Raw genomic sequence first — 80,935 nt, forward strand, 5'->3', positions numbered from 1 at the left:
AGGCATCCCCGTCCCCAACCCGCCAGTCACCGACGAGGTGCACTCCCAGATCTTCATCGACGGGATGTGGTTGACCCACAAGTGGGTCCTCCTGGTAGCCCGCAGTCCCACCCACTTAATCGCCTCGCGCTGTGGGCCGCGTCCGAGAGCGCGGCGGCCTACCAGACGCTGCTGGCTCCTATCGCCCCGCCCGACCTGGTCGCCACCGACGTAAAAGCGCTACGCAGCCAGTGTCCCGACACTCCCATCCAGCGGTGCCTGATCCACGTACACCGCGGGCACCGTCCGAGACCTGACACTGCACCCCAAGACCATCCCCGGCAAGGCCCTACTACGCCACTCTCACAAGCTGCTGACCATCTCCACTGTCGAGGAGGCCACCGGGTGGCTGGTAAATCTGAACGACTACGGCACCCAGTACAAGGACTGGCTGAAGGGAGCGCACCACCAACCCCGTCGAGTCCGTCAATGCTCAAGTCTGCGACCGGCTGCGCCACCACCGCGGCGCCACCCCCGACCACCAGGCCGCCATCGCCGAGTGGACGCTGTACACCTACACCGACAATCCCGCACCCGCCCGCAGCATCCTGGCCGACTGGCACGCCCAAGGCAGACCCAAGCGCACCCGCACACCCAAACCCAAAACCACCCTCACCAGCGCCAGTCCGCACCCCGCCGGATGGGGGCACCACCCCCCACCCCCGAAGAAGGCCTCTGGGCCCGCAAAGGCTGGGCCGGACGAACCCACTAGAAAACCACGACACGCCGGCCTAAAGCACCACGTCCGCGCCGATAACCCAATCTCAACGAAAAACGGTCACCACCCTGAGGTGGTGACCACGTCCTGGTCGGGCTGGCGGGATTTGAACCCACGACCCCTTGACCCCCAGTCAAGTGCGCTACCAAGCTGCGCCACAGCCCGTCCGCTCGCGGCTGTTGCCTCGCGCGAACAGGGATGACAATAGCCCATCCTGGCGCCGGCGTCGAAATCCGTGGCTGGTGACGCCGCTCACCGTTCCCGTGGGACCCCGGCGACAACTTCGACCGATCTCGGCACGTAACGTCTACCGACCTCGGCGGTTATATCTACCGACCTCGGCGGGTTGGCGAGTTAGGCGGAGGCGGCCCAGGCCTTGATGCCGCCCTCCAGGTTGGTCATGGGGCCGGCGTATCCGGCATCTTCCAGGGCCGCAATGGCGCGGGCGGAGCGCACGCCACCGGCGCAGTAGACAATCAGCTCGCGGCTCGGATCGAGCTCACCACGGCGCTCGACCACCTGGGCGAGCGGGATGTGCACGGAGCCATCGATCGTCTCGAGCTCGACCTCGTGCGGCTCGCGCACGTCCAGAAGCGTGAAGGCCCGCCCGGGCAGCTCGCCCGCGGCAATGCGCGCGCGCAGCCCGTCGGCGGTGATCGTGTTCATATCGCTCTCCTCTGCAAGAGTCATCCTCCCCTGCGGCCGGGCGCCGCAGAAGGCCTCATAGTCCACCAGCCCGGTGATGGTTGGCTGGGTGCCGCACAGCGGGCAGTCGGGGTTCTTCCTTATCGGCAGTTCCGCACCGCGCCCGTCCCAGGCGTTGATCAACAACATGCGGCCCACCAGGGGACGCGCTCCCCCGATCACTAGCTTCAACGCCTCCGCGGCCTGCATGGCTCCGACGATTCCGGGCAGCACGCCCAGTACCCCGGCCTCGGCGCAGGACGGTACCGCGCCCGGGTCGGGCGGTGCCGGGTGCACGCAGCGGTAGCAGGGACCGCGTTCGGCGTCGAAAACGGTCACCTGGCCGTCGAAGCGCAGCACCGCCCCGTGCACGAGCGGGATTCCGAGCAGCACGCAGGCGTCTCCCAGCAGGTAGCGGGTGGGGAAGTTGTCGGTGCCGTCGATCACCACGTCCCAGCCGCGCAACAGCTCCATGGCGTTGGCGCTGGTCAGGGCCTCCCGGTGAGTGACCACCTCTACGTCCGGGTTCAGGGCGGCCACGGCCTCCCGGGCGGAGTCGACCTTGGGCCGCCCCGCGGCGGCAGTGGTGTGCAGCACCTGGCGTTGCAGATTGGAGACGGCGACATCGTCGTCGTCGATGATGCCGAGCGTGCCCACGCCGGCCGCAGCCAGGTACAGGACGGCGGGCGAGCCCAGGGCGCCGGCGCCCACCACCAGGATGCGGGAGGCGCGGATGCGCTGCTGACCGCGCCCGCCCACCTCCGGCACGAGTGCATTGCGCGAGTAGCGCTGCTGCTCGGCGGTGGTGAGCGGGCGCAGGCGGGCGTCGTCGATCAGCGAGGGGTAGGTCTCCCCCGCTCCCGGCGTCATGTCTGTACCGAGTCGTCCGCGGTCAGTGCCGCAGGCCGCGGTAGCGGTCGATCAGCTGCCGGGTGGAGGCGTCCTGGCCGGCGTAGGCGGCCTCGTCTCCGCGCACCGCGGGGGCGATCTCCAGAGCCAGCTTCTTGCCGAGCTCCACGCCCCACTGGTCGAAGGAGTCGATGCCCCACACGATGCCCTCGGTGAAGGTGATGTGCTCGTACAGGGCGATCAGCTGCCCGACCACGGCGGGGGTGAGGGCCGGGGCGAGGATCGACGTCGTCGGCCGGTTTCCGCTGAACACGCGGGCCGGGACGATCGCCTCAGGGGTGCCCTCCGCGCGCACCTCATCGGCGGTCTTGCCGAAGGCGAGGGCGGCGGTCTGGGCCAGGAAGTTGGACAGCAGCAGCTCATGCACGTCCGCTTCGCCGTCCTTGACCGGGTGGGCCGGGTTGGCGACGGTGATGAAGTCGGCGGGGATCAGCCGGGTGCCCTGGTGCAGCAGCTGGAAGAAGGCGTGCTGGCCGTTGGTGCCGGGCTCGCCCCAGAAGATCTCCCCGGTGTCGGCCACCACGGGGCTGCCGTCCCAGCGCACGGACTTGCCGTTGGACTCCATGGTCAGCTGCTGGAGGTAGGCCGGGAAGCGGTGCAGGTACTGGGCGTAGGGCAGCACCGCGTGGGAGGCGGCCTGGAAGAAGTTCACGTACCAGACGTTGAGCAGGCCCATGAGCATGGGCACGTTCTCCGCCGGCGCCTTGGTGGCGAAGTGCTCGTCGACGGCGTGGAAACCGGACAGGAAGTCCGCGAAGTTCTCCGGGCCGACGGTCACGGCCAGCACGGTGCCGACGGCGGAGTCCACCGAGTAGCGCCCGCCCACCCAGTTCCAGAAGCCGAAGGCGTTGGCAGGGTCGATGCCGAAGGCCTCCACCTTGTCCAGGGCGGTGGACACGGCCACGAAGTGCTTGGCGACGGCGCCGTCGGTGCTGATGCCGCGCGCGGCCAGCGCCTCCAGCAGCCAGGTGCGGGCCATGCGGGCGTTGGTGAGGGTCTCCAGGGTGGTGAAGGTCTTGGAGGCGATGATGAACAGGGTGGTCTCCGGGTCCAGGTCGGAGACCTTCTCGGCGCAGTCGTTGGGGTCGATGTTGGAGATGAAGCGGGCCTCGAGGCCCTCCTGGACGTAGGGGCGCAGGGCCTCATAGACCATGACCGGGCCGAGGTCGCTGCCGCCGATACCGATGTTGACGACCGTCTTGATGGGCTTGCCGGTCACGCCGGTCCACTCCCCCGAGCGCACGCGGCGGGCGAAGGCGTAGATCTTCTCCAGGACCTCGTGCACGTCGGCTACGACGTCCTGCCCGTCCACGGTGAGGGTGTCGGTGGCGGGGCGGCGCAGGGCGGTGTGCAGGACGGCGCGGTCCTCGGTGATGTTGATGTGCTCGCCCGCGAACATGGCGTCACGGCGGCCGGGCACGTCCACGGCCTCGGCGAGTTCCACCAGGGCGTCGCGGACCTCATCGGTCAGGAAGTTCTTGGACAGGTCGACGAACAGGTCGCCCACCTCGTAGGAGTAGCGCTCGGCACGCTGCGGGTCCTGGGCGAACCAGGCGCGCAGGTCGGGCTCCATGGACTGGTGCAGCTCGGTAAGCCGCTTCCAGGCGGCCGTGGCGGTGGGGTCAACCGGTGTGCGTGTTGTCGACATGGAAGCAGTCTAGGCCGTCCGCTACGGTTACCGCATGGAAGACCTGGTGATCGGCGAGGACGGGCTGGCGCGGCCGGTGTGGGCCGCCGCCGACCCGCTGCTGCGCGACTACTACGACACCGAGTGGGGCATGCCCGTGCGCGATGAGCGCGGCGTGTTCGAGCGCCTCAGCCTGGAGGCCTTCCAGTCCGGCCTGTCCTGGCGCACCATCCTGGTCAAGCGGCCCGCCTTCCGGGAGGCCTTCGCCGACTTCCAGCCGGAGGCGGTGGCCGACTTCGGGGACGACGACGTGGCCCGCCTGCTGGCCGACGCCAGGATCGTGCGCAACCGGGCGAAGATCCTGGCCACCATCAACAATGCTCGCGCCACCGTGGCCCTGCGGGATGCCGACGACGTCGACGGCGGCCTGGCGGGCCTGGTCTGGTCCTACCGGCCGGCGGCCACGCCCGCCCCGCGCACCCTGGCGGAGACGCCCACGCGCTCGCCGGAGTCGGAGGCGCTGGCTCGCCGGCTCAAGCGCCTGGGCTTCCGGTTCGTCGGCCCGACGACGGCGTTCGCGCTTATGGAGGCCATCGGCATCGTGGACACCCACCTGGTGGGATCCTGGCGCCGCGGCTCCTCCGGGGTGTGGAACTGAGGAGCGCCTCACGAAGTCGGTGATCCGCTGCCTCGCCGTGGCTCGCTCCGCGCTCTTGCTGTCAAAATCGATGACAAACGAAATCCGCAGCGCTCCAGGCGCTTCACAAAACGTTGGAACCATGCGGGTACCGAGTGGCGTAGAAGAGCGCTTCCCCGGCGTTTGTCATCGATCTTGACACCGCCGGTACGTTGGCATGCCGAGCCGCCCCGGCAACACCGCTCCGGGGTCAGCCTGGGTTGCCGAGGAGCTTGGACAGGCGCTTCTTGCGGCGGTTCTGGATGACGATCCAGGCCACGTCGGGGTCGCCGACGTCGAGCGCCGCGAATACGGGGAGCCCCGCGCCGGGGTCGGCCGCAACGGCCACGCTCCAGCAGTAGCCGAGGGACTTGCGCAGCGTCCGCGCCGCCGGGACCTTGCGGTCCTGCGGCGGCAGTGCAATGAGGTGATCGGTGGTGCGCCGGCACACGTCGATGGCGAGCCGAGCGGCCTCGGCGGTACACAGCAGCCGCGGCTCGCAGATCGTCACCGCGGCGGCGCGCTGTACCAACGGGTCTTCGTCATCCGCCCATGCCAGGACGAGGGAGAACAATGTTTGCGGGTCGGAATCACCCAGTAGTTGCAGGCCGATGGTGACGGCCTCGCGCACACGCCAGCGCTCGTCGGTAGCCAGTTCCCGCGCCCGTCGCTCAATGGCCGCATCGGCCGCCCGATACCCCAGCGCGGCGGCCGCACAGGCAGTGGTGTACTCACCGCCGTCGGCCAGCAGCTCCTCGATCGTGTCTGGATCGGCGGCCCGCGCGACCACCGCGATCAGCTCGATGTTCGCGCGGGGGCCGGGAAGCCCCGAGCGCTGGTTCAGATACGCGGGCCAGTCCTTGACCTCCAGCTCCTTGAGCTCAGTCAGCCACCGCGATGTGTCGACCATGCCGCGATCGTACGGTGCGGGGAAGAGCGATACAACCGGGCGACGTAAGTCATTGCAACGCTAAGGCCGCGTCGTACAGGCAGGCGCGCCGCCCGGACAGAGACCTCACCACTCGGAGGCGCGCGCCAGCTGCCTTGCGGGCGTAACCGCTACAACCACAGCGGTTGCCGCCACCCCGAGGCCGAGGGCAACCAACACGCACAGGCGCAGGCCGCCGAGTTCGAGCAGCACCCCGGCGGTGACCGGCACGGCCGCCGAGATCGCGGCGATGACCAGCCCCACCAGCGCCAGGGCGCGTCCCTGTCCGGCTTTCGGCACCACGTGTTGGATGTAACCGAAGGTGCAGCCGCTCGTGGTCGCGGTGGGCAACCCGACGAGTGCCAGCGTCACCGCCTGGACGGCGGGCCCCGGTTGGACGAGCACGGGAACCACCACGAGCGTGCACAGCAGCGATCCCACGGCGATGATCCTGCCGGCCCGCACGCGTTGGATTAGCCACGACGCGGGCAGCGCACCGACGAGCAAGCCCACCGCCATGAACGTGTTCAGCAATCCCACTGCGGCGGTGGAGGCACCGGCCACGCGCAGGGCCATCTGCATTCCGTCTATCAGGAGCAGGACCTCCAGGTTCAACAGCATGGCCGAAGATGCCAGGGCCAGTACGGCTGGTCGGGTGAGTATGCGCAGCAGGCACCGCCAAGTCACCCCGGCTTCCGGGATTGGTGGAGCAGTGCTCTCGCCGTCGTCGACAAGCGGGTGCAGGTCCGCCCGCACGCGACTGATGCCGACGGCCTGACCGAGCGCACCGAACACCGAGGCCACGAATGGCACCCAGGACCCCACCGCCAGGAATAGCCCGGAAATCGGCTGCCCGATTATGTTGACGACACCGTCACGTCCCCGGTTCACGGCCAGCGCGCCGGGCAGCCGCTCGCCGGAGACGATGCTGGGCAGCGCTGCGTCCGACGCCGTGCCGAACACACCGGTGATGAGCCCCGCGGCTCCGGCGCACACGGCGAGGAGGCCGAGCGAAAGCTTGCCGGTCGCGCACATGAGGGCGACCGCGGTGTAGAGCACGGCCCGCAGCATCCCGGAGGCAATGACGGCCCAGCGCCGATCCACGCGATCCATTGCCATGCCACCGGGGATGGAGATCGCCGCGGCCGCCATTCCGGCGACCGTCGAGACCAGGCCCGCCTGCGCCGTCGATCCGGTAACGTCCAGCGCGACCATTGTCAGTGCGAAGGTACCGACCACCGAGCCCAGCTGCCAGGAGGTGTCGGCGCACAACCACGCCACGTAATCGGTGCGCTGTGACTCCACCGTCTCAGCCTACGAGTCCTATGGCCGGTTTCGGGCCAAAACCGCCACCCTCAGCGCCGCTGGCGGCGCTCGCGCACGCGCACACCGATCTGGATGGGGGTGCCGGCGAAGCCGAACTCCTCACGCAGCCGGTTCTCGATGAAGCGCCGGTAACCGGCGTCCAGGAATCCGGTCGTGAAGATGACGATGCGTGGCGGGGCGGTCTGCACCTGGGTGGCAAACAGGATGCGGGGCTGCTTGCCGCCCCGCACCGGGTGCGGGCTGGCCGCCTGTAGCTCCCCCAGGAAGGCATTGAGCCGCCCCGTGGGCACGCGCGTGTTCCAGCCGGCCAGGGCCGTGTCCAGGGCGCGCGCCAGCCGGTTGGTGTGCCAGCCGGTGCGGGCGGAGAGGTTGATGCGCGGCGCCCAGTCCACATGGGCGAGCTCGTGCTCCGCCTCCCACTCCAGCTGCTTGCGGCGGTCCTCGTCAACCAGGTCCCACTTGTTGTTGACGATTACCAGGGCGCGTCCGGCGTCGACCACCTGCTGGATCACGCGGATGTCCTGCTCGGTGATGGCCTCTGAGGCGTCCAGCAGGACCACCGCCACCTCGGCCTTCTCCACCGCCCCCTGAGTGCGCAGCACCGCGTAGTAGTCGGCACCGCGCGCCTGCCGGATGCGGCGGCGGATGCCGGCGGTGTCCACCAGCAGCCACTGGCGGCCGTCGAACTCGACGACCTCGTCCACCGGGTCGCGGGTGGTGCCGGCCAGTTCGTTGACCACCACCCGCTCGTTGCCGGCGAGCTGGTTCAGCAGTGAGGACTTGCCGACGTTGGGGCGCCCCACCAGGGCGATGCGGTGCAGGTCGTCGCTGCGCTCCGGCCCGGCCACGGCGGACACCTCCGGCAGGATGGCGACGGCGGCGTCGAGCAGCTCGCCGCTGCCGCGGCCGTGCAGGGCGGAGACGGCGTAGGGCTCGCCCAGGCCCAGGGCCCACAGCGCGGCGGCGTCGCCCTCCTGCACGGGCGAGTCGACCTTGTTGGCAGCCAGCACCACCGGCTTGCCGGAGCGGCGCAGCATCTTGACGATCCGGTCGTCGGCCTCGGTGACCCCCACGCGGGCGTCCACCACGAGCAGCACGGCGTCGGCCAAGTCCACGGCGGCCTCGGCCTGCGCGGCGACGGCGGCGTCCAGGCCGGCCACGTCAACCTCCCAGCCGCCGGTGTCGACGATGGTGAAGCGCTTGCCGGCCCATTCGGCCGGGTAGGAGACGCGGTCGCGGGTCACGCCCGGCACGTCCTGCACCACGGCCTCCCGGCGGCCCAGGACCCGGTTGACGAGGGTGGATTTGCCCACGTTCGGTCGGCCGACGACGGCCAGCACCGGCAATCCTGCCTCCAGCCCCGCCTGGGCGCTGGGGATCTCCTCCCCCGCGAGCACCGCCTGGTCGTCGGCGTCGAGCACGTAGTCGTCCAGGCCTGCGCGCAGCGCGTCGGCGCGGGCGTCCTCCAAGCGCTCGCGCTCGGCGGCCTCGGTGCGCGCCTGCTCGACCAGCTCGGTGACGCGGGCGATGGTCTCCTCCAGCGTCAGATCGGAGGTATCCACCGCGGTGACGCCCTCGGGAACGGTGAGGAACTGGGAGACGGTGGCGTCGTCGCGGTCGCGGCGCACCACCTGGTCGCGCAGGGCGGCCGCATCCACGGCCTTGCCGGCGGCATCCAGGTCGGCGGCGCGGCGGGCGAGCCGGGCCTGCTCGCTGGCGGTCAGCAGCAGGCGCACGTCGGCGTCGGGGGCGACCACCGTGGTGATGTCGCGCCCCTCGGCGATGATGCCGGCGCCGCGGGAGAAGGAGCCGGCCAGGCCGGTCGCCTCGGCACGGATGATCTCCCGCTGGAGCCGGGCCAATTCGGCGCGCACGTCCAGATTGGTGGCAACCTTGGAGACCACGGTGGAGATGTGCGGGTCGCGGATGGCCTCGGCGAGGTCCACCCCGTCGCAGGTGACGCCGGGCGCCTCGGGGTCCATACCCATCACCAGCGGCATGGCCTGCACGGCGTGGGTGACGGCAGCGGCGTCGTCCAGGTCGATGCCGGTGCGCTCGCACCACCAGGCGGCCGCCCGGTACATGGCGCCGGTGTCCAGGTAGGCCAGCCCCAGCGCGGCCGCAACCCGCTTGGACACCGTGGACTTGCCGGACCCGGACGGCCCGTCAATGGCGACGACGATTCCCATGTGCTCCTCCAACTTTCAACCCCGCAGGCTCAGGCGAGCCCGGTTGGCCTCAAGGGGTAAGCGTCCCACAATGACGCGGCCGGGCGCGGATCCGCAGCAGATGAGTCCGCCCACAGCCGCGCCGGGACGGCCGCCGCGGGCCGCCTCAGGACACGACCACGCGCCAGCCGCGGGCGTCCAGGGCATCCTCCAGCCCCTGCGCGGCGGCCGGCATGACCGAGAGCATGGCCAGGCCGGCGCTCTGCCCGGGCGAGTGCTCCATGGCGAAGTCCTCAATGTTGACACCCGCCTCGCCGACGTCGGAGAACAGCCGACCGAGCGAGCCGGCGGAGTCGGGCACCAGCACCTGCACCTGCGCGTAGCGGCGCGGCGCCCCGCCGTGCTTGCCCGGTATGCGGGCCTGCCCGGCGTTGCCGCGGGTCATCAGGTCGGTAATAGCGCCGACGGCGCCCGGGGCGATGGTAGCGGCGTCTCCGGCGGCGGTGTAGGCGGGGTCGTCGGGCGACACGGCGGCGGGTGCGATCCCATCGATCAGGCGGTCCAGGTCCCCACGCAGCTGGCGCAGCATGTCCGCCACCGGCCCGGCGTTGCCGACCACGATGGCCGACCACAGCCGCGGATCGGAGGCGGCGATGCGGGTGGTGTCGCGCAGTCCCTGCCCGGCCAGGCCGAGCGCGTTCTCCGGGGTGGTCTCCAGACGCGCGGCCAGTAGGGAGCTGACCAGTTGGGGGACGTGGCTGACGGCGGCGACGGCGGCGTCGTGCTCGGCCGCGGTCATGCGCACCGGGGTCGCGCCGACGTCGACGGCCAGGTTGCGCACCGCCAACTCGGCCTCCGGGGTGGCGCCGTCGGCGATGACCACCCAGGGGCGGCCCGCGAACAGGTCGGAGTCGGCCGCGCCGGCCCCCGACCGCTCCCGCCCGGCCATGGGGTGGGAGCCGACATAGCGGCGCGCGTCCCGCCCGCCGTGGCGGCGCACCTCGGCGGCAATGCGCGCCTTGACGCTCGCGACATCCGTGACCACCGCATCCGGGTGCGCGTCCAGTTCGCGCAGAACCACGCCCGCGGCCACGTCCGGTGGGGTGGCGACCACGATCAGGGCCGGTTCGGGGCTGTGCTCATCACGCACCTGCCCGGCACCCATATCGCGGGCCAGCGCCAGGGAGGTGGGCGAGGTGTCGGATAGCTGCACCGGGACGCCGGCGGCGGTCAGGGCCAGCGCCAGGGAGGTGCCCAGCAACCCGGTGCCGACCACCAGCACCGGCCCCCGGGTGGACAGGACGGCCGAGGGGTTTCCGATGGCACTCACAGGCCCACCTCCTGCTGCAGGGCGCTGACCTCGGCGCCGGTCAGGGCCCGCATGGCACCGGGCCGCAGATCACCCAGGGTCAAGGGGCCCAACCGGGTGCGGGAAAGACGGATCACCGGGTGGCCGACGGCGGCCAGCATGCGGCGCACGATGCGGTTGCGTCCGGAGTGCAGGGTGACTTCCACGATCGAGGCGTCCGGGGAGACATCCTTGACCACCGCCCGGTCGGCGGTGATCGGCCCGTCCTCCAGCTCGACGCCGCGCCGGAGCCGCCGCGGCAGGCCGGCGCCCACCCGGCCCTTGACCACGGCCACGTAGGTCTTGGCGACCTCGTAGCTGGGGTGGGTGAGCCGGTGGGTGAGTTCGCCGTCGTTGGACAGCAACAGCAGCCCCTCGGTGTCGGCGTCCAGCCGGCCCACGTGCACCAGCCGCAAGGCGGCGGCCTTCTCCACTCCGCCCAGCTGCTCGGCGTGCTCGGTCAGGTACCGCTCGGCGTACTCGGCGACGGTGGGCCGTCCCTGCGGGTCCTCCATGGTGGTGACCACGCCGGCGGGCTTGTGCAGCATGATGGTGATGACGTCGGGGTCGGTGAGCACCCGCGAGCCGTCCACGCGTATCTCCTGAGTGGCGGGGTCCACGCGCACCCCGGGTTCGGTGACCCGCACCCCGTCGACGCTCACTCTCCCCGCGGCGATCAGCTGCTCGCATACGCGCCGCGACCCCACCCCGGCGTGGGCCAGCACCTTCTGGAGCCGCTGGCCGCCGGCGACGTAGGGGTCCTCGGTGCGCGCCTGCCCGTCCTGGCCGGCGACGGCTCCCGCCGCGGCGGGTGCCGTCGAGGGGGCGTCGACCTCGTAGTCGACTTCTTCGAGGTCGTCGGCGTCGTAGAACTCCTCGGCGCCGAAGTCCAGCACGGCGTCCGTGCGCTCGTCGCGGTGGTCCTGGCTTGGGTTCACGGCAGTATTCTCCCGCTGATCTCGTCTTCGATGTCTCCCAGGGCGGATGTGTCGGGCAGGTAGGGGGCCAGGGGCGGCAGGTCGTCGAGCGAGTCCAGGCCCAGGTACTCCAGGAACTCGCCGGTGGTGCGGTACAGAATCGCGCCGCTGGGTTCGCTGCCGGCCTCCTCGATCAGGCCGCGGGCGTGCAGGGTGCGCACCACGCCGTCGACGTTGACGCCGCGGATGGCGGCGATCCGGCCGCGGGTGACGGGTTGCCGGTAGGCGATCACGGCCAGCGTCTCCAGGGCTGCCTGCGACAGGCGTGCGGTGGCACCGCCGATGACGAAGCGTTCCACCAGGTCGCTGAACCGGGGTGCGGAGGCCAGCCGCCAGCCGCCGGCGGCGCGGCGCAGCACGAAGCCGCGCGCCCGGACGCCCCGGTCGGGGGACGGCGCCTCGCCGGCGTACTCGGCGGCCAGGGACTCCAGCAGCGCCTCGACGTCGGTCTCCTCCCTGCCGAGGGCGGCCGCCAGGGCGGCCGCGGTCACCGGCTCGTCGGCCACCACCAGCACCGCCTCGACGGCGGCGCGCAACTCCGCGTCCGACACGGGCACGGGCAGCCGGGAGGCCGCGGGTTCCGGGGTGCTCATGCGAACTCCTCCTCCAATTCGGGGCTGGTCATGCCGGCCGCATCCGCGTCGCCGCGCCAGGCGACGGTGATCTCCTCCATGGGGGCGGCCTGGGTCAGGTCGACGCCGCCCTGCCGGTACATGATGAGCAGGGCGAGGAAGCGGGCGACGACGACGGCGGTGCGGCCCGCATCCGCGGTCAGCTCGGTGAAGGTCAGGGTGCCGGCCCGGCGCAGCCGGTCGGCGAGAATACGCAGCTGCTCCCCCACCGGGACGCGCTCGTGCAGGTGCACGGTCTGCACGCCCGGGTCGTGGGGGCGGGTGAACACGTCGGCGGCGATACGGGCCAGGTCCTCCGCATCGATGGTGGCCACGAGCCGGGGCAGTAGCGCCGCCAGTTCGGGGGGCAGGGCCACCACGCGCGGGTGAGTGCGGGAGGCGGTCTCGGCGCGGCCGCGGAAGGCGGCGGCCGCCTCCTTGTAGGCGCGGTACTGCAGCAGGCGGGCGAACAGTAGGTCGCGGGCCTCCAGCAGCTCCATGTCCTCGTCGGCCTCATCCGGGTCGTGCGGTAGCAGCCGGTGGGCCTTCAGGGCGAGCAGGGTGGAGGCGACCACCAGGAACTCAGTGGCGCGGCCCAGGTCGCCGTCGGCGCGCATGTAGGCGATGAACTCGTCGGTGACCTCCGCCAGGGCCAGCTCGGTGATGTCCAGGCGCTTGCGGGCGATCAGGGTGAGCAGCAGGTCGAAGGGGCCCTCGAACTGGGGCAGGTTGACGCTGAATCCCGGCAGTTGCGTTCTCGCCGCGGCGTCGGGCTGTGCGGCGCCCTCCAGCGGTGGCTGGGAGGCGGGCGCCGCGATGCTCGCGGCGCCAGGTTTAGGCGACATTATTAGGCGACATTGCCGCGGGCGATGACCTCCCGGGCGAGGCGCCGGTAGGCTTCGGCGCCCGGGTGACTGGGGGCGTAGCTGGTGATGGGCTCGCTGGCGACGGAGGCGTCCGGGAACTTAACGGTGCGGCGGATCTGCGTGTCGAACAGCTTGTCCCCGAAGGCCTCCTGCAGGCGCTCGAGCACCTCCCGGGAGTGCAGGGTGCGCGGGTCCACCATGGTGGCCAGGATGCCGTCGATCTGCAGGCGCGGGTTGATGCGGTCGCGTACCCGGTCCACGGTCTCCACCAGCAGGGCCACCCCGCGCAGGGCGAAGAACTCGGTCTCCAGGGGGATCATGACGCCGTGGGCGGCGGTGAGGGCGTTGACGGTCAGCAGGCCCAACGACGGCTGGCAGTCCACAATGATGGCGTCGTATTCGTCCAGGACGGGGCGCAGCACTCGGGCGAGTGCCTGCTCGCGGGCGACCTCGCCCACCAGTTGCACCTCGGCGGCGGACAGGTCGATGTTGGCGGGCACCAGGTCCAGGCCCTCCACGGAGGTGTGGTGGATGATCGGGCGCACGTCGGGGCGGGCGGCCACCAGCATGTCGTAGACCGTCTGGTCCAACTCGTGGGCGTTGACGCCCAGGCCGGCGCTGGCCGCGCCCTGGGGGTCGAAGTCCACGATCAGTACTCTCCGCCCGTATTCGGCCAGGGCGGCCCCCAGGTTGATGGTGGTGGTGGTCTTGCCGACACCGCCCTTCTGGTTGCACATGGCGATGACGCGGGCCGGGCCGTGCGAGTCGAGCGGCGCGGGGACGGGGAAGGTCTTCTCCTCCTGCTGGTCCTCGGCGGGGGTATCGGGCGGGTCGATCAGGCCGGGCTGCTTCACGTCACTCACATGGGCAGCCTAGTCGAAGAGACAGCGCGGAGCGCGGTGACCGTTCCCGTGACCGCCGGCGATGGTCAGCCGCGGGCGCGCGGATGGCTGGTGGCGTACACCTCGCGCAGGTGGTCGACGGTGACCTTGGTGTAGATCTGGGTGGTAGTGACCGAGGCGTGGCCGAGCATCTCCTGCACCACGCGCACATCCGCGCCGCCGGCGAGCAGGTGGGTGGCGGAGGAGTGGCGCAGCGTGTGCGGGGAGATGTGCCGTTCCCCCTGCGCGTCGGCGCCCGTCAGCCCGGCGCGCTGGGCCGCCTGCTGCAGCACCGCCCAGGCGGACTGGCGTGACAGGGGCCGGCCGAGCGTATTGAGGAACACCTCGGGCACCCCCCTGCCCTTGGCGGCCAGCACGGGGCGGCCGCGCACCAGGTAGGCCTCCAGAGCGTCCCAGGCGAACTGGCCCATGGGCACGACCCGCTCCTTGCGGCCCTTGCCGAACAGGCGCAGGCAGCCGGATTCGGCGTCCAGATCGTCCACCACCAGCCCCACGGCCTCGGAGATGCGGGCGCCGGTGGCGTACAGCAGCTCCAGCAGGGCGCGGTCGCGCAGGGACACCGGGGAGTCGTCAACATCGGCGGCCTCCAGCAGACGACGCACCTCGTCGACGGTGAGGGCCTTGGGCAGGCGCCGGCCCACTTGCGGCGGGCGCACGGCCGCGGAGGGGTCGGCGTCGGTGATGCCCTCGGCGTGTAGGAACTTGTGCCAGCCGCGTACGGCGGTGACCGTGCGGGAGGCGGAGGATGCGGCCAGGGGGCGGCCGCCGTCGGCGCCGGTGCGCAGTGCCTCAAGGAAGGCGGTCACGTCCGCCTCGGTGACCGCTGCGGGGGTCAGGATGGTGCGGGCGCGCAGGAAGTCGGCGTAACGGCCCAGGTCGCGCTCATAGGCGGCCAGCGTGTTGGGGCTGAGCCCGCGCTCCACCCGTAGGTGGGCGAGGTAGCCGGCCCGGGCCCGCTCCAGTGCGTCCCCCCGGGGGTCGACGTCGGGGCGTACGGTGTCGACGGCTGGTTTCGTGACGACCTCGTCCGGTTCAGGCGAAGCGGGCCAGTAGGCCCAGGCCGATGATCGTGGCGACCCATACCAGGGCGACGCCGACGGTGATGCGGTTGAGGTTGCGTTCGGCCACGCCGGAGGAGCCGGCGGAGGAGGTGATGCCGCCGCCGAACATGTCCGATAGGCCGCCGCCCCTGCCCTTGTGCATGAGGATCGTCATGATCAGGAAGAAGCTGGACAGCACCAGCAGCACTTGCAGGATGATGGTCAGCGTGCCCACGCGGTTCCCTTCGTTGTCGGCTGTTCGGCATTCGGCCGGGGTTGTCCGGCGGCTATGAGGCGGCCGCCGCTTCGTGGGCGACTCTACCCGATCCCCTCCCCCATGTATGCGGGTGCGCCCGACCCCACGGTGGGGTCGGGCGCACCCGCCACTGACGCGGATACGGGTCAGGCGTAGAAGCCGGCCATCTGCGCGAAGGAGTCGGCCTTCAGCGAGGCACCGCCGACGAGAGCGCCGTCGATGTCGGGCTGAGCCATGAGCTCCTTGATGTTGGCGGGCTTGGCCGAGCCGCCGTACAGGATGCGGGTGGCGTCGGCGGTGGCGTCGCCGTAGTCGGCGCGCAGGGCCTCACGGATGGCGCCGCAAACCTCCTGCGCGTCGTCGGCGGTGGCGGTCTCGCCGGTGCCGATGGCCCAGATGGGCTCGTAGGCGATGACGATCTTGGCGACGTCCTCGGCGGACCAGCCCGCCAGGGCGGCGCGGATCTGGCCGAGCACGAAGTCGACGTGGGTGCCGGCCTTGCGGACCTCGAGGGCCTCGCCGCAGCACAGGATCGGCGTCATGCCGGCGTCCAGTACCTTGCGGGCCTTGGCGCCAACCAGCTCGTCGGACTCGCCATGGTACTCGCGGCGCTCGGAGTGGCCCATGACCACGTAGCTGCAGCCGAGCTTGGTGAGCATGGCGGTGGAGATCTCGCCGGTGTAGGCGCCGTTGTCGTGAATGGACACGTCCTGGGCGCCGTACTTGATGTCCAGGGAGTCCGCCTCGACGATCGTCTGCACGGTGCGGATGTCGGTGAAGGGCGGGATCACCAGGACCTCGCACTTGGAGTAGTCGTGCCCGGCGTCGCTCAGGGCCATGGCCAGGCCCTGCACCAGGTGGTTGGCCTCGAGGTGGTCGAGGTTCATCTTCCAGTTGCCCGCCATCAGCGGGGTGCGGTTGCTCATTTGCGTATTCCTTATCCGGGTTCCCTTACGGGTACTGTGTGATGGGGGTTGATCAGTCGTCCAGGACGGCGATACCGGGCAGGGTCTTGCCCTCCAGCAGCTCCAGGGAGGCGCCGCCACCGGTGGAGATGTGGGAGAAGGTGGACTCGTCGAAGCCGAGCGTGCGCACGGCCGCGGCGGAGTCGCCGCCGCCGATCACGGAGAAGGCGTCGGAGTCGGAGATGGCCTGGGCGACGGCCTTGGTGCCCTCGGCGAAGGCCGGGAACTCGAACACGCCCATGGGGCCGTTCCAGACCACCGTCTTGGAGGAGGCGATGGCCTGGGCGAACAGCTCCCGGGTCTTGGGGCCGATGTCCAGGCCCATCTGGTCGGCCGGCATGGCGTCGGCGGCGACGACGGAGGCCGGGGCGTCCGCCTTGAACTCGGGGGCGACCACGGTGTCGACGGGCAGGAGCAGCTCGACGCCGTTGGCCTTGGCCGTGTCCAGGTAGCCCTTCACCGTGTCGATCTGGTCCTCCTCCAGCAGGGAGGTGCCGACCTCGTGGCCCTGGGCGGCGAGGAAGGTGTAGGCCATGCCGCCGCCGATGAGGAGGCGGTCGGCCTTGCCCAGCAGGTTGGCGATGACACCGAGCTTGTCGGAGACCTTGGAGCCGCCCAGCACCACGGTGTAGGGGCGCTCGGGGTCGTTGACGGCCTTGCCGAGGGACTCGATCTCCTTGGCGACCAGCAGCCCGGAGGCGGCCGGGAGGATGCGGGCCACGTCGTAGACGGAGGCCTGCTTGCGGTGCACGACGCCGAAGCCGTCGGAGACGAAGACGTCGGCCAGGGCGGCCAGCTGCTCGGCGAAGGCGGCGCGCTCGGCGTCGTCCTTGGAGGTTTCGGCGGCGTTGAAGCGGACGTTCTCCAGCAGCACGATGTTGCCGGGCTCGAGGGCGGCGACGGCGGCCTGGGCGCTCTCGCCGACGGTGTCCTGCGCGAGGGTGACCTTCACGCCGGTCAGTTCGGCCAGGCGGGTGGCGACCGGGGCGAGGGAGAAGTCGGGGTTGACCTGGCCCTTGGGACGGCCCAGGTGGGCGACGATGATGACCTTGGCGCCCGCGTCGAGCAGGGTCTTCAGGGTCGGCAGGGCGGCGCGGATGCGGCCGTCATCGGTGATGTGCTTGTCGGCGTCGAGCGGGACGTTGAAGTCGGAGCGGACCAGGACGCGCTTGTCCTTCAGGTCGCCGAGGGACTCGATGGTCTTCATGGAACCTCGCAGTGCTGTGTTGGTTGTGTTGGTGGGATGGTTGGTGGATGGAGGTCCGGAGCGTGTGTTCGCACCGGATGCGGCGGACGCCCGCGCACGCGAGTTGGCGTGCGCGGGCGTCCGTCAGTTGCTCACAGTGGTGAGTGCCGGCTTACGCGGACTCAGGCGAGCTTCTCGCAAACCAGGGCGGTGAGCTGAACGAGGCGGTTGGAGTAGCCCCACTCGTTGTCGTACCAGGAGACGACCTTGACCTGGTCGCCCTGCACCTTGGTCAGCTTGGAGTCGAAGATGGAGGAGTGGGAGTCGCCGACGATGTCGGTGGAGACCAGGTCCTCCTCGGAGTAGGCCAGAACGCCCTCGAGCGGGCCCTCGGCGGCGGCCTTGACGGCGGCGTTGATCTCCTCAACGGTGGCCGGCTTGGCGGGCTTGAAGGTCAGGTCGGTGACGGAGCCGGTCGGGACCGGGACGCGCATGGCGTAGCCGTCCAGCTTGCCCTTGAGCTGCGGGAGGACGAGCGCCACGGCGCGGGCGGCACCGGTGGAGGTCGGGACGATGTTGAGGGCGGCGGCGCGGGCGCGGCGCAGGTCGCGGTGCGGGGCGTCGTGCAGGCGCTGGTCACCGGTGTAGGCGTGCACGGTCACCATCAGGCCGTTCTCGATGCCGAAGGCCTCGTCCAGCACCTTGGCCAGCGGCGCGAGGCAGTTGGTGGTGCAGGAGGCGTTGGAGATGATGTTGTGCTTGGTGGTGTCGTAGTCCTGCTCGTTCACGCCGACCACGAAGGTGCCGTCCTCGTTCTTCGCCGGGGCGGAGATGACGACCTTCTTGGCGCCGGCGTCGATGTGCGCCTTGGCCTTGGTGGCGTCCGTGAAGAAGCCGGTGGACTCGACGACGACGTCGACACCCAGGTCCGCCCAGGGCAGGTTGCCCGGCTCGCGCTCGGCCAGGACGCGGATCGGCTTGCCGTCGACGATGATGTTCTCCTCGTCGTAGGTGACCTCGGCGCCGAGGCGGCCCATGATGGAGTCGAACTTGAGGAGGTGGGCGAGGGTCTTGATGTCGGTCAGGTCGTTGACGGCCACGACCTCGAAGTCGGCGCCCTGCTCAAGGGCGGCCCGGTAGAAGTTACGGCCGATGCGGCCGAAGCCGTTGATACCAACGCGGGTGGTCACTTTGTGTCCTCCTAGTGCGCCATGGGACGCACGTATTCGTAGCTTGCTGCACACGTGGTGTGCCCCGGGCCTTCGTGGGGTGCTCCCCGTCCGATCCGGCAGGTCGAGTCTAGCGTTACGTGCACGCCGCCGTGCCGGTTCGGACACGCCAGGGGCGAACACGCGGGTGCATCTCACATGTCGAGCATGTCCTGGGTGAGTACGGATTCCGTGTCCGGGATGCCCAGCTCGTGGGCGCGCTTGTCAGCCATGGCCAGCAGTCGGCGGATGCGTCCGGCCACCGCGTCCTTGGTCAGCGGCGGTTCGGCCATGCGCCCCAGCTCCTCCAGGCTGGCCTGCTTGTTCTGGATGCGCAGCCGTCCGGCCTGTACCAGATGCGCGGGCACGTCCTCCCCCAGGATCTCGAAGGCGCGCTCCACCCGGGCCCCGGAGGTGACGGCGGCGCGCACCGAGCGGCGCAGGTTGGCGTCGTCGAAGTTGGCCAGCCGGTTGGCGGTGCCGCGGGTCTCGCGGCGCGAGCGGCGCTCCACCCAGGTGGCGTTGGCCTCCACGGCCCCCATCTTCTGCAGCAGCACGCTGATCGCCTCGCCGTCGCGAACCACCACCCGGTCGGCACCGCGAACCTCGCGGGCCTTGGCCACCACGTCGAAGCGGCGGGCGGCCCCCACCAGCGCCAGGGCCGCCTCACTGCCGGGGCAGGTGACCTCCAGGGCGGAGGAGCGACCCGGCTCGGTGAGCGAACCACGCGCCAGGAAGGCGCCGCGCCAGGCGGCCGCGGAGGCGTTGCGTCCCCCCTGGACTACCGCGACGGGCATGCCGCGCACGGGACGGCCGTGGGCGTCCACCAGGCCGGTCAGGCGGGCCAGGTCGCGGCCGCGGTCGCTCACACGCAGCACGTAGCGACTGCCGCGGTGCAGGGAGCCGGCCTGAACCACCAGCACCTCCGGTGTCATGCCGTACAGCTCCCGCAGGTCCCGGTGCAGTCGGCGCACGGCCCCGCCGTGGTCCAACTCGGCCTCCACCACGATGCGGCCGGACACCAGGTGCAGTCCGCCGGCGAAGCGCAGCATGGCCGCCACCTCGGCGCGCCGCTGGGCGGCGTTTTCGGTACTTACGCGGGCGAGCTCGTCCTTGACGGTCACCGTCAGCGACATGTGGTGATGCTCCTGGTCCTTGTTCTTGGGGTGTTATGGGCTGGTTGTGGGCTGCCGCGCGGCCGCTTTTCAGGGTCGGCCGGTTGGGTGCAGTCCACTCGGGTACCGGTCAGGCGGCGCGCGGCGGGCCGGTGATGTCCCCCACCGCGCCGTCGAAGGCGTCCCGGAAGACGGCGGCCAGCCGCAACGGGTCATGGTGGCACAGGGCGTCCCCCGTCCGCACCTGCCGCAGCATCAGCACCGCCCCCATGGAGTCGGCCACCGCGCTCAGTTCCGCGACATCCTCCACCACGCTCGGGTCGGCGATGACCACGTCCAGGCGCAGGTCGGGGGCGTACTCGGCCAACACGCGCAGATGGTCGGCGAGCGTCATGTCGTCGGTCTCGCCGCTCTGCGCCGACAGGTTCAGCACCACGGCCTTGCGGGCGCGGGTGCCGACCAGGGCGCGGCGCATGGACGGCAGGATCAGGTGCGGCAGCACCGAGGTGTACCAGGAACCCGGCCCCAGGATCACCCAGTCGGCGGCGTCGATGGCGCGGATCGCCTCCGGGTGTGCATCGGCGTCCTCGGGCACCACGCGCACGTTCTCCATGCGGCCGCGGGTGGAGGCGACGGCCACCTGTCCACTGACGCGCTGGCGGTGATCGCCGTCGACGATATCCGCCTCGATCACCAGCGGGGAGGCGCTCATGGGGATGACCCGCCCGTGAATACTCAGCAGCCGGCCCACCCAGTCCAGCCCCTCGACCTCGTCGCCGAGCAGCTGCCACAGGGCCAGGATGAGCAGATTTCCCAGGGCGTGGTTGTCCAGCTCGCCCTCACCGGAGAAGCGGTGCTGGAGCACATCCCGCCAGGTCAGCCCCCACTCGGTCTCGTCGGTCAGGGCCGCCAGGGCCATGCGCAGGTCGCCGGGCGGCAGGCAGTTGAACTCGCGGCGCAGGCGGCCCGAGGAGCCGCCGTCGTCGGCGACGGTGACCACGGCGGTGAGCCGCTGGGTGACGTGCCGCAGGGCCCGCAGGGTGGCGGACAGGCCGTGTCCACCGCCCAGGGCGACGACGGCCGGCCCCTCCTCCCCGCGTCGACGCCAGCCGGCCGAGTCGATGGTGGCGCGGGCGCCGGGCACGTCGATGCCGGTTGCACCGTGCCCGGGTTCCCCCGGAGTCTGTCCCATGACGTTCACTCCCTCCCCAGGTCCCGGTGCTGCACGGCGACCTTGAATCCCGCGGCCCGCAGGCCGGCGCCGATCCGCTCGGCGGTCGCAACCGAGCGGTGCTTGCCGCCGGTACAGCCGACCGCGATGGTGACATTCGGTTTGAGCTCGTCCACGTAACGGGGCAGCGCCGGGATCAGCAGGTTCACGTATCCGTCCACGAAGGCGGCCGCGCCATCCTGCTGGAACACGTACTCGGCCACCGGCGCGTCCCGCCCGGTCAGATGCCGCAGTTCCGAAACCCAGTAGGGGTTCGGGATGAAGCGCACGTCCAGGACGTGGTCGGCGTCCATCGGCAGCCCGTACTTGAAGCCGAAGGACATGACCGTCACCCGCAGGCCCAGGTCGGACTCGTGGGCGACCAGTTCCCGGATCCGGCGGGCCAGGTCGTGCACCGAGTAGTCGGAGGTGTTGATGACCTCGTCGGCGGTGCCCTTCAGGCCGGCCAGCAGGGTGCGCTCGTGCTCGATGCCGTCCAGGATGGAGCCGGTGCCCTGCAGGGGGTGGGGGCGGCGGGAGGACTCGAAGCGGCGGATGAGCGCGGCATCGGAGGCATCCAGGAAGATCAGGCGCACGTCCACGCCGGCGTCGCGCAGCTGCCCCAGGTACTTCATGAAGGAGGCGAAGAACTCGCGGCTGCGCACATCGACGACCGCGGCCAGCCGGTGCACGCCCGCCCCGACCGTCGTCATCATGCCCGCGAGCGCCGGCAGCAGCTGTGGTGGCAGGTTGTCCACCACGTACCAGTCGAGGTCCTCCAGGGCGTTGGCGGCCCGGGAGCGGCCCGCGCCGGACATGCCGGTGACGATGATCATCTCCGGCCGCTTGGCCGGCGGCACCGGCGGGGCCGCCTCATCGATGGCTGGGATGCCGCGCGGGACCGTGTCCTTGGCCGGATCGCGGGGGGCGGGGGCGTCCGCCGCTGGGGTGGCGAGGTGGCGCACCGGCTTGCGCGGGGGGAGTCCCGGCGGCGGCGGGGCGGCGGGGGCGGGCCCGGCGACGGGTACCGACGGGGGGATCCGGTCGGGGCCGGCATCCGGCGCCGGCGGGCGGCCGGGGTCGGTTCGGTCCTGTGCGTCCATGCCCCCAGCATGGCACAACCGGCTGTGCCGGGCTCGCGTAGTTTCGGTAGCGTGGCCGTAGCAGTCGGCACGCGGCTGCCGTGCCACCCGGGCGCGAAGGCGCACCGCGCACAATCGACTTGGAGGCGACCGTGACCGCATCCCCATCCCCCTCCCCCGCCGCCATGGGCATCGGCACCCCGGGAACGCCCTCGGCCACGAAGGTGGCGCTGCTCGGCTCTGGAGAACTCGGCAAGGAGGTGGCGATCGCGCTGATGCGCCTGGGCGTGGAGGTCACCGCGATCGACCGCTACGCGGGCGCCCCCGCCCAGCAGGTCGCCCAGCACGCCCTGACCGTGGACATGTCCGATCCGGCGGCGCTGACCGCGGCGATCGCGGCGTCCGGGGCACGGATCGTGGTGCCGGAGATCGAGGCGCTGGCCACCGACGCCCTGGTGGCGTTGGAGGAGGCCGGCGCGGTGCGGGTGGTGCCGACCGCGCGTGCCGCGCGCCTGACCATGGACCGGGAGGGGATCCGCCGCCTGGCCGCGGAGACGCTCGGCCTGCCCACCAGCCCCTATGCCTTCGCCTCCTCTTCGGCCGAGCTGGCCGTCGCCGCCGAGCGCATCGGCTACCCCTGCATCGTCAAGCCGGTCATGTCCTCCTCCGGGCATGGCCAGTCCGTGCTGCGCGGACGCGACGACGTGGCGGTCGCCTGGCGGCTGGCGGCCGCGGAGGGCCGGGTGGACCGGGGCCGGGTGATCGTGGAGGGCTTTGTGAACTTCGATGCGGAGATCACGCTGCTGACGGTCCGCTCCCGCGACCCGCGCACCGGCCAGACCGTCACCTCGTTCTGCGAGCCGGTCGGGCACCGGCAGGTCGAGGGCGACTACGTGGAGTCCTGGCAGCCGCACCCGCTTCCAGAGGCGGCGCTGCGCCGCGCGCAGGAGGTGGCCGCGGCGGTGACGGGCGCGCTGGGCGGCTGGGGCCTGTTCGGGGTGGAGCTGTTCGTCTGCGGCCAGGAGGTGCTCTTCTCGGAGGTCTCCCCCCGCCCGCACGACACCGGCATGGTGACCCTGGCGAGCCAGCGCCTGAGCGAGTTCGAGCTGCACGCCCGCGCCCTGCTGGGCCTGCCGGTGGACACCGCACTGCGCTCCCCCGGCGCCTCCGCCGTGGTTAAGTCGCCCGTCGAGTCCGGGCCCGGCGCCGGGGTCACCTACCGGGGCGTCGCCGAGGCGCTGGCGGTGCCGGGCAGCGACGTGCGCCTGTTCGGCAAGCCCGACGCGCACCCGGGACGCCGCATGGGCGTGGCCGTGGCGGCGGCCGACGACGTCGACTCGGCCCGCCGCCGGGCGCGGGAGGCGGCCGGAGCCATCACCGTGACGCGTCCCGAGGGCTAGTCATCGAGGCGGTCAGCGAGCTCGGCGCCGGCGCCTGGGCGGGGTGACCCGCGCCTCGCCGTCGCCGTAGCGCACGCCCTCCTCCGCCTTGACGGCGGCCACCAGCACGAAGCTGAGGGTGACCAGCAGTGCCCAGCTGCCGAGCTTGCCCACGTGTACCAGGTGCCACCCGGCCTGCTGATCGGGGTAGCGCCAGGCGTTGAGGAACGTGCCGATGTTCTCCGCCAGCCATAGGAAGACCCCGATGAGCACGAACGACACGGCGGTCGGCATGCGGTAGCGGTCGCCGCCCACGGTGAAGTGCGCCGCGGAGCCCCACAGGGCCAGGATGAAGCCGACCGCCACCGCCCAGCGCAGATCCCAGATGAAGTGGTGGGTGTAGAAGTTCGCGTAGGCGGCCACCGCCAGGGCCGTGACCGGCCCGCGGCGGAAGTCGGAGATGCGCAGGTCGAAGCGCCGAAAGGCCTGACAAAGATAGGAGCCGACCGAGGCGTACATGAAGCCCGAGAAGATCGGCACCCCGCCCAGGCGCACCACGCCGGCGTCCGGATAGGTCCAGGAGCCTACACGCACCTTGAAGACCTCCAGTGCCAGGCCGATCAGGTGGAAGGCACAGATCACCGCCAGCTCGCGTCGAGTCTCCAGGCGCAACACCACGAAGGCGATCTGCACCACCACCACGTAGATGAGCAGCGCGTCGTAGCGGGCGAGCGGCATGTCGAACCGGTTCCAGACGAGCACGGAGACCGCCATGCCGGCGAACACGGCGATCGGGAAGGCGCAGCAGGCCAGCTGGATGGCGGTGAACTGGACCAGGCGCAGCGGCAGCAGCCGCAGCCGGCTCAGCGGGGCGCGTTCTTCGGGCATCGGCACAGACTACCCAGTGCCCGGTGCGCCCGCCGTGAGCCGGCTGCGGCCGTCGGTTACCGCGTAGCCGGTCAGGCCTTCAGGCTGGCGCCATTCGAGGCGATCACGTCCCGATACCAGCCGAAGGACTGCTTGCGATAGCGCTCCAGGGTGCCGGTGCCGTCGTCGTTGCGGTCCACGTAGATGAAGCCGTAGCGCTTGGACATCTGGGCGGTGGAGGCGGAGACGCAGTCGATGCAGCCCCAGGAGGTGTAGCCGATGACCTGCACGCCGTCGGCGATGGCCTCACGCACCTGCACCAGGTGGTCGTTCATGTAGTCGATGCGGTAGTCGTCCGCGACGGTCGGGGTCCCGTCGGGGCCGGTTACCAGCTCGTCGCGGGCGCCCAGGCCGTTCTCCACGATGAACAGTGGCTTGCCCCAGCGGTCCCAGTAGTCGTTCAGGATGGTGCGCAGGCCGCGCGGGTCGATGGCCCAGCCCCACTGGGAGACCTCCAGGGTGGGGTTGACGACGCCGCCCATGAGGTTGCCGCCGCTGGCCTCACGCTCCTGGGTGGCCGTCTCGCAGGAGGACATGTAGTAGGAGAAGGAGACGAAGTCGACCGTGTGCTCGGCCAGGGTGCGGCGGTCGGCCTCGGTGATGTCCAGTTCGATGCCCTTGTCCCGCAGCTTGCGCAGGAAGTAGCCGGGGTAGGTGCCGCGCACGTGCACGTCGCCGAAGGTGTAGTTGTCGCGTTCGGCCTGCTTGGCGGCCCACACGTCCCGCGGGTCCGGGGTGAGCGGGTAGAAGGGGATCGCCAGGATCATGCAGCCGACCTTCAAGTCGGGGTTGATCTCGTGGGCGATGCGGGTGGCGGAGGCGGAGGCGACCAGCTCGTGGTGGATCGCCTGGTAGAGGTCCCGCTCGCTCAGCTCCTCCTTGGGCGTGTTGATGCCACCGGACATGAAGGGCTCGTGGAGCACGGAGTTGATCTCGTTGAAGGTCAGCCAGTACTTGACCCGCTTGCCGTAGCGTTCGAACAGGGTACGGGCGTAGCGCTCGAAGAAGCCGATCATGCGCCGGTCGGCCCAGCCGTTGTAGGTCTTGGTCAGGTGCAGCGGGGTCTCGTAGTGGCTGATGGTCACCAGCGGCTCGATGCCGTACTTCTCCAGCTCGTCCAGGACCCGGTCGTAGAAGGCCAGGCCGGCCTCGTTGGGCTCGGTCTCATCGCCCTTGGGGAAGATGCGGGACCAGGCGATGGAGAAGCGGAAGACCTTGAAGCCCATCTCGGCCAGGAGGGCGATGTCCTCCTTGTAGCGGTGGTAGAAGTCGATGCCCACCAGCTTGAGGTTGTCCGGCGTGGGCGCCTCGGTGCGGGGACCGACGATGCCCTGGGGCATGACGTCCTGGACGCTCAGGCCCTTGCCGTCGGCGTCGTAGGCGCCCTCGTACTGGTTGGCGGCCAGCGCGCCGCCCCACAGGAAGTCGTCGGGGAAGGTGGTTGGTGTCGGCATGGCTGGGTTCTCCTTCATGGGTGCGTTAACGGGTCGGTCTGCTGGTATTCAGGTTCGGAATCGATTCTGCCCGTCCCGCGCCGGAACCGGATGCGCCGGCGCGGGACGGGGATGGGGATCAGTGGTCGATCTCGACGACGACGTCGTCGGCCTCCACGTCGGCGTCGGCCACCGGGACCACGCCCGCCAGGCTAGCCGTGTTGGTGACCACCAGGATGGTGGTGGGGTCGTATCCGCCCTCGCGCACGACCTCCAGGTCGACCTCGGCCAGCTCCTGGCCGCGGGCCACCCGCTGCCCCACGGTGACCTTCGGCGAGAAGCCCCTGCCTTCGAGCTGGACCGTGTCCAGGCCGACGTGTACCAGCAGCTCCACGCCGTCGTCGGTCTTGATGCCGTAGGCGTGTCCGGAGTCCATGACGGTCACCAGGGTCCCGGCAGCGGGTGCCGTGACCACGATCCGCCCGGTGCCGTTGGGGCGCACGGCGACACCGCCGCCCAGCGCGCCGGAGGAGAAGACCGGGTCGGAGACCTTCTCCAGTGGCATGGCCCGGCCCGCCACCGGGGCGCCCAGGGTGGTGGTGGGCTCGGCGGATGCCTCCACGTCCTCTGCGGTGTCCTCGTCGGAGTCGGAGTCGGCGGCCGCGTCGGCCTCGTTGAATCCGAGCACGAGCGTGAGCACGAAGCCGATGACCACGGCCACGGCAATGCCGATGAAGGTGACCACCACGTTGCCGTACTGAAGTAGGGCGGGCATGGCGATCAGGGAGGGGAAGACGAAGGCGGAGGAGGCTCCGCCGCCGATGGCGATGATGGCGCCGCCCACGGCGCCACCGATGCAGCCGGCGATGAAGGGACGCTTCAGCGGCAGGTTCACGCCGTAGATGCCGGGCTCGGTGATGCCGGCGAGGAAGGCCGACAGCGCGGCCGGCCCGGCCACCTGGCGCATCTGCGCCGAGCGGGTGCGGATCATGACGGCGAGCACGGCGGCGGCCTGCGCCAGGACGGCGGCGAACAGCGGGGCGGTCATAACCGAGTAGCCGGGGTTGTCGTAGTCGGCCAGCATGATGGGCACGAAGCCCCAGTGGATGCCGAACATGACGAACACCTGCCAGAAGGCGCCCATAATCGCCCCCGCGGCCCAGGGCGCAATCCGGAACAGGGACTGGATGCCGCCGGAGATGCCGTTGGACAGCGCGGTCGTGACCGGGCCGATCGTCATGAGCACCAGCGGCACCATGATGGCGAGCACCAGCAGCGGCACCATGAAGTTGCGGATGGTGCTGGGCAGCACGCGCTTGAGCCAGCGTTCGAGGTAGCCCTGAATCCAGGTGGAGAAGATGATCGGCAGCAGGGACGAGCTGTAGGAGGCCATCACCACGGGGATGCCGATGAAGGTGACCGAGTCCGCATCTGCCAGGGCGACGATGTCGGGGTAGACGAGGGCACCGGCGATGGCGACCGCCGTGATCTCGTTGGCCTTGAAGCGGCGTGCCGCAGAGATCGCCAGCACGACCGGCAGGAAGTAGAAGACTGAGTCGCCGGCCGCGTTCAGGATCGTGTAGGTGGTGCCTTCTTCTGACATCCAGCCCAGGGTGGTCAGCAGCGCCAGCAACGCCTTGATCAGGCCGGCACCCGCCAGGGTCCACAGCACCGGGTGGATCAGCGCGGAGATGAGCTTGATGAACCGGTCGAAGAGGTTTCCCTCCTCGGCGGGCTGCTCGGCGCCCGAGTCGGCCGCCCCCAGCGAGGTGATGCGCCCCAGCTCCTCATACAGCATCGGCACGTCGTTGCCGATGACCACCTGGTACTGGCCGCCGGCCTGCACGACGGTGACGACGCCGGGCAGCTGCTTGATCTGTGCCGTCGCCGCCTTGGACTCGTCGGCCAGGACCAGGCGCAGGCGTGTGGCGCAGTGGGTTATGGAGCGGACGTTGCCCTCACCTCCGACCTTCTCCAGCAGTTGCGGCGCCAGCGCCGCGTAGTCGACCTTGGCCATGCTGATCCTCCTCGATCCTGGTGCCCGCAAGCGGCAGGAAAACAAAAAAGACCCGAGGCGACCGCGCAGAACATCTGCGAGTCGTCTCAGGTCTTGCCCCTTGCGGGTAACAATCCTGGGCCCCTTCTGGGGGGCTCAGGGAACAGCTTAGAAGGTACCGGGGGTGCGGCGGCATAGCCTCCGAGGGTGCCCTTAGTCACACCACCTATTCGGGTTGGAGGGGTTCCCGGTCGATGCCGGACTCCAGCCGGGCCACGTGCATGGTCAGGTAGGCGGTCTCGTCGTCCTGCACCGTGATTCCCAGACGCATCTCCAACAGTTCCTTCACCCGCACCGCCACCCGGTAGGCCCGCGGATAGCGCAGCCGCAGGGACTCGGCGATCGCAGTTCCCGTACCGTCTGCCACCTGCTCGTCGGTGCGGGCACGCACCAGGAAGTAGCGCAAGTGCACCGCGAAGCGGGCGGCGTCGATGGAGTCGGCGCGGAAGTCGCGGCCGTAGGCGGCCTTGAGCACATCCATGACCTGGCCGATCAGCTTCGACTGGCGCGTCGCCTCCCGGGTTGAGGGGGCGCCCACGGCGGCGGCGAACAGGTGCAGGGCCAGGGCGACGGCCTCCCCGTCGGGCAGTTGCACCTCCTGGGCGCGGTTGAGCTCGGCGACCATGCGCTCCGCGAGCCGCAGCTCCTCCGGGTGCAGGTGGGCGGCCTCGGCGCGCAGCGGATAGTCCATGACGATGCCCGCGGCCGCCCGCTCCATGGCCTGATTGACGTGATCGACGACCGCCACGACCGTGGAGGAGGGCACGGTGGTGCCCAGCTCCCGGGCGGCCGCACGGAAGGTGCGCTCGATCAGGGCGATGCGCTCCAGCGGGATCGCGGCCATCACCTCGCCGACGCTCTCGGCGTTCTGCGCCAGCACGTAGCGGCGCGCCACCCGGGAGGTGTCGACCTCCTGGCCCGGTTTGTGCTGGAAGCCGAGGCCGCGGCCGGTCAGGATCGTCTCGCGTCCCAGCTCGTCACGCGCCAGGATCACGTTGTTGTTGAACACCCGCAGGATCTCCACCTGTGGGATTGTGTCACCGATCCGATGACGCCGCAGCGGGGTCCGTCTCCGCCTCCGTCCCGGTAGCCGCCCCGGCCTGTGCCCCGGCGAGGTGCTGCTGAATGGTGGCGGCCAGGGTTGGGCCAATGCCCTTGACGGCGGCGATCTGCTCGGCGGATGCCGCCCGGATGCGCTTGACGGAGCCGAACTCCTTCAGCAGCGCCGCCTGCCTGGCGGGGCCGAGGCCGGGGACGGTGTCGAGCACGGAGCGGGTCATGCCCGCCGAACGCTTCTTACGGTGATGGGTGATCGCGAAGCGGTGGGACTCGTCGCGCAGGTACTGCAGCAGGTACAGGGCCGGCGAGGTGCGTGGCAGCACGATCGGGAACTCCTCCCCCGGCACCCACACCTCCTCCAGCCGCTTGGCCAGGCCCACCAGCGGCACGTCCACGCCGAGTTCGTCGAGGACCGCCCGGGCGGCATTGACCTGCGGCAGGCCGCCGTCGACGACGACGAGCCCGGGCGTGTAGGAGAAGCGCCGGGGACGGCCGGTGTCGGGGTCGACCGGACCGGAAACGGGCACTGCGGTGTCGCCGGCCCCGGCAGCCGTCGCGCCGCCGGCGGCGCCCGCGGGCTTGCCACCGGGGGCGTCCGCCACGACGTCGTCGGCCGTCTCCTCCACGTACTCCCCGCCGACGTCGGCGGGGACGGAGCCGGACACCGGGCCGGGGCGGTTCTGCTCGGCCAGCAGCCGCTTGAAGCGACGGGTGAGTACCTCGTGCATGGCGGCGGTGTCGTCGGCGGTGCCGGTGCCGTCCTCGCCGCGGATGATGAAGCGCCGGTAGTCGGATTTCTTGGGGGCGCCGTCCTCGAAGACCACCATGGAGCCGACCTGGTAGGTGCCCTGCGTGTGGGAGATGTCGTAGCACTCCACCCGCAGCGGCGCCTCGGGCAGGTCCAGGGCCTCGGCCAGCTCCTCCAGCGCCTGGGAGCGCTGGGTGAGGTCGCCGGCGCGGCGGGTCTTGTGCTGGCGCAGCGCCTCCTCGGCGTTCTTGCGCACGTTGTCCATGAGGGCGGCCTTGTCCCCGCGCAGGGGCACGCGCAGCTCCACCCGGGCGCCGCGCAGGCCGGTCAGCCAGTCGCGTACGGCCCCGGCGTCGGACGGCAGGGCGGGCACCAGGATCTCCCGCGGGACGGCGGTGGTGGCGGTGTGGGTGACGTCGTCGACGCTGGTGGCGCCGCGCTCGCGGCGTCCGGTGCGATTGCCGTTCTCGGGGGCGGTGCGCTCCAGCGGGGCGGCGGGGGCACGACCGCCGACACCGAGGGAGGTGGTCGGCCCGGAGCGGGCGGGCGCGCCGACGGCGGTGCCCGCGGGGGCGGCGGCGTCGGCCGGGTCGAGCAGATCGGAGTAGACCTGCTGGAGGAGCCGCTCGATGAGTTCGGCGTCGGTGGCGTCCTCGACCAGGTCGATCACCCAGCCGCGCTGGCCGCGCACCCGCCCGCCGCGCACGTGGAAGACCTGGACGGCGGCGGTGAGCTCGTCCCGGGCCAGCGCGAAAACGTCCACGTCGGTGGCCTCCGGCAGCACCACCGCGTTCTGCTCGATGACCTTGCGCAGAGCCTCGGCGTCGTCACGCAGGCGGGCCGCCTTCTCGAAGTCGAGCGCCTGCGCGGCGGCCCGCATCTGTGCCTCGACCTCGCGCAGGTAGGGGCCGGTGCGCCCGGCCATGAAGGCGCAGAAGTCCTCGGCCAGGGCCCGGTGGTCGGCGGGGCCGATGCGGCCCACGCAGGGGGCGGAGCACTTGTCGATGTAGCCCAGCAGGCAGGGGCGCCCGGAGGCGTGCGCGCGCTTGAACACGCCGGCCGAGCAGGAGCGGATGGGAAACACGCGCAGCAGTTGATCGAGGGTCTCGCGGATGGACCACACCTGCACGAAGGGCCCGAAGTAGCGCACACCGGGACGCCGGGCGCCGCGGACGATCTGCGCGCGGGGGAAGGTCTCCTGCATGGTGACCGCCAGGTACGGGTAGGACTTGTCATCCTTGTACTTGACGTTGAAACGCGGGTTGAACTCCTTGATCCAGGAGTACTCCAGGGCGAGGGACTCGACCTCGGTGGAAACCACCGTCCACTCCACCGCGCAGGCGGTGGTGACCATCTTCTGGGTGCGCGGGTGCAGTGCACTCAGATCCTGGAAGTAGTTGCTCAACCGCTGGCGCAGGTTCTTGGCCTTGCCGACGTAGATGACGCGTCCCTCGGCGTCCAGGAACCGATACACGCCCGGCGAGGTCGGGATATCGCCGGGGGCAGGACGGTATGTCGACGGGTCGGCCATGGCAGGAGATTATGCGCCCGCGTCGCCACCCGCCATCGCGGCCAGGACACCGGCGCAGGCGGCCGTCCCGATTCCCGCCGCAAGCACGCCCCACCCCGGGCCGAGCGAGCCCAGCAGGGCGCCGAGGCCGCTCCCCAGGGGCGCGCCCGCAAACACGATGGAGCGGTACAGGGTGGTGATGCCGTGCAGTCCCGGGCCGCGCGCGGAGCGAAGCAGCGCGCTGGAGGTGCCCGAGTTCCAGCCGCCCAGCCCGATTCCATACAGCCCGGTACAGACGAGCAGCAGCGGAACGAGACGCGTCGTGGACATCGCGATCATCGCCATGCCGCTGAGCGCGCCGGCGAAGGCGGCGATCCGCCAACTGGGCACACGTGCGACGATCGCCAGGTACGCGGCATTGGCCAGCACCACGCCGACCGAGACGATGGAGGAATTCGCGCCGTAGACCTGCGGCGGCATCTGCACAATCTTCAACAGGTACAACGGAATCACCGCGGAGTAGCAGCCGGCGAACACGTTCGAGAGAAAACCACTGATACTGAGCGCCAACGCCAGGCGATTGGCACGCAACAGCCTCCAGGAGGACTCCACTTCCCGCGCGTCGGTCCGTTCCGGGCGCCTCACGCCCGCGATACGCAATGCACATGCGAGCGCGACGACCGCGAAGACGATCGCGGCGAACAGTGGCGATACCCGGGACCAGGCGAACAGCGTGCCGGCCAGCGCCGGCCCCGCGATCCCGCCGAGGCTTTGGCCGGTGGACAGTACGCCGTTGGTCCGCTCAATCGCGGCGGCTCTGGAGCTTTCAACAATCAGGATATTGACCGCGTTGTCGACGAACGGACGGGCGATTCCGAAGCCCGTTGAGAATACCCAGTACACCCAGGTGGCCCGCGCTCCCACCGCCACCGGGATGAGCGCCGCGTACAGGAGAGTATTCGTGAAGATGCCGCACAGTGCAGCGCCTCTGGCACCGTAGCGGTCCGCGACCCGGGCAACGGTGGGCCCCATCAGCACCGTGGGGAGTACCGCCCCGGCTCCGATCAGCGCCGTCGTGATCGCGTTTCCTCCCGCGGAGACCGCCAGCAGCATCAACGCTGTTGCACGCAGGCTGAACTCCAGGCGCGAGATGGTGCCCAGCGCGACGACCGGCACGGCCTGTCTGCTTATGGCGGGGGCGGATGGTTGAGATTCGGGCGGCACGGCGGGAACCCTATCGCCGTATCAACCGACCTCGGTGGTCATTACGACCGACCTCGGCGGTTATTTCTACCGGTCTCGGTGAGTCCTGGCCGGCGGCAGGGACGTCACCTATGCTGTGAGCGCCGCCTCAACCGCGGCAGGCCTCCACCCACGCGTCAAGGCAGCCCAGGAGTTTTCGTGTCTGTTCCACCACCCCCGGCCCGGCGTCCGGATCACCTGCGGGCGGTGGCGGTGGATATGGACGGCACCTTCCTGCGCACCGGCTCCACTTACGACCGGGGCCGCTTCGCACCGCTGCGCCGCCGGATGCGCGAGGCCGGGGTGCGCTTCGTGGTCGCCTCCGGCAATCAGGAGGCGCAGCTGCTCGGCTTCTTCCCGGCCGCGGAGGGCCCGGCTCCCGATGGCGTGGTCTCCGACAACGGGGCGATCGTCCTGGCCGACGGCGTCCGGCTGCTGGAGACGCACGTGCCCATGGACGCGCTGGCGCGGGTGCTGGCGGTGCTCGACGGCGACGCCGGGCTGACCTTCATCGCCTCCGGCCCGGACGGCGCCTACCTGCGCGAGTCGGAGACGCCCGAGATGCGGGAGCTGCTGACCTTCTACCACCCCCGGTACCAGTACGTCGCCCGCACCGCCGACATTAACGGTCACCGCGTGTCCAAGATCGCGCTGGTGGACGAGCACGGCTTCACGCAGACGTTCCTGGACCGGTTGTCCGAGGCGCTGGACGGCGCGATGGTGCCGGTGGTCTCGGGACACGACAGCGTGGACCTGATCGTGCCCGGGCGGCACAAGGCCTCGGGGCTGGGCGTGCTGCTGGACCACTGGGGCCTGGTGCCGGGGCAGGTGGCGGCCTTCGGGGACTCCGGGAACGATGCGGAGATGCTGGCTCGCGCGGGCTACGGGATTGCGATGGCCAACGCCTCTGCCGCCGCCCGTGACGCCGCCGACTTCATCGCGCCCGCCAATGATGACGACGGCGTGCTGCAAGTACTGGAGGGCTGGTTCCCGGCGGACTGAGCACGGGAAGAGCGAAGGCGATGGTGGGCGATACTGGGATCGAACCAGTGACCTCTTCCGTGTCAGGGAAGCGCGCTCCCGCTGCGCCAATCGCCCGAGGTGGGTACCGGATTCGAACCGGTGTAAACGGCTTTGCAGGCCGGTGCCTAACCTCTCGGCCAACCCACCAATGAGAGGCTGGGAGGACCCCCGCTCCTCGGAGCGGATGACGGGACTCGAACCCGCGACCCTCACCTTGGCAAGGTGATGCTCTACCAACTGAGCCACATCCGCATGTTCAACGCCTTGGGGCCCATGCGTTCCCCTGAGCGCTGCTGAACCATACCATCCAGCCGGGGCCGGGTGGCAAATGCACGGGCGGTGATCCACCTCACCGGTCCTCCGTTTGCCGCGGGGGCCCCGGTCCCGCTAGTGTCTGCACCGCACCGGGCGATTGGCTCAGGGGTTAGAGCGCCTCGTTCACACCGAGGAGGTCACTGGTTCGATTCCAGTATCGCCCACCGGAAGCATGTGAGGCCCCGGACCAAGCGGTCCGGGGCCTCACTCGTGTGCAGGCTCAGGAGCTGCGGGTTATCGGCGCGAGTGCGTGCGGTTCGGGGGCGTAGTGAGTTCGTCGGCGCGAATGTGTTGCTCGAGACCGGTGTTGTGGCCTCTGCCGGCTGGTTCGTTCGGCCTGACCTTTGTGTAGGTGGCAGTGTCCGGCGCCGGGGCCGGGGCGGCTTTGCACGCCCCTGGGCGACACTGCACGACCCTGGGCGACACTGCACGACCCTGGTGCACATTCCACGACCCCGGGGTGGTCGTGCAACACACACCAAGGTCGTGGAACGCGGCCCGAGGTCGTGCAAAACGCAGGACCATTCAGGCAGTCCAAGTAGACGCAGGCAGTCCACACGAGTTTGCGTCATAGTCACGAGTCTTGGAGCTTTACAGGGGCAGGGAGCATGCAAAGCTCCAAGACTCGTGTATTTGCGATGGAAACGTGTGTGAAGCACGCACCGGCGCCCATGTGTGCCCGGGGGCCGCCCCTAAGGCGCCGTCGGGCAGCTCAGCCCAGCCGGGCGCCGTCGGCGATCACCCCGGGCGCCCCCGCCTCGGTCACGGTCGCGTCCCCGGTGGCGACGACGTCGGTTCCGAAGGTCCAGTCGCCCCGCACCGTCAGGCTGCGTGCATCGCGGATGGAGGGGACCCCGTGCGGGAAGCGCGCCTCGAAGTCGGCGATCCGCTTGTAGTAGCGCGGATCCAGGTCGACCACGCAGGCCTGCTCGGGCACCTGCTGCAGCAGCCCGTCGGCATCCACCGCATACACGTCCGAACGGACCAGCAGCAGGTCATTGGTGGTCTTGACCGGCAGGAAGCGGCTGCGCGGCACCTCCACGGCGGTGGCGCCGTCGAAGGCCTCCACGGCGGCGCCCATGGCGGTTTCCAGCTGGATGACCGGCGTCGACTCGGGGTCGGCGGGGTCGACCGTCTTGGCGTTGCGGATCAGCGGCAGCCCCAGAATGCCATTGCGCTCGGTCAGCGTGTCCCGCAGCACCTCCAGGTCGAACCAGAGGTTATTGGTGTGGAAGAAGGGGTGGCGGAACTGGTCGGTGAAGTAGTGCATCTCCTCGGGCGGCGTCTGCGCGGTGTCGCGCAGGATGATGCGGCCGTCCGCCTTGCGCACCGCCAGGTGGCCGCCCTTGACGTCGGCGGGGGTGCGCCTGCACAGCTCGGGGGCGTAGGGGGCACCGGAGGCGGCGAACCAGCCGGCGATGCGGGCGCTCGGGGCCGCGCCCAGGTTGTCCGAGTTGGAGGTCATCGCGTACTTGTAGCCGCGTTCCAGCAGCGCGTCCAGCACGCCGGAGGCCACCAGGGCGGTGTAGATGTCGCCGTGGCCGGGCGGGCACCACTCCAGGCTCGGGTCCGCCTCCCACTGCACCGGGGTGAGGTCGTCGGCGCGCAACTTGGGCTCCCGGTTCTGCAGGAAGTCCAGCGGGATCCCCTCCACCTCGATGCCCGGGTGGGCGGCGAGGGCCGCCAGCGTGTCCTCGCGGGTGCGGAAGGAGTCCATGAAGATCAGGGGCAGGGTGACGTCATAGCGGGCGCGGGCGGCCATCACCTGGTCCACCAGCAGGTCCAGGAAGCTCTTGCCGTCGCGCACCGGCAGCAGTGACTTGGCCCGGTCCATGCCCATGGAGGTGCCGAGCCCCCCGTTGAGCTTGATCAGGACGGTCTTGCTCAGTGCCTCGCGGGCCGCGGCGTCGTCGACCTCGACGTCGTCTATCGAGTCGATCTGCGTGAGCGGCTCGATGGTGTCCTCGGGGACGAGCCCGGTGGCTCCCTCCTCAAGGGCGCGGTAGTAGTGGCTGAAAACGTCGATGGCCTGCTCGGCGACGCCGGCGTCGCGCATCTTTGCCTGGGCAGCGGCCAATCCGGTGGTGCTCATGGGAAAAGGGTATCCCACCGCGCCCAAGTCTCCGTATCAAAGTGGCCGCTCGCGCTTGTGGTGGTGGTCGGCCGCCAGGCGAAGGCTGTACGTGGGGACGGAGAGGCAACGGGACGTTCTCACCGGACAAAGGACGTACTCGGGCTGACGAGGTCGTTTTGGCCGCGCAGAGGACGTTCTCGGGACGGCGGGGACGTCGTCGCGGGGCTGCGTCGGGGTCGACGGTTCGTGTGTTCCAGTGACGGTTCGTCACCTAGCAGCAACGGTTCGGCATGAACGACGACGGTACGTACACCTACCCCACGAACCGTCACCGGATGTGCCGAACCGTCGACCGCAACACACGAACCGTCAACCAAAGGGACGAACCGTCAGACGGAGCGCACGAAGCGTCGCGCCCGATCCACCGCCCATCAGCCCACTGCGCCCAAGTCTCCGTATCAAAGTCGTGACAACGCCGCAACCTTGCCGGATCCTTGAATCATGGATTCCCAAGAGCGCGCACGATTCGATGAGGTGATCGCGCGTCTGGACGCCCTGGAGCGTGAGGTCGGACGGTTGGAGGGACAAGTCGCTCGCCTGTCCTCCGGGCCCGCCGTCACGCTGTCCCCCGGGCCCGCCACCCGGCAGCCCGCCCGGGACATGTCCACTACCGCCTACGTTCCCGATCCGTATGCACCCCCACACCAGCAGCCGCCGCAGCCGACGCCGCCGCACTCCCCCGACGCCGGAGCCCGACCCGCCGCCCAAATGCCTCCGGCGCGGGAGGGTAACTTGGGCGCCTATCTGCTGTCCGGCGCGGCGGCGCTGCTGGTGCTGCTGGCCGCGGTGAGCCTCATTGCGCTGGTTTGGGAGCAGATTCCCGACGGCTGGAAGGTCGGCGGGCTCGGACTGATGTCCCTCGCCATGGTCTCCGCGGGCACCACGCTGGCGGAGAATCGGCCCCGCCTGCAGGTGGCGGCGGCCACCGTAACCGGTACGGGTGGGGCCTTGGGCTTCGTAACCATCATTGGCGCGGTCCTGCTCGTGCACCTACAAGCCCCCGTGGCCATGGCGCTGATGGCCGCCTGGGGGTTCGTGCTGATACTGGTGTCCTGGACCGCCGGGCAGTTCTTCACCGCCGTGGTTTCCGCCCTTGGCGCCCTGGTCACGGTTGGTTTCGCGTGGGTGCAGGCCAATGCGCATCCGGGGCGGGCGGCATTGGTGTGGGTGCTCGTGAACGGCTACCTGATCGCCCTCGCAGCGGTGTCCGCGCTGCTGGCGCACTTTGCGCGGCGGATGCGCCATGCCGTCTGGCTGCCCACCACCTCCATGGCGGTGACGGGGACGGCGCTGGTGATCGGGCCGACCGTTCTGCTGCGCGGCGGGTCCCCGACCGGGGTCGCCCTGCTGTGTCTGCCGGCCGTCGTGCTGCTGGTTCAGGCGCATCACTCCGGGCGGCTGCTGTCACGCACGGCCGGGCGCGCCGCGGCCGCTTGGGAATGGGGCGCCGTGGGTGCCGCAATGGTGCTGGCCGTGCTGCACCTGGGACTGGATCCGGTGGCCCCGTCGGCGGCCCGTGCCCTGACCGCCGTGGTGCTCCTGGCGGCTGCGGTCGCCTCCACCGCGGCGCTGCTTGCCGACGGCGGTGCGGCTGCCTGGCCGCGGAACGTGGCCGGGGTGAACCTGGGGGTGATGGTGGGCATCGGTGCCGCCGTCTTCGCCGTGGAGCCCCGCCTGCTACTGCCTGCGGTACTGGCGGTGGGGCTGGCCGGCGCCCCGGTGGTCCGTGTCGGGCAAGCCGCACCGATCCTGATACTGCCGCTGGCGGGCCTGGCGGCCTTCGCGCTCGCCACCCGGGCACATTCAGACAGGGACGCCGTCGGACTCGCACTCGTCGCGGTGGCGACCGGAGTCGGCCTGAGCCTGCTGCTGGAGAGCCGACTCAACCCGGCCCGGAGTCCCGGGCGCACGCAACAGGCACGCGTCGACCTGCTGACCGCGGCCGTCTGGCTGATCGGCGCGGACCTGGTGGTGGTGCTGCCCGCGCTGGTCGCGCGGCTGGTCCCGGGCGGCTCCGCAGCCCCGCTGGTGGGTGGTGTGTGCGCCCTGGCGCTGACGGGTCTGGGGCTGTTCACCCGTGGATGCACTCCACTCGCGCTCGCCTCGGGGACCCACGCCGGCGCCATCGAGGGCGCAAATGGGCCGCGCACGCCGCGAATTCCCGCGACTCCAGTCATCGGCTGGGTGGGGTTCGCGCTGCTGTGCCTGCAGGCGCTCGTCATCCTGGCGCGCGCGGATTCCGCGGGCGACCGGCTGGTGGCGGCACCGCTGGTGGTGCTGGGCCTGGTGCTCGCGGTGGCGGCGGCCCGCCTGTTGCTGCCCTGGCTGCGGCGCGCGGGCGCCGGCACGGCCACCGCCATCTCGCTCAGCGTGGCGCTGTGGTGGTCGGTAATGGTCCTCACCGGTGCGTCGGCGACCTCGTTGCTGGTCACCGGTGTGGTGCTGGCGACCGGCGCAGTGGGCATTGTGCTCGGCTTCCGGGCGCGGGCGGTCGCACTGCGCCACTACGGGCTGACACTAGTGATGCTGGTGGTGGTCAAGCTCGCGGTGCTGGACCTGGCGGACGGGAACTCGCTCACCCAGATCCTGGCACTGCTGGTGGCCGGGCTGGCGTGCTTCTGCCTGTCGTTGGTTTACAACCGTTTCGCGCACGAGCAGGCGAAGCGGAACGCGGCCGGGGCGGTCCCCGCCGGCGGCATCAGTCCAGCAGGTCGCGGTGGATCGTCGTATCCCCGGTGAGCTCGGGGTGGAAGGAGACGCCGATGATCCGCTGCTCTCCCTCCCCCTGCTCGACGCCGACGATCGCCGGCTCGGCCCCATAGCGGCCGCCGCCCTGCCAGGTTGAGCAGACGCGCACGCCGCCGCCCACCCGGGTCACGCGCGGTGCACGGATGAAGGCGGCCACGACGCTCCCGTCCTTCCAGGGCAGGCGGGCGGTGGCGGAGTCCGCCTGAGGGCCGAAGGCGTTGCGCTCGACGTCGACGTCCAGCACCCCCAGCGTCGCCAGGAGGATCACGCCCGCGCAGGTGCCGAGCGTCGGCACCCTGCGGGCGGCATCCCTGATGCCCTCGGTCAGGTCGAAGGCGGTCAGCAGCCGGTGCAGCGTCGTCGACTCCCCGCCTGGCAGCACGAGCGCCTCAATGCCCTCCAGGTCGCCGATCCGGCGCACCGGCCGGGGACGGTGGCCGAGCGCCTCGATCATGCGGGCGTGCTCGGCCACTCCTCCCTGAAGCGCCAGGACGCCGACGACGCGCCCGCTCACCAGCCGCGCTCCGCCAGCCGGTGCGGCGCGGGCAGGTCGGCCACGTTGATGCCCACCATCGCCTCGCCCAGCCCCCGGGACACCTCCGCGATCACGGCCGGGTCGTCGTAGGCGGCGGTGGCCCGGACGATCGCGGCCGCGCGGGCGGCGGGGTCGCCGGACTTGAATATGCCGGAGCCGACGAAGACGCCGTCGGCACCTAACTGCATCATCATGGCCGCATCGGCGGGGGTGGCGATCCCGCCGGCGGTGAACAGCACCACCGGCAGGTCCCCGCTGCGGGCTACCTCGGCCACCAGGTCGTAGGGAGCAGCCAGCTCCTTGGCGGCAACGTAGAGCTCGTCCTCACGCAGGCCGCGCAGGCGGGCGATCTCCTCCTTGATGGTGCGGATGTGACGGGTCGCCTCGGACACGTCCCCGGTGCCGGCCTCACCCTTGGAGCGGATCATGGCGGCGCCCTCGGCGATGCGCCGCAGGGCCTCACCCAGGTTCGTGGCACCGCAGACGAAGGGCACGGTGAAGCGCTGCTTGTCGATGTGGTGGGCGTAGTCCGCCGGCGACAGGACCTCGGACTCGTCGATGTAGTCCACGCCGAGGTGCTGTAGGACCTGCGCCTCGACGAAGTGGCCGATGCGGGCCTTGGCCATCACGGGGATGGAGACGGCGTCGATGATGGCGGAGATCAGGTCGGGGTCGGACATGCGGGCCACGCCGCCCTGGGCGCGGATATCGGCGGGGACGCGCTCAAGTGCCATGACGGCGACGGCGCCGGCGTCCTCGGCGATGCGCGCCTGCTCCGGGGTAACCACATCCATGATCACGCCGCCCTTGAGCATGTCGGCCAGGCCCCGTTTGACCAGGGGCGAGCCGGTGCCCGCGGGAATGGCAGCGGAATCGGGGACGGCGGGAGTTGCGCGTGTGCTCATGGCGCCATGCTCGCGACACCGGTGGGCCATTGTCTGGTCCACAATGGGGACAATTCTCTGGACCACCGGCTAGCCTGTGTCGGAGATGGCGGCGGTTTGCGCAGCCGACGCGCTCGGTTCAACAGGTATGGGAGGCGGTCGGGTGATCATCGACCACGGGCAGCCACTCCCCCAGCAGGTCGTGGTGGACATCCGCGGCCGCGTGGCGCGCGGCGAGCTCGCACCTGGGGACCCGCTCCCCGCCACCCGACTGCTCGCACGGGAGCTCGGCATTTCGCGTGGGAGCGTCGTGACCGCCTACGAGCAGCTCGTGGCCGAGGGCTTTCTCACCGCCACGCACGGTGGCACCCGCGTCAACCCGGAGCTGCCCCGGCCGTTGCCGCAACGGCGTGCACGCCCCGCCGGCGCGCCTGCGGACTCTCAACCCACCGAGCTGAGGCCGGGGGCACCGGTCACCGGGGTACTCACCACCGGCCTGTGGCGCTCCGCCTGGCGGGCCGCCGCCGCGGATCCGCGACCGCACCCCGCCTCCGGCTCCGCCGAGCTGCGCGAGCTCCTGGCCACCCATATTCGGCGCACCCGCCAGGTCGACGTCGATCCGGAACGCATTCTGGTGACGGCGGGGGCGCGCGATGGCCTGCGGCTGGCCCTGGCCGCGCTGGGCGGCCGCGGGAGCGCCTCAGGCACGGGGACGCTGGCGGTCGAGGAGCCCGGCTACCCCTCACTCACCGGCATTCCCCGGGCGCTGGGCTGGCGCACGGTCCCGGTCGACACCGCCGCCTTCCGGGAGGCTCCCACATCGCCGGCACTTCCCGCCGGGGCGCAGGCGGTGCTGGTCACGCCGAATCACCAGTTCCCGTGGGGCGAGCGCATGCCCGCCGGGCAGCGCCTGTCCCTGTTGGGGGCGGCGCGCCGGGCAGAGGCGATGATCATTGAGGATGACTACGACGCCGAGCTGCGCAGCGCGCCCGCACCCCTGCTGTCCCTGGACCCCGGCGAGCGGGTCATCATGCTCGGCTCCTTTGCGAAGACCCTGAGCCCCGCCGTCGGCCTGGGCTACCTGGTGGCGCCCGCGCCGCTGCTGGAGCGGATGCGCCCGCTGTGCGTGCCCGTGTCCGGGATCGTGCAGGACGCGATGACCCGCTTCCTCGCCCAGGACGGCCTGCGCCGGCACGTGGCCCGGGCGCGTCGGATCGAGCGGCAGCGGCGGGCGCTGTTCACCGAGGTGTTCCCGGAGGGCGTACCCATGGAGGGTGGGCTCCACGCCGTCGTCCTGCTGGCGCCGCAGGCGGATGAGGCGGGCGCCGTGGCCGCGTGTCACCGCGCGGGTTTGGGAGTCGCCGGAATGTCCGCGTACTGGGCCTCACCGGGAGCGGCAGCCGGCCCGGGCGTGGTGCTCGGCCTGGGCGCGCGCACGCCCGAGCGCCTGCGGGAGCTGCTGATACGGCTGCGGGAGGCGCTCGCCCCCTACGGTCCTAGGCCCCGGCCGGAGCGCGCCGCCCGGGACTAGCGGAACCGGTCCGCAGCCCCGGCGGCGGAGCCGGTCAGCTCGCCGCCCGGCGCTGCTCGAGCAGCTCCTTGAGGTAGTGGCCGGTCCAGGAGCCCTCGACCTCGGCGACCTGCTCGGGGGTGCCGGTGGCAACCACGGTGCCGCCGTTCTTGCCTCCCTCGGGGCCCATGTCGATGATCCAGTCGGCGTTGGCGATGACATCCAGGTTGTGCTCGATCACCACCACGGAGTTGCCCTTGTCCACCAGTCCCTGCAGTACCGCCAGGAGCTTGCGGATGTCCTCGAAGTGCAGGCCGGTGGTGGGCTCGTCCAGCACGTAGATGGTGCGGCCGGTGGAGCGGCGCTGCAGCTCGGTGGCGAGCTTGACGCGCTGGGCCTCACCGCCGGACAGGGTGGTGGCGGCCTGCCCCAGGCGCACGTAGCCGAGTCCCACCTCCACCAGCGTGTTCAGGTGGCGGGCGATGATGGGGGTGGCGGCGAAGAAGTCGGCGGCCTGGCTGATGGTCATGTCCAGGACGTCGGCGACCGTGGCGTCCTTGTAACGGATCTCCAGCGTCTCCCGGTTGTAGCGGGCGCCGCCGCACACCTCGCAGGGCACGTACACGTCCGGCAGGAAGTTCATCTCGATCTTGAGGGTGCCGTCGCCCTTGCAGGCCTCGCAGCGTCCGCCCTTGACGTTGAAGGAGAACCGACCGGGGCCGTAGCCGCGCATCTTCGACTCCGGCACCTGCGCGAAGATCTTGCGGATGTGGTCCCACACGCCCGTGTAGGTGGCCGGGTTGGAGCGCGGCGTGCGGCCGATGGGCGACTGGTCCACGTGCACGACCTTGTCCAGGTTGTCCAGGCCGCGCACGGTCTTGTGCCGCCCGGGCACGCCCCGGGCGTGGTTAAGCCGGTTTGCGAGCACCTGGTAGAGGATCGAATTGACCAGGGAGGACTTCCCGGAGCCGGACACGCCGGTGACGGCCGTGAACACGCCCAGCGGGAAGGTGACGGTGACGTCCCTGAGGTTGTTCTCCCGGGCGCCGACGACGGTGACCGCCTTCCCCTTGACGGGCTTGCGGCGGCTGGCGGGCACCTCGATGGCGCGGCGGCCCGCCAGGTAGTCGCCGGTGACGGAGCCGCGGGCCTGAAGCAGGCCGGCGACCTCGCCGGCGTAGACGACCTGGCCGCCCTTCTCCCCCGCCCCGGGGCCGATGTCCACCACGTAGTCGGCCGAGCGGATGGTCTCCTCGTCGTGCTCCACAACGATCAGGGTGTTGCCCAGGTCCCGCAGGCGCTCCAGGGTGTCGATGAGGCGGGTGTTGTCCCGCTGGTGCAGGCCGATGCTGGGCTCGTCCAGCACGTACAGGACGCCGACCAGCCCGGAGCCGATCTGGGTGGCCAGGCGGATGCGCTGCGCCTCGCCCCCGGACAGGGTGGCGGCGCCGCGGGACAGGCTCAGGTAGTCCAGGCCGACGTCGACGAGGAAGCCCAGGCGGGCGGCGATCTCGCTGAGGACGCTGCCGGCGATCTGCGCGGCCTGGCCGGTCAGCTCCAGCCCGGCCAGGAAGTCACGGCACTCGCTGATGGACAGGTCGCACAGCTGGGCGATGGACTTATCGCCCACGCGCACCGCCAGCACCTCCGGCTTGAGCCGGGTGCCGTTGCAGACGGGACAGGGGACCTCCCGCATGTACCCCTCGTAGCGCTCCTTGGACCATTCGGACTCGGTCTCGTCGTGCTTGCGCATGACGTAGTTGAGGGCGCCCTCGAAGCCGGTGGAGTAGATGCGCTCCCGGCCCCAGCGGTTGCGGTAGCGGACCTTGATCTCGAAGTCCTTGCCGCGCAGGATCGCGTCCTTGGCGCGCTCGGGCAGCGCGCGCCAAGGGGTATCGACGTCGAAGGACAGTTCCTCGCCCAGCGCCTTGAGCTGGCGGGTGAAGTACTTCTGGTGGCTGGCCCAGGGGGCGACTGCGCCCTCGGCCAGGGTGAGTTCCTCATCGGGGACGACGAGCTCGGGGTCGACCTCCAGTCGGCTGCCGATGCCGGTGCAGGCGGGGCAGGCGCCGTAGGGGGCGTTGAAGGAGAAGGTGCGCGGCTCCATCTCGTCCAGTTGGAGCGGGTGCTCGTTGGGGCAGGCGCGCTTCTCGGAGTAGCGGCGAGTGCGGCCGGGGTCGTCCTCGGGCAGATCCACCAGGTCGATGATGACCAGGCCGTCGGCGAGCTCCAGGGCGGTCTCCACCGAGTCGGTCAGCCGCTGGCGGATGCCCTCGCGCACCACCAGCCGGTCGACGACCACCTCGATGTTGTGCTTGAGCTTCTTGTTCAGGGCGGGCACCTCCCCCAGGCGGTGGGTGGCGCCGTCGACGCGGACGCGGGAGAAGCCGCGGCCCTGCAGCTCGGTGAACAGTTCGGTGTACTCGCCCTTGCGGCCGCGGATGACGGGGGCGAGCACCTGGAAGCGGGTGCCGTCCTCCATCTCGCGGATGTGGTCGACGATCTGCTGAGGGGTCTGGGAGGAGATGACGGCGTCGCAGACGGGGCAGTGCTGGATGCCGGCGCGCGCATACAGCAGGCGCAGGTAGTCGTAGACCTCGGTGACGGTGCCGACCGTGGAGCGGGGGTTGCGGGAGGTGGACTTCTGGTCGATGGACACCGCCGGGGACAGCCCCTCGATGAAGTCGACGTCGGGCTTGTCCATCTGGCCGAGGAACTGGCGGGCGTAGGAGGACAGCGACTCCACGTAGCGGCGCTGCCCCTCGGCGAAGATCGTGTCGAAGGCGAGGGAGGACTTGCCCGAGCCGGACAGGCCGGTGAAGACGATCATCTTGTCCCGCGGGAGGTCGATGCCGATGCCCTGCAGGTTGTGCTCGCGGGCGCCACGGATGATGAGGGAGTCGTTCACGGGGTCAGAGTGTAGGGCCAAGGCCCCGCTTTCGTACACCCGTTCGACTGCGTGAGGCGAAGCGGTGGACCCACGTTTGCCGGGCGCCAGCGCCACCACCCTCATAGACCCCTCCGGCGCGGCGTCAACGGCCCGCCGGCGCCCCTGACCGCCCGTACACGTCTCAACGGTCCCTCGCCCGGCACCGCCGCGGAGGCTCCCGAGCCGCCGCTCCCGCCTCTTCCTGGGCGGCGGGCAGACGTTTTACGACCTTGGGGTACGTTTTACGACCCCGGGGTGGTCGTAAAACGTACCCCAAGGTCGTGAACTGCGACAGATCACCGCGATAGGTCTCCCCCACGGGCACGGACAAGACCGGATCGCCCACCACGGCCGCGACCCGATGGCTAGGCTGACCGCATGAGCAAGATCTTCACCGTCGAGTACCACTACGTCACCGACCAGGACGAGGCCATGGCCGAGGTCCGCCCCACCCACCGCGCCTTCAACGCCGCGCTGGCCGAGCAGGACCGGCTGCTCGCCGCCGGCCCCTACGTGGGCACGCACGATGCGCTCATCGTGGTGCGCGCCGACGACGCCGCTGGCGCCCTGGCCCTGCTGGAGGAGGACCCCTTCAACCAGGCGGGCTTCATAGCCGAGCGCATCGCACGCGAGTACAATCCTGTTATTGGTCGACTAGCATAAGTCTTAACATAACGCATTACACAAAACCAACTCAAAGGACCCTGACATGAACAACTCAATAGACCGAACCGCGACACCCGAAGCTAGAATCAGCCTCCTTAACTCACTAGGCACAAGTGGCATAGGTGAGAACAGAGACCTATTCAAGCACGAAATCGAATTTCAAAGAATAATAACAAACTCTAATACTTCCATCTTCAGGCCACTTCAACTGTCCTGCGATACTCTGACAGAGTTTCCAAACCTTCAGGTTGCATACATAATCGACGCATTTGATCTACTCCCCACTCGGCCTGATCTCGCGTTTGATTCAATGTGGAAGGCGCTAGAAGCAGGTATCCACGACGACAATAACACTAACGACCCTAACATGGTCGTCGAACTAAACAAACTCGCAGACACACTCCCGACAGAAACAAGTCAACTACTATGGAAATCGACGCCCGGATTAGCGAAAGTAAAACTCATGCGACGCATCATGGAGCCCAAGGCGGAAGCCCCAACAGGATCCTGGGACAATGGCAAGCTCTTTACCTGGCAAAAGGACCCAAAGCGGAAAGCCCTAATCTCCGATATTCAAAAAGAGCTCACTCGAATGGAACAAGAACTGTCAACAAAAGCCATCAGTAAAACCGAGATACGGCGACAGCTCGGCATGTTTCTCGCCAATACCATGCTTCAAGGGAAGCTTAGTACGCCCACGGCAGATAAACCAATTCCCGGTAACCTCAGCAGCGTTATATTACTGCTGTTTTTGTACGGAATGCGGAACGACCGCACTCACGCAAACAGCACGCCCGCTTTTCTTAAACAGAACGCAGTCCTTCGCGACTACGCCTACCATTACTACTGCGTGGTCGCTGTATATGCGATTCTCATGACCGTTCGAGCAACAAAACTCAACGGCCCAAATCTCACATCCGGCAACGTCAGAAAGAATGCAGCCGAGAACCTCCGTATCGCAGAAGCCCTCTTTGGTGACGCCTGGCAATAGGCGACATAGGTCGCCGTTTCTAGCGGCAATCTGCACATTCTTCTCCGGCAAGAGTATACGGCCGACCACTTACAAGCATACGAGCGTGAACCCTATTACTCAGCCATCAGAATCAGGGCCGCACGCAATGAAAGAATCGCCCATACCCTGGTGTAACCGTTTCTTCGATCACTCATTCGCGTCCCTGCACGAATAATTCACCAGGCCCCGGGCCTGCAGGTACGCGACCAGGCGCGGGCGCGCCAGGTACACCGCCTCAATGCCGGCCACGGCGGCAGCGGACACGATCAGCACGACCCACCAGGTGCCCGCCGCGGGCCAGGCCAGCAGGAAGAAGTCACGCACCGCGGGCACGAACACACCCAGCACCGCGATCCCGGCCATCGCCGCCACCAGGCCGAGCCGCCAGCCCAGCAGCGGCCGGGCCGTCAAGGTGAGCAGCCACAGTCCGGCGCAGACCAGCACCAGGGTGGCGCCGGTAGTCACCTGCGCCTGCTCCGCCCCGGAGGCCACCAGCCAGGTGCGGGCCGCCAGCGTGGCGCAGCCGGCCACCAGCCCGGCCGGCACCGCCAGGGTCAGCACCCGCCCCAGGAAGCCCGCCCGGTAGCGGCGGGAGTTGGGCGCCAGCGCGAGGATGAAGGCGGGGATGCCGATGGTCAGGGACGACACGATGGTCAGCTGCCGCGGCAGGAACGGGTAGGCGATGGCGGTCAGGGACACCACCACGGCGATCAGCGAGGCGTAGACCGTCTTGGCCAGGAACAGGGAGGCGATGCGCTCGGTGTTGGCCATGACCCGCCGCCCCTGCGCCACCACGCCCGGCAGGGCGGAGAACTCCCCCTTCAGCAGCACCAGGCGGGCGACCGCCTTGGTGGCGGGCGCCCCGTTGCCCATGGCGATGCCCAGGTCGGCGTCTTTCAGAGCCAGGGCGTCGTTGACGCCGTCGCCGGTCATGGCCACCACCCGGCCCCGCGACTTGAGCGCCCGCACGAAGGCGCGCTTCTGCTCGGGAGTCACCCGCCCCAGCACGCTCGCACCCTCCAGGGCGTCGGCCAGGCGCTCGGCCTCCGGGCCGTCCGGGTCCGGCTCCTGCGACAGGGTGCGGGCGTCGACGGCGACCGGCGCCCCGCCGTCCGGGCCGGTTACGCCCGCCCGACGGGCGACGGCGGCCACGGTGTCCGGGTTGTCCCCGGAGATCACCTTCACCTCCACGCCCTGCTGCCGGAAGTAGTCGAGGGTCCGGGCGGCGTCGGGGCGGATCTCCTCGGCCAGCACCGCCAGCGCCGCCGGCTCCAGTCCGCCGGGCAGCAGGTGGTCCTCGGCGTCCTCGCCGCAGGGCTCGCTCGCGCGCGCCAGCGCCACCACCCGGGCGCCGTCGGCGGCGCGCTCACGCGCCCGCGCCAGCACGACGTCGGCCCCCGGGGCGGAAGCCAGGATGATCTCGGGGGCGCCGAGCACCCAGGTGACGGCGTCGTAGCGGACCGCCGACCACTTGCGCCGTGAGGAGAAGGGTACGGCCGCCTCCACCGTGCGGGCTCGGGCCGCGGCGGCCCGCTCCCCCAGGTACCGCTCCTCGGCCAGGCCGCGGGCAATGGCGACGGCGGTGGCGTTGGGATCCTCGCCGTCGCTGAGGGCGGCCAGGGCCTCCAGGACCCCCCGGCCCGGGGCGCCGCCGTCGGGGGCGGTGACCTCCTCCAGGCGGATGGATCCGGTGGTGATGGTGCCGGTCTTGTCCAGGCACAGGGTGTCCACGCGGGCCAGTACCTCGACCGCGGGCAGCTCCTGCACCAGCACGTTGCGGCGGGCCAGGGCCAGGGAGGCCGTGGCGAAGTTGACGGAGGTGAGCAGCACCAGTCCCTGCGGCACCATGCCGACCACGCCCGCGATGCCCGCCACCAGTGCCGCCTGCCACTGCCCGGAGGTGAGCGCCTGCGCCACGCCGCCGTTCTGCCGCAACTGCGACCAGAACAGCAGCAGGGCGACGGGCACGATCACCCAGGAGATCCAGCGCAGCACCCGGTTGGTGCCCTCCTGCAGTTCGGAGGTGACCACCGAGTAGCGGCGCGCCTCCCGGGCCAGCCGGTGGGCGTAGGCGTCGGCGCCGACCGCCGTCGTCCGCACCAGAGCCGTGCCGGCGGTGACGGTGGTACCGGACATGACCCGGTCCCCCGGACCGGGACGGACGGAGGCGGACTCGCCGGTGAGAATGGACTCGTCCAGCTCCAGGTTGTCACTGGCCAGTACAATGGCGTCCGCGGGCACCTGCTCGCCGCTGCGCAGCCGCAGCACGTCGTCGAGCACCACCTCCGCCACCTCCACGTCCTGCTCGACGCCGTCACGCAGAACATGCGCGCGGGGGGCATCCAGCACCGACAGGCGGTCCAGGGCCCGCTTGGCGCGCACCTCCGCAATGGTGCCGGTGGCCGTGTTCAGCAGCAGCACGAAGCCGAACAGGGCGTCCTTCCAGGAGCCGAACAGGAGGATCAGCACCAGGGCCGTGCCCAGGATCGCGTTGAACACCGTGAAGACATTGGCGCGCAGGATCGCGACGGCCGAACGCGAGGTCGTGTCCCGGTAGGCGTTGGTCTGCCCCGCCGCTACGCGCTGGGCGACCTCCCGGCTCGTCAGCCCGGTCGTATCCGCGGCCTCTGCGGGCACGGTAGCGGTGGATGTCGGGTTCACGGGGTCAGCATGTACTTTCCAGCCCGGAAATACCTGAGAAGCTCTCAGCGTGTCCGCGGCTCAGGCACCGGACTGTGCCGTGACGGCGCCCTCGGATTCGCCGATGGCGTTGCTGCTGCCCGCGGCCTCCCGTGCGGCCCGGCGGGCCCGGTGCCGGGAGACGAGCACGGAGGCGGCCACGGTGATCAGGATGACCACCACGATGAAGCCGAGCGAGGCGCCGATGTCCGGCTCGGGGACGACCTCCCAGGGCTCGCCACCGTTGATGAAGGGCACCTCGTTGGTGTGCAGGGCGTGGTTGACCAGCTTGAAGCCGATGAAGGCCAGGATGGCGGCCAGTCCGTAGTGCAGGAAGATCAGCCGGTCCAGCAGCCCGTCGATCAGGAAGTACAGCTGCCGCAGGCCCAGCAGGGAGAAGGCGTTCGCGGCGAAGACCAGGTAGGGCTCCTTGGTCAGCGAGTAGATCGCCGGAATGGAGTCGACGGCGAACATGACGTCGGCGGTGCCGATGGCGATCACGCACAGCAGCATGGGGGTGATCATGGTGCGTCCGGCGTGGCGGTGAATGAGCTTGCCGCCGACGAATCCGTCGGTCATGGGCACGACCTTCGCCACCATGCGCACAAAGCCGGTGGGGTGGTACTCCTCATCCTGGTGCGCGTCGGGCTCCTCCAGGCCCTCACGGGCCTGGGAGAAGGCGGTCCACAGCAGCCAGGCGCCGAACAGGTAGAAGATCCAGGAGAAGTTCTCAATCAGCGCGGCACCGGCCATGATGAAGGCGAAGCGCAGCACCAGGGAGATGATGATGCCGGCCAGCAGCACCTCCTGCTGGTACTTCCGGGGCACCCGGAAGGCGGAGATCATGATGACGAACACGAAGAGGTTGTCGATGCTCAGCGCCTTCTCGGTGATGTACCCGGCGAAGTACTCCTGGCCGTAAGTGCCGCCCCAAATCGCCCAGACGATCCCGCCGAAGACGACGGCCATGGCGATATAGCCGATCGACCACTGGGCCGCCTCTTTGAGCGTGGGCTCGTGCGGGGTGCGGACGTGACCGACGATGTCGATCGTGATCATCGTGATGATGATGGCGGCCAGGGCGAGCCAGCCGAGGGCGTGGACATCCACTGCATGTACCTCCGGTACGGTGCTGGTACCGGAGGTCTCCCCCCGCCAGGGGCGCGACTGCGTGCCGCGCCTGCTGGCCTGCGACGCCGGGGGCCGGGGCTGCCGCGGTGCGGTTGCCGTCCGGTCCGCCGTGATGACGACGTCGCCGTTGCTGGGAGTACTCCCCTCCGTATGGGCTTATGGGCCGAGTCTATCGCCGCGGGGTGCCGGACCCGCCACCCCCGCGCGGCCGGAAACGGTGTGTGTTTGCCGACGTCGACGACGCCGCGACCCGCTGCGCAGCACGCCCGGGCGCGGCGGACGCACCGCCGCATCAGGCGGTGGCCCGCATGTCCCGCAGCTCCTTCTTCAGATCCTGGATCTCGTCGCGCAGGCGGGCGGCCAACTCGAAGTGCAGATCCTCCGCGGCGGCGTGCATCTGGTCGGTCAGCTCCTGGATCAGCCCCGCCAGGTCGGACTGGGCCGTCCCGGCGAGCTTCTCGCGCACGGTCGCCTCGGCCGCCTGCTTGCGGCGGGAGACGACCTGCTTCTCCTCGTGTCCGCGGTAGCCGCCGGCCAGCAGCTCGGCGGTGTCCACGTCCTCGCGGGCGAGCATGTCGGTGACGTCGGCGATCTTCTTGCGCAGCGGCTGCGGGTCGATGCCGTGCTCGGCGTTGTAGGCCAGCTGCTTGGTGCGGCGCCGCTCGGTCTCCTCAATGGCCTCCGTCATGGCGGGGGTGACCTGGTCGGCGTACATGTGCACCTCACCGGAGACGTTGCGGGCGGCCCGCCCGATCGTCTGAATCAGGGAGGTGGAGGAGCGCAGGAAGCCCTCCTTGTCGGCGTCGAGGATCGCCACCAGGGAGACCTCCGGCAGGTCCAGGCCCTCGCGCAGCAGGTTGATGCCGACCAGCACGTCGAACTCCCCCAGCCGCAGCGAGCGGAGGATCTCCACGCGGCGCAGCGTGTCGACGTCGGAGTGCAGGTACTCCACGCGCACGCCCCGGTCGGCGAGGTATGTGGTCAGGTCCTCGGCCATGCGCTTGGTCAGGGTGGTGACCAGGACGCGCTCGTGCTTCTCGACGCGACGGCGCACCTCCTCGAGCAGGTCGTCGATCTGCCCCTCGGTGGGCTTGACCACGATCTTGGGGTCCACCAGCCCGGTGGGGCGGATGATCTGCTCCACCACGCCGTCGGCGCGCTGGAGTTCATACGGGCCGGGGGTGGCGGACAGGTAGACGGTCTGCCCGACCCGGTCCTCGAACTCGGCGAAGGTCAGGGGCCGGTTGTCCAGGGCGGAGGGCAGCCGGAAGCCGTGCTCCACCAGGGTGCGCTTACGCGAGGCGTCGCCCTCGTGCATGGCGCCGATCTGGGGGACGGTCACGTGGGACTCGTCGATCACCAGCAGGAAGTCCTCGGGGAAGTAGTCCAGCAGCGTGTTGGGGGGCGTGCCCGGGGAGCGGCCGTCGATGTGCATCGAGTAGTTCTCCACGCCGGAGCAGGTGCCGATCTGGCGGAGCATCTCCAGGTCATAGGTGGTGCGCATGCGCAGGCGCTGCGCCTCCAGCAGCTTGCCGTCGCGCTCCAGCACCGCCAGGCGGTCGGCCAGTTCCTCCTCGATGCCGGCGATGGCCCGCTCCATGCGTTCGGGCCCGGCCACGTAGTGGGAGGCAGGGAACACGTAGACCTCGTCCACCCGGTCAATGACCTCGCCGGTGACCGGGTGCAGAGTGGCCAGGGCGTCGATCTCGTCGCCGAAGAACTCGACTCTGATGGCCAGCTCCTCATACATGGGGATGATCTCCACCGTGTCCCCGCGCACGCGGAAGGTACCGCGGGTGAAGTCGATGTCGTTGCGCGTGTACTGCATGGTGACGAAGCGGCGCAGCAGCTCGTCGCGGTCAATCTGCTCCCCCACGCGCAGGGGCGTCATGCGGTCGACGTACTCCTGGGGGGTGCCCAGGCCGTAGATGCAGGACACGGAGGAGACCACCACCACGTCCCGGCGGGTGAGCAGGGAGTTGGTGGCGGAGTGCCGCAGCCGCTCAACCTCGTCGTTGATGGAGGAGTCCTTCTCGATGAAGGTGTCCGTCTGGGGGACGTAGGCCTCCGGCTGGTAGTAGTCGTAGTAGGAGACGAAGTACTCCACCGCATTGTTCGGCAGCAGTTCGCGGAACTCGGCGGCCATCTGGGCGGCGAGGGTCTTGTTGGGCTCCAGGATGAGGGTGGGGCGCTGCACCTGCTCCACCAGCCACGCCGTGGTGGCCGACTTGCCGGTGCCGGTGGCACCCAGCAGCACGATGTCCTTCTCCCCCGCGTTCAGCCGCTCGGTGAGCTCGGCGATGGCGGTGGGCTGGTCGCCCGACGGGGTGTATGGGCTGATGACCTCGAAGCGCTTCTGGGCGCGCTGCAGGTCGGTGACAGGACGCATGGCCCAAGGCTACGCGGCGCAGAACATGACCGTGAGGGCGCGGGGCACTACGGGCCGCTAGTCCGCTGCGGGCGCAAGCCGACCGATCCACAACGCATCGACCGCGTCGGCCAGCTGCCCCCGGGTGCCGGAGTTCGACAGTACGACGTCGGCGACGGCGCGGCGCTCGGCGTCGGAGGCCTGGACCGCGATCCGGGCCAGGGCCTGCTCACGGCTCAGGCCGCGCTGCATGAGTCGAGCCAGCCGGGTCTCCAGCTCGGCCTCCACCACGACGACGACGTCGAACAGGTCCTGCATCTGCTCCTCCACCAGGAGGGGCACGTCGTAGACGGCCACCTGCCCGGCAGGGACCGCTTCCAACCGAGCCCACGCCTGCTCGGCGATGCGTGGCAGCAGAATCTCCTCCAGCCGGGCGCGCCGCACCGGGTCTGCAAAGACGATCCGCCCCAGCGCGGCCCGGTCCAGGGCGCCGTCGGAGGCCAGAAGCTGTCGGCCGAATTCGGCGGCGATCTCGGCCAGCCCCTGGGTGCCGGGCGCGACCACTTCCCGTGAGACGGCGTCGGCGTCCACAACCACTGCGCCGTGCTCGGCCAGCAGCCGGGCGACCTCCGACTTGCCCGCGCCGATGCCACCGGTGAGCCCGACGTACAGGGCGCGGCCTTCGGGGCTGTGCGCGGGCAGGCGGCGCGGGCGGTGGGCGGCGTGCGAGGCGTTAGTCATGGCACCATCATGCCCGCCTAGCCCTCGGTCAGTTTCAAGCCGGCCACACACGCTACCAGCCCCGTGAGCAGCAATATCCGTACCAGGGACACCGGTTCGGCGCCGGTGGCCATGGCCCACACCGCGGTCGTGGCGGCCCCCACCGCGGTCCACACCGCGTAGCCGGTACCGACGGGAATCTCACGCAGCGCGTATGCGAGCCCACCCATGGAGGTAAAGCAGGCGGCGAAGAAGACGAGCGTCGGCACCAGGCGTGTGAGCCCCTCAGAACGGCTCAGCGCGGTTGCCCAGACGGCCTCGAACAGGCCGGAACCGATCAAAATCAGCCAGGACATGTATGCCCCTTCCGTGGGGCCGTCCCCGAGTGTTACCCATGGGCTCCGGGTCGTCCCGGGCAGTGCCAGGTTATCAGCGGTCCAAACAGAGGGAAGTAATCCAAACAGAGAAAAGCGGTCCAAACGCGCCACACACCGAACCGGTCCACACGCGATTGGGGCCCGCCCACCGGGTGGTGGACGGGCCCCAATCGTGGTTGCTCATCGGGCGCGAGGGCCGAGACGAGTGCCGCCTGTGCGGCCGAGGTCAGTTACCGGTCAGCTTCTCACGCAGCGCGGCGAGCGCCTCGTCGGAGGCCAGCGTGCCGGTGGCCTCGGGCTGAGCCGAGGAGAAGGAGGTGGCGTCCGCGGGGGCGGCGCTGCCGTCCTCCTGGTCCTCCTCCAGGGCGCGCGCAACCTGGGCCTTGTGGGCCTCCCACCGGGCCTGCGCGGCCGCGTACTCGGCCTCCCAGGCCTCGCGCTGCGCCTCGTAGCCCTCGAGCCACTCGTTGGTCTCCGGGTCGAAGCCCTCGGGGTACTTGTAGTTGCCGTTCTCGTCGTACTCGGCGGCCATACCGTACAGCGACGGGTCGAAGTCGTCGGAGTTCGGGTCGACGCCGTCGTTGGCCTGCTTGAGCGACAGGGAGATGCGGCGGCGGTCCAGGTCGATGTCGATGACCTTGACGAAGACCTCGTCGCCGACCTTGACGACCTGCTCGGGCACCTCCACGTGGCGCTGAGCCAGCTCGGAGATGTGCACCAGGCCCTCGATGCCGTCCTCGACGCGCACGAACGCGCCGAAGGGGACGAGCTTGGTGACCTTGCCGGGCACGACCTGGCCGATGGCGTGCGTGCGGGCGAAGGCCTGCCACGGGTCCTCCTGGGTCGCCTTCAGCGACAGGGAGACGCGCTCGCGGTCGAAGTCGACGTCGAGCACCTCGACGGTGACCTCCTGGCCCACCTCGACGACCTCGGACGGGTGGTCGATGTGCTTCCAGGACAGCTCGGAGACGTGGACGAGGCCGTCCACGCCGCCCAGGTCCACGAAGGCGCCGAAGTTGACGATGGAGGAGACCACGCCGGTGCGCACCTGGCCCTTCTGCAGGGTCTGCAGGAAGTTGGTGCGAACCTCGGACTGGGTCTGCTCCAGCCAGGCGCGGCGGGACAGGACCACGTTGTTGCGGTTCTTGTCCAGCTCGATGATCTTGGCCTCGAGCTCGCGGCCAACGTAGGGCTGCAGATCGCGCACGCGACGCATCTCCACCAGGGAGGCGGGCAGGAAGCCGCGCAGGCCGACGTCGAGGATGAGGCCGCCCTTGACGACCTCGATGACGGTGCCGGACACGACGCCGTCCTCCTCCTTGATGCGTTCGATGGTGCCCCAGGCGCGCTCGTACTGGGCGCGCTTCTTGCTCAGCAGCAGGCGGCCCTCCTTGTCCTCCTTCTGGAGAACCAGGGCCTCGATCTCGTCGCCGACGGAGACAATCTCCTCGGGGTCGACATCGTGCTTGATCGACAGTTCGCGAGCGAGGATGACGCCCTCGGTCTTGTAGCCGATGTCAAGCAGGACCTCATCGCGGTCCACCTTGACAACGGTGCCCTCGACGATGTCGCCGTCATCGAAGTACTTGATGGTCTCGTCGACGGCGGCGAGGATCTCCTCGGTCGAGCCGATGTCGTTGACGGCGACCGGGGCGGGGCTGGGCGTGGTTGTGGTCATTGAGTGGTTGCTCCGAATATGGACAGAAGGGTCGGGTCAGTAGATTCCACACGTCCCCCGCCGCACGGGCCGGCCCGGACCGGCACCGCACCACGGTTGGGTGCCGCGAACGGCGCCCAGGGGCGTGCGCGTCAGACCATACCAGCACGTTCCCAATCCGTGACTTGTAGGCGGGTCACAAACCGTGCCCGCATTTGCGTGGAATACCTCACGCCGTACTCCTGAAACACGCCCACGACGAAGGATCAGTGGGCGGCGTCACGCCAGGTGGCGCCGCGTCCCACGGACACGTCCAGGGGCACGGACAGTGTGGCCGCCCCGCTCATGCGCGTGCGCACCAGCTCCTCGACGGCGTCGGCCTCCCCGGGAGCGACCTCCAGCAGCAGCTCGTCATGGATCTGCAGCAGAATGCGCGAGCGCAGGCCGGCGGCGACCAGGCTCTCGGCGACGTCAACCATGGCCTGCTTAACGATGTCGGCGGCGCTGCCCTGGATGGGGGCGTTCAGGGCGGCGCGCTCGGCCATCTCCCGGCGCTGCCGATTGTCGCTGTTCAGGTCCGGCAGGTAGCGGCGGCGACCGAACATGGTTTCGGTCCATCCGTCGCGGCGCGCCTGCTCGACCACGTGCTCCAGGTAGTCGCGCACGCGGCCGAAGCGGGCGAAGTACGCCTCCCGCAACGCGGCCGCCTCGGCGGTGTCCACACCCAGCTGCCGGGCCAGCCCGAAGGTGGACAGCCCATAGGCCAGCCCGTAGCTCATGGCCTTGACGTGGCTGCGCTGCTGGGGGGTGACCTCGTCGACGCCGATGCCGTGCACCATGGCTGCGACGTAGCGGTGCAGGTCCTCCCCGGAGCGGAATGCCTCGATCAGGGCGGCGTCGCCGGACAGGTGCGCCATGATGCGCATTTCGATCTGGGAGTAGTCGGCCGTCAGCAGGCACTCGTAGCCGGCCCCGACGGTGAAGGCCTCGCGGATGCGCATGCCCTCCTCGGTGCGGGCGGGGATGTTCTGCAGGTTCGGGTCGGTGGAGGACAGCCGGCCGGTGGCGGCGATGGTCTGCTGGAAGGTGGTGTGGATGCGACCGTCGGGGAGGATGGCCTTGCGCAGCCCCTCCACGGTCTGGCGCAGCTTGATGGCGTCGCGGTGCTCGAGCAGGTGCTCCAGGAACGGGTGACTGGTCTTGGCGTACAGGGAGGCCAGCGCGTCGGCGTCGGTGGTGTAGCCGGTCTTGGTGCGGCGGGTCTTGGGCATCTTCAGTTCGTCGAAGAGCACCGTCTGCAGCTGTTTGGGGCTGGAGAGGTTGAGTTCGTGCCCGGCGGCGGCGAAGGCGCCCTCGGCGGCGTGGGTGACGCGGGCGTCCAGTTCGGTCTCGCGCGCGGCCAGGACGTCGTCGTCGACGGCGATGCCGGCGTCCTCCATTTGCGTCAGGGTGGCGGCCACCGGCATCTCCAGGTCGGTGAACAGTTCCAGCACGCCGCGCCGGCGCATCTGCTCCTCCAGGGCCCGCTGCAGGGGCAGCAGCACGGCGGCGCGGCGCGCGGCGGCCAGCGCCGCGGCCGCCGGGGCGTCGCCGGCCAGGGAGTCCAGGTCGAAGGCGGTCTGCGGCTGGTCGTCGGGCGCGGCGGCCAGCGCCTCCAGGTCGATGCCGAGCCACCGTTGCGCCAGCGAGCCGACATCGTAGGAGCGCTGTTCGGGGCGGCACAGGTAGCCGGCGAGCGACGGGTCGGCCACCACCCCGTCCAGGTCGATGCCGCGTGCGTGCAGGGCGTGCCAGGAGCCCTTGGCGTCGGCCACAACCTTGGGGCGGTCGGCGTCGGTGAGCAGGGAGAAGAGGGTCCGTTCATCGGTGGGGTCGAGCAGGGACAGGTCCGCGACCAGGGCGACGACGCCGTCGGAGACGGCGACCATGGTCGCGTCCCCCCGGCCGGGGTGCAGGGTGCCGACCACGTCCAGCCCGAGCGAGCCGCCCTCGCCCGAGGGCAGGTTCTTCTCCAGCCAAGCGGCAACGTCGCCCGGCTCGACGTCATGCCCGACGGCGGCGATGCGCAGATCCTCCAGGCGGGCGGCGGGCGAGTCGGGGTCACCGGGCCGATCGGCGGCGTCGGCGAAGGGCAGGACTCGCTCGGAGCGCTGCTGGAGGTTGCGGAACTCCAAAGCGTCCATGATGCGGGCGAGTTCCTCCCGGTTGGCGCCGGTGAGCTTGAGGTCGACGGCGGGGTCGAGTCCCAGGTCCAGGTCGGTGAGCAGATGGTTCAGGCGGCGGTTGCGCAGCACGTCGTCGAGGTGGTCGCGCAGGGACTGGCCGGCCTTGCCCTTGATCTGGTCGGCGTTGGCGATGACCCCCTCGAGTCCGTCATACAGGCGGATCCACTTGGCGGCGGTCTTGGGGCCAACTCCGGGAACGCCCGGCAGGTTGTCGGAGGTCTCGCCTACCAGCGCGGCCAGGTGCGGGTAGCGCTCGGGGGTGACGCCGTAGCGTTCCTCCACCTCGGCGGGGGTCATGCGCCGCAGTGTGGACACGCCCTTGATCGGGTACAGCACGGTGCAGTGCTCGGTGACCGTCTGGAAGGAGTCGCGGTCCCCGGAGCACACCAGCACCTCCATGCCCTCGTGCTGCCCCTGCGCGGCCAGGGTGGCCAGGATGTCGTCCGCCTCGTATCCGGGGGAGGTAACGGTGGGGACGCCCATGGCGTTCAGCACGTCCTGCAGCAGTTCCACCTGTCCGGCGAAGGCGGGCGGGGTCTCATCGCGGGTGCTCTTGTACTCGGCGTACTCGCGGGTGCGGAAGGTGCCGCCGGGCAGGTCGAAGGCAACCGCTACGTGAGTGGGCTGCTCCTGCTCCAGCAGGGACAGGAACATGGACACGAAGCCGTACACCGCGTTGGTGGACTGGCCGGTGGTGGTGGTGAAGTTCTCGACCGGCAGGGCGTAGAAGGCGCGGAAGGCCATGGAGTGCCCGTCGATGAGGAGGAGCGTTCCGGCGTCCGGGGCGGCGGGGCTGGTCTCGATGGTGCTCACCGTGACAGCCTAAGGGCATGAGCGAAAAGGAACCCGCATCCGGCGGCCCGGACGTGCCCGTGGCCTTCCCCGCCGCTTCCGTCCGCCCCTTCCCGGTACCCAGGCCGGCCGGCTCCGCGGTTTCGGCCACCAGTGCGCTGGGAACTTCCGGACTGGCGGACGCGCAGGCCGGCACACTCATGTCGACCCTGCACATGGAGCTTCAGGAGCGTTCGGCCGAGCACACCGTGGTGCGCATGCCGGTGGACGGCGCCCGGCAGGTCACCGGGGTACTGCACGGCGGGGCCAGCGCCGCGCTGATAGAGACGGCCGCCTCCGTGGCGGCGCGGGAGAGCGCGCCCACCGGCACGGCCCCGGTGGGCACCGACCTGCAGGTCAGCCACCTGCGGCCGGCGCGACGCGGCTGGGTGACGGCGGTGGCCACCCCCCTGCACCGCGGTCGGCGCACCGCCGTTTACCGGGTGGAGGTCAGCGACGAGAGCGGACGCATCGTTGCGCACGGCACTCTGCGCTGCCTGTATGTGGAGGTCGACGGCGCCTGAACCGTCCGGGCCGTATCCCCGCCCGGACGCCGGCGGCCGTCCGTGGCCGCGTTCAGGACTCCTTCTTGGCGCCCTTGGCGCCGCCGATCTGCTCGATCACCGCGTCGGCGACCTCACGCATGGTCAGGCGCCGGTTCATGGAGGTCTTCTGCAGCCAGCGGAAGGCCTCCGGTTCGCTCAGCCCCATCTGCTCCATGAGCAGGCCCTTGGCGCGATCCACGCGCTTGCGGGTCTCGAAGCGCTCCTGCAGATCGGAGATCTCCGCCTCCAGGGAGCGGATCTCGTCGTGGCGGGACATGGCGATCTCAATGGCGGGGATCAGTTCGGCCGGGGTGAAGGGCTTGACCACGTAGGCCATGGCACCGGCCGCACCGGCCCGCTCGACCAGCTCGGTCTGTGAGAAGGCCGTCAGCATCACGACGGCGCAGCCGTGCGCGTCGATGATGCGCTCGGCAGCCGTGATGCCGTCCAGCACGGGCATCTTCACGTCCATGACGCACAGGTCGGGCTCGTACTCGTCGGCGAGGCGAATCGCCTCCTCCCCGTTCGCGGCCTCGGCGACGACCTCGTAGCCGGCATCGGTCAGGGTCTCGACGATGTCCAGGCGGATGAGGGTCTCGTCCTCGGCGACAAGGACTCTGCGGGTTCGGGAAGTAGCGGACTCGTTGCTCACGGCTAAATCCTAGTATGCTCGGCGACGTTGCGAGGCCCGCGCGCCGCCCCGCGTGCGAGCGAGCACGCCTCCGTAGCCCAATTGGCAGAGGCATCCGACTCAAAATCGGAGTGTTGTGGGTTCGAGTCCCACCGGAGGTACCAGACGTCACCAACAAGGTGATGCACATAACACTGTTACGTCTCAGGACATCGTGACAGTTCTGTCAAGCCCCGGGTTTCGTAGAGGCTGTTTTATCTGGCGCCGGGGGTTGCCGGCTGGGGTTGGTTGGGGGTGGTCTGCTCGCCGACGTCTGCGCGTCGGCGGTGTCGGTGGTGTCTGGTGGTGGGGTGTATGCCTGCTCGTGCTGAACGGGGGCGTGCATGTCGATGGCGGAGTGAGGGCGGACTGTGCCCGACCAGTTGCACCCACTCGGCGGTGGCGAACTCAACGTCCTCGATGCCCTCCCAGGGGCCGTGGTCGTCGAGGTAGTGCCGGTTTCGGATCAGCTCCGCCTTATAGAGCGAGTTGAGGGCCTGTTATGTCTCAGGACATCGGTGACAGTTCTGTGTCAGGACATCGGTGACAGTTCGGGGGTTGTTGGGGGTGACAGTTCTGGTGTGCTTTTGGGCGCATGAGCTCAGTCAGGAAATCCAACAGTAGTGGTGTTGATCCGCGTGTGCGTCTGGCGATCGCCCGGTGGCCTGATGACGCCCCGCGCGGCGCGGTGACCACCTTCTGCGCCGAGCAGTCCATCTCCCGTAAGACCTTCTATGCGATCCGCGCCCGAGCTCGTACCGAGGGCGAGGCCGCGGCTCTTGAGCCTGGCTCCACGAGACCGCGTAGGAGTCCGTCGGCTATCAGTGCTGATCAACGCACCCAGGCGCTGCGGGTGCGGGCGGCTCTGGCGTCCTCGGGCCTGGATTGCGGCCCGATCAGCGTGCACGACAAGATGCAGGCCATGGGCCTCAAGGCGCCCTCGCCGGCGTCCCTGGCCCGGATCTTCCACGCCGCCGGCGTGGCTCGAGCCGAGCCCACGAAGAGGCCCCGGGCGGCATGGCGCCGGTTTGTCTATCCGGCCCCGAACGCCTGCTGGCAGACGGGGCGCCACCGAGTACGTCCTCGCCAGGGGACACAAGTGCGTCGTATCCCCGGCTCATCGATGACCACTCCCGCCTGGCGGTGGCGTCCCTGGTCGCCGCCGCCGAGACCAGCCAGGCGGCTATCGCGGTATTCGACCGGGCCGTCGCCCGCTACGGGGTACCCCAGCGCCTGCTGACCGACAACGGGACGGCCCTGAACCCCACCCGACGCGGTCGCAAAGGCAAACTGGACGGGCCACGTGCGCACCGTGGGGGTAGAACCCATCACCTCCAAGCCCTATAAGCCCACCACCCAGGGCAAGAACGAGCGCTTCCACCAGACTCTGTTCCGCTACCTCGACGCCCAGCCCCTGGCCCACACCATCGAAGAGCTACAAGCCCAAGTCGACGCCTTCGACCACATCTACAACACCGAGCGAGGACACCAGGGCCTGCCCGGGCGTATCACACCCCAGCCCAGGCATGGGACGCCACCCCCGTCGCCGCCCCGCCAAGACCCGCCCCACCCGACGAGACCGTGTCCGTCGGCGGTCTGCCCGCGCCCGCGGCTAACGCCGCCTCGGGCCACCGCAGACGAGGTGCCAGACCACCCCAGCGCCGCAAGACCCCACCCTCAGGGACCCGGCAGGTACGCGTCGGCGCCAACGGGACCGTCAACCTGGCCTCGATCACGTTCCTGGCCTCCAAGACCCACGCCGGCAGCCAGGCCATCATCGACTGGAACCCCGACACAATCATCATCACCACCACCGACGGCGAGGTCCTCGCCCAGTACACCTGGCCCGCACCCGGCACCCGCTACGTCTCCACCCACACACACCCAACCCCACCAGCCAGCACCGACCACCACACCCCACAAGACCCAGAGCTGTCACCGATGTCCTGATACACCAACTGTCACCGATGTCCTGAGGCAGAACTGTCACCGATGTCCTGAGACATCACAAGCGAGTTGAGGGCCTCGGCCAGAGCGTTATCGTAGGAATCACCCTTCGACCCCACCGAGGCCACAGCGTCGCAGTCGGACAGGGCCTGCCCGTAACGTATCGCCCGGTACTGGACCCCCGGTCGGAGTGGTGAATCAGCCCCTTCAGGTCCGCGCCCTCGCGCTGGCGCTGCCAGATACCCATCTTCAGGGCGCCCAGCGCCAGATCGGTGTACAAGCTCGTTGACGTCTGCCAGCCGACGATCCGACGCGAGTACACGTCGGTGACGAGAGCCACATACACCCAGCCCGACAGGGTGCGTACGTAGGTGGGGGTACCTCCCACGTAGTGGGGGAATGTCCGCCACCCACAACTCGTTCGGCCTGAACGCGCTGAAGTGTCTTTTGACCAGGTCCGCGGGGCACTGCTCCTTAGGAGCCGACCGGGTCGTCCTGGGCGATTTGGCGCGGCGGATGCCGTGCAGGCCCATGTCCCGCATCAGACGCTCCACGGTGCAGCAGGCGTCGCATGCCCCAGGCCGTGCCGGGCGGAGGCCTCGGGCCGGTTGAGCATGGCGTGCATCTTGCGGGCCCCAAGTACGCAGTAGTTGTTCTCATGCACCCGCCCGATCTCGGCCTTCAGAGCCTGGTCGCGTCTACTCCTTGCCGATGGGGGACGGGACTTGCGGGCCCGGCAGGACGGGTAGGGGCGATCATTGGTACCGGCGCTAGTAAGCACCTGGCAGATCGGCACAGGCCCCAAGGTCCGCCTTGTTGTCATCAATGAATGAATCGATGACCTCTAGCGGCGCCTCACACTCCGCCCGGGGCGCATACATGGCTCTTCCGGTTTAGGGGTGTAGTAGCTGTTGTCTGAAGCCTCCGGCGTGGATGAGGCTGCGGATGGTGTAGTTGGCCAGGTTTCTGAATCCGAGGGCGATGCCGCGTAGGTGTTCCAGGCGGGGCGTTGACTGCTTCGGTGGGGCCGTTGGAGGTGCCTGGGTGATCGAAGTAGGCCAGGATGTCATCGCGCCGCTGGACCAGGGTCTTGCCCAGCGACTTCAGCTCTTCGAGGGCGTCAGGCACGCCGGTCTTGAGGGTCTGCATCACCTTCTCCATTCGGGTCTTGCCCTGGGCGGGGGTCTTGGCGCGGTAGGCGGCCATGATCTTCTGATGCGCAGCCCAGGCGGCCTCTACCGGCGTGTTCTGGGGGTCGGCAAACAGTTGTTCGAGACGTTCCCAGCCGCTGTCGCCCACCAGGCCCGCCCCGGTGCGCAGGAGCCTGCGGGCCTTGTACAAGGGGTCTTCCTTACGGCCCCTACGGCCGGTGGTCTCGCGCTGGGTGCGGCGGCGGCACTCATCGAGCTTGTCCCCGGCCAGCGCTACTACGTGGAAGGGGTCCATGACCTCGGTCGCATCAGGTAGGGCCTGGGCGGCGGCGGTCTTGAAACCGGTGAAGCCGTCCATCGCGACCACCTGCACGCCCTTGCGCCAGGTCTCGGACTGGTCCTGGAGCCACTGCTTGAAGACCTGCTTGGACCTGCCTTCGATCATGTCCAGCAGGCGAGACGGACCCGTCCGATCGCGCACCGGAGTCAAGTCAATGATGACGGTGACATACCGGTCGCCCTTGCGGGTATGCCGCCAGGCGTGCTCGTCCACCCCGATGACCTCCACGCCCTTCAGACGTCCAGGATCATTGATCAAGCGGTCCTTGGCCCGCTCCAGGATGGCGTCGCCCTCGGTGTCCCACGACACCCCCAGCGCCGCTGCTACGCGCGAGACGGACATGAACTCAACCCCCACGGCCCGGATCGCCCAGTCCACCGCCGCCCGGGTCAACACAGCCCGCTTGGCCGCGGCTCTAGAGCAGTCTTGACGCCACACGCGTTCGCAGCCCTGGCAGCGCCAGCGCCGCAACCGGACCAGCAGGTGCGTGGGCCGCCAGCCCACCGGCACGTGCGCCAGGTGCCTGCTCACGGTCCCCACCGCCACGCCCTGGGCCCCGCAGACCCGGCAGAACGCATCCTCCTCCAAGGCCTGCAGCCGGCACTCCACCAGTGCACTGCCGCCATCTATGCGCATGCCGGTGGCGGTCAGTCCCAGGCTGTCCAGGCCCAGGAAACTAGCAAGATCAGGGACAGTGAAGGTAGTCTCGGCCATGTCGAGGTCTCCGTGATCGGTGGTGTTCAGCAACCCCAATCATCGGGGACCTCGACCCACACCCACCACCCCGACACGCGCACCCGCGACTACCCCACCACCACACCCTCAAACCGGAAGAGCCGCATACATACGCGCACCGTCTTGCGCAGGATCCCCGTTAGCCCTGCGCAGCTCGCGTACTTCCTTCTCCAGCTGCCTGATCCGCTCGGCATCGGATGTGGTGGTTCCCGGGCGGGCGCCTGCGTCGATCTCGGCCTCCTGTGTCCCAGGTGCGCAGCGCCTCGGGGTGGACACCCAGTTCATCGGCGATCCTGCGGATCGCCCCCTTAGACCTCTCGGGGTCCCTACGGGCCTCCACAGCCATCCTGGTGGCCCGCTCCCGCAGCTCCTCGGGATACTTCCTCTGAGCACTCCCGGCAGTGATCCTTCCGTGCGTTCACTGCCTCCATCAAACCCGGTGCAGTTCACCTTCAAGTATTTGCCTCACTGCCCACCGCTGACCGCCCACACACGCTGTAAGACCTTGAACGCGTCGTAGGAGTACTTACGCACCCGGGCACGCCGCTGAGACTTACCTGCGCCAGGAGGGCGCTTGGCCACCGCCCTCAGGCGCCGCCTGGCATTGCCCCGACTCCAACCGGCCACCGCGCACACCTCATCCAGCATCCTCCCCTTGTCCTTCTTAGACGCCTTGGCATACGCCCCCCGCGTACTTCCTAGTGATCTACGCCCTGACCTCCATTGACAACCCACTCCCCATGCCCGCCACCATCCGCGACTCTCGCCGGCAGTTCCAGATGAGGCACCGAACCTCTTTCGCGGGCACCTGAGATGAGTCTCGTCGCCCACAATCGGCAGTCTCCCGCGGAACGGTATTCTTCTCATCAGCAACCCACATCAGGGCCAGCCCTCACCTATCAAGGCATACACAGACCACTGAACATGCTCAGAAAGATGAACTCGAGGATCACGCGGTGACCACCCCGACGTCCAGAGCAGCCACCCCGTTACAACCACTACAAAGGCCACAACTAATCGTGCAGAGTCTTGCTCACGGAGAACGTGTTCTAACGAGCCGCACATTCAGTCGCAAATATCATGCACCGCCCGAATAAGAATCCTAGACCATAATCGCCCCTACTTTCCCGCACCCACACCAACCGAAACCACGATCTTGAGAAACACGTTCACGCCGATAACTCACGCGAGGCCTTCAACACCCAAACACCGCCCGCCCACTGACAAAGAAACAGAGACCCCTTTCACATGGAAGGCAGATACGCCACCAGGTCTAGCCACTGTTCTGGAGAGACCAAACCAACTGGGGTATCGGTGGATATACCGACGCGGGATGCGACGACAGCCAAATTGCGACGAGGAACAAGACCTGCTAGACATATCGAATTAAGAAGGCTCCCCCCACGCCCCTCGAAACCAATGTCAACCAGCGAATAGTATCGCGACAGGTCGTCGCCAGACAATAGATAGCGCTTACGCTGACATATATACATAATCCGCGCATCGACTGACGGTTCCGGCCGAAAAAGACGAGCAGGAAACTTGACTCCGAGCTCCCACTTGTGCGTTGGCCATGACTCTATAGTCAACTTACTCCAGCGACCATAGTCACCACAACGTTTCCTTGCGACCTCATCCTGCACCAGCAAAGTGGCAGACTCTAGCGCCCGAGCATTCAGAACCCAGTACAAGACCCGAGTTGTAATCGAAAAGGGGACATTCCCTACGACGATAAACGAGTCATCAGGAGCGGCTTCCTGCAGGAAATCCGCACAATACACGCGAACATTATCTCGAGAACTCAGAGCCGACCTAGCCTTCTGCGCCCAATGCTTATCGATCTCATACGAATTGACCCACCTAGCACTATTAGACAAATACTCAGTCACCAGTCCGCCACCAGTCCCCACTTCGTATACTAACGCGCCGTTCAAATCGCGAACATACTTCACTAGTTTCCGCGCACCTTCACGGACGAGAAAATTCTGTGAGAACCTTTTACGCTGAGCTATCCTGTTGCGACCCATAGTGCCAGTATACATTCCCGCCGAACCCCGTCAGATATCACTGGCCGACGAAGCGCCGACTCCAAGCCTCACCCGAGACCCCAAGAAAAATCCCACTGTACACAGTTGCGTAATCCGGCCAGACAATACCTAACGAACACTAGCTTAAGCGCCGTTGCGTCGGAACCGGACCTTCTCGCCGATGCCGCGCAGGTTGTGTGGTGTGCATCGGATGCCAAGTGTGTGCCCTTTTGCGTCAGAGCTGTTGCGACTACATCCTCGCGGTGCATACCGTGTCAAACACCACGGCTGCACAGATCGTAACCAAACAGCCGGGGTGTAACGCCCATCATCCGCCCAAACCGTGCGAAAACACCGCCCGAACCCAAACCGACCGTCATCACCCCATCCTTCGCAGCGGCCCGTGCGCCGGACGCGTCCGGCAATCAGCATAAAGCAACTCATCCAAAAAATGACGCCACTCGAAGAATCCGCAATATGCATCAACAGCGAACAAATAGCGAGAATCGCGACGACGCTCAACAAACAAAACGCGTCATCAACGCTCTAAGCGCACCAGCCCGCGAATCCACCAACACCATCACCTGAAAACTCCCGTTACTAAACCCGCGCCGCAACACACAACACACACAATCTAGTCAACGCCATGAAACGTACAGCCCGATTAGCTAACGTCCAAGCCAAGAGCATAGTGAACGCTATCAATATACGCGCCGATGGACAACTCTGCATCCTGGGCGCACTCCGCGATGAACTCCGCGCACCTGAGCGCGCGCCGCCCCGCATCGCAGCCCTGCCGGGAGCGGAAGTCTTCCAACTCAGGAACCTTGGCCAGTCCGATCACTCTCCGCGCTAGCTCAACCACACAGAACTCCCCCAACTCTCGAAGGTATTCTTGAGACCTATTCCTTCCTTCGTCGTCAACACCCAACAGCGCAGTCGTCCTTGCGAACCTTGACCAACTGCTTTCCGCCTCTTGCAACCACCGCAAACAGGATCCAACACCTGCATTCTGCCGGGCCCTAATAGCCGCGAACACCACATTCGCCATGAACACACCTAAGTCAAACATAGACGGACCAAAACGGCAAAACTCAGTATCGAAAACAACATGAACCCCCGAAGACAGTCTCATGACCGAACCGGTATGTAAATCACCGTGGATCAGCGCTTCCTGCTTATTTTCAAAGATATCGCGAGCGTGCAACGCCGCCGAAACAACCGCCGAACAGCTACGGAAACGCGCCACGCTCTCAGCAAGTTCCTGCGGAAACCAATTCCTCGATGCAGAATCCGAATATGGTTCCTCGAACACCAACGCGCGGGTAATATCCGACATATTCTCGTTACGAAATTCTGGATTGTCCGGATCATATCCTAGAGCGCGGACGCCGGCCGGAGAACAATCACGCGCTATTGTCCCGATGAAAGAACCGATCGCTTCTCCGATTCCCGGGCACTCGAGACCCTCAACCGAACGAGAACGAGCGGTCTCACCCGGCAACAACGCCTCCATGACTATCGTATGCCGAGCAGCGTCGCCGGCGTACACTGTCGGGACCGAGCCGGGCGCAACCTTCCCGAAGATGTTCAATGACATATGCTCACGATCTACACGGTTAACGTCAAGCGGCCACCCCCTTCCGACCATGCGGACATATGGGAGTGCCCTCTTTACGCAGAGCGCGTCGCCCCGTGAGTCACGAAGCAAAAACACAAGATTCAGGTTACCATCGCCTATCTCACGACACTCGACATCATCGTCCACGATGAAACGTCCCCGGAGCGACGGCGAAATTGACTGTACGTATTCAAGCACTTCGCGTTCATACATTCGATCATTCCAGTTCATTAGCATCCTTGCGCCAGTTGACATCGGCACAACTCATATAGTATTCAAGCGTCTCGACCAGGCCTTCTCGAAGCCCGACCTTCGGCATCCAACCGAGAACCTCTTTTGCGAGCCGAATGTCGGGGCACCGCCGTCGTGGGTCGTCCGCAATCGGTGCCGGTTCATACTCGACTGAGTCCGGCGCTCCTCCGACCAGGCGGAGAACCTCGGCCGCTAATCGCCGGATCGAAATTTCGTGCGGATTGCCAACGTTAACCACTTCAGGCCAGTCAATCACGGGATCTCCTGCGAGCACCAACGCGCGCACCGTATCGTCGACGTAGCAGAAGCTTCTCGTTTGGCCTCCGTTTCCGTGAATACGAAGAGGGACCCCATCGAGCGCGTTACGAATGAAACTACATACCACACGTCCATCGTCCAGACGCATCCTCGGACCATATGTATTAAAGATGCGAACCACCCTACCTTCTACTCCCCGCTCATGACGATAGGCAGACACCATTGCCTCGGCGGCCCTTTTTCCCTCGTCGTAACACGATCGTTGGCCGACCGGATTCACGTTGCCCCAATACCGTTCCGATTGTGGATGCTCAGTCGGATCGCCATATACCTCGCTAGTAGACGCCTGAACCAGGATCGCAGAGTCTCGCTGAGCGATTTCAAGGACATTGGCAACCCCAACAACATTAGATTCGATCGTCTTGATCGGACAATCGACGTAGCGCATAGGCGACGCCGGCGACGCCAAGTTGTATACGACCTCATACCGTTCCTCTAACCAGCATAAGTCTTCACGAATGTCCGCGTTGTGCCACACGTAGTTATTCGGGTATCTACTCACGAGCGTTTGCGCATTATCTACACTACCCGTGGACAGATCATCAACACATGTAACGCGCCATCCTTGCATCAGTAGTCGCCTTGAAAGATGGAATCCTATAAACCCAGCACCGCCAGTAACAAGTGCGTGCTTCATACCCATGATCCGCAACTCCTTTCCGGCGTAAGCCCGCCAAACACGCTGACCGCATGCACAAACGCCTCCCTAGCACCGCATTCCAAATACCGCCTCGCTCCTCTTACTTTCAAAGACAGCTCAGCCTCGGAGATATCTGACAACCTCTGCCAACCTCGAAGATCGCTGGGAAGGGATATACGAAATGGCTCGGGGACCACCGCATCTATTCCCGGATACCATTCGGACACTAGAACTGCGCCGCACGCCACCGCCTCAAATACCCGCGACGCCGACAAGTCGGAGAATCCCTGCACATCAGACCGCAGTAGGTTGAGCACCATACCTGCATCGGCCACCGCACTTAGCCACCGTGACGGGTCCACACGCTGGTCCACGACACGCGTTCCAACACCACAGCTACTCGCATCAGCGAGCAATTGGTCGACGCGCTCACGCCTCTCATCACCAGAGGACACGTCACTGACCACCACCTTCTTGCAAGGATTAGCCGATTCAATACCCCAACACTTGATCGCATGTGCTAAGCCGCAATAGAGCAAAGGGGGACGAAGGTAATATACGGAGTCGGCGCCCGCCGAACGGTAGCCATGCACGGCGCGAGCGCCACCGCCCCATAGGACGACCGGCACTCCTTCCTGAAGGAGCTTCGACAAGTAGTAAGACGGCTGGTACCACAGCATCGGGATTCTCGACGGCGCATCGCAGTCGAAATAGACAACACTAGTCCGACGGTCACATCCCGTGTCCATCAATCCCCGGTCCAGCCTCTCGTCCTCTTCCGGACTCAAAGAACCCGCCGCCTTTACTATCAAGTCGGGAGACAGCATGTCAAGACAGCTTAATACGCCGTCCGATGTCGTAACCGCTGCGCCGCCAATGCCGTCCATCGGCCCAGCCGGACCAAGGACCACAACCTCCTCAGCCAAGTGCTGAAGCACAAGCGCTACGCTTCGATATAATGCCCAGCCTCCGCCTGCAACCTGGCCACCGATACCTGGACACACGAACACCGCTCGCTTCATCTAGTGCTCTCCTCCCAAGCGCGTACGATTCATCACCTGATCGATCATCTCCAACGGATAATCTCGACCACCGTATAACCGACCGCGATGTTTCATATCCTCGATAAATACTGCCCTTATTGAATGTGCGCGAGCGCGCGTAGACGAATCAAACAGCGCCTTATCAGCCGCCGTTATGACAGCGTAATCCGCCTGGCCGAGCACATGCTCGTCGTCACACCACTCGATCACATTGCCATACCGCGCAACGGTACCCATGGAATCGCGGCGCAGCGACCTACTACACAAAATCAATGGCGTGTCTTGGGGGCCAATTGTGGTGCTCCACCTCGAACCTTGAGCACCCCGCCGTGTGTCCGGACGGAACGTATCACTGTACATACCCGCGGCCGTGATCTCGACATGACTCGCGGCACCTGGAATTCGCCTGATGAGCCTATGTCCCTCACGGCCGAGGCTATCCCACATCTCGCGATCACGCGGTTTGCTGTTCAGCACTAGGCAGTCGCAATGAAGTCTCCAATCACGCCTAAGCACCCACGCCGCTGCCGCGAAGGTCATGGTCGTCGAGCTCGAGTCACACCAGTGCGACTCGCTGCCGACGTGAATAACCGTGCTCCGTTCCGGCGCTGGGACATCCGCACTCACGAAGTAATACAGAGGGTCGTCGTATAGCGTGACATAACCCGCCGGGTTGAGGCTATAGCCATCGGCGATATAATCGCCGATCGGACCCGAGTGCAGATAATCATCCTCGACCATGTACACCACATCTGCCGGCTCCGCCTCGTCTAAAGCCAGCATTAGCGCGTAGTAATATGACTCGGAGTTCCCATATATGCCACTCACAACCACAGTGCAGTCAAGCTCCGCAGGAATTAGCGGCCTGACCAGACCGGCAGTTGTAACATCCGGGACTATGACCGTGCACCGAGTAGCGACGCGCGATATTACCAATGCCTCGAACAAACTCTCAACGCAAGGGCCAGGCCAAAAACCGTGCGGACGCCGGAGCGAGTTTCCCGTCCGAGAGACCCTGACATAGCAACGTATCATCGGCATCCTCCTGAGATCATGTTGGCAACGTCAATATGGCGCCGCCAGCTCTCACTCATGCCCAGAATGAAATCGGAAATCACCCCGCGATACCCCCACCAGTCGTCACCCCAGACGCGGAACTCACGGCAACTTTCTAACCCCAACGAGCGAATCGTGACCTTACCTAAATCTGTGCCGAGTATCGAAATCGATCCCTTGTCTCCACGGAACGTATAGTGGTCCCCCTCGCCCTCGCGCGCCCGCCAACTCGCTCTCAGCACCCACCGAACACCTTCCCGACATGCTGCTGCACGCCACTCCCGCCGATCGTCCGTGAGGCGATGTTGTAGAGAACACCCCCTCGTCAGTGCATCAACGATGTACAGCAAGTGGTATCCCTTGTCACCAAGCACACCTTGTGGGTTGGAACTTGCTTTCACACGCCAGTCTGCCTCAGCTCCCCAACCAGCCCACGGCGCGCAGTCCACAGTCGAGAGCTCCCCGCCCAGAAGGGTTCCGATGACTCCGTCACGTATAGCACTTATAGCAAAAGCGAGGTCCGGACGATACAAGTAATTCTGCACAACCGATATCGACGCCGCATAGCGTTCGGCCAAGTGGTCAACGCAATCCAACTCTTCCGGATTCAATGTGAACGGCTTTTCCACCAGCAACCGCCGCACTCCCAACTCAAGTAGCTGCTCAACCATCTTCACTGAAATGTTCGGCGGGGCCAGCACCAGCGCCGAGTCACAATCGAAAGCGTTACACGCGGTAACAATGTCACCAACAACATGGTCGGACTCGACACACCTGCGCGCACGCATACGCGCCGACGGACAAGGCTCAGCAATGCACACCTTACCGAACGTCTGCGCCAAAACTCCGCCCCGCCGAATGTGCTCGCTCCACGCTTCTTCTGCAATCCGGCCGTAGCCTGCAACTAATAACGTCACGAGTCCGTTCCTTCCAGACGACGTGCCATCACCGCATTACCCTGCAATATCGAGAGAAAGATCCACAATGCCGACGCCAGCAACACGCCGCTGGAAACCAACTGCGCAGTGGCGGCACCGAGTCCACCGATCACGAGAGCCCCAATAGATGGCGCCACCGTCAGTACACACCCAACCACCGCATCGAAGGCCGCCTGAGCTCTGCCGAGCGCTCCGCTATCCACCATCTCACTCACCAACGTAACCCTGCCAACAAACGCGAAAGAATCGCCGCATCCGAATAGGAACGAGCAGCAAACCATCACGGCCGCATAATCCGTCGCGCCCATGCCCACAAGTGACAGGCTCATCGCAACAAGGCCAACTTCGGTAAAAGCCCCACCGCGCATCTTCCAGCTCGACGTGACAATCACAGATCCACAGAGCGCACCCAATGCACGTGCACTTAGCACCGTTCCGAGTAATCCTGACCAGTCGTCGCTCTTCGACGCTTCGGCGGCCCTAAACGGATCTGCCACAACCACCAGCGACGCTACACCAGCGACGGCGATCCAAGCGATGATGAGCCGCATCAACCCCCGATAGCGCATCAGTGTACCGAATACAGCAACTCGGTCTCGCCGAGGCCCATTCAGCGAGGCGGGGAAGCCGCTGATAAACGAAATCACACACGCAGACAACGCAAACGTCAGCGCGTTCGTTCCAAAGGCGAATCCAGGACCAAATGATGAAACCAATATTGCCGACGCTGCCGGCCCAACGACATTTCCCACATTCCGCGCCGATTCGACAGCCCCGAACGCTTGGGTCACCCGATCACCGCTCTGCCGGCCGATTGCGGCAACGCCCGCGATGTTCGACGGGCCCTCGAACAGCGCCGACATTACACCGCACGGAGTAATAAACTCGGCCCGGCCCCCTGAAAGGGCCAGCACGAGGAAACATCCGGCGCAAAGCAAATCGCATGTGACCAAGACTCGCTTCGCATCGACGCGGTCGGCAAGGAACCCGTTCAAAGGAGCGAACGCAACGCTAACGAATGCCACCGCGCCCAAGTAGAAGCCGATGTGGGAGCTCCCCTCATTGGCCAAAACTATCAGCAGCGCAACGTGTGCTCCGTTGCCGCCAAAATTGCTCACACCGCGAGCAAATGCGAACAGGCCGACATCGCGACGACTCATCATCACGTCGTCACGACCTTGTCGTCGAGCACGAGAAAATCGAGTTGTTGTGCCCGGAACGCGCTCAAGGCTTCTGTCGCCGTCTGGATAATCGGTTCACCAGGGCCATTGAAGCTGGTGTTAAGTACCGCTGGCACCCCGCGTCGCTCCATTTCTAACACAATACTCGCAAAGGGACTAGTTTCCCGCGGGTCAATCGCTTGGGGCCTCGTTGTTCCGTCGACGTGCGCAACCGCCGGCAATAGTCGTCGTCCGACATCGGTCATCGCCGCCGCGCCAACCATATACTTGTCGAGGAAGCTGATGTCCTCCCAAAGTCCCGAGCCGCTACTGGTCGTCGCGGGCCCAAATGGTCTCCAAGGCTCCCGTCCTTTACGCAAATTCACATTGTCTTGCATCTCCGGAACTGTCGGCAACGCGATAATCGACCTGTTTCCAAGCGCGCGCGGCCCGAACTCCGAGCGTCCAGAACACACCGCGCCAATTTGATGTGCCATCAACCTATCGGCAATATCGGCGGCGTCGAACTCATGCACCGTACCGTAATCCTCCTTACGTGAGCTCTCCGTCGCCGGGCGAGGCCCAAGAAACGGCGTCGCTGTTGCGCGCCGTGGTCTAACAACGGCCCAAGCGGCGCCGATCGCGACGCCCCCGTCATGCGGCCACGGCGGAGTAAATCTTGGCCCCGACAAGCGCCCGGTCGCAGCGCAATTCAACGCGACACCACCGGCGAAACACGCCTCCAGCACGCCGGTCTTCTCACGGAAATAGGACACAAGCCGTGTGATTGCCTGTTCAACGGTGTTTTGCGCAGCCCAAGCCGCGTTGATAGCACGCTCGCAACGATGCAACTCGAATATATCATGGCGTCTCATCGGCCCACCGAAGCGCTCCGAGATGGCCGAACTCCACATGGCTTGAAGTTCGTCATAATCTAGCTTTGGATCGCCTCCGAAGAAGGTCCACTGTTCACCGGGGTGCCAGCGCACAATTTCCGAGTCGAGCCACGTCAGCTCGCGGCCCCTTCCATACGCGGCGAGCCCCATCGTCTTTCCTGAAGCAAGCCGTCCTAATCCCAACCATTCGCTGGTTGCCTCGAAGAGATAACCAAGACTCGACGCGCGCGGCATTCGAGCCTCAAGCTTCAGTGATGGCACCCCCGAACCATTCTCATACCGAAATACGCTGGTACTCTCATACTCACCATTCCCGTCGAGGACGTACACTATACACGAGTCAAACGGCGACAGCGGCGCAACACTCCACGCATGCGCCTCGTGATGGGGCACGAATATTATCTCCGGCTTAGCATCCGGAGGCGCGCCAAGCTCGTCTAGCATGTCGCGACCAGAGCGGTTGCCGCGACCAGCACGCTTCCACAATCGAGGCTCATCCCATCCGACCGCAACATGGCTCACATCGTGCCAGCTTATGCCTGCTTCTTGTATACACGAGGCAACCGCATTCAGCGGCGATGCGGAGGGCGCATGGCGCACCCTCGTCAGACGCTCTTCTTCGATCGCCGCTAACACACGCCCTGTACCATCTACAAGGCAGGCACTAACATCGTGCGACGCGGCCAACCCTGTATTAATCCCAAGCACCATCATCACGAAGCACCTCCCAAATCGCATTGCGTACACACGCGACATAGTAGTCGCGCTCGCCAATATTGGAGACTAAAGGAATTGGTATGTCCACATAGTTAGAAATACTGTCCAAACCAGCAAGAGGTTTGTCGGCCGCGACCCAGTGCCGAGCCTGATGGGGATCGCCCTCCATGCACGGCGTGTAGTGGCGAACCTGATATTTCCGTAACTTCGAACGGAGTAACTCCATATCCTTCTTGCCCGCGGGCAAAACACACACCGCTTGTCCGTTGCTGCCCTCATAAGAGCCGAGTATCTCGCGTTTACGCCCACGAGTCTCGAGGTAGGCGTCGAACTCTCGTCGAATCAAGTTTTGAAGTTCGCGCAACCTGAAGATACGCGAGTCAAGCGCACCCAGTTCCCGAACGAATATCTCCGCTTGCATGTCGGACATACGAAGATTCAACGTTGTCGCCTTGCGCTCAGATCTGTATCCGCAAACGCGCCGTACGAGCGAACTCCATTCCTTGCGCTCGCTCACGCATATCCCTCCCTCGCCGGTCGAAATCAGTTTGTTTTCCTGCGAACTAAATACTGAAAAGTCGCCGAAGGTTCCAACCTTTCGACTCGAAACAGTTACGCCCCATGCCTGGGCGCAGTCTTCAATCAACAACAACGAACGTTCATCGCATATTTGACGGACTCCAGACAAATCCGGGTTTGGCATTCCTCGCATATGCGTGACAACCAATGCGCTTGTTTTTTCTGTCATCGCACGCAGGTACTCTGCGGCACCGGGCACCAAAGAGTGTCTCCCAACGTCCACTACCCTCACGCTCCAGCCCATGACTAGAAACACGCTCGCGACTGAAGTCCAACCAAATGCCGGAACCAACACCTCTCCAGCACCTTGCTTCTCAGTAATCGCGCACACGGCCGCGGTCAGAGCGCCGGTCCCGGACGATGTCATCACCACCGACGCGGGTTCCATCACGAGCTCGCGAGCAGCCTTCTCCTCAGCCAGTCGTAAGGCATCGCTGCCGAGTCCGCTTCCCCTACCATCAGCATGTCTCGCGCGTACCGCGTCGACCAACGACTCAACATCCCAGCCATCACCCGAATATAAGTAACGCACAACATCACATCCCACGTCTAGTCGACAATATCTCACATAGTTCCCGCACGCGTCCATCCGATCGCCATTGTTCGATCGTGCGGGGGTGGGGCGCTTGATAGTCCGGCCCCTTGGCGTGGCCGGGATAATGAAGTCTATACTCCATACCCAGCATGTCTTCGAGGTGAGCGGTCACCCGGTCCGCGCCACATCCGGATAGTCGTTCATATAACGCGTTCTGATACTCCGAAAAGCACGCCGCCCCCCCAACATACTCCATCGTGCGTTCCAACAGCTGATTCAGTGCTGCGTCGTCCCCGTGAAACCCAAGAGAGTGCTGCATCGCTAGGTCGCAACGCGTCCATAGCCCCTTGAGCGTCGGCGTGTCGTGATTGGTGAGCGCCACAAGATCCTTCCTATCTATACGCTGATCGAAGTCCGCCAACAGCAGCCTGTATCGCGGGAGACCGTGATACGACACAAATGCTTCAAGTTCATCAAACGGCGTTCCGATAAGCTCCAAGTACAAATATGGCATTCCATCCGGAGAAACATGACTAACCAATAGTTCGGTCAAGGCCAACGTATCTGACCTTACATACACCCCGTCAAATGTATCTCCGGCGATGGGGACGATATACTGCCGTCCCAGGGCCAGAGCATGATCGACGCGTAACCCCGAGTAGAATTTCAAGTTGGTTTCGAGCGTTTGCCGATATGGCACATAGCCGTCGCGCGCTAGGCCACGGGGATCCCACCCGTGAACCGCCCACGCCTGCGGTTTCAAATGGTCCGCATCGCTCGGCGCACCCAGATTTGCACCAGTAAGGATGCTATGTGGCCACATCTCCGCGTCAAGTCCAGGACTTGCAACGCCGACCGGCAAGTCACCGTACACAGGCATCATCATTCGCGCAATTTCAAGCTGACGTTCCGCTTCATATTGTGTCCACCAATATGGCCCAAGGCCCGCGCCGAGCAACTCATCGTCAGTCATCCCATTCAACTCGTCGTAATGTGGCTCGATACCACGGCTCTTGCGTTCGAGAGCAAATAGAGCCTCTCGCTGAGCACGCGTTGTCCCTTCTGTCGCCCATTTTCGGAACTCGTCCTGCCGAAGGATCTGCGGATTCTCTGCGACAAGTCGATGAATGAGGGCGATCTTCCTGCACCGCGCTTCTTTCCAACTTTTTGGCGCTGGCCCCGTCGCTTTAATTCCAGCAGACGCCATTGACACGTGGACAGGATCGATCAGTATACGACTGCCTGGAGCATAGGGGTAGTGTTCGTACGGACTTCGTGATGACCACAGCCCTAACGGGTTGATTGTGCAGAACTCCGCGCCCAATTGACCAAGTGTGTCCATACACTTACGCAAATCATCCAAATCACCGATACCTAAGGACTCGTTGGACCTCAGCGCAAAAGTCGATACCGAGAATCCCCATTTTCGAGTCGTTCGAAAGTCGATGCGCCGCAGCGGTCCAAGTACTTCACTGACCCAGCGGAGTGCACGATCTGACGCCTGCACTGACACACCATCGCTCCGCGTGTAATCAAGCATTACGTTAGGATGCATTCTCTAATTACCTCACCAACAGCAGCCGCCACCGCACGCCCATTAAAGCGGCTACGGACAGAATTGTATTGACGCGTCGCAATGTCTCGCCGGGTCGCTTCGTCCATGGCAAGCCACTCAGTTAGCCTCTGGAGTTTGAAAGAAGGATCGTATATCGCCTCCTTTGTCGAACTGCCCACGAGCTCAGGATACACAGCGCGATCAGGCACTAAGCATGCGACGCCTGCGGCCATTGCCTCCGCCGTCGCAACCCCGAACGTTTCATGAGTAGCTGTCGACACCTGGTGCGTGCACTGCCACAGTAATGAGGCGTAGGCACTCGGATCGAGGCCCTCATGCACCCTCACTCGCTGACCGTACTTCGAGCATACCGTACGTAGACGGCCTTCAGTCTGAGATCCGGGAATCGGGGCTCGTGTAATGTCAACGCTTAGCGCTTTGTTTTGCTCGAGCAAAACTGGAAGCATATCGATGAACTCATCCGCACCCTTTGAAGATACAAAGGAATGATTGAATAGCAAACGAGGCGAAGCGCTCCTGGCAAGCTCCCGATTCCGGTCAATTCCCTCAATATCTATAGGGATGCCGACGACACGTGAGTTCGTAAGGAACTCGCTTAGGGCGCCGACAGCTTCCGCCTGTACGCTCGCGGCTATGCGCGTTCGAATATATTCGCTTGCAAGCAGAATCCTGTCCATCGATAATAGAAGACCGAGGTCTTCCCATTTTAATTTCGGATGATTGTCGTGTCGAAATGTGTCACTCGGGTCCCAGTGCGATCCATGCGTATACCCTACTAAAGCCCCTTGAAATCCGATCTCGTCGAGGTTCCTCCTAACGAATGCCGCGTCGGGGGTCGTCGAATGAAACAAGAATACGGCATCAATCTTGTCACGTTTCACGACGTCGATTAACTGTGCGATTTGACGCATGTTCCATGACGTACGTTCTAGGCTCACGTCATCCGGCGTTGCCACCGTTATCAATTCCGTCGAAGGTAGCTTTCCGAGTTCGCGCTCGAGCACAAGCGAGCACGTGCGTCCATATCCAATGGCGTCACTCGACGCTTTCGCATTGTGATAGTCTGTAGAAGTATAAGACCGTACATAGGCGATCTTCATGTGTCCTCCAAGTTAACAATTCTTGGTAGAGCCTTGCCCCGTTGGCCGCCGTTATGTAATCGCGTTTGCTATTATCGTAGCAGCCTTTAGGCTCGGGTAAGTTTCAGCAATGGCGCGAGCGTCTCCTACCGTATCTATGTCCCGCAACCTTTGACCAAGTTTCGTATATACTCCGTTCGGTAATGCGCGAATTACATCTACCGCAAATGTCTTTGACGCCATGTCGATCTTATCCAGGAAAGATGGGTCGACGTCATTTAGCCCGACGCACCATACCCCGCCATCCTCAACCGGGCCTATATAGGCCGTCTTAGGGGATTGTAGATGTGTCACCGCCTCGTTGATCATTGGGACGGAGACTTGTGGCACGTCTGCCAGCAACAGCAATAGTTTACGCTTAAGCGAGAGCGCCGATATTAGGCGCGCACTTAGTGTCGCTTGCGTTTGTTTTCGTAGTTCGAAGTCCGCGTCAACGTGTGCGACAATTGCTCGACGATCACCTTCGTAGCAGCACGTCTTGTTCGACAGACCGGATGATCTCAAGGTCGCGCATATGTCATTTAGCATCGCTGCCGCTACTCGCGCAGCAGCGACGTCACCCAGGTCGCGGGCAAGCCGCGTTTTTGTACGTCCGGGCACAGGGGCTCTCGCGAACAGGACAATATGACAGGGGCTCAGGTCCATACGACGAGTGTAGCCCCTCTCCGTGATCCGCGCCAGACCTCTACGATACGCATCTGTTGTAACTGTTGTACGGATTCGATAGCGGTTAAGTCCGGTGTGAGGTCTTGCTTGCAGCATTGCAAGACTTCCAGCAAGAGGTAGCGGTCGTGTTCGGTCCACTCGTCGGTCTGCTCAGCCAGAACGGCGCCGCACAGGCGGGCGATGGCATCACGATGGAAAGGATGCCGACACTGTCGTTAGGTCGGAGGCTCTCCTTATTAAAACACTCCTGGAGGTGGATACGCCTGCCAGGAAGGCCCGGCGACCACTCTTATCAGCGTGGTCCCCGAGCGTTAAGCCATGGAGATGACGTGGGGGAGGAAGTCGTCACACCCGGTAGTCGGTGGTCTCCCCCACCGTGTGGACGCGGATGGAGTTGGTGGAGCCGGGCGTGCCCGGCGGCATGCCGGCGACGATGATCACCTCGTCGCCCGGCTTGGCCAGGTGCTTGGCCTGCAGCACCTCATCCACCTGATCGACCATGTCGTCGGTGTGCTTGACCTCGGGCACCTCGTAGGTCTGCACGCCCCAGGAGACCGACAGCTGGTTGCGGGTGGAGCGCAGTGGCGTGAAGGCCAGCAGCGGGATGGTTGAACGCAGGCGGGACAGGCGGCGGGCGGTGTCGCCGGACTGGGTGAAGGTCACCAGGTAGGTGGCGTCCAACTGCTCGCCCATCTCGGCGGCCGCCCGGGTGATGGCGCCGCCGCGGGTCTGCGGGTAGGAGCCCAGCGGGGCGATGCGCTCGCCGCCGTTCTCCTCCACGTTCTCGATGATATTGGCCATGGTGCGCACGGCCTCGATCGGGTAGGCGCCCACGGAGGTCTCCCCGGAGAGCATGACGGCGTCGGCGCCGTCGAGAATCGCGTTGGCGCAGTCGGAGGCCTCGGCGCGGGTGGGGCGCGGGTTCTGGATCATCGACTCCAGCACCTGGGTGGCCACGATCACCGGCTTGGCCTGGCGGCGGGCGAGCTCGATGGCGCGCTTCTGCACCAGCGGCACCGCCTCCAGCGGCATCTCCACACCGAGGTCACCACGGGCGACCATGATGCCGTCGAAGGCGGAGACGATGTCCATCAGGTTCTCCACGGCCTGCGGCTTCTCGATCTTGGCGATCACCGGGATGCGCACGCCGACCTCGTCCATGATCTCGTGGACGTCCTTGATGTCCTCAGCGTTGCGCACGAAGGACAGAGCGATGAGGTCGGCGCCGATCTTGAGCGCCCAGCGCAGGTCCTCGCGGTCCTTCTCGCTCAGGGCGGGCACGGACACGGCCACGCCCGGCAGGTTGATGCCCTTGTGGTTGGAGACGTACCCGGGTACCTCCACGCGGGTTACGACGTCGGTATCGGTCACGGCGGTGACGCGCACGGCCACGTTGCCGTCGTCGATCAGCAGCCGGTCGCCGGGACGGCAGTCCCCGGGCAGGCCCTTGAAGGTGGTGGAGACGCGCTTGACGGTTCCCAGGACGTCGTCGGTGGTGATGGTGAACTCGTCGCCCTTGTTGAGCATGACCTTCTGGTCGTCCACGAAGTTGCCCAGGCGGATCTTCGGGCCCTGCAGGTCCACCAGGATCGCGACGGCGCGTCCCGAGGCCTCGGCCGCGGCGCGCACGCGCGCGATGACCTCCTCCTGGTCCTCGGCACGGCCGTGGGAACGGTTGATGCGGCACACGTTCATGCCGGCGTCCACGAGCGCCTGCACCTGCTCGGGTGAGTCGGTGGCGGGCCCCAGGGTGCATACGATCTTCGCTCTGCGCATGGGGCAAGCCTAAATGACTCTCGCCCCTACGACGAACCTCCCACGCGAGACACTTCGTCGCTGAGCGGCCGACGCGAAGTCACGATGAAGCAGACCAGTCCCACCAGGAAGATCAGGATGGAGGTCCACACGTTCAACCGCAGGCCGGCGATCAGCTGCGCCTCGTCGATGCGCAGGCACTCGATCCACACGCGGCCGGCCGTGTACACCATCACGTAGGCCCACAGCAGCCGCCCACCCACGGCGCCGTCACGCTGCCGCAGCCGCCGCTCCAACCAAACCAGGAAGACGGCGCCGGCCAGGTTCCACAGCGCCTCGTACAGGAAGGTGGGGTGGAACAGGGTGCCGGAGGCATAGCCCGCCGGCAGATGCGCGTCGTCGATGCGCAGCCCCCACGGCAGGGTGGTCGGGGAGCCGAACAGCTCCTGGTTGAACCAGTTGCCCAGCCGGCCGATGGCCTGAGCCACCAGCAGTGTCGGGGCGACGGCGTCGGCGAACGGCGCCCACCGCAGCCCCCGGCGGTGCACCATCCAGGCGGCGGCCAGCGCTCCGAAGAAGATGCCGCCCCACACGCCCAGGCCGCCGCGCCAGATCTGTGGGATCAGCGCCGGGTTGCCGTGCGCGCCGAAGTAGGCGTCCGGGGAGGTGACCACGTGGTACAGGCGGGCG

At 67.3% G+C, this 80,935-nt stretch carries 60 protein-coding genes, 6 tRNA genes and 2 pseudogenes; 11 read left to right on the forward strand and 57 right to left on the reverse strand.

What is annotated here, in order from left to right; genetic code table 11:
- Nucleotides 1-845 precede the first annotated feature (845 nt).
- From BN1056_RS11895 to pgi, 3 genes are all read right to left on the reverse strand, one after another.
- Nucleotides 846-922, reverse strand: a tRNA-Pro gene (locus tag BN1056_RS11895).
- 189 nt (nucleotides 923-1,111) lie between these two features.
- Nucleotides 1,112-2,311 (reverse strand): molybdopterin-synthase adenylyltransferase MoeB, encoded by a 1,200-nt coding sequence (gene moeB, locus BN1056_RS11900; RefSeq protein ID WP_210581494.1) that lies wholly within the window; start codon nucleotides 2,309-2,311, stop codon nucleotides 1,112-1,114.
- A 22-nt stretch (nucleotides 2,312-2,333) separates the two neighbouring features.
- Nucleotides 2,334-3,998 carry a glucose-6-phosphate isomerase gene (pgi, locus tag BN1056_RS11905; RefSeq protein ID WP_210581496.1) on the reverse strand — a complete coding sequence of 555 codons (1,665 nt, stop codon included), beginning with the start codon at nucleotides 3,996-3,998 and terminating at the stop codon, nucleotides 2,334-2,336.
- A 34-nt stretch (nucleotides 3,999-4,032) separates the two neighbouring features.
- Between pgi and BN1056_RS11910 the strand changes: the two genes are divergently transcribed.
- On the forward strand, nucleotides 4,033-4,635 hold the full coding sequence (locus tag BN1056_RS11910) for a DNA-3-methyladenine glycosylase I (protein WP_210581499.1): 603 nt from the start codon (nucleotides 4,033-4,035) through the stop codon (nucleotides 4,633-4,635).
- Nucleotides 4,636-4,864: 229 nt separating this feature from the next.
- Here BN1056_RS11910 and BN1056_RS11915 read toward each other — a convergent pair whose 3' ends face one another.
- From BN1056_RS11915 to rapZ, 16 genes are all read right to left on the reverse strand, one after another.
- The gene (locus BN1056_RS11915) at nucleotides 4,865-5,563 is read right to left on the reverse strand and encodes a HEAT repeat domain-containing protein (protein ID WP_210581501.1); all 699 of its coding nucleotides are present in this window, start codon (nucleotides 5,561-5,563) and stop codon (nucleotides 4,865-4,867) included.
- Nucleotides 5,564-5,668: 105 nt separating this feature from the next.
- Entirely contained in the window at nucleotides 5,669-6,886 is a 1,218-nt protein-coding gene (locus BN1056_RS11920) for an MFS transporter (RefSeq protein ID WP_210581504.1), read from the reverse strand.
- Nucleotides 6,887-6,936: 50 nt separating this feature from the next.
- A complete protein-coding gene (der, locus tag BN1056_RS11925; RefSeq protein ID WP_210581506.1) occupies nucleotides 6,937-9,096 on the reverse strand; it encodes a bifunctional cytidylate kinase/GTPase Der in 2,160 nt (719 codons plus the stop codon).
- 145 nt (nucleotides 9,097-9,241) lie between these two features.
- A complete protein-coding gene (locus tag BN1056_RS11930) occupies nucleotides 9,242-10,405 on the reverse strand; it encodes a prephenate dehydrogenase (RefSeq protein ID WP_108967042.1) in 1,164 nt (387 codons plus the stop codon).
- Nucleotides 10,402-11,361, reverse strand: coding sequence for a pseudouridine synthase (locus BN1056_RS11935; protein ID WP_210581508.1), 960 nt, complete (start codon nucleotides 11,359-11,361; stop codon nucleotides 10,402-10,404). Before BN1056_RS11935 ends, BN1056_RS11930 begins: the two co-directional genes overlap by 4 nt.
- Nucleotides 11,358-11,993 carry an SMC-Scp complex subunit ScpB gene (gene scpB, locus BN1056_RS11940; protein ID WP_425306124.1) on the reverse strand — a complete coding sequence of 212 codons (636 nt, stop codon included), beginning with the start codon at nucleotides 11,991-11,993 and terminating at the stop codon, nucleotides 11,358-11,360. The genes BN1056_RS11935 and scpB overlap by 4 nt, the downstream gene beginning before the upstream one ends.
- Nucleotides 11,990-12,856, reverse strand: coding sequence for a segregation and condensation protein A (locus BN1056_RS11945; RefSeq protein WP_210581510.1), 867 nt, complete (start codon nucleotides 12,854-12,856; stop codon nucleotides 11,990-11,992). Before BN1056_RS11945 ends, scpB begins: the two co-directional genes overlap by 4 nt.
- Before the next feature lie 2 nt (nucleotides 12,857-12,858).
- Nucleotides 12,859-13,740 carry a ParA family protein gene (locus tag BN1056_RS11950; protein WP_210581512.1) on the reverse strand — a complete coding sequence of 294 codons (882 nt, stop codon included), beginning with the start codon at nucleotides 13,738-13,740 and terminating at the stop codon, nucleotides 12,859-12,861.
- A gap of 65 nt (nucleotides 13,741-13,805) precedes the next feature.
- The gene (gene xerD, locus BN1056_RS11955) at nucleotides 13,806-14,741 is read right to left on the reverse strand and encodes a site-specific tyrosine recombinase XerD (RefSeq protein ID WP_210581598.1); all 936 of its coding nucleotides are present in this window, start codon (nucleotides 14,739-14,741) and stop codon (nucleotides 13,806-13,808) included.
- A 70-nt stretch (nucleotides 14,742-14,811) separates the two neighbouring features.
- On the reverse strand, nucleotides 14,812-15,054 hold the full coding sequence (gene secG, locus BN1056_RS11960; protein WP_210581514.1) for a preprotein translocase subunit SecG: 243 nt from the start codon (nucleotides 15,052-15,054) through the stop codon (nucleotides 14,812-14,814).
- Between the two features lie 167 nt (nucleotides 15,055-15,221).
- Entirely contained in the window at nucleotides 15,222-16,001 is a 780-nt protein-coding gene (gene tpiA / locus BN1056_RS11965; protein WP_210581516.1) for a triose-phosphate isomerase, read from the reverse strand.
- A 52-nt stretch (nucleotides 16,002-16,053) separates the two neighbouring features.
- Complete coding sequence (locus tag BN1056_RS11970) at nucleotides 16,054-17,247, reverse strand: phosphoglycerate kinase (RefSeq protein ID WP_210581518.1); 1,194 nt, start codon at nucleotides 17,245-17,247, stop codon at nucleotides 16,054-16,056.
- A 161-nt stretch (nucleotides 17,248-17,408) separates the two neighbouring features.
- Complete coding sequence (gene gap, locus BN1056_RS11975; RefSeq protein ID WP_073332391.1) at nucleotides 17,409-18,416, reverse strand: type I glyceraldehyde-3-phosphate dehydrogenase; 1,008 nt, start codon at nucleotides 18,414-18,416, stop codon at nucleotides 17,409-17,411.
- A 173-nt stretch (nucleotides 18,417-18,589) separates the two neighbouring features.
- Entirely contained in the window at nucleotides 18,590-19,570 is a 981-nt protein-coding gene (whiA, locus tag BN1056_RS11980; protein WP_073332394.1) for a DNA-binding protein WhiA, read from the reverse strand.
- A 109-nt stretch (nucleotides 19,571-19,679) separates the two neighbouring features.
- Entirely contained in the window at nucleotides 19,680-20,741 is a 1,062-nt protein-coding gene (locus tag BN1056_RS11985) for a gluconeogenesis factor YvcK family protein (protein ID WP_083565893.1), read from the reverse strand.
- A gap of 5 nt (nucleotides 20,742-20,746) precedes the next feature.
- A complete protein-coding gene (gene rapZ, locus BN1056_RS11990; RefSeq protein WP_083565894.1) occupies nucleotides 20,747-21,862 on the reverse strand; it encodes an RNase adapter RapZ in 1,116 nt (371 codons plus the stop codon).
- Between the two features lie 164 nt (nucleotides 21,863-22,026).
- Here rapZ and purT point away from each other — a divergent pair, with 164 nt between their 5' ends.
- The gene (gene purT / locus BN1056_RS11995) at nucleotides 22,027-23,241 is read left to right on the forward strand and encodes a formate-dependent phosphoribosylglycinamide formyltransferase (RefSeq protein WP_210581600.1); all 1,215 of its coding nucleotides are present in this window, start codon (nucleotides 22,027-22,029) and stop codon (nucleotides 23,239-23,241) included.
- Between the two features lie 12 nt (nucleotides 23,242-23,253).
- Here the strand turns inward: purT and BN1056_RS12000 are convergent, their stop codons facing one another.
- The 6 genes from BN1056_RS12000 to BN1056_RS12025 form a co-directional block, all read right to left on the reverse strand.
- The gene (locus tag BN1056_RS12000) at nucleotides 23,254-24,108 is read right to left on the reverse strand and encodes a DUF817 domain-containing protein (protein WP_210581520.1); all 855 of its coding nucleotides are present in this window, start codon (nucleotides 24,106-24,108) and stop codon (nucleotides 23,254-23,256) included.
- A 71-nt stretch (nucleotides 24,109-24,179) separates the two neighbouring features.
- On the reverse strand, nucleotides 24,180-25,601 hold the full coding sequence (locus BN1056_RS12005; RefSeq protein ID WP_108967027.1) for a glycoside hydrolase family 1 protein: 1,422 nt from the start codon (nucleotides 25,599-25,601) through the stop codon (nucleotides 24,180-24,182).
- Between the two features lie 118 nt (nucleotides 25,602-25,719).
- The gene (locus BN1056_RS12010; protein WP_210581522.1) at nucleotides 25,720-27,597 is read right to left on the reverse strand and encodes a beta-glucoside-specific PTS transporter subunit IIABC; all 1,878 of its coding nucleotides are present in this window, start codon (nucleotides 27,595-27,597) and stop codon (nucleotides 25,720-25,722) included.
- Nucleotides 27,598-27,802: 205 nt separating this feature from the next.
- Nucleotides 27,803-28,660: a PRD domain-containing protein gene (locus BN1056_RS12015; RefSeq protein WP_210581524.1), complete on the reverse strand. Its 858-nt coding sequence runs from the start codon at nucleotides 28,658-28,660 to the stop codon at nucleotides 27,803-27,805.
- A 13-nt stretch (nucleotides 28,661-28,673) separates the two neighbouring features.
- On the reverse strand, nucleotides 28,674-30,974 hold the full coding sequence (gene uvrC / locus BN1056_RS12020) for an excinuclease ABC subunit UvrC (protein ID WP_210581526.1): 2,301 nt from the start codon (nucleotides 30,972-30,974) through the stop codon (nucleotides 28,674-28,676).
- A gap of 9 nt (nucleotides 30,975-30,983) precedes the next feature.
- Nucleotides 30,984-32,129 carry an MFS transporter gene (locus tag BN1056_RS12025; protein WP_210581528.1) on the reverse strand — a complete coding sequence of 382 codons (1,146 nt, stop codon included), beginning with the start codon at nucleotides 32,127-32,129 and terminating at the stop codon, nucleotides 30,984-30,986.
- Nucleotides 32,130-32,354: 225 nt separating this feature from the next.
- Here BN1056_RS12025 and BN1056_RS12030 point away from each other — a divergent pair, with 225 nt between their 5' ends.
- The gene (locus BN1056_RS12030; RefSeq protein WP_210581530.1) at nucleotides 32,355-33,197 is read left to right on the forward strand and encodes an HAD hydrolase family protein; all 843 of its coding nucleotides are present in this window, start codon (nucleotides 32,355-32,357) and stop codon (nucleotides 33,195-33,197) included.
- A 21-nt stretch (nucleotides 33,198-33,218) separates the two neighbouring features.
- On the opposite strand, the gene BN1056_RS12035 is transcribed toward BN1056_RS12030, so the two are convergent.
- From BN1056_RS12035 to BN1056_RS12045, 3 genes are all read right to left on the reverse strand, one after another.
- Nucleotides 33,219-33,293: transfer RNA gene (locus BN1056_RS12035), tRNA-Val, on the reverse strand.
- A 1-nt stretch (nucleotide 33,294) separates the two neighbouring features.
- Nucleotides 33,295-33,365, reverse strand: a tRNA-Cys gene (locus BN1056_RS12040).
- A gap of 32 nt (nucleotides 33,366-33,397) precedes the next feature.
- Nucleotides 33,398-33,470 (reverse strand) — tRNA-Gly (locus BN1056_RS12045).
- 154 nt (nucleotides 33,471-33,624) lie between these two features.
- On the opposite strand from BN1056_RS12045, the gene BN1056_RS12050 reads away from it, so the two are divergent.
- Nucleotides 33,625-33,697 (forward strand) — tRNA-Val (locus BN1056_RS12050).
- 548 nt (nucleotides 33,698-34,245) lie between these two features.
- On the opposite strand, the gene BN1056_RS12055 is transcribed toward BN1056_RS12050, so the two are convergent.
- Entirely contained in the window at nucleotides 34,246-35,625 is a 1,380-nt protein-coding gene (locus BN1056_RS12055; RefSeq protein WP_210581533.1) for a UTP--glucose-1-phosphate uridylyltransferase, read from the reverse strand.
- 483 nt (nucleotides 35,626-36,108) lie between these two features.
- Here BN1056_RS12055 and BN1056_RS12060 point away from each other — a divergent pair, with 483 nt between their 5' ends.
- Nucleotides 36,109-38,406, forward strand: coding sequence for a hypothetical protein (locus BN1056_RS12060; protein ID WP_210581534.1), 2,298 nt, complete (start codon nucleotides 36,109-36,111; stop codon nucleotides 38,404-38,406).
- Here BN1056_RS12060 and pdxT read toward each other — a convergent pair.
- Together pdxT and pdxS are read right to left on the reverse strand one after the other, a co-directional pair.
- Nucleotides 38,366-38,929, reverse strand: a complete 564-nt coding sequence (gene pdxT, locus BN1056_RS12065) for a pyridoxal 5'-phosphate synthase glutaminase subunit PdxT (RefSeq protein WP_210581537.1) — start codon at nucleotides 38,927-38,929, stop codon at nucleotides 38,366-38,368. The two genes, BN1056_RS12060 and pdxT, sit on opposite strands and share 41 nt — an antisense overlap.
- Nucleotides 38,926-39,855, reverse strand: coding sequence for a pyridoxal 5'-phosphate synthase lyase subunit PdxS (pdxS, locus tag BN1056_RS12070; protein ID WP_210581539.1), 930 nt, complete (start codon nucleotides 39,853-39,855; stop codon nucleotides 38,926-38,928). The genes pdxT and pdxS overlap by 4 nt, the downstream gene beginning before the upstream one ends.
- A gap of 142 nt (nucleotides 39,856-39,997) precedes the next feature.
- Here pdxS and pdxR point away from each other — a divergent pair, with 142 nt between their 5' ends.
- The gene (gene pdxR / locus BN1056_RS12075) at nucleotides 39,998-41,365 is read left to right on the forward strand and encodes a MocR-like pyridoxine biosynthesis transcription factor PdxR (protein WP_244671693.1); all 1,368 of its coding nucleotides are present in this window, start codon (nucleotides 39,998-40,000) and stop codon (nucleotides 41,363-41,365) included.
- Nucleotides 41,366-41,399: 34 nt separating this feature from the next.
- Here the strand turns inward: pdxR and uvrA are convergent, their stop codons facing one another.
- Complete coding sequence (uvrA, locus tag BN1056_RS12080) at nucleotides 41,400-44,252, reverse strand: excinuclease ABC subunit UvrA (protein ID WP_210581543.1); 2,853 nt, start codon at nucleotides 44,250-44,252, stop codon at nucleotides 41,400-41,402.
- A 399-nt stretch (nucleotides 44,253-44,651) separates the two neighbouring features.
- Between uvrA and BN1056_RS12085 the strand changes: the two genes are divergently transcribed.
- Nucleotides 44,652-44,936 carry a YciI family protein gene (locus BN1056_RS12085; RefSeq protein ID WP_210581546.1) on the forward strand — a complete coding sequence of 95 codons (285 nt, stop codon included), beginning with the start codon at nucleotides 44,652-44,654 and terminating at the stop codon, nucleotides 44,934-44,936.
- A 46-nt stretch (nucleotides 44,937-44,982) separates the two neighbouring features.
- The gene (locus BN1056_RS12090) at nucleotides 44,983-45,930 is read left to right on the forward strand and encodes a hypothetical protein (protein WP_210581548.1); all 948 of its coding nucleotides are present in this window, start codon (nucleotides 44,983-44,985) and stop codon (nucleotides 45,928-45,930) included.
- A 168-nt stretch (nucleotides 45,931-46,098) separates the two neighbouring features.
- Here the strand turns inward: BN1056_RS12090 and BN1056_RS12095 are convergent, their stop codons facing one another.
- The 7 genes from BN1056_RS12095 to polA all read right to left on the reverse strand — a co-directional run bounded on the left by BN1056_RS12095 (nucleotide 46,099) and on the right by polA (nucleotide 57,921).
- Entirely contained in the window at nucleotides 46,099-48,612 is a 2,514-nt protein-coding gene (locus BN1056_RS12095) for an HAD-IC family P-type ATPase (RefSeq protein ID WP_210581550.1), read from the reverse strand.
- A 60-nt stretch (nucleotides 48,613-48,672) separates the two neighbouring features.
- Nucleotides 48,673-49,740 (reverse strand): TerC family protein, encoded by a 1,068-nt coding sequence (locus BN1056_RS12100; protein WP_210581552.1) that lies wholly within the window; start codon nucleotides 49,738-49,740, stop codon nucleotides 48,673-48,675.
- Between the two features lie 313 nt (nucleotides 49,741-50,053).
- The gene (gene uvrB, locus BN1056_RS12105) at nucleotides 50,054-52,150 is read right to left on the reverse strand and encodes an excinuclease ABC subunit UvrB (RefSeq protein WP_073332449.1); all 2,097 of its coding nucleotides are present in this window, start codon (nucleotides 52,148-52,150) and stop codon (nucleotides 50,054-50,056) included.
- Nucleotides 52,151-52,207: 57 nt separating this feature from the next.
- Nucleotides 52,208-52,870 (reverse strand): dephospho-CoA kinase, encoded by a 663-nt coding sequence (gene coaE, locus BN1056_RS12110; RefSeq protein ID WP_210581555.1) that lies wholly within the window; start codon nucleotides 52,868-52,870, stop codon nucleotides 52,208-52,210.
- Between the two features lie 17 nt (nucleotides 52,871-52,887).
- Nucleotides 52,888-53,205 carry a DMT family transporter gene (locus tag BN1056_RS12115; protein WP_210581557.1) on the reverse strand — a complete coding sequence of 106 codons (318 nt, stop codon included), beginning with the start codon at nucleotides 53,203-53,205 and terminating at the stop codon, nucleotides 52,888-52,890.
- A gap of 247 nt (nucleotides 53,206-53,452) precedes the next feature.
- Nucleotides 53,453-54,904, reverse strand: a complete 1,452-nt coding sequence (gene rpsA, locus BN1056_RS12120) for a 30S ribosomal protein S1 (protein WP_073332457.1) — start codon at nucleotides 54,902-54,904, stop codon at nucleotides 53,453-53,455.
- A 245-nt stretch (nucleotides 54,905-55,149) separates the two neighbouring features.
- Nucleotides 55,150-57,921 (reverse strand): DNA polymerase I, encoded by a 2,772-nt coding sequence (gene polA / locus BN1056_RS12125; protein WP_425306125.1) that lies wholly within the window; start codon nucleotides 57,919-57,921, stop codon nucleotides 55,150-55,152.
- 17 nt (nucleotides 57,922-57,938) lie between these two features.
- On the opposite strand from polA, the gene BN1056_RS12130 reads away from it, so the two are divergent.
- Nucleotides 57,939-58,463, forward strand: a complete 525-nt coding sequence (locus tag BN1056_RS12130) for a PaaI family thioesterase (protein WP_111820309.1) — start codon at nucleotides 57,939-57,941, stop codon at nucleotides 58,461-58,463.
- A gap of 52 nt (nucleotides 58,464-58,515) precedes the next feature.
- Here the strand turns inward: BN1056_RS12130 and BN1056_RS12135 are convergent, their stop codons facing one another.
- On the reverse strand, nucleotides 58,516-59,136 hold the full coding sequence (locus BN1056_RS12135; protein WP_073332465.1) for an ANTAR domain-containing response regulator: 621 nt from the start codon (nucleotides 59,134-59,136) through the stop codon (nucleotides 58,516-58,518).
- A gap of 66 nt (nucleotides 59,137-59,202) precedes the next feature.
- Here BN1056_RS12135 and BN1056_RS12140 point away from each other — a divergent pair.
- Both BN1056_RS12140 and BN1056_RS12145 read left to right on the forward strand, forming a co-directional pair.
- A tRNA-Leu gene (locus BN1056_RS12140) sits at nucleotides 59,203-59,279 on the forward strand.
- Nucleotides 59,280-59,749: 470 nt separating this feature from the next.
- Nucleotides 59,750-61,104: pseudogene (locus BN1056_RS12145) on the forward strand (integrase core domain-containing protein).
- Nucleotides 61,105-61,159: 55 nt separating this feature from the next.
- On the opposite strand, the gene BN1056_RS15125 reads toward BN1056_RS12145, so the two are convergent.
- The 17 genes and pseudogenes from BN1056_RS15125 to lgt form a co-directional block, all read right to left on the reverse strand.
- Complete coding sequence (locus BN1056_RS15125; protein ID WP_425306126.1) at nucleotides 61,160-61,489, reverse strand: DDE-type integrase/transposase/recombinase; 330 nt, start codon at nucleotides 61,487-61,489, stop codon at nucleotides 61,160-61,162.
- Nucleotides 61,490-61,642: 153 nt separating this feature from the next.
- Nucleotides 61,643-61,882, reverse strand: coding sequence for a hypothetical protein (locus BN1056_RS12155; protein WP_210581560.1), 240 nt, complete (start codon nucleotides 61,880-61,882; stop codon nucleotides 61,643-61,645).
- A gap of 112 nt (nucleotides 61,883-61,994) precedes the next feature.
- Nucleotides 61,995-63,306: pseudogene (locus BN1056_RS12160) on the reverse strand (ISL3 family transposase).
- 1,265 nt (nucleotides 63,307-64,571) lie between these two features.
- Nucleotides 64,572-65,369, reverse strand: coding sequence for a ribosomal RNA small subunit methyltransferase A (locus tag BN1056_RS15130; protein WP_425306127.1), 798 nt, complete (start codon nucleotides 65,367-65,369; stop codon nucleotides 64,572-64,574).
- A 649-nt stretch (nucleotides 65,370-66,018) separates the two neighbouring features.
- Nucleotides 66,019-67,206: a phosphotransferase gene (locus BN1056_RS12170; protein WP_210581564.1), complete on the reverse strand. Its 1,188-nt coding sequence runs from the start codon at nucleotides 67,204-67,206 to the stop codon at nucleotides 66,019-66,021.
- The gene (locus BN1056_RS12175; RefSeq protein ID WP_210581566.1) at nucleotides 67,193-68,188 is read right to left on the reverse strand and encodes a GDP-mannose 4,6-dehydratase; all 996 of its coding nucleotides are present in this window, start codon (nucleotides 68,186-68,188) and stop codon (nucleotides 67,193-67,195) included. The genes BN1056_RS12170 and BN1056_RS12175 overlap by 14 nt, the downstream gene beginning before the upstream one ends.
- The gene (locus BN1056_RS15135; RefSeq protein ID WP_425306128.1) at nucleotides 68,179-69,207 is read right to left on the reverse strand and encodes a glycosyltransferase family protein; all 1,029 of its coding nucleotides are present in this window, start codon (nucleotides 69,205-69,207) and stop codon (nucleotides 68,179-68,181) included. The genes BN1056_RS12175 and BN1056_RS15135 overlap by 10 nt, the downstream gene beginning before the upstream one ends.
- Nucleotides 69,208-70,011 (reverse strand): hypothetical protein, encoded by an 804-nt coding sequence (locus BN1056_RS12180; protein ID WP_210581568.1) that lies wholly within the window; start codon nucleotides 70,009-70,011, stop codon nucleotides 69,208-69,210.
- A 248-nt stretch (nucleotides 70,012-70,259) separates the two neighbouring features.
- On the reverse strand, nucleotides 70,260-71,201 hold the full coding sequence (locus BN1056_RS12185) for a Gfo/Idh/MocA family oxidoreductase (RefSeq protein WP_210581570.1): 942 nt from the start codon (nucleotides 71,199-71,201) through the stop codon (nucleotides 70,260-70,262).
- Nucleotides 71,198-72,385 (reverse strand): MFS transporter, encoded by a 1,188-nt coding sequence (locus BN1056_RS12190; protein WP_244671694.1) that lies wholly within the window; start codon nucleotides 72,383-72,385, stop codon nucleotides 71,198-71,200. Before BN1056_RS12190 ends, BN1056_RS12185 begins: the two co-directional genes overlap by 4 nt.
- Nucleotides 72,385-73,992 carry a carbamoyltransferase C-terminal domain-containing protein gene (locus BN1056_RS12195; protein ID WP_244671695.1) on the reverse strand — a complete coding sequence of 536 codons (1,608 nt, stop codon included), beginning with the start codon at nucleotides 73,990-73,992 and terminating at the stop codon, nucleotides 72,385-72,387. The genes BN1056_RS12190 and BN1056_RS12195 overlap by 1 nt, the downstream gene beginning before the upstream one ends.
- Nucleotides 73,973-75,106, reverse strand: a complete 1,134-nt coding sequence (locus BN1056_RS12200; RefSeq protein ID WP_210581577.1) for a DegT/DnrJ/EryC1/StrS family aminotransferase — start codon at nucleotides 75,104-75,106, stop codon at nucleotides 73,973-73,975. Before BN1056_RS12200 ends, BN1056_RS12195 begins: the two co-directional genes overlap by 20 nt.
- A 4-nt stretch (nucleotides 75,107-75,110) precedes the next feature.
- Entirely contained in the window at nucleotides 75,111-76,649 is a 1,539-nt protein-coding gene (locus BN1056_RS12205) for a 4-alpha-glucanotransferase (protein WP_210581580.1), read from the reverse strand.
- Nucleotides 76,649-77,785: a glycosyltransferase gene (locus BN1056_RS12210; protein WP_210581582.1), complete on the reverse strand. Its 1,137-nt coding sequence runs from the start codon at nucleotides 77,783-77,785 to the stop codon at nucleotides 76,649-76,651. Before BN1056_RS12210 ends, BN1056_RS12205 begins: the two co-directional genes overlap by 1 nt.
- A 51-nt stretch (nucleotides 77,786-77,836) precedes the next feature.
- Nucleotides 77,837-78,586: a TIGR04282 family arsenosugar biosynthesis glycosyltransferase gene (locus BN1056_RS15140; RefSeq protein ID WP_425306129.1), complete on the reverse strand. Its 750-nt coding sequence runs from the start codon at nucleotides 78,584-78,586 to the stop codon at nucleotides 77,837-77,839.
- A gap of 249 nt (nucleotides 78,587-78,835) precedes the next feature.
- The gene (pyk, locus tag BN1056_RS12220; protein WP_210581586.1) at nucleotides 78,836-80,266 is read right to left on the reverse strand and encodes a pyruvate kinase; all 1,431 of its coding nucleotides are present in this window, start codon (nucleotides 80,264-80,266) and stop codon (nucleotides 78,836-78,838) included.
- Between the two features lie 26 nt (nucleotides 80,267-80,292).
- Nucleotides 80,293-80,935: prolipoprotein diacylglyceryl transferase (gene lgt, locus BN1056_RS12225; protein WP_210581588.1), on the reverse strand; the 643-nt coding region annotated here is incomplete at its 5' end.

Source organism: Actinomyces succiniciruminis (genome assembly GCF_900002405.1).
GTDB lineage: Bacteria > Actinomycetota > Actinomycetes > Actinomycetales > Actinomycetaceae > Actinomyces > Actinomyces succiniciruminis.

Bases quoted from the DNA above. Each gene is read 5' to 3' on its own strand.
- moeB (WP_210581494.1), bottom strand. From the start codon at position 2,311: ATGACGCCGGGAGCGGGGGAGACCTACCCCTCGCTGATCGACGACGCC.
- pgi (WP_210581496.1), bottom strand. From the start codon at position 3,998: ATGTCGACAACACGCACACCGGTTGACCCCACCGCCACGGCCGCCTGG.
- BN1056_RS11910 (WP_210581499.1), top strand. From the start codon at position 4,033: ATGGAAGACCTGGTGATCGGCGAGGACGGGCTGGCGCGGCCGGTGTGG.
- BN1056_RS11915 (WP_210581501.1), bottom strand. From the start codon at position 5,563: ATGGTCGACACATCGCGGTGGCTGACTGAGCTCAAGGAGCTGGAGGTC.
- der (WP_210581506.1), bottom strand. From the start codon at position 9,096: ATGGGAATCGTCGTCGCCATTGACGGGCCGTCCGGGTCCGGCAAGTCC.
- scpB (WP_425306124.1), bottom strand. From the start codon at position 11,993: ATGAGCACCCCGGAACCCGCGGCCTCCCGGCTGCCCGTGCCCGTGTCG.
- BN1056_RS11945 (WP_210581510.1), bottom strand. From the start codon at position 12,856: ATGTCGCCTAAACCTGGCGCCGCGAGCATCGCGGCGCCCGCCTCCCAG.
- tpiA (WP_210581516.1), bottom strand. From the start codon at position 16,001: ATGAGCAACCGCACCCCGCTGATGGCGGGCAACTGGAAGATGAACCTC.
- BN1056_RS11970 (WP_210581518.1), bottom strand. From the start codon at position 17,247: ATGAAGACCATCGAGTCCCTCGGCGACCTGAAGGACAAGCGCGTCCTG.
- whiA (WP_073332394.1), bottom strand. From the start codon at position 19,570: ATGTCGCTGACGGTGACCGTCAAGGACGAGCTCGCCCGCGTAAGTACC.
- BN1056_RS11985 (WP_083565893.1), bottom strand. From the start codon at position 20,741: ATGGGACAGACTCCGGGGGAACCCGGGCACGGTGCAACCGGCATCGAC.
- rapZ (WP_083565894.1), bottom strand. From the start codon at position 21,862: ATGGACGCACAGGACCGAACCGACCCCGGCCGCCCGCCGGCGCCGGAT.
- purT (WP_210581600.1), top strand. From the start codon at position 22,027: ATGGGCATCGGCACCCCGGGAACGCCCTCGGCCACGAAGGTGGCGCTG.
- BN1056_RS12000 (WP_210581520.1), bottom strand. From the start codon at position 24,108: ATGCCCGAAGAACGCGCCCCGCTGAGCCGGCTGCGGCTGCTGCCGCTG.
- BN1056_RS12005 (WP_108967027.1), bottom strand. From the start codon at position 25,601: ATGCCGACACCAACCACCTTCCCCGACGACTTCCTGTGGGGCGGCGCG.
- BN1056_RS12010 (WP_210581522.1), bottom strand. From the start codon at position 27,597: ATGGCCAAGGTCGACTACGCGGCGCTGGCGCCGCAACTGCTGGAGAAG.
- uvrC (WP_210581526.1), bottom strand. From the start codon at position 30,974: ATGGCCGACCCGTCGACATACCGTCCTGCCCCCGGCGATATCCCGACC.
- BN1056_RS12055 (WP_210581533.1), bottom strand. From the start codon at position 35,625: ATGAGCACCACCGGATTGGCCGCTGCCCAGGCAAAGATGCGCGACGCC.
- BN1056_RS12060 (WP_210581534.1), top strand. From the start codon at position 36,109: ATGGATTCCCAAGAGCGCGCACGATTCGATGAGGTGATCGCGCGTCTG.
- pdxS (WP_210581539.1), bottom strand. From the start codon at position 39,855: ATGAGCACACGCGCAACTCCCGCCGTCCCCGATTCCGCTGCCATTCCC.
- BN1056_RS12085 (WP_210581546.1), top strand. From the start codon at position 44,652: ATGAGCAAGATCTTCACCGTCGAGTACCACTACGTCACCGACCAGGAC.
- BN1056_RS12090 (WP_210581548.1), top strand. From the start codon at position 44,983: ATGAACAACTCAATAGACCGAACCGCGACACCCGAAGCTAGAATCAGC.
- uvrB (WP_073332449.1), bottom strand. From the start codon at position 52,150: ATGCGTCCTGTCACCGACCTGCAGCGCGCCCAGAAGCGCTTCGAGGTC.
- coaE (WP_210581555.1), bottom strand. From the start codon at position 52,870: ATGACTAACGCCTCGCACGCCGCCCACCGCCCGCGCCGCCTGCCCGCG.
- BN1056_RS12115 (WP_210581557.1), bottom strand. From the start codon at position 53,205: ATGTCCTGGCTGATTTTGATCGGTTCCGGCCTGTTCGAGGCCGTCTGG.
- rpsA (WP_073332457.1), bottom strand. From the start codon at position 54,904: ATGACCACAACCACGCCCAGCCCCGCCCCGGTCGCCGTCAACGACATC.
- BN1056_RS12130 (WP_111820309.1), top strand. From the start codon at position 57,939: ATGAGCGAAAAGGAACCCGCATCCGGCGGCCCGGACGTGCCCGTGGCC.
- BN1056_RS15130 (WP_425306127.1), bottom strand. From the start codon at position 65,369: ATGTATACTGGCACTATGGGTCGCAACAGGATAGCTCAGCGTAAAAGG.
- BN1056_RS12170 (WP_210581564.1), bottom strand. From the start codon at position 67,206: ATGAACTGGAATGATCGAATGTATGAACGCGAAGTGCTTGAATACGTA.
- BN1056_RS12175 (WP_210581566.1), bottom strand. From the start codon at position 68,188: ATGGGTATGAAGCACGCACTTGTTACTGGCGGTGCTGGGTTTATAGGA.
- BN1056_RS15135 (WP_425306128.1), bottom strand. From the start codon at position 69,207: ATGAAGCGAGCGGTGTTCGTGTGTCCAGGTATCGGTGGCCAGGTTGCA.
- BN1056_RS12180 (WP_210581568.1), bottom strand. From the start codon at position 70,011: ATGCTGGCTTTAGACGAGGCGGAGCCGGCAGATGTGGTGTACATGGTC.
- BN1056_RS12190 (WP_244671694.1), bottom strand. From the start codon at position 72,385: ATGATGAGTCGTCGCGATGTCGGCCTGTTCGCATTTGCTCGCGGTGTG.
- BN1056_RS12195 (WP_244671695.1), bottom strand. From the start codon at position 73,992: ATGATGGTGCTTGGGATTAATACAGGGTTGGCCGCGTCGCACGATGTT.
- BN1056_RS12205 (WP_210581580.1), bottom strand. From the start codon at position 76,649: ATGCTTGATTACACGCGGAGCGATGGTGTGTCAGTGCAGGCGTCAGAT.
- BN1056_RS12210 (WP_210581582.1), bottom strand. From the start codon at position 77,785: ATGAAGATCGCCTATGTACGGTCTTATACTTCTACAGACTATCACAAT.
- BN1056_RS15140 (WP_425306129.1), bottom strand. From the start codon at position 78,586: ATGCTGCAAGCAAGACCTCACACCGGACTTAACCGCTATCGAATCCGT.
- pyk (WP_210581586.1), bottom strand. From the start codon at position 80,266: ATGCGCAGAGCGAAGATCGTATGCACCCTGGGGCCCGCCACCGACTCA.